The following is an 81,839-nucleotide window of genomic DNA, read 5'->3' as shown; positions in this document are numbered from 1 at the left end:
CCCGGTTTGTCCTTGTCACGACCGTTCCGAAGGAATGGAAGGGCCAACCCATGGATGCCCAAGAGATCTTGAAGCTATATAAAGGGCAGATCTCGGTGGAAATGAACTTCGCTTTTTTGAAAGATCCGTTTTTCACGGATGAGATTTACGTCAAAAAACCAGAACGGGTCGCAGTATTAGGCTATTTGTTTCTGTTGGCCTTGGCTATTTACCGCGTTTTTCAGCGCCGAGTGCGTCAGTTTATTACTCCAGAACACCCGTTGAAGGGTCCTGGAGGCCGCAAGCTGACCCGGCCGACGGGACAGGCGATTTTTCAGCTGTTTCAATATGTGAACGTCGTCCTGTTCAAGCTGCCGGATGGGCGCATCCAACGCTCACTGGATCGCTCCCTCACCCCTGATCAGCGAAGGATTCTGCAGGGATTGGGCATGGATGAGAGCATCTACGTGTAACGTGATACGGAACGACCAGCGATGGCAAAAAAAGGATTGCCATCGCTCGTTGTGTTGGTCGGAAAGTTATTCTAAAAAACTAAATAAAAAATTCTTTCTTTCAACCCTGTTAGGGTGCGAAATGTGAGTTAGGAGCCCATCACTTGCGGCGCTCACCGAAATATTCGAGCGAAGTGCAGCTCTCCCGCTTTCAGTGGCTGTTCGCCCATCGTGCCCCGCATTCGGCTGTTCCGCATATATGGTACTACAGCCCAGAGACGAAGCGCTTCATCCGCCTTTTCCGCCCGCTGCCGCTATCGGTGCAGCGCACGTTGACCGCTATCGATTCGATTCCGCTTTCTTCCCTGTCCTTCACCGATTGGATGACCCCCCGTCCACAGCCGCTTCCGCCCGCGTTTTGGGAACGATGGCTCGAACGAAAAAAACAATGGCGGCGGACGTTTCCGCTTTATCCGAACCAAACCGTGCGCCGCATTTGTGCTGATTTTTACCAGGCGGGCATCGTTCCGTCACTGTTTCCGACCGAAGCGGGCTGGCCAGTGCCGCGCGGGTATTTATGGGAGACGGCGCCGTTCATTTGGCAAACGTATGTCCTTTTGTTTCTTCTAGGAAAGACCGGACGGCCGGCAACGGCAGCGTCTTTATTTCAGTGGCTCGACGACAAAATCCGCACCGGCCGCCTCGTTCCGCGCCGGCTGCCGCTTGTCGGCCGGGATACGTATCGTGAGGCCGTCGGCGAGTATTTGCATTGGTTGAGCCTGCTCGGCTATCTCCGCCGCGAAGAGGGCGGCCGACTTCATTTGGTGAAGCCGCTGTCGTTTCCGTCGACCGTCGATCAGATGATTCATCAAGATGCTGCGCTTCTTGATCAAATTCGCCAAACGTCAGCGCTTAGCCGCTATTGGTCATCGCTTGAGTTCGGAGGAGTGGAAAAAATGAGCAGAAAACAGGAAAAGATGAACGGAATGGTGAATAATAATTCGTGTATCGATTATTTGTATAAGGAGGAATGATGACGGTGGAGGAAAAGAAAGCGAAAAAGTCGCTGCCGCTGCGAAGCGAGATTCCGGTTGAGGAAACGTGGCGGCTTGAGGACATTTTTCCCACCGATGACGCCTGGGAAGAAGAGTTCAAACAAGTGAAGGCAATGATTCCGAAGCTTGGCGAATACAAAGGGCGGCTTGGCGAATCGCCGGAAGTGTTGTATGAAGCATTGCAATACCAAGATGAAGTGTCGATGCGCCTAGGCAAGCTGTATACATACGCCCATATGCGCTATGACCAAGATACGACCAACTCGTTTTACCAAGGGCTCGACGCCCGGGCGAAAAGCTTGTACAGCGAAGCATCGAGCGCGATGGCGTTTATCGTGCCGGAAATTTTGGCGATCAATGAAGCGGTGTTGCGCTCGTTTTTGGAACAATACGAGCCGCTTCGCTTGTATGCGCACGCGTTAGACGAGATTACGCGCCAGCGCCCGCACGTGCTGTCGGCGGAAGAAGAAGCGATATTGGCGCAGGCGGCCGAAGTGATGCAGGCGACATCCGACACGTTCAGCGCGTTGAACAACGCTGATTTGACGTTTCCGACGATCATCGACGAAAACGGCGAGGAAGTCGAAGTAACGCATGGCCGGTTCATCCGCTTTTTAGAAAGCACTGACCGCCGCGTCCGCCGCGATGCGTTTTACGCCGTATACCATACGTATGAGAAGTTTCAAAACACGTTCGCCAATACGCTTGCCGGCACGGTGAAAAAAGACAACTTTTTCGCCCGCATCCGCCGCTACAGCTCGGCGCGGGAAGCGGCGTTGGATGCGAACAACATTCCGGAGAGCGTCTATGACAACTTGATCGCCACGATTCACGAACATTTGCCGCTGTTGCACCGGTACGTACGGCTGCGCAAACGAGTGCTTGGGCTTGATGAGCTGCATATGTACGACTTGTACACGCCGCTTGTCCAAGATGTGAAAATGGAAGTGACGTACGACGAAGCGAAGCAATATATGCTTGAAGGGCTAGCGCCGCTTGGCGAGGAATATGTGGCGATCGTGAAAGAAGGTCTTGACAACCGTTGGGTCGATGTGCGCGAAAACAAAGGAAAACGAAGCGGCGCCTATTCGTCGGGAGCATACGGCACCCATCCGTACATTTTGCTCAACTGGCAGGACAATGTGAACAATTTGTTTACACTTGTGCATGAGTTTGGCCATTCGGTGCACAGCTACTATACGCGCAAAACGCAGCCGTATCCGTATGCGCATTATTCAATCTTCGTCGCCGAAGTGGCGTCGACGTGCAATGAGGCGCTGTTGAACGACTATTTGCTGAAAACGATCGATGATGAGAAAAAGCGGCTCTATTTGCTCAACCATTATCTTGAGGGGTTCCGCGGCACGGTTTTTCGCCAGACGATGTTCGCTGAGTTTGAGCATTTGATCCATTTGAAGGCGCAACAAGGTGAAGCGTTGACGGCCGAAATGTTGACTGCTCTTTATTACGACTTAAATAAAACGTATTTTGGCGATGATATTGTCGTGGACAAAGAAATCGGCCTCGAGTGGGCGCGCATTCCGCATTTTTATTACAACTACTATGTGTACCAATACGCAACCGGCTTCAGCGCGGCGATTGCACTCAGCAAACAAATTTTGGAAGAAGGCGAACCGGCGGTGACACGGTACATCGACTTTTTGAAAGCCGGCAGCTCTGATTACCCGATTGAAGTGCTGAAAAAAGCCGGCGTCGACATGACGAGCGCCGAGCCGATCCGCCAAGCGTGCCAAGTGTTTGCCGAAAAGCTGGAAGAGATGGAGCGGCTGCTTGAGAAATGAAACGAATGCGACGCTACAGCCGCATTCGTTTTGACGGAAATCCACGAAACTGATGGCGGCGGTTCCATGTCGCTGCCAGGCCAAGCAAGGAGAGAAACAAAAGCGGCATGGTCGCCCAAAGCGGAAGGAGCCGCATGAGGCCGAACAAGTTCAGGATAAATGCGGCAGCGGATGCTGCTGTCCAAAGAGATAAGACGATGCGCTGCTTCATGGGGATGGCCTCCTCTTTCCGTTTGCCTTAGTTGATTATATGCTGTTTGTCTGCCTGATCATGACGCAGGGCGAATTATGACAATAATGTGAACAAACGAGCAAACGGGTTGCTAATTTGATCGACCATTTGTTAAGATAAAGTTGTGAACGGAAGACAAAACCTGATACCCCTTTGTTTGACCGTGAACAATTTCTCCCATCCCCTTTGTTGTCTTGGCACAAGAAAAAGCCCGGCGTCAGCCGGGCTTTTTCTTGTGCCCGTCCCTGCTGCTAGGGACGAGCCTCATCGATATAGCGCCAAAATGTTCCGTGTTTGACGGGCACCCGCTCAACTTTTTGCTTTAGCTGCAGCTTTTTCATTTCCGTTTCCGCTTCTTGGATCGTCCAGTTGTACACAACGGCAACTTCTTTTGTGGCGACGAATTTAAAATGGCTTAAAAATGATTCCAGCGGAGGAGGAGAGGACGGCTCAGGATGGAAGCCGAGCATTTCGGCGATCAATTCGACGTAGATGTCGTACGGATAGCATCCGGAAATTTTAATGCCTTCGTCTTCAATGTTTTCATTAAACAACACAAGCGTCGGAATTTCGTCGACGTCCATTTCCGAGGTGATTTTTAAATCACATTGAAACGCTTTCGCCGCTCCCGGCGAGTGCATGTCGCGCAGAAATTCATCGACATCCAAGCCCGCTTCGACGGCGCATTCGGCGAGCACCGACAAATCGGCGACATTTTGCTTTTCGAGAAAGAGCTGTTCTTGCAGCTTGCGCAAAAAGCGAAGGCCAGCCCGCTTTCCTTGCATTTCCGCCGCTTTAATGGCAAGCGATGGGGCGAACGGGCTCGAAATCGGGTTTTCGAGCCAAACGCTGCCGTCGCATGACATGCCGGTGCGGCACGCTGCCCACTCCCACGCTTTGGCCATTGCCTCCGGCTTCGTTCCTTTGCGCGCGCTCCATGTCGCCCATGTTCCGCTTAATATGTGCCTTAAGGTAAAAAAACGGCCGTATTCGATTGTCAACTTTTTGATGACTGGTTCAAGCCCCCAGCATTCCGGGCATAAAGGATCGATAAACAAATACAGCTCGAGCGGTTTGTTCGTGTTGCCTAGCGGCTGGGAAGGGTAGCAGGCGGGCGCCGTCGTCTTCCCAGCAAACTTCTCACTCAAGGATATGCTCCTTTCTGTCCAGATGATCTGGGGTGTTGACCATATGGTGGGCGGTGAGTACAAGCCGGTGATAAAACTGTTCGCGCGCCGGCCCGGACAAGCCGATTTCGTCCATGGCTGCCCGCATGCAGGCAAGCCATGCTTCCGCCCGCTTTGGCGTGATTTCAAAGCGGAGATGGCGCGCCCGCAGCATGGGGTGTCCATGCTCTGCCGTGTAAAGCGGGGGTCCGCCTAAATATTGCGTTAAAAACTGTTTTTGCTTGCGGGCGGTTTCCGTCAAATCGTCAGGGAAAATGGGCTGCAAGTCCGGATGCGCGGCCACGCGTCGGTAAAATGCTTCGACAAGTTTCGCAACCGTCTCCTCTCCGCCGATCGCCTCATAAAGGGTTTGCCATTGTTCTCCCATCGCGGATGCTCCTTTTGTTTGAAAATCATTCGTTGTCGTTTGATTGCTATTTTATCAACAGCACGCATGGATCTCAAACAAAGTGACTCGAGCGCCGCTCGTTTATGTGCGGTAGCTTTTCAACACGCGTTCGACATACGCCCGCGTTTCGGCAAATGGCGGCACGCCCCCATAGCGGTCGACGTTCCCGGGTCCGGCGTTGTAGGCGGCCAAGGCGAGAGTGATATTGCCGCTATACCGGCCAAGGAGCTGGCGCAAATATTTTACGCCGCCGTCGATGTTTTGCGCCGGATCAAGCGGATCGTCCACACCGAGCATTTTTGCCGTGCTTGGCATGAGCTGCATGAGTCCAAGCGCTCCAGCCGGGCTTTTCGCATCGGGACGGAAGTTTGACTCATGGCGAATGACGGCGCGGATGAGCTGCGGGTCAACATCGTATTTTTCCGCTGCCGCCGCAATCAAGGCATCGATGGAAGAAGATGCGTTGATTGCGGTGCCCGCTTCATGTTCGAGCGGTGCGCCGCTATGGCCGGCGGGCGCCGGAGGCTGACCGCTTGAGGCGGCTTGAGGCGCCTCGGCAGATGATTCCTCCCCGCGGCTGAGAGATTCGGCAAGCAAGCTTGAAAACAAGGATGAAGCCGGCGATGGCAACAGGCTTGAGCGTCCGGGTGAGAACGCATTGAGCGCCTGCCATTCAACGAGCAGCTTTAATGGCGAAACGGTCATCGTCCTTCCTCCATTTCCTTCATGCGGGCATAAAAGCGGGCGATTTTGTTTGGCGCGGGGCGGCGCGGGATGCCGAGCACCTCAAGCAGGCGCAAAAACCGCTTTTCACCCGCTTCCGCGTGATCCACTTCATATTCAAGTTCGTAATCTTCGTTTTGCAAGTAACGGTTATGGTCAAGGCATAGCGTGCCGCCTTCATGTGGCCATTCGGCGCGGTCGGTGACAAGGGAGCCAAAGCAGCGCACCTCGTGTGGATTGATGCCCAGTTCTGCAAGCAAATCGGCGATCGCCCCGCGCGGCGCCGCTATACCAGCAAGCAACGCTTCCGCTTCAGATAACGAAAGCGGCTCATGGGTTTCCAAAATTGTCCCGTCCGCCTGCGTTTGTTTCAGCGTCAAGGTCAGGCGTCCCTCTTTCGCCCGGATGCGCAGCGCTGCCGCTCGTTCTTTCAGGGCGAATGACGGGGTGTCAAAGTAATGGTTTTCCTGGCGGCGGAAAGCGCCCTCATCGAGGCGGAAGGCGGCGCAGACGGCAGCAAACTCCGCTGCCGTTAACAAGTTTTTCAATTCGATTTCGATTTCTTGATGCATCGTGAATCTCCTTCAGACAGGATAGTCGTCTCCCTCTATTATCAGCTGTTTTTCGGCGAATATCAATTATTTCGTCTGTATAGGGTGAATATGGTAAAATAAAGGGCGGATGGTTGATGCGGAAGGAGAGAAAGCATGAACGAAAAAGTGATTGTTCAGCGGGCGGAGCGGGAAGGCGGCCGGCTTTGGCTGTATGTCAATGATGCTCCGGTTCCGCTTGCCCGCGTGACGCCGAAACGCCATATGCTTGTCGACTCGGATGCGTTGGCGTTTGCGTACATTTTGGAAACCGATGACCGCTTTCTATATGTCATGGTTCCGAAGCCATGGTGGCCTGAGTTAAAGGCGGCGCTTGACGCTCGGGAGCCGGTCTGGCTTCGATGTGGGGAAGCGGCGGTCGAGCTTGAACAGTTTGGAGACGAACTGTCTTATTTGCTTGAAAATATTCGCGGCAACGCCAACTATGGCGAGGCGCTTGAACAGGCGGTGCAAGACGTGTTTTTTGAGCAATAAGCCGGTGGCTTCCCTTTCGGCGCGTTAGAACAGGGAGCGGCCCGGTGAATTCGGCAGATGAGCGGTTCCATCGAGCAGCAAGGCAGAGGCGCGGTTGTGCCCTCTTGACTTTAGCCGCGGGAGATTGAAAACATGTAGGCAGGTGGTACGATGGTAAACCATTGGGATTTGTTTTTAGCTCCGTATAAGCAGGCGGTTGAGGAGCTGAAAGTGAAGCTAAGGGGCATTCGCGCCCAATTCGAGATGATCGAAGCGCACTCGCCGATTGAGTTTGTCACCGGACGGGTGAAGCCCGTCGCCAGCATTTTGGATAAGGCGCAAAAGAAAAACATCCCGCTCGACCGTCTCGAGGAAGAGATGCAAGATATTGCGGGGTTGCGCATCATGTGCCAGTTTGTCGATGACATTAAGACCGTCGTCGAGCTATTGCGCCAGCGCAACGATTTTACGATTGTCGAAGAACGCGATTACATCACGCAAAAAAAAGAGAGCGGCTACCGCTCGTACCATGTCGTCATCCGCTATCCGGTGCAGACGATCCGCGGTGAAAAAAACATTTTGGCGGAGATTCAAATTCGAACGTTGGCGATGAACTTTTGGGCGACGATTGAGCATTCGTTGAACTATAAGTACAGCGGACGTTTCCCCGAAGATATCAAAGTTCGGTTGCAGCGCGCCGCGGAGGCGGCCTACCGTCTCGATGAGGAGATGTCGAAAATCCGCTTTGAAATTCAAGAAGCGCAGGCTGCTTTTTCCCGAAAACAAGAAGCAAAAGGAGAAGGGCAATGAAACGGATGGACGCGCCGCTCGTGTTTGCCATCACGTCCAAAGGCGACGACATATCGAACGCCTTGGCGCAAAAAATGAAAACGTATTTGCTTGACTTTGACTTGCGTTACGATGAAGAGGAACCTGATCTCGTCATTTCGGTTGGCGGCGATGGAACGCTGTTGTATGCGTTCCATCGCTATTGCCATCGGTTGGACAAGACGGCGTTTGTCGGAGTCCATACTGGCCATCTCGGCTTTTACGCCGACTGGGTGCCGGAGGAACTTGAAAAGCTCGTCATCGCCATCGCCAAGACGCCGTACCAAGTGGTCGAATACCCGCTCCTTGAGGTGACGATCCGCTATCTCAACGGCGGAAGCGAGGCAAAGTATTTAGCGCTCAATGAATGCACAGTCAAGTGCGTCAGCGGGACGCTCGTGATGGATGTCGAGATTCGCGGCGACTTGTTTGAGCGGTTCCGCGGCGACGGGTTGTGCATTTCGACGCCGACCGGCAGCACGGCTTACAATAAAGCGCTCGGCGGCGCGATTTTGCATCCTTCGCTTGAGGCGATTCAAGTGACCGAGATGGCGTCCATCAACAACCGCGTTTTTCGGACGATCGGCTCGCCGCTCGTGCTGCCGGCGCACCATACGTGTTTACTCAAGCCGGTCAACCACGTCGATTTTCAAATTACGATCGACCATTTGTCACTGTTGCATAAAGAAGTGAAGTCAATTCAATGTCGGGTGGCCGATGAAAAGGTGCGTTTCGCCCGCTTTCGGCCGTTTCCGTTTTGGCGGCGGGTGCGCGACTCGTTTATCGCCGACTGAGGGAAAGCCCGCCTCCTTGGTTAGGCAAGGCTTCCCGTTTGCGGCGAGGTGATGGTCTTTTGGCACGGTGCCGATTCCGTTGCAGCGGCGTTAAAGAAAGGCGGATGGACACGATGACCAAAAGACGGAGATTTTTTAGTCAGAAAGGTGACGAACATTGCCGCCGTTTACCATGACCTTTTCCATTGATGAACAGCACGACGGAAAGCTGCTGCGCCAGTTTTTGCAAGAGAACGGCATTTCGCGGACGGCGCTTACCGATATTAAATTCCATGGCGGGGCGCTGTTGGTTGACGGGCAGCCCGTCACCGTCCGCCATATGCTGCGCGCCGGCGAGACACTGTCGGTTGTCTTTCCGCCGGAGCGGACAAGCGATTGGATGGACGCCGAACCGATGCCGCTTGACATTCTGTATGAAGACGATTACGTCCTTGTTGTCAACAAACCAGCGGGATTGGCGACGATTCCGTCGCGCCACCATCCGGGCGGGACGCTCGCCAATGGCTTGCTTCACCATTATCGAAAGCAGCAGCTCGACTCGACCGTCCATATCGTCACTCGGCTTGACCGCGACACGTCCGGGCTCGTGCTCGTCGCCAAGCACCGCCATGTTCATCATTTGTTGTCGGCATTGCAACAAAAAGGGCACGTTGTGCGCACGTATGAGGCCATTTGCCATGGCGTCATCGTCGAGGATGAAGGGACGATTGACGCCCCCATCGGCCGCCAAAGCGACAGCATCATTGCCCGCGAAGTGCGGGAAGACGGGAAGCCGGCTGTCACTCATTTTCGTGTACTGGAGCGGCTTTATGGCTATACATACGTTTCGCTCCGGCTGGAGACGGGGCGCACGCACCAAATCCGCGTCCATTTGGCTTATCTCGGCCACCCGCTCGCCGGCGATGAACTGTACGGCGGAAGCCGGGAGATGATCGGCCGCCAGGCGCTTCATAGCCGGCAGCTGTCGTTTTTTCACCCGTTTGCCGGGCGCTGGTATACATTTTCCGCCCCGCTTCCTGACGATATGGAGCTCCTCATCGAGGCAGCGCGCAGACGGTGCGCTGATTAGGAGAACGTGCGGAATTTTTCTGGAACGAACGGCATTGAGGAAGGAACGGAGACCGTTTCCATTTCCGGATAGCGCAAGGCGGTCAGCGTGCCGCCGAATACGCAGCCGGTGTCGATGTTGACCGTCCGCCCGACAAACCGCGGTTTTTCGACCGGCGTGTGGCCATATACGACCCATGCGCTGCCGTGATACCGTTTCGCCCAGTCGCGGCGCACCGGCGTCCCGTCCGGGTTCGTTTCGCCGGTGATGTCCCCATACAGGACGAACGTCTTGACTTTTTTGTCCGTCCGCCCGATATAGTCGTGACGGATGCCGGCGTGGGCGATGACAAGGCGCCCCTCATCGAGCACCGCATACAGCGGCGCCTGTTCATACAGGCGGATGAACTTGCGGCGGATCATCTCCTGTTCGCTTGGAGGCAAGGAGCGGTACTCGGCGACGGTCGTCTCAAGCCCGTGGGCGATTTGCACGTTTCGTCCTAAAAAAAAGCGGTACAGTTTATTGCAATGGTTGCCCGGCACGTAATGGGCGAGGTTCCGCTCGATCAGAGTATAGACGATTTCGATCATTTTCAGCGATTCAGGACCGCGGTCGGTCAAATCGCCGACAAAGCCGAGCTTTCGTCCGTCGGGATGAATCGGCACCCCTTCGTCCCAATGGTAGCCGAGTGTTTCCGTCAATGCGGCGAATTCGCGGAAGCAGCCATGAATGTCGCCGATGATGTCCACCTGCATAGGATGCGCTCCTTTCTAGCCCGAATCGTTATACTACCAGTATGTCCGTTCGACAAGGAAAAGAAAAAGATGAGGCAGCCTTGCTCTACCCCAGCGAAGGCGTGCGAGCGGAGGCGCTGTCCAGGAAGCAGAGGCCACGGCGGAGAACGGGACAAAGAAGGGTCATTGGACCAACGGCCAAAATAAAGCCGCCTGCGGACACAGCAAGCGGCTTATTCATCGCTCGCGAACATAAACTTCCGCGTTCGCGAATGAACGTTTAAGACGAGGCCGATCGCCAGCATGTAAGTCGCCAGCGAGCTTCCTCCATAGCTGATGAACGGAAGCGGCAACCCCGTGATCGGCAAAAGTCCAATCGTCATGCCAATGTTTTGGAACACTTGGAACGTAATCATGCCCGCGACGCCGGCGCATAAATAGCTGCCGTATAAATCGTTGCTCTCCAAGGCAATATGGATCATGCGATAAATGAGCAGGAAAAAGAGAGAAACCACGATGCTTGAGCCGACAAATCCGAACTGTTCAGAGATGACGCCAAACACAAAGTCTGTGTGCGCCTCCGGCAAATAGACTTGTAAGTTGCCCAACCCTTTCCCATACAGTTCCCCCGACCCAATGGCCATGAGTGAACGGATGAGCTGGAAGCCTTGCTCGTTGGAATATTCATATGGAGCCAGCCAGCCGTAAAACCGGTTCAACTGGTAATCTTCTTTAATAATGTATTTATGGAAGAAATCGGGAAAATAAAAGAAAATGAACACAACGACTGCCACCATTGTTACACCGGAAAAGACGATGCCGAAAATGATGCGCCAGCGGATGCCGGAAACGAGCACCAAGGTGGCGGTGATGGCCATAAACACCATCGACATGCCCATGTCCGGCTGCTTGGCGAGCAAAATGAGCGGCGGCAAGACGGTCAAAGCGATTTTGCCAAGCAATTTAAAATCATCGCTGATCGTCGGTTCGGGATATTTTTCCCGATGGTTGACGATGATGCGACTTAGGACGATGATCATAAAAATTTTCATCAGTTCGGACGGCTGAAAATTTCCTCCGGGAAGCTTGTACCAGCTCGTCGCCCCCTTAATGGTTACTGATCCTGGGACGTTCAATTCCAGCCCAAGCAACAGCAACATCCCGAATCCATACAAATACCAAGCGATTTGAAACAGCCGATCATAGTCAATGATCATCGTCAAGGCGATAACGACAGCGCCGATGGCGTACCATTGCAGCTGTTTCGAAGCGAAGTTGACGTTTTGCAGTTTCTCCGGCAGCATCGGTTCTGCGCTATGGATGGCGATGGCGCTGACGACCGCCATCAAGAATAAAAGGAACAGCATATGGTAATCAAGCTTCGATTTGGAAAAACGATCATGATCCATGGAACGATCCTCTCCATTCAAATGTGCCATATACCATATTAGCGAATCGCGCCGGTTTTGCAAAGTGGGAAAAACCGCCGCCAGCATGAAGGAAATCAGAAGGCAAAAGGGAAGCGTGCATTTACATCGTCCGCCGCATCGCCTATAATAGAATTAACACCTGGTGCTAAGAATAAATGATAATTGGGAGGATGAACGAATGGTCTTATCGTTGGAAGGACGTACATATGTCGTGATGGGGGTGGCGAACAAACGAAGCATCGCCTGGGGCATTGCGCGTTCGCTTCACGCTGCCGGCGCTCGGTTGGTGTTTACGTATGCCGGAGAGCGGTTTGAAAAAGAGGTGCGGGCGCTTGTGGATACGCTTGGGGACGAACGTTCGCTTCTGTTGCCGTGCGATGTGTCAAAAGATGAAGACATCGTTCAATGTTTTGCGCAAATCAAACAACAAGTCGGCGTCATCCACGGCGTCGCTCATTGCATCGCCTATGCCAATAAAGAAGACTTGAGCGGTGAGTATATGAACGTAAGCCGCGAAGGCTTTTTGCTCGCCCACAACATCAGCGCGTATTCGCTCACCGCGGTCGCGCGTGAGGCGAAAGAGCTGATGACGGAAGGCGGCAGCATCGTCACCCTCACGTACTTAGGCGGCGAGCGCGTTGTGCAAAACTACAACATTATGGGTGTGGCGAAAGCGTCGCTTGATGCGAGCGTGAAATATTTGGCGAACGATTTAGGCAAATACGGCATCCGCGTCAATGCCATTTCCGCCGGACCGATTCGCACGCTGTCGGCTAAAGGGGTGAGCGATTTCAACTCGATTTTAAAGCAAATCGAAGAACGCGCCCCGCTCCGCCGGACGACGACCCAAGAAGAAGTCGGCGATGCGGCGCTGTTTTTGTTCAGCGACTTGTCGCGCGGCATCACCGGGGAAATTATTCACGTTGACTCTGGATACCATATTTTAGGATATTGAAATGAACGAGCAGCCGTTCCTGTTGATGGAGCGGCTGTTTTTTGGTTGACTTGGGCAATTTTTGAGATCATGGGCATACATATATAAGGTAAGGCAAGCATGGAAAGGGGGATCGATGTGCGGAAACAAAAAGTTGTGGAGACGGAGCCGTTGCTTTACATTGTGCAGCCAAAAGCGATGCGGGCGGCGGCGCATATGCAAGAAACGTTTATGTGGACTAGCCGAATGCAACAGAAAGAGGAAGGAAGTTCCAGCGATGAACAAGGCGGCGAGGCGGAACCGACTGAATTTTTTGCCAAAAAGGAATTCCAAGCGATGGCGCTTGACGAGCGGCTGGCCTTTTTGGCGGAGCTGCCCGACCATTTGCCGCCGCTGAAATGCCAATTTGTCATGAAGGATAAGAGCTATGAAGGCATATTAAAGAAGTGCACGGCGACCGAGTTGACGATCGCCGATGAACAAGGAAACGAAACGGTCATCGGGCGCGCGCAGCTTCTTGCGGTGACGATGATCGGTTTTATGCAGTAATGCCTTCCCTTTCCTGTGTTGAAGCACATCTTTGTCCGAATGCGTTGCGGCGCCGGGAAAGGGATGGTTATGGTTTGTTTCCCTCATTTGCTGTGGGATTGTATTCTCATTTTTATCATCTCGAACCGAGAAGACCCCCACTTCCACGCGTGAGCGTAAGTGGGGGATGAATGGTGCTCATGCTGCGGGCGCCGGCAGGCCGACGTGAAATCACTGCATGTCCGCGAATGGGTGTGTCCGCACTGCGGGGCAGTACACGACCGGGACGAGAACGCCGCCCGGAATATCTTGAATGAGGGGCTTCGTTTGCTGTCTTCGTAAGGCAGCCAAACCGTGGGACGCACGGGGATGGCTTGGTGAATCATCTGCCGTAGGGCAGGTGTTCCCAAGAATCTCCCGCCTCTAAGCGTAAGCGTAGATGGGGGAGCGTTCAATTTGGATGTCCGTCATTTTCTTCGTTGGCGATTTTCGATTCGTGTTAGTGTGAACTTGCAAGAGTAAAATGTTTTGTGTCATGTTTCGCTTGAGCTTGGTTGCGGTTCAAATGCGTTTTAGGCGACGCGTCCAGCGTTTGTTGGTTGCCGCTTGTAATTGTAAAAGGTTTTGTGCGGCGGCCGGTTTGGGTCTGTTTAGGAGCCGGGGCGCTTTTCACGGGTTCTGTTCGCTCTGCCGCAGCTTCTTTTTGTTTAGCTGTTTGTTGATTGTCTTCCATTGATGTGGCACGCTCTTTTTTGGCTTTTCCCTTTTTCGTTTTGTCGGATGACGCTGCCGCGTTCTTTTTCGAGTGGACTTTTTCTTTTGTATCCGCTTTAGGGGTTGGCAGACTCAGTTGTTCCGTTGCATCTTCTTTCAACGGTTCTATTGTCATGCCGGCTGCTTGTTCTTCACTCACTACAGCTTGTTCTATTTTCTCCGCCTGCTCCCAAACTTCCAATAACTCGGAAGCGACTCGCTCCCAATGATACATCGAACCAGCAAGCTGCCTGCCTTTTTCTCCCATTCTTCTCATCAAGGATTGATTCGATAATATTTGGGCAATCTTGTCGGCAAAATCACTTGGGTCCTCCGGATTTTCTACGATAAGGCCGTTTTCATTGGCGAAAATGACTTCCGGATTGCCGCCTCTCGCGGTCGTTACGATCGGAAGGCCTGCTGCCATGGCCTCGTAGTGGACGCGCGCCAACGGTTCCTGCCATTGCGAGGTGCATACGAACAAATCGGCTGCCGCAAACCAATTTTGGATTTCATTCGGTGCGACAAAGCCTGTCGTGACAACGGGGACAGGCATTCGTTTCGCCAGTGCTCTTACATATGCGACATAATCAGTAATGTCATTTTCACTAAACCAGTTGCTCCCGACAATCACCAGGGCTAAGTTTTTAAATTTTTTTGCCAGCTCCGGCAATGCTAGAATGAGTTTATCGACCCCTTTATTGCGCGACAGCCTTCCGGCGAACAAAATGACCGTTTTGTTTTCCAACCCATGTGCCCGCCGAATGTCGTTGCGTATTTTTTGCATTTTTGGATGATTTCCCGGCAAAAATCGTTCGCTGTCTACTCCAGAATAAATCGTGCGCAATTTTGGCGATGCCTGCGGATATAGATTGCGGATGACATTGCCGATATAATCGCTCACTGTTACGATGTAGGCCACTTCTGCGATGGCCGCCGCGGCTTCTTCTGGATCGATTTTTTCCGGTTGAAACATATCGTTGTGCATGCTTAACGTAATTTTGGCGTCGGGCGCTGCCTGTCGGATGGGCAGAACAAGGCGGGGGCGGTTAAAGATATGGATGAGATCGAACTTGTTCGCTTCCACATAACGAACAACGTTTTCTCGGTATATTTCAAATATTTTTCCAGGTACGCGCACGTAGTGAACGCCATGGATCGTTTCTTGCTCGGGAAGCGACGAATCGTTGATGCCTAAAACGGTAATATCATGGAATTGGCTTACATGTGGAAGAATGCCGGAAATATACGTTTGAATGGCCCCGCCTAATAAAGGGGGAACGGGGAGTTTTTCTGTACAAACCATCAAAATCCTCATATTTATTCCACTCCTTTCCAGTCATTTCTGATTTCTTCCAATACAGGCCACTTCGACTGGTCGGTTTCGACAATCGTTTCAATTAACTGTGCTGTTTGTTCATTGAGAAAGATTTCCGGTTCATAGACGACTTCTTTCATATTTTTATAAAATTCGTTTGGCATGGCCAAGTCAATCATCAAAAGCTCGTATAATTCAGGTGTGATTGGATTTGCTTCATGGTACGCTAGAATCATTTCCCGCACCCATGTTGCATCCCATTTGTATAAATCCGCCATTGTGCCGCTAATGAGCTTTCGTAAATCACGAATCGGAAGGTCAAAGGCAACTCCGTCAAGATCAATAATCCACATTCCGTCCGCTCCCATTTGGCCGTTGGACCAACCGTAGTCTTGGTGAACCAATCCCCAATGAGCCGTTCCTTGCTTGACGAATTCAACATAGCTGGATTGCAGGAATCGTTCCATGCCTTTTCGCGCCTGTTCTTCAAATCGATCAACTGCATCGAATAACGGCGCGCTTGCCGGCATTTCAGGATAGTATTTGGCAATGTTCCGAAACCAGCCCATTTTCGTGATCATTTTTTCATAGTTTTTTGGCCATTTGTGCAGCCGCGAAGCCATTTCCGCCTGCTTCGGGGGGACATACCCTTTGCTTAGCCGATGGAATTCACCAAGGGCATAACAAAGCTTTCTTGCTCCTTCCAAATCCTTTGTAACCGGCGTCAACGGTTCAATCCATTCCGCCACAAACCATAGTTTTCCTCCCGCTTCCACATAATTTTTTCCGTCCTTTGTTTTTACAATCGGCGGCACTCTTGCTTTGCGCACTTCCACCAAGTATTCCTGTGCGCCGAGGCTGAATAAACTTCTCGTCGGTCTTCGATGCAATAGCTTCAAACTTTTCGGGCCTGATTTTGTTTCGAGCTTCCAAATCGCTCCTCCTTTGTCTGGTTTTGTCGTGATGATTTGCATGTTTTGAACGGATAAATCGTAGTTTTTCAGCACTTCTTCTGCCAGCTGGATAATATACTCAGGGACAAAAAATTCATGGGTCGTTTCATCGACGAGCCATGGTTCAATAACGATGTTCTTCACGCTATCCCTCCTGTCGGGTATTTGGGAATGGACTAAGCGAAATATGTGTGATTGCTACTAGGATATGTATTGAGAAAGAAATTGGACTGGGTAAGCTCATTAAATAGAGGATATTTCCCGAAGCCTCTGCAGTTTGACGAACTGGGGGGCGGCGAAAGTGTGACGAGTGGGGATAGATGCACAAGGAGCGGCATGGTTGATTTCATCGGAGAAAGAGAAAAAGGCTGTCCCGAAAACATTTCTCTTAGACAGCCCTTATTGGTTTGGGGAAAGGGAGGAACATGCTTCGATATAAACCGTTTCAAACCGCTTGGCCACATGGTGGAATTGAAATTGCTGTTCAACGAGCGTTCTTGCCTTTTTCGCCATGGTTTCCGCTTCATGTTTGTTTGCAAGCATGTAATCAATCGCTTCAAAAAAAGCGTGCGGGTTTTGGTAGTCATCGATGACAAAGCCGGTCTCGCCGTGGCGGACGATTTCTGTGTTGCCGCCGCGGTTGGTCGTCACGACCGGAATGCCGGCGGCCATCGCCTCATAATGGACGCGGGCGAGCGGCTCATGCCATTGCGAGCTGCATACAAACACATCGGCCATTAAGAGCAGTTTGGGGATATGACTGTACGGAACGTAATTCGTAAACAGAACGCGATCGGCCATCGGCGCCGCGAGCTCATGAAGCCAGTCGATGTATTCGCTTCGTCCGGTGTCGCCGAACCATTTTCCGCCGACGATGACAAGCGCTGCCTCGGCATGGCGAGTCAAAAGGGATGGCAGACATTGAATCAGCAAATGCGGTCCTTTTGTTTTGCTGAGCCGGCCGAGAAACAGCACAACTTTTTTATCGGTGAGTCCGTACGCTTGGCGCTCTGCCTGGCGGATGCGCTTGCCTTCTTCCGTCCAGACGGGGATGTATTGGGCAAGATCGACCCCGGAATAAACGACTTTTACTTTCTGAGGATCGATTGGGTAACGGTTTGTCACCGTCCGTTTGATGTATTCACTGACGGCGGTCAGCAAGGTGCAGGCGTCTAGCGCCCGCTTCGCCTGCTCTGCTGTGATTTTCAGCGGCGAAAACATATCGTTATGGAGACTCAGCACAAAGGCGCTTTGCGGGGCCGATGTACGGTAATCCAAAAGCGGAATGGGACGGTTGAAGACGTGGACGACATCAAATTTGTACGCAGCCAGCGCACGTGCCACATCCGTTTCATATGTCGGCTTCGGAAAACGGATGTAGCGGATGTTTCCGTTTGTCTCTTCAGGCGGCAAAAGCGGGTCAGCGATCGAAAAAATCGTCAGCTCGTGGCGGCGGGCGATCAACGGAGCAATCCCGTCGATCATCACCTGAATGGCCCCGCCCCGCACTGCCGGGGCGGGCAGCTTTTCCGTGCATACATAGGCGATTTTCATGAATGCTCATCCTCATACAGCGAACGGATGTATTCGATCTCTTTTTGTAGGCCGTCCTCAAGCGTTACAACCGGCTTGTACCCGAGCAGCCGCTCCGCTTTTGCCAAGTCGGCCCACGTTTGTTTCGGCTCTCCGCGGGCGGCGGGGGTATACTGAATGATCGCTTGTTTTCCCGTCAGCTTTTCAAGCAGACGGATCACCTCATTGACCGATGCTCGTTCTTTTCCGCCGATATTGATCGTTTCTCCAATGACGCCATCCCGCTCGAGCGCGGCGATCGTTCCATCAACGCAGTCAGAAATATAGGTGAAATCGCGCGATTGTGTCCCGTCGCCGAACACGGTGAGCGGTTGTCCAGCGAGCAGCTGGCGGATGAAGCGGTGAAACGACATGTCCGGGCGCTGGCGCGGGCCATAGACGGTGAAATAGCGCAAAATGACGATCGGTACGGCGAACTCGCGAAAATAGACGCGGCATAAATGTTCGCCGGTGAGCTTCGTAATGCCATACGGGGAGAGCGGGATCGGTTCGAGCGTTTCCGACAACGGACCGCTCCGCTCGCCGTAGACGGATGAGGTCGAAGCGTAGATGAGCCGTTTGAGCGGCCGGTCTTTGCACGCCTCAAGCAACCGCTGGGTAGCGGAAATGTTGTGTGCAGCATAGGCGGCAAACTCCGTCCCCCAGCTCGTTCGCACGCCGGGCATGCCGGCTAAGTGGTAGACCGCTTCGACGTTTTGCAGCAAGGACGGCAAATCGGCCGTCAACAAATCCAGCTCAAGAAAGGTAAACCGTGGATGAGACTGCAAATGGGCAATGTTGTTCGCTTTTAGCGGCGCCGGCGTCGGTCCGAGAAAGCCGTCGACGCCGATCACATGATGCTCGTCGTTTTCGAGCAGTTTTTCGCATAAATGGGAGCCGATAAATCCGGCCGCACCGGTGACGAGAATGTTCACGGGCGCCCCACCCCCATGTAGCGCAAACCGCTTTGTTCGACTGCATGGCGGTCCAAACAGTTTCGACCGTCAAACACGAGCGTCCCATTCATCGCCGCTTTCACTTGCCCCCAGTCAAGCGTGCGGAATTCGTCCCAATCGGTGGCGATGACCAAGCCATCCGCCTCTTGGATCGCTTCGTGCACCGACTGGACTTGAGTGACGCGGGCGATCGGCTCCGAGAGCGTTGCCTTCGGGTCGTAGGCGGCGACCGTGCAGCCGTTTTCACTCAATCGGCGGATGAGCGCTTCAGCGGGGGAAAAACGCGTATCGTCTGTATTCGGCTTGAAGGCGATGCCAAGCACGGCGATCTTTTTGTCCGTCAATGGGGCAAGTTGCTCATTGAGTTTTTGGAAGCAAACGTCAAGCTGGGTGGCGTTGACGGTCTGCACTGCCTGCAGCAAATGCGGCTCCACTTGGCGTGAGCGCGCCGCATGTTCGAGCGCTTTGATATCTTTTGGAAAGCAAGATCCTCCATAGCCGAGGCCGGCCCGCAAAAAGTGCGGGCCGATGCGCGGGTCGAGGCCGATCCCGCGGGCGATGTCATTGACATCGACGGCAAACGCATCACAAATGCGCGCCATTTCGTTAATAAAGGAAATTTTGGTCGCCAAAAACGCGTTGGCGGCGTATTTGATCAGTTCCGCGCCGGCCAGGCTCGTTGTGAGGTAAGGGGCATTGATGCCGGTATACACCGCCTGCATGACGGCAAGCGATTGGTCATCATCCGGTTCGAGTCCGACGACGATTTTGTCCGGGTGAAACATATCGTAGACAGCCGACCCTTCGCGCAAAAACTCTGGGTTGGATACGATGCGGAACAACTGCGGTTTCACTCCTTTGCGGATGAGCTCGGCGCGCATCCATTCATTCGTCCCCGGCGGGACGGTGCTTTTCGTGACGATCGTTTTGTACGATTCGATCGTCGTTGCCAAGCGGTCGAGCACCGCTTCAATATAGCGTAAGTCGGTGCCGCCGTCGGGCCGCGGCGGGGTGCCGACACAAATGACAACGACGGCCGCCCGTTTGATATCATCCCAGCGGCCGCTGAACGTCAGATCATTATAGTTTTTGATAATCAATTCTTCGAGCCCTGGCTCATAAAACGGAACTTCTCCGTTATTGAGCAGGCGGATTTTCCGTTCATCATGATCGATGCAATGCACTTCATGCCCAAGTTCAGCAAGGACGGCTGCGGTGGTCAGTCCGACGTAGCCAGCGCCGATGATGCAGATGTTCATGCTAATAGGCCTCCTTCGCGAAATCTCCGGCTTTTATAGCGTATTAATGGACAAGCTTCGTTTGCTACATGGCAAGCGCCTAAAACGCTGGAAATGGTGCGGCCTATTTTCGTCGGACAACCTTCCCCGTCATTCCGAAGCGAATGCGATATGACAAAGGGGAAGCAAAGGTCAAAAAAGCGATCATCCCCGCGGCTGGATATGGGACAAGAAGCTTGCTGGCAGCAGGAGAGGGATGCCAAGGGAAGCTCATTGCCGGAACGCGGTTTGACATCGGTACGGCTGACGGGTACATGGCGCTTCTTTCCGCTGTTTGGAAAGGAAAATAAAAACCAGGTGCAAATCACCTGTTTTTTTTTGTCAGCCAATCATACAACCGTTCTTGCTCTTTAATTTGCTTGGCGACATCAAACTGCTGTTCGATCACTTTGCGCGCCCGCTTGGTAAACGCCGGGATTTGCTCCGGATGTTCCAAAAAAAACCGGATGCCGTTCGCCAGCTCGTGATCGTCTTTTTCCGGCGCGAGATATCCGGTGCGTTTGTGTTCGATCAACTCGGGGATGCCGGCGTGATTCGTTGAGACGACCGGCAGCCCGCTTGCCATCGCCTCTTTCAACACGTTGGGGATGCCTTCGATGTCTCCATCAGAAGCGGTCTCGCTCGCGAGGCAAAATAGATGAGCATGCTCCATTTCGCGAGCGATCGAAGCGGCGTCCATGGCGCCAAGCAGATTGACAAACGGGTCGAGCCCCAACTCCTTGACAAGTCGGCGGATGTTTTCTTCCTCTTTGCCGCTGCCGATAATGCGGAGGCGGCAGCGCGGATGTTTTGCATGCACGTGCCTAAAGGCGCGCACGAGCGTTAAAAAGCCTTTTTTCTCGACGAGCCGGCCGATCGAGAGAATGATGATGTCTCCGTTCTCAGGAATCGTCCGCTCTCGGTACGGAAATAAATCGAGCTCGATGCCGCCATAGAGGACATGAATTTTTTTCGGCGGAAAGCCTAGTGTGATCAGTTCATTGGCGAGGTAGCGGCAGACAGGAAGAAAGAGCGCCCCGTGCTGTTTGAGCAGGCTGTACCGTTTTTGATTGCGCCGCAAGCTTTGATGTTTCGCCGATCCATCGCGGCCACGGATGCTGACGACAAGCGGAATGCGATGGGCGATGCAAAGCGGGAGAATTTCGACGGCATGCTTTCCATGGTGAGCGTGAATGGCGACAATATTTTGTTCTTTGGCGAAGCGGCCGAAATTATCGATGTCGTTGAGGTGATAATAGTTGATGAGAGGAAACGGATGGATGCCGTCATCGGCGAATGACCCGATCATGATCGGGCGGTATTTTTTTAAATGAACCATTTGGTTGTAAATAAAACGTTGATTGATTTTCATTTTTTCATGAAGAAAGTGGGCGATCGTTTGTTTCATTTTTCTCTATCCCTCGCTTTTGAAAAAATCGGACAAGAATGCGAATTTTTTTGTTTCCTGTTCGGCGAGGCGGGTGAGCAAGTTCAAGGACGATGGGCTGTTTACCGCCCGCTTTTGCTTTTCTTGGCCGACCGTTTCGCTGTAAAACACGTGCGGAAACATGGCATCAGCCAAATAGACACTTTTGTATGGAGCATACAGGGAACAAACGGAGAAATAAAGGTCAAATAGCAGCTCCGTTCGTTTTACTGCATCGTTTTTCGGGTTTTTCGTCAAAGAAATAAGCAAAAAGCGAAAATCATCAAGCGGAAGACCATAGTAGGCGAGGTCAAAGTCGATCATGATGACTTCGTGGTTTTCCGCCAATAAAAGGTTGTTGCTGTTGTAATCCCCGTGGCAAATGGCCTTTCGTTCTTTCGCTGTGCGGCAAAAATCAGCTAGATTGCTTTTTTCAAGCCATGCATAACTTTGATTAGCGATCCGGGCCATCTGTTCCATTATATGAGAAAGAGTGTCACCATGATCGATGGCCTTTGCCTGCTCCTCTAACTGTGCTGCTTTTTGCCGATGCGCACTCAGCACGTCTTTCGGCTCCGGAAACGATGAAGGGCAGGGGCCGATCCAATCGGCAAACAGACTGTGAGCATGAAAGCGGGCGAGCCCTTCGATCCGTTGTTGGAAAGAGGGCTTCGTTCCGCTTGGGACGATGTAGTCCATCAAATAGTAGTAATGGCCTTTTCGGTGGATGTAATATTGGTCTGTTTTCGTTTGGAAGATTTTTGGGACATGAAATCCTTCTTGGTACAGCTTTGAATGAAGCAAAATCGGAAAATTCGTTTTGTCTTCGCTCAGCCGTTTCAGCACGTACCGTTCCCTCGTTTTTTTGTTTCGCACAAGCCATACTTTTTCTTTTTTCAGTTCCTTCATGATATCGACTTCAGTTCCAGTCAGGTCGTAACTGCTTAAAATGTCAAACAACAAGCGAGATCGTTTCGAAGCCAAGATCAGTTCCTCCTAGCATCCATTGTCGATTAGTAAAAGTGTATGTAATACGAGAAGAGAATGTATGGACAAGCGCACTAGTCAATGAGAAAACGGCGCCGCCAAAAAAATAAGCGCCGACCGCGCTGGTTGGCGTCAGCCGGCTGTGCTTTCTTTCTTGGTTATTCTTCCTCGTCATCCGAATCAGCGGATGAAGCCGGCCGCATGGAAACAGGGAGATCGATTGCGGTGATTGTGGTTGCATCGATCGCAAGGGAGCGCCCCCCGTCTTTATAAAAGCGGTCAACCAACAGTGAGACGTTGTTCGTCCGCGGCTCGAAGCCGAGAAAAAGCGCATTGTAATGCGTCTCGTTGGCGGTGTGCACGTTAACCTCAGTGTTGAGTGGAAGCGCGGCCAGCTGTTCGTAAAGAGCACGGGGAAGGCGGGGTCGGGTTGGGCGTCGGTTGAAAAAGACATGGTACATCGCGTCGCCTCCTTTCTTGTCCCTTGTGTTAAAAACCTATACTCCATCATATGATTGGCGTAGGAGAGCGTTTGGGTAAACGTCCGCGCCAAAGAGAATTCGCTGGCTGCCAAGTTGGAACGACAAGAGGCAATCGGTTTTTTTTGGCGGTCATGACCGACGGAAAGGGGAGGGGAGCATGGACGATCCGTTTTCATTTGTCCTTCTTTGTTTAGCCATCTTTCGCCTGACACGGCTCATCGTATATGACACGATCACCGCCTGGGTTCGCCGTCCATTTCACGAATGGACGGAGCAGGAACTTCCGGACGGAAGCAAACAAGTATTTCTTTCTTTCAAGGGCAACGGGCTGCGTCGCTGGTTTGGCGAACTGCTGAGCTGCTACTGGTGCACGGGGATCTGGTGTGCGGCGTTTTGTTACATTGGCCTGACTCTTTGGCCGAACGTTTTTGAGCCGCTCATCGTGCTTCTAGCTATTGCCGGCGGGGCGGCGATCATTGAGACGATCGTCAGCAAATGGCTGACGTAAGGAGAAAGGCGGCTATTGCAGTCATGACACAGCCGATGAGGGATGCCGGCGGGCGTCGTTTTGGTCAAAAAAATGGACAGCGAACCGCTCTTGCTGATTGGGCAACGTTCGCTGAAGGAATGGCCGTAGGTGTGGATGGAAGCCGTCGTCAGCCGGTGATGCAAAAACAGCCGCGAAGCTTGTCGGGATGCTGTTGACGGAAGGAAACGCCCAACCGCTATTGTCTGAAATCACGGAGGCCGGCCCAAACCGGCCGGCCAAAACAGCAGGTGCGCCGCTGGGCGGCATGAAGGCGGAAAACGAGCGGGTCACCATTGAATGGTGATATGGTTGGCGGCAGGAACGCCCTTTGGAAGTTCCGCGCAATACACGAACCCATCAACCGTCAATGAGCGGGTGCTGCTGGACGGGCGAACAGTGATTTCAAACTGGGAAAAGCGCCGCTCCCCGCCTGGTTCGAGCGGGGCGTCATAAAGCGGGGCAAGCCAGTATTCCCCGCTTTGCCGCACTTTTTCGCGCCAGTTTTCTTGGGTGAACGTCCAGCTTTCCGCGCTATTGGAGATCAGCGCTTCCTGCTCGGCCTGCACGCTGTTTGGCAAAATGATTTTCCCGCTGAGCACCGCTGTTTTTGGAGGCGAAAGGCGGAGGCAGATAATCAGATGGTGAAGCGGCGCCGTTCCGTGATTGCGAATGATGAAATCGCCGATGATGGTCAGCTCTTCCTCGTCAAGATGCGTCGGAACGATGACAGAATAGTGAAACAGCGCCAACACTGAGGCAGTTTGCTTAAGATCGGACGTTGGCGCCCGCTTTGAGACATTGTGCTCTGCTTCTTCCAAAGCGATTTCACATAAGAGAAGCTGGCGTTCCAAGGCGGCGATTTTTTTCTTGTACGTTTCAACGTTGGTTGTTTCTGCTTCACGCAGCTTCTCTTTCAAATAGGCGCTGCGCATTTTTTCCTTGGCCAACTCGGCCTCCAGCTGTTGCACTTGTTGCCGGTATGAGGCCGCTTCTGACCGGTAGTGGATGATTTGTTGCTGCAGACGGAGATGTTGGTCGTTTTTGTTTTTCATACGGTTTCCACCCCTTCCATTCTCATCTTATGTATCCATTGCGGGCGCATGCCATATAAAAAAGGCTGTTGTTGGAACAACAGCCTGAACGGTGCAGGACGCTACATGGCCGGGAATACGTCCGGGCATTGCGGCGGGAACTTGGTTGTCGGGCAAAGCACGGCTTCGGCCAATTCTTCGCGCGGTTGGCAGAAACGAGCTTCGACTTCGATTTTGACGTCAGCTTCCACTTGGACTTCAAGGCATAAGGTGATGGAAACATCAAGCTGAGCAAAGTTGTCTGTGCAGACTAAGCTCGTGTCGCATTCGAAGAACGAAATATGGCAGTTGAGCTGCGTGCCTTCCGGGGCGCACAAGATGAACGTTTGTGCTGTAGCGAACGGAATTGGCTTCGATTGGCAAATGACCGTGCCGGTTGGGCTGACAATTTGCACGACGACATGCCCTTTGACGAGCGCTTTGACCTTTTGCAGCGTCACCGTTTCCCCAGAAGGAAGGGTGACGTTTACGGACTGCCGGCCGTTTGGCTGCGTAATTTCCTGGCAAATCAATGCGTCCTGGTCAACGACCGAGTCGATCGGGTTTCCATCGGCGTCCGTCAGGAAGCAGCGGATCGTCAAGTGTTGCGGGTTTGTATGTTGCGCTCCCAAAAAATCGCAAATCGTTCCTTCCCGCCGGCAGTGGTCCATCGGGAAAATCGCTTCCAAATCCTCGCCGCTGAAGCTTCGCAATGGTACATCGATTTGGCGCGTCACCCAGTCGTAAATTTTGCGCGTTCTGATGCATACTCTTTCTGTATCGCGACGGTGATGATGACCCATTTTCTTCGTTCCTCCTATCGTTCATTTGTTCCCCAACGCCTGGTGGTTTGGGACTACTGTATACTATGGAACGGCTTAGGTAAATGTGTTGGGACAGATGCGGATTTTTTGTTGGTGGGCGCAGACAACGATGAATCAAAGGGGGAGATGTCGAATGATGAAAGACAAACACGGGGCGATGAACGCAGAGAGAAGGGGGACGGGTGAACAGCGGCTCACTGAGCGAATTGCTGAACTTGAGCGCCGGCTGAAAGAGGTGGAAGCCGAAAACATTGTGTTAAAGGAACTAGCTTACCAAAGCGCCAAGCGCTACGAGCAGCTCAAACAGCTGGCGAAGGAAAATGACGAACTCCGCCGTCAGCTGCTGCAATCTCCATGGATCGAAGAAGCAGGCAAGGTGGATGAGGACGAACGGCCGGACAGCTGGTTTTTCCGCACACTGAGGCAAGAAAATGCCATCATGCCCCGCCCGGAGCGAAACAAAGAAAAATGAGAGGCACCCTTGGCTCACCAAGCCATACAATAGCAGTAGCCGCTCATTTTTCCTCTCGCCGTTAGACATTGTTTGTTTTTATGCCGTTTCGATTAGAGACGAATCGTACGGAAATGGACTTGAACATAAATTGGTTGATCGGCGAGGGCTACACTTTTTTCGGGATGGGGGGATGAGGAATGAAGAAGCCAACTCCGTCGAAACCGGTGACAAGGGTGCTCTCTTCGACAACGCAGCCTGTGCGGCGCCCAAGCGGCTGCGGCTGCGGTCGGCCAGCAGTCATCAAGAAATAACTGAAATCCGTGAGAGATGCCTATACTTCGCTTCGCCTCCTTGCATAGTCTAACAGTGCAACTAGGCGAAAGGAAGGGGGGAAGGGCATGTCGGATCGGAAAAAAGCGAAAGTCATTCATGTCGATAAATTGATCATTCATGCCGATGACATCGTCATTATGCCGCGCGGCCGCATCCGCGATCCATGGTTGTTCCCGCACCGCGATGATGTGGAAATGGAAGCTGCTGAAGATGTGCAGGACCGGGATAAGGAAGAACATGTTGAAGGAGGTCATGATCGAAACGAAGGAGAACGGAGACCGTTCTCGTGGATCTAGACATAAAGCAAATGGGGACGCAAAACGGTGGAGCGTTTTAAAAATTACGGGCTTTGGCTGGCAGTCGGATCGTTTGTCGTGATTGCGCTTGAGACGTTCGGTGTCGACATTGATCTTGGCAAATATGAACAACTGTACCATGCCTTCTTAAGCATTTTGGTGATGGCCGGTATTTTAAACAACCCGTCGCTCGGCCGCGGTTATTCTGACAAAGTTGATAAAAAGTCGTAAACCGTATGGGCGCCTGCAGAAGGCGCCCTTTTCGTGCCCGGAAAAGCTGGAAAGGTGGCAGAACGTCTTGCAGAAAATGACAATTATAATTTGGCGGCAAAAAAACATTCTAAACATTGTCATCACCAATCTTACACCATATAAGGAGGACACGAATCATGACGGTTGCAACACAAGTCCAACAAACATTGGCGGGGTTAAAATCGGCTCAAGCGAGCTTCGAAACGTTTGCTTTGCAAACCGAAAACCAAGCCGCAAAACAGCTTTACCAACAAGCTGCCCAACAAACGCAGGCGGTCATTGATTTGGTGAACTCGCGCATGCAAGAAATTCAAAACGAAGAGCCACAATATAAACAACAATAACCTTCGCCAAGGCGAATGGGATGGTTCAGGCGGGAAGGTTGGCAGCACGCCAACCTTTTCCCGACTTTGCGGAAATACATAAAACGAATGGGTTGATGGAGATGAAAAAATGGTGGTTGGCGGCCGTTGCTGCGATGATTGCAGCGAGCGGCTGTGCTAAGGAAGAAATGGAACAAAAGCAATCGCTGCAAGGAGCGAACTTGCTGAGAACCCAAACGTCCGGGACGGCGAAACATGCGGAGCTTAACCAAGATCCGGCTGAGCGAGCGGCCAGCTATTTGCGCGGGCGCGACGACGTTCGAGACGTGGTGGCGGTCAACAGCGGGGATCGGTTGCTCATCGCTTATCAAATTCCCCATATGAAGCGGTGGAGTCGAAAACAAATTGAGAAAGACATTGACCAAAAACTGCGCGACCTGTTTCCTGGCTATGACGTTGTTTCCTCGAGCGATTTGAAAATTTTTTGGAAGACGAAGGCATTAAAAGCCAACATGGACAATCGACGCTGGGATGAACGAAAAGTCAATCGGGAAATCAGGCGCATTGAAAAGCTAAGCAAAGAGCAAACATAAGAGGTGTCATTATGGCGAATGAAAAACGGAAAAAGCTGACCCCGGTTCAGCAGGAATACCATTTATTCGAAAAAGAGCGGGAAACGAAGCGCCCTATCGTTCGCAACTGTGTTTGCGCGTTTCTCGTTGGCGGAATCATTTGCACGATCGGGCAGGCGATCTCTTATTTCTATATGTACTTCTTTGATTTCACCGAGCAAACGGCAGGCAATCCGACGGTGGCGACGATGGTCTTTTTGTCGATGATTTTAACTGGGCTTGGCGTTTATGACCGGATCGCCCAATTCGCCGGGGCGGGAAGCGCCGTGCCGGTGACCGGGTTTGGCAACGCCGTCATCTCGGCGGCGATTGAGCACCGGACGGAAGGATTTGTGTTAGGCGTCGGCTCGAACATGTTCAAGCTCGCCGGATCGGTCATCTTGTTCGGCACGTTTTCCGCCTTTGTTATCGCCCTTGTCAAAACGATTGCGACCCAGTGGGGGGGATTGTAATGCTGAAAGGGCACCGCACATGGGTGTTTGCGAACAAGCCGGCGATCATCGCAACAGCGGCGGTCGGCGGGCCTTTTGAGGCGAACGGCCGCCTCGCGGACGACTTTGATCTTCTTCACGAAGATTTATGGCTCGGAGAGGAGTCGTACGAGAAGGCGCACCGCGTGCTCATTGAAGAAGCAGCGTTTCAGGCGATGGAAAAAGCCGGCCTGGAGAAAGAAAAAGTGCAATTTTTCATTGCCGGCGACTTGATCAACCAAATGACCCCGACGAACTTTGCCGCCCGGACGCTCGGCATGCCGTATCTCGGTGTTTTTGGCGCCTGTTCCACCTCGATGGAAGGGCTGGCGCTAAGCGCTTTTATTACGAACTACGGCGGGGCAGACTATATATTAACCGGAGCCTCAAGCCACAATGCCGCCGTCGAAAAGCAGTTCCGCTACCCGACGGAATACGGCGGGCAAAAGCCGCCGACGGCGCAGTGGACAGTGACGGGAGCAGGCGTGGCGATCGTCAGCTCGAAAGGGGACGACGGGCCACGCGTGACTGCGGCGACGATCGGCCGCGTTGTAGATATGGGGCTTGCCGACCCGTTCAACATGGGTGGAGCGATGGCGCCAGCGGCGGTCGATACGATTGAGGCGCATTTGCGCGACATGCAAATCGATGCATCGTATTACGATTTGATCGTCACCGGCGATCTAGGGCGAATCGGCCGCCAAGTCTCCCTTGACTTGTTGCGTCAGCACGGCATTGACATCGATGAAGAGCGCTACCAAGATTGCGGGCTGCTCATTTACCGCGATGGGCAGCCGGTCTTGTCCGGCGCAAGTGGAGCGGCTTGTTCCGCCGTTGTCGTTTACGGGCATCTCATCAAACGGATGCGGCGCGGCGAGCTGAAGCGCATTTTGGCAGTCGCGACAGGAGCGCTATTGTCGCCGCTATCGTTCCAGCAAAACGAGACGATTCCATGCATCGCCCACGCGGTGGCGATCGAGTATGGAGGTGAGGCGTAGCGTGTTGGCTATGTTTTTTTGGGCGTTTGTCGTCGGCGGGCTGATTTGCGTGATCGGGCAAATTTTGATGGATGTGTTTAAACTGACACCTGCGCATACGTTGACGATTCTCGTCGTCGTCGGGGCGATTTTGGATGGATTCGGTTTGTATGAGCCACTCATTGATTTTGCCGGCGCCGGGGCGACGATTCCGATTACGAGCTTTGGAAACGCGCTCGTTCACGGCGCGATGCAAGAGGCGGAAAAACACGGCATTATCGGCGTATTGACCGGCATGTTTGAAGTGACGAGCGCCGGCATCTCCGCGGCGATCGTCTTTGGGTTTATCGGGGCGCTCTTGTTCCGCCCGAAAGGATAGGAGGGATCTTCCATGACCGTTGCTTCGCAGGTGAAACAAACGTTGGCGAGCTTAAAAGGCATTCACGCTGGGCTGCAACAGCTGGCGCTCACTTCCCAGGATGAAACGGCGCAGCGGACGTTTCATGAAGCGATGCTTGCGACAGAGGAGATCATCGCGGACATCAAAGACCGGATCGGCCGGCTCGAGTTCGAAGAGCCGCAATACCACGGAAAGTAAGGAGCATGATCGATGCCTATATGGTTAGAAACCGCCATTCGTTCGATTTGCATTTTAATCGGGTTATTTGTTATTACCCGCATTCTCGGCAAAAAGCAATTATCAAAATTGTCGTTTTTTGAATACATCGTCGGCATTACCGTCGGCGATATCGCTGGAACGATGTCGGTTGATTTAGGGATTTCGTTGCAAGAAGGCATCACCAGCATTTTGATTTGGTCGCTGTTTCCAGTGGCTGTCGCTCGTCTCTCGCTGCGCAACAAGAAATTTCGCGATTTTGTCGAGGGCAATTCCACGGTTTTTATTAAAAACGGCAAAATTTTAGAGGAAAACTTGAAACGGGAGAAATATACGGTTGACGAGCTGCTCGAACAGTTGCGCAAAAAAGATGTGTTCCGCGTCGCCGACGTCGAGTTTGCGGTGCTTGAGCCAAACGGCGACTTGAACGTGTTGCTGAAGCGGGAAAAGCAGCCGCTCACGGTTGGCGACGTGTTCCCAAACCCGCCGCGGGAAAAAGAGCCGCAAACGGTCATTATGGACGGCATGATTTTGGATGAGCCGCTCGCTACGATGGGGCTTGGCCGCGGCTGGCTGAAGGAACAGCTTGACAAGCAAGGAGTGGCGATTGAAAATGTGTTTCTCGCCCAAGTTGATTCATACGGACAGCTGACGATCGATTTGTACGATGATAAGATCCAAATTGCCGAGCCGCAAGAGAAAATGCTGCTCTTGGCCGCGATGAAAAAAGTGCAGGCTGACTTGGAGCTGTATGCGTTGCAGACCGAATCCGAAGAGGCGAAGGCGCTGTATGAACGAAATGCAGCGAAAATGGCAGAGCTTGTGCAAAAAGTTGAACCGCTCTTGCGAAACTGATGACATAGGAGGAAACGACGATGGAAGACAAACGGACAAAAACGACCGATGAGGAAATTCAAATCCAATTGAAAACGAACGACCGCTCCGAGCGGACGCGGACAACCGATGAGGAAATTTCGATTGAATTGATGTTTGACAGCCCGCAGCTGACGCGCCAGCCGAAAGATGATGACGAAATCGAATACTAACGGCGCTCTTTTTTGATCGACAACGCGGTACAGCGAGTCCGTCCTAACGGCAAAATAAGGCTGTCCGAAAACGTTTTGCGGACAGCCTCGTTTTTTTTTTGCGCCAGTCGCCGTCCAAAAAAGCGGACGGCGTTTTTACGTTCATCCGGATGGCTTTCAAAGCAAAACAGGATCGACTTACGCCGGCAGAGACTGCAAAAAGGCGCGCACCTCTTCCGGCGTTTTGGCGTCAGCGCTGTGCAGATGAGCAATTTTTTCTCCGTTGCGGAAGACAAGCAGGCTCGGGATGCCAAGTACCTGGTATTTCTCGCCAAGTTCCGGAAACTGGTCACGGTCGATTTCAAACCAATCATATTGTCCGTAGTCGCGAACGATGTCATCGATGAACATATTGAGGCGCACGCAGTCTGGACACCAAGTCGTATAAAATTTGACGATGGCCGGTTTACCGCCGGAAATGGCAGCTTGGAATTGTTCAGTCGTTTCAATGTTTTTCACGTTCGTTCCCTCCCTTTCATGTTGCCGTTCATCTTTACTTTATCATATGGCGAGGCAAAAAAAGAACGGTGACGCCTTCACCTCGGGCAGTCGTTTTTGCATACAACAGTAAGAAAGGGGGGGAAAGTGTGAGCAAAGAACTGGAAAAGGCGCTCGAAGGTTGGGTTGCGTCGCGCAAAGAAGGGCATGAAACGTTCATCCGGCTGTTTGAACAATGGGGAAAGGACTTTAACAAACAGCTGCAGGAAATCGAAAAATTGAACAATGGATTTTTAAAAAGTGTGCAAGGCAACTTAGACTATATCGAGCGATGGTTTGCGAAGAAGGAGCGGGAATTTGCCGAGCTGTTCCGCCGGTTTGGATGACAAAATGGCCTTTGCGCCCATACGCCTCGCTAAGCCGGTGAATACGATACAGTAAACAGAGAAGGAGGTGCATCATGATGGGCTTCTGCGGCTACGGATTTCCGTATTACGGCTACGGCTATGGCGGAGGCTATGGCGGTGGCTTTGTGCTGATTGTCGTGTTGTTCATTTTGTTGATTATTGTCGGCGCGGCATTTGTCGCCTAACGGAAAAAAGCGAATGGGATACGGGCCGTTTCGGCGCCACGGAGCGGCTCGTATTTTTCTTTCCTTATTGATGCACGCCGAGGCGGGGGCATCATACGATATAGCAGGGAGAAGGAGGCGGAACGATGGATCAGCAATTTTTTAAAAACATCGAAAAGAAAACAGGTGTCAATATGAAAGACGTTTTTGAGCTCGCCAACTCGCTGCAAAACGCCAATTTCAGCGACGAAAAAACGGTGCGCCAAGTCGTGAAGCGGGTGGCGCAAATCGCCAATCGAAAAGTGCCAAAAGAGCTTGAAGACCAAATCGTCAAGGCCATTGTCCATAACGGCAAGCAAATTGATTTCAATACGATCGCCGATATGCTGAACAACAAAAAATAGGCCAAAGGGAGCTTGCGTGCGCACAGCTCCCTTTTTTATCCTCTCTGCCCGAGCAAAAGAAAAGGTGTCTAGGGATCCCCCAGCTCTTGATGCAATGTAGGCGGGGAACGCTCAATCAGCTGGTCATTCGAGCGATTTCACCATCGTGACATGCGGGATGCCGGCGTCCATAAAGACGCCGGAGACGGTCGTGTAGCCGAGCTTTTTGTAAAACGGTTCCGCGTGCGTCTGGGCGTTCAGTTTCGCCGTTTTCGCCCCTTTTGTTTTCGCCAGCTGTTCGATCGCTTCCATCACCATCCGTCCGGCGCCGCGGCCGCGGTAGGACGGCAGGACGCAAATGCGCTCGATTTTGCCGACGCCTTCGTCAATGAAACGGAGTCGTCCGGCGCCGACCGGTGTTTCGCCGTCATACAGGACGAGATGGAACGATTCGTGCTCGAACGAATCCATCTCCTCTTCTTCCGGGACGTTTTGCTCTTCGATGAACACAATCCGGCGGACGCGCAAGGCGTCTTCATACAAGGAGCATTCCCGTTAGGAGCTTTTCCGGGGACTTGATCAAAAAAAGCCCTCTTGGTATGATGCAGGGGTGTCAACCACATCACTCACCATACCAAGGAGGACTTCAGATGAATTGTACACAAAACTATAAAATTGATCAAGTAACCGAACAAACGCTTGTCGTGGGTATTGATATCGCGAAACGAACCCACTACGCCTGCTTCGTGGATGACCGGGGGCGCGTGCTTCGCAAATCGTTCCCGATCTTCCAGTCGAAAGAGGGGTTTCAACAGCTGTATAAAGCGATTCAGGGGGCGATGCAAGCGTTCGGGAAGTCAGAGGTGATCGTCGCCGTGGAGCCGACCGGGCACTACTGGTTGAACCTGGCCTACTTCCTCGAGGAGCACGGGATCCCGTTGGTCATGGTCAACCCGGCGCATGTGTACCGGTCGAAAGAACTTGATGACAACCTGCCGACGAAACACGACGCCAAAGACGCCCTGGTCATTGCCAGACTGGCAAAAGACGGACGATTCCTCGTTCCCCGGCTGCTGCACGAGATTGAAGCCGATTTGCGCGTGGGGAGCACGCTCAAAGAGAAGCTCCGCAAGGAACAGACGGCGGTGAAAAACGCGATCGTCCGCTGGACGGATCGGTATTTTCCAGAGTTTTGGACCGTGTTTCGTGACTTGGGGAAAACGGCGCTTTCGGTGTTGGAGTGGACGCCGCTTCCGGCTGATATGGCCGGCCGGACGGTGGAGGAGCTTCTTGAGGTGTACCGGCAAAGCGAAGGGATGAAATGCCCGCAGAAGGCCAAAATTCAGGCGTTGATCAACACCGCGAAGGACTCGATTGGGGTGACGGAAGGGACAGCGATGGCCCGGTTTGAGATCGCCGCGCTCGTCCGCCGATACCGCCAATTGGAGGCGGAGATCGCTGCACGGGACGCCGAGTTGAAGGCATTGGTTCAAACGACGATGGAGTACCAATGGTTGAAAACGGTCGACGGGTTGGGAGACGCCACGATCATCGATCTGCTGGCGGAGATCGGCAGCTTCGCCCATTATCGGGACCCGCGCCAATTGGTGAAGTTGGCGGGCCTGACGCTCAAGGAGAACTCCTCCGGCCAGCGCAAAGGGCAAAAGCACATCTCCAAACGGGGACGGAAACGGCTGCGATCAGTGCTGTTTCGGGCGGTGATTCCGCTGATTCGGCATAACGAGGCGTTTCGCGAGCTGCATGAGTATTATACGACCCGATCCGTCAATCCGCTGACCGGAAAGCAGTCCATCGTCGCCTTGTGCCGGAAGCTGTTGAATGTGCTGTTTGCGATTTGTACGAAGAAACAAGCGTTTGACGCGGAGCGAATGAAACAGGACGTCTTGTCCCAGGTGCAACGGGCGGCCTAAGGCCTCCCCCCTGCGAACGGAAGAATCGTTGGACAACGAGATGACACCGGAGAAGCTGGCGTGATTTCATCCATTCGACCTTGAGTCCCTAAAGGAGCTTGGCCGGCCTCCGCCTGATGACGAGACCGAACGAGGGAATGTTGGCGCGAAGACGCCCGGAGACATGGGAGGGTTCGTCCTCATCAGCGACGCGGAGATCCAAAGGGTGCATCGAATATGCTTCCCCCCGCGGCAGGAAAATATAACCAGCCGTGGCCGCGAAGCGCACCCTAGGTCTGTAAGATATCCACAAAACTGAAAAAGGATGTAAGGGATTTTGTCGAAAAATATTTTTTGGACACCCCTGAGAGGCCGAAAAGCCTTGATAGATCAACATTTCTAGAGGGAGGTTTTGATTTTTTTGGAACATATAACAATAGCCAAATTGAATGAATTAGATGAGATAGTAAGAATCGATGCGGAAGTTATTGGAGACGAAAGCAGAAGAACATACATAAAGAAAGCAATTGAAGAAGGGTGTTGTTTAGTCGCTAAAGTTAACAGGTCAATTGTTGGTTTTTTGGTTTACAACACTCATTTTTTTGAATGTAGTTTTATCTCATTAGTTGTTGTAAAACCTTCAGAAAGAAGAAAAGGATATGCGAAATCACTAATCAAGTATTTTGAAAATATATCTCCAACGGAAAAGATTTTTTCTTCAACGAATCAATCTAATGAGAGAATGCACAGGGTATTCTTATCACTTGGATATAGTAAGAGTGGTTTTATTGATAATCTGGATGAAGGAGACCCTGAAATAATTTACTTTAAACAACTCAAAAAATAACTCTCTTACTTATCTCCCATGGAAGAACGAATGAACTTCCATCATCTGTGGCGCTACGAAGCGATGCATGGGCGGCTAACGGGTGGAATTAGTTCAATCCAAAATAAAAAAGGTAAGCAAACATATTATACATGACTAATATGTGCTTACCTTTATTTTTTTAGCATTTTTTAATTTTAGGTCTTGATAATTAAACAATGCGTTTTATTTTTTACCTCCTTCCCAAGTACGCTCCTTCCTTTGCCTCACCCCATTATATTTTTGCTTGTTAGGCGCGTAAATTATATAATTTTAGCCTGAATCCGTGATAAAAACGCGTTCAAACTGCTGAGAAAGCTTGATAAATCAACAAATATCACACTTTTTGCTTTTCACTCAATAAGTGAACATCCGAAACTGGGCTAAACCCTTGATATGATTACGTTTTCCGGTGCTTTTGATGAGCTGCTGTCACGGATTCAGGTTTAGTATATATATCCTAATTTTTTCCGTGAAAATGCATGCGCCCCGATGAGTCATTTTCATGCCCGGGTGGAGAGCAAAAATTGCTCATGGAACTTTTCCGTGAAAATGCATGCGCCCCGATGAGTCATTTTCATGCCCGGGTGGAGAGCAAAAATTGCTCATGGAACTTTTCCGTGAAAATCCCCACCACTTGGTGAGTGCGGTATACGCTCCTGATCCGTGAGGGTATACTGAAAATGGCCAAAAAAGGCAATAGGAAAGCAGAGGTGCCCGATTTTAGGCATCTCGTATAACCTGTCTGCCTTTTGGCTAGACTAAATAAGTTGTGGTTGGCGGAACGGCTCTTTGCGGGAGATCATGCAAAAGATGATCACCAACATCCGCCGAGCAATGGCGATGAGGGCTTTTTTCTTCCCGCACCGGGCCGCCAACGACCAAAACTTTCGGGACAAGGGATGCGTCTTGGATCGAGCTGCTGACCATGCCGCCTCGCATAACGCCGATCGGAGATGGGGATTGCCTTTTGTCGTGCGCGTGCTCTTTCGCTTTCCGGCGCTTTCATGGTTGCCGGGGGACAACCCCGTCCATGAAGCCGCCCGTTCCGGCGTTTCAAAGACGCTCATGTCGGTTCCCATCTCGGCGATGATGACGGCGGCGGTTTGTTTTTTGATTCCAGGCATGGTCATCAGTAAGTCCACTTCCTCGCGATACGGCTCGAGCAGGCGGTCGATATGCTGGTCGACTTCTTCGATTAACTGCTCCAATTCCTCAACGTGTTTCCACAAGAGGCGAAGGAGACGGAGCTCGTGTTCGGTCAAGGTGCCGAGCAGCGAATCGTACACCGCTTGCTTTTTCTTTTTGAGCCTTCCGCGCAGGCATTGATCCAACTCGTCCTTGTCCACGTATCCCTTCTCAAGCAGCCGGGCGAGGATGTCTTTTCCGGAAACGCCGAAGAGATCGGAGAGGACCGAGCCGAGTTTGACATTGGAAGACTCGAGCACTTTTTGAATCCGGTTTTTCTCCGAAGTCAGCTGTCCGACCCACTTTTTGCGGAGGCGGGTAAAATCCCGCAATTCGCGAATATCCGCTGGGGGGACGAAACTTTTTTCAACGAGTCCATGGCGGAGCAGCTTGGCGATCCACTCGGCGTCAGAGACATCGGTTTTTCTTCCCGGGACATTTTTGATCCGCTGCGGATTGGCCAGTGTCAAGTCGACATAGCCCTCGAGGAAGGCGAAGACCGGTTTCCAATACACGCCGGTGGATTCCATGGCGACATGGGTAACGCCATGTTCTTCGAGCCACTCAAGCAGGTCACCAAGTCCCTTCGAGAACGTGGAGAAGGTTTGAATGTCCTTTTGAATGTGTCCATCTTCTTCCCATAGCGCGCAGGCGACGATGGTTTCGGCATGAACATCCAATCCTGCGCAGCGAGGATAGATGACATCCATGATGAAAATCCTCCTTTTCGATGATCGAGTGCGCAAACAGCGAATCCACGGGAGAAATGCGGCAGTTTTCCGTTCGTCGTCACCTTTCCTCTATCACAGGAAAGGGCGGACAATGGGTGGTGCACCCAGTGGATTCAAACACTTTTCCGTACAGGGTCTAAGCCACCATTAAGCATAACGTCCTGTTGAACTGTTTGCGCCTATTCTTCATTATGGGAAGAAAAGGGGGATTTTCATGCCCGGGTGGAGAGCAAAAATTGCTCATGGAACTTTTCCGTGATTATACCCAACCGCGGTAGCGAGCTGCTTCTGCTGTTTGACGCAGCCCGATCATGTACGCCGCCATGCGCATATCCACACGGCGCGATTCCGCCAATTCATAGACGCGATGAAACGCGCTCGTCAATTTCTCTTTCAACTTCTCGACAATTTCCTCTTCCGTCCAATAATAGCCTTGGTTGTTTTGCACCCATTCAAAATAGGAAACAGTCACCCCGCCAGCGCTCGCCAGCACATCAGGCACCAATAGCACACCCCGCTCCGTCAAGATTTTGGTCGCTTCCAGCGTCGTCGGGCCGTTGGCCGCCTCGACCACAATTTTAGCGCGAATATTCGCGGCATTGTCACGCGTAATTTGATTCGCTACCGCGGCCGGAACTAAAATATCACACTCTTTTTCCAGCAGCTCTTGATTGGTGATGACATTCTCAAACAGCGTTGTCACCGTGCCAAAACTGTCGCGGCGATCCAACAAATACGGAATATCCAGTCCGTTCGGGTCATACAACGCGCCATACGCATCGGAAATGCCAATGACGCGAGCTCCAGCTTCATGCAAAAACTTGGCCAAAAAGCTGCCTGCATTGCCGAATCCTTGAATAATGACCCGCGCCCCCTGCAACTCGATTCCCGCTTTTTTCGCTGCTTCTTCGATGCAAATCGTGACACCGAGCGCCGTTGCTTTTTCCCGACCTTGGGAGCCGCCGAGCACAAGCGGCTTGCCGGTGATAAAGCCAGGGGAATCAAATTCGCGGATGCGGCTATATTCATCCATCATCCACGCCATAATTTGCGAGTTGGTAAACACGTCCGGCGCAGGGATATCTTTGGATGGCCCCACGATCTGACTGATCGCCCGCACATAGCCGCGGCTGAGCCGCTCCAGCTCACCCATCGACATGTTCCGCGGGTCGCAGACGATGCCACCTTTGCCGCCGCCATACGGCAAACCGACAATTCCGGCTTTGATCGTCATCCACATCGACAGCGCCTTGACTTCTTCCTCGGTGACATCTGGATGAAAACGAATGCCTCCCTTGGTCGGCCCTACGGCATCGCTATGCTGGGCGCGGTAGCCGGTAAACACTTTCACCGTTCCGTCATCCATACGGACGGGAATGCGTACGGTAAGGACGCGCAATGGTTCTTTGAGCAGCTCATACATCTCCTCGCCGTAGCCGAGTTTGGCCAGCGCCTCTTTGATCACGCGCTGGGTGGAGAGAAACATATTTTCTTCCATCGTCTCATTCGCCTCTTTGACTCGATTTATGGACGGGACAAGACATTCGCAATCCGTTCGAACGCCCAATCCAATTCCTCTTTCGTAATGATGAGCGGCGGTGCGAAGCGAATGACCGTCTCATGCGTTTCCTTGCAAAGCAATCCTTGCTCTTTCAGCGCCTCACAGTACGGACGCGCCGGCACATGCAGCTCAACGCCGATAAATAAGCCGCGGCCGCGGATCTCTTTAATATCGTCGTTTCGGATTTGTTTTAGTTTCGAAAGGAAGTATTCGCCAAGCTCAAGCGAACGCTCCGCTAGACGCTCTTCTTCAATCACTTCGAGCGCCGCGATCGACACCGCACATGCAAGCGGATTGCCGCCAAACGTCGATCCGTGCGAGCCGGGTTCAAACACCGACAAAATGTCGCGGTTGGCGACGACGCAGGAAATCGGGAACACCCCGCCGCCCAACGCTTTCCCTAAAATATACATATCAGGCACAACATCTTCCCAGTCGCAGGCAAATAACTTTCCTGTTCGCCCCAACCCCGTTTGAATTTCATCAGCGATGAACAACACGTTGTTTTCCTTGCACACGTCATACGCGGCTTTTAAAAAGCCTTGCGGTGGAATGCGGATGCCGGCTTCCCCTTGGATCGGTTCGACAAGAAACGCCGCCGTATTCGATGTAATCGCCGCTTTCAACGCTTCGATGTCGCCGTACGGGATGATTTTCACTCCGGGCAAAAGCGGCCCAAAACCGCGTTTATAGGCCGGTTCGGACGACAAGGACACCGCGGCGAGCGTCCGGCCGTGGAAATTGCCTTCACAAACGATGATTTCCGCTTCGTTGTCCGGAACGCCTTTTACATCATACGCCCAACGGCGCGCCGCCTTGAGCGCCGTTTCCACCGCCTCGGCGCCGGTGTTCATCGGCAGCACCATCTCTTTTTTCGTCAACCGGCACACTTTTTCGTACCACGGGCCGAGCTGGTCGTTATGGAACGCGCGCGATGTGAGCGTCACCCGATCGGCTTGCTTTTTCAACGCTTCAATAATCTTCGGATGGCGATGGCCTTGGTTGACAGCGGAATAAGCGCTTAACATGTCCATATAGCGGTTGCCCTCTGGGTCTTTCACCCATACCCCTTCCGCTTCCGAAATGACAATCGGCAATGGATGATAATTTCGTGCTCCATATCGTTCCGTTTGTTCGATGAGCTGTTGCGATTTTGTCGTCATCAAAATCCCCCTTTTTTTCCTCACTCTCCACCTTCACGGACAACGTTTGCCTTCATCCGACGATTGACGGACCAACGTTCCATTACAGGAAAAGGGCGGCTGCGGCCGCCCCGCCATTAAAACATTTCCGATACGGTTTTCGCTTGCATATGGAGAATCAAATAGTCCGGGCCGCCAGCTTTCGAGTCGGTGCCTGACATGTTAAAGCCGCCAAACGGCTGATAGCCGACAATGGCCCCCGTGCAGCCGCGGTTGAAGTACAAGTTGCCGACATGGAACTCGTGCCGCGCTTTTTCGAGATTCGCCCGATTGCGCGAAATGACGGCGCCTGTCAATCCGTATTCCGTATTGTTCGCGATCTCAAGCGCATGGTCAAAGTCGCGCGCTTTCGCAAACGCCACGACCGGTCCGAAAATTTCCTCCTGCATGATGCGCGCGTTCGGGTCGACATCAGCAAACACGGTCGGCTGGATGAAGAATCCTTTCGAGTCGTCTCCTTCTCCGCCCGTCATGAGACGGCCTTCTTGTTTGCCGATTTCGATATACTCCATAATTTTGTTGTACGCCCCTTGGTCGATGACCGGGCCCATAAACGTCGCTTGCTCTGCCGGGTCGCCGACGTTGAGCTGTTTCGTCAGCTCGACGACGCGGTTCAACACTTGGTCGTAGACATCTTGAACAACAATCGCGCGCGAGCACGCCGAGCATTTTTGTCCCGAGAAGCCAAACGCTGACGCGACGATCGATTGCGCCGCCAGTTCGAGATCGGCTTCTTTATCGACGACGATGGCGTCTTTGCCACCCATTTCCGCGATGACGCGTTTCAGCCAAATTTGCCCTGGGTGCACTTTCGCTGCCCGCTCATAAATGCGGATGCCGACATCCCGCGATCCGGTGAAGCTGATAAATCTTGTGCGCGGATGGTCAACCAAATAGTCGCCGACTTCCGCGCCGCTGCCCGGGATATAGTTCAATACACCAGCCGGAAGCCCCGCTTCTTCCAACACTTCCACAAATTTATACGCCACCACCGGCGTTGCGCTCGCCGGTTTCAACAGCACCGTATTGCCCGTGACAAGCGAAGCGACCGTTGTTCCCGCCATAATGGCAAACGGGAAGTTCCACGGCGAAATGACAACCCCGACGCCAAGCGGGATATAGAAAAACCGGTTCGTTTCCCCCGGACGGCTTTCGACCGGAATGCCGTCTTTCAACTTCAACATTTGCCGGCCGTAATATTCCATAAAGTCAATCGCTTCCGCGGTATCGGCATCCGCTTCGCGCCACGGTTTGCCTGCTTCTTTCACCAGCCAAGCGGAAAACTCGTGCTTGCGCCGGCGTACGATCGCCGCCGCCCGGAACAAAATATCGGCCCGCGCTTCCGGGCTCATCCGGCTCCATGTGCGGAACGCCTCATCAGCGGTTTTCATCGCCCGCTCCGCCAGCTCTTTGTTCGCTTTCGCCACCCGGCCGACCACTTCCGTTTTGTTCGCCGGATTGATCGAAGTGATTTTGTCTTCCGTCATCACCCGCTCGCCGCCGATCACAAGCGGATAATCGCGCCCAAGCTCCGATTCCACTTTTTTGAGCGCCGCTAAAAACGCTTCACGGTTCGCTTCCACGGTAAAGTCGGTGAGCGGTTCGTGTCTGTACGGCTGCACCATTTCGTCATCCTCCTTTTAAAGGCAAAAAAATTTTTCGTTATAAAACGATTTCATAGTTATATTATGCAAATGATTATGGCTTTTTTCAATTGTTTTTACTTGGCGGCCTTGAGCTCCCCCTTTTCCGCATTTAGAGGCTGAAGCCGTTTTTTCGCCACAAGGTGGTAGTACCCGTAGCAAGCGAGCAAAAACGGAATGCCGCAGTAAAGAGCGATCCGTTGATCTGGGATAAAGGCCAGTCCGATGATCGTCGCCATATTCAACGCAAACGCGGCCAGCGGCACGAACGGATACAACGGCGTCCGGTATTTCAGATCGCGCACATCGCCGCCTTCGCGCAAAAACGCTTTCCGGCCGAAATAGCTTGACAGCGCGATGGAAGCCCACACCGTGACGGCGCCAAACCCGGCGATCGCCGTCAGCCAGACGTACACCGTATCTTCCGCATACACGCTGCACAACAGAGACAAGCAGCCGATGGCAATGCTGGCAATAAGCGCATTGATGGGCACGCCGCGTTTCGATAGCTTGCTGAAAAACGGAGTGACCATGCCTTGGCGCGACATCGACCAGAGGACGCGCGATGTCGCATATAAGCCCGAGTTGGCCACCGACAACACCGCGGTAATAATCACAAAGTTCATAATATCGGCCGCATACGGAATGCCGATATTGTCAAACACCACCACAAACGGACTCTCAACGACGCCGGCTTTCTCCCACGGAAACAAACCAGCCAGCACAAAAATGGCCAAAATAAAGAAGATCAAAATGCGCCATACGGTGTTGCGCAACGCAACCGGCACCGTTTTTTCCGGCTCGCGGCTTTCCCCCGCGGCCACGCCGACCAATTCCGTCCCTTGGAACGAAAAGTTCACAAGGATCATGGTCGTAAAGATGGCCCAAAACCCGTTTGGAAACAATCCGCCATGATCAGTAAAATTCGAGAAAAACGGAGCGGGTTGTCCATTTTTCATATGGATGACTCCGAACATCGCCGCCAGACCAAGAACAATAAAGGCGATGACCGTCAGCACCTTGATGCTCGAAAACCAAAACTCCACCTCGCCAAATCCTTTGACAGACAACGCATTGATCAAAAACAACAATAAAGCAAAGACGGCGCAAAACACCCATGTCGGCACATCGGGAAACCATCGTTTCATGAGGATGCTGACAGTGAGAAGCTCGATGCCGACCGTCACCGACCAGTTCAGCCATGACAGCCAACCGATGCAATACCCCACTGCCGGCGAGATGAACTTCGTCGCATACGTCTGATACGACCCGGCATCAGGAATTCTCACGGCCAATTCTCCTAACGAAAGCATTGTCAAATACATGACCAATCCGCCAAAAAGATAAGCAACGACGGCCCCTCCTGGCCCCGCCTCATGAATCGTATAACCCGATCCTAAAAACAAACCGGTGCCGATCACTCCGCCTAGCGCGATCATAAATAAATGCCTGCTTTTTAGCTCTCGTTTCAGTTCTTGCACTGGTTGCATCCGAAAACTCTCCCCTCTCTATGATAGATTCCGCAACCGCTTACATTTTTATCAAACGAACAGCAACCTCCTTTTATGCAAAATTATTTTTCAATTTCTAATGTATTACAACTTTATTATGAAATGATTTTTTTCTATTTTCAATATATTTAGCAAAAAATTTTTTCACATCTTTCTTTCCCTTCCTGTCTCCCGTCCACCTTATGCTATAATACAAAAAAGAGAGGTGCTGATCGTGAACCGGGATATGGAAACGCTTTTATCAATGTATGAGCAAATTCTCGAAATGATCGACCTTGGCGTCCATGCGGTCGATCAACATGGGAAAACCGTCATTTACAACCGGAAAATGCGGGACATCGAGGGTATGAACATCGAGGACGTGCTCGATAAAAATATTTTGGACGTCTTCCGCTTCAACCCGGAGCAGCCGAGCACATTGCTTGAAGCGCTGCGCACCGGTGAAAGCATTCTGAACAAGCAGCAAACCTATTTCAATAACAAAGGGCAAGCCGTGACAACGGTCAATCAAACGCACCCGCTGCAAAAAGACGGGCGCATCATCGGCGCCGTGGAAATCGCCAAAGACATCACGAAGTTCCGCAAACTGATCCAAGAACACCACCAACGCAAGGAAGCCAGCCGCACGTTTGCCGATATCATCAGCCAAAGCGAAGCGATGCAAAAGGCCATCCGCCTTGCGCGTCATGCCGCCCGCTCGGAAGCGCCTGTGCTGCTCATTGGGGAGAAAGGGACAGGAAAAGACTTGCTCGCTTCCTGCATTCACCACGAAAGCGAACGGCGAGCTAAGCCGTTTTTTGCGCAAACGTGCCTGTCGCTTCCGGATGATTGGATGGAAACGATGCTGTTTGGCAGCGAAGAAGGCGGCGAGATCCAGCCCGGTTTGTTTGAACAAGCGGACGGCGGCACTGTGCTGCTTGACGATATCGACTCGTTAAGCCTGCCGCTTCAACAAAAACTCGCCCGTTTTCTGCAAGAAAAACAGTTTGTCCGCGCCCATGGCCAAGAACCGGTTCGTGCGGACGTTCGCCTCATCGCCTCGACAAGCGGAGACCCGATCGATGCCGTCCAAGCAGGGGAATTGCTCAAATCGCTTTACTACCAAATTGCCGTCCACTGCATCGTCCTGCCGCCGTTGCGCGAACGGAAAGAGGACATTTTGCCGCTCGCTATCCATTTCATCCGTCAAGGCAACGAGCGCTATGGCCTACATGTCGAAGGACTCGGCGATGACGTGCAAGAGGCGTTTCTTGCTTACAGCTGGCCCGGCAACGTGCGCGAGCTTGAGGCCATCATGTTGGAAACGATGGCGACGATGGAACAAGAACAAACCATCACCCTCGCCCATCTGCCTGCCCCTTTTCGAGCCAAGCTGGCGCCCGACGAAACGAAAACGGACTTTTTATTTGATACGGAAGACATTTTGCCTCTTGACAAATACATGGAAGAAGTCGAAATTTACTACATCCGCAAGGCGCTGCAGCATCACGGCTTCAACATCACAAAAACGGCCAAAGCGCTTGGTTTGAGCCGACAAAACTTGCAATACCGCATCCGCAAGTACCAGATTGATAAGGAATGGGGATGAAAAGGCGAAAAGCCTCAGCCAGCGGGACGGCAAAAAGGACAGGGGAGGTCGCTGTGGATGATCGACGCTCATATTCATCTCGACCAGTACACGGACATCGATGAACAAATCAACCGTTGGCAAGAAGCGGGCATCACCGGCGTCGTCGCCGTATCCACCGATTTGCGCTCCAGCTGCCGAACGCTCGAGTTGAAACAGCGATTCCCTTCCTTCGTCTACGCCGCCATCGGTTTTCATCCCGAGCAACCGCTGCCAAGCGAAGCCGATTGGAACGAATGGACAGAACTTGTCAAGCAAGAGCGGCCGCTGCTCGCCGCCATCGGCGAAGTCGGGCTGCCATACTATTCAGCGGAAGCATGCGCCAAGCTGCCCGCGTATCAAGAACGATTAACCGAAATCGCGGCCATCGCCGCGGATGCTTCCTTGCCGCTCGCCCTTCACGCCGTCTACGACCGCGCGGAAACGACCTTGGCCATCTTGTTGCAAGCTGGTGTCCGACAAGCCCATTTCCACTGGCTGAAGGCCGAGCCTGCCGTGGTCAAACAAATCGTCCAATGCGGCTACTACATCTCCGTCACGCCGGAAGTGTGCTACCGCGAGCGCGACAAGCAGCTGTTATCCCTCGTTCCCATCGAGCAGCTGCTCCTTGAAACCGATGGCCCATGGCCGTTTGCAGGCCCGTTTGCCGGAAAACTGACGACGCCGTTATGGCTATTGGACTCCGCGCGAGCCGTGGCGGCACACTATGGCCGAGATATCGAACAAGTCAAAACCATGATCACGGCGAACACAAAACGGCTTTACGGTTGATCTTCCTTATCGTACGATGAAACCAAATCTACATCGAAATGAGGGAAACATGATGGATCATAATGAGCAAGTGCGCCAACAGCTGATCAAAAGCGTTTCCGGGCTGTCGGACGAACAGCTGAACACCCGAGTGGCGGACGGAAGTTGGACGATCGCCCAAGTGCTCGAACACCTGTACTTAATCGAAACATCGATCGCAGCCATGATCGCCTATACATTAAAGCATGGCGAGAGCCAACCGGTCGAGGAGAAACCGATCCACTTGACCGTTGATCGTTCGAAAAAAGTGGAGGCGCCTGATTTCGCCCGCCCGAGCGACCGCTTTTTCACTCGACACGAACTGGAAGAAAAATTGCATCAATCGCGGCAGCGGTTGCGCCAAATCACGGAGCAAGCCAACCCGGCTGACTTGGAAGCCAAATCGTTCCCGCATCCAATTTTTGGGCCACTGAATTTGAAGCAATGGGTGGAATTTGTCGGCTATCATGAACAGCGCCACCTCGCGCAAATGGAAGAAATCAAGGCACAGCTTCCGTGAGGAGCGGGCGGCTTATCAAGGAAAAAGCCGAGCAACGACCAGCCAAATCCCCGCCCTGCTCGGCTTACAACGATTTTCCATCTTCATGTGAACGCTCCACTGCCCCTGTCACAGCCATTGTTTTCACTTGCTTTAACGTCGCCACGATGAGAAAACTGACAATAACAAGCAAACACCACGAACTCACCTTCCCAAGATGAACAAGGCTCCACGCCTTCACCTGGTTTGGATATTGCCAAGCGCCAAAAAAGGTGGCGATGTTTTCCGCGATCCAGATGAAAAACCCGATCAGCAAAAAGGACAAAACAAGCGGCATCCGGTAGCGGACTCCCCCGACCTCATACGTCACCCATGACCGCCAAAAGACAAGCATGACGAGGCTTGAGAGCCACCAACGAACGTCCACCCAATAATGGTGGGTGAAAAAATTCAAGTAAATCGCCGAAGCGAGAGGAACGACCATCCAAAACGGCGGCCATTGCACCAACTCCACCTTCAGCCTTCGCCACGCCTGGCAAAGATAGCTGGCGACGCTCGCATACATAAACCCGCTGTACAAGGGCACGCCAAAGATTTTCGTATACCCCTCTTCCGGATACGACCACGAACCCATGCGCACTTTAAACAGCTCGAGCGCAAGTCCAATGACGTGGAACAAGGTGATCACTTTGAGTTCATCCCGCGTTTCCATCCCTGACCGCACCATCCACCATTGCATGAGAAGGCAAATAACAAGCAGCCAATCATACCGCGGCAATAGCGGAAGCGGCGCGATCTTCGTCAGCGCCAATGAGGCAAAAATGACAACCGGAAACACGCAAGACAACACCTGCGCCCAACCGAAGCGAACAAGCTGCACAAACGCTTTGATCAGCCGCGACTTTCTGCAAAACTGGCGCACCCGGACGATCATGAGGCAAAGCGGTGGGTATTCGTTCACCGCTGCCTCGTGTTTCTCCCCTTTCAAGCCGTCCCCTCCCTACTCACGGATTTGACTCCCCTTCATCACTTCGATACTCCAAAATGTCCCCGGGCTGGCAATCGAGCGCCTTGCAAATGGCTTCGAGCGTCGAGAAACGGATCGCCTTCGCCTTCCCGTTTTTCAAGATCGACAAATTCGCCATCGTGATCCCGACTCTCTCCGACAGCTCGGTGACGCTCATCTTCCGCTTCGCCAACATGACATCAAGATTCACGATAATCGGCATGTCATCCACCTCAAATGGTCAACTCATTTTCTTGTTTGATTTCAATCGCCTGCTGCAGCAGCTTTTGCAAAACCGCGGCGAACACAGCGATGACAAGCGACGCAAACGGCACAATCAGACCGACGAAAATGACACCCGGAGCGTCGTCTTTCTCGGCGAACAAGTAAAACAGCGGCAAGACAAGCAAATGCAGCCCGCTGATGGCGACGGCGCAATGTTTGATCGTCTTTAACGCTTTCACCGACGCCTCGGAAAACGCGTCGTTTCGGTCAATATACACTAACAACCGGAACGCCTGATACAAAGCGAAGTAGAACGGCAGCGCGGACGCCTCAAACACAAGATAAACAAAATACTTGATCCAAGGGAACGTTGGCACCAGCTTGACAGCCACCTTCGCAAGCGCAGGCACCAAAAATAGGCACAATGCCAAAACCGGAAGGCCGATCAACACTAAAGACGCCTTCAAAAACAACGTTTCCCGTTTCATCGAAACACCTCACTGACTCGTTTTCGACTTTATTGTAATGAACGTCTTATCGTTTATCAATAAATAATTGTTGATTTAAATTAAATTTTTTCTGCAAAACAGCAAAAAGAAAAGACGTCCCCACACGGGAACGCCCGACCATACCTATTGAGACGACAGGCACACCGTATTCACTTCCACGCCGCCCATTACCAATCGATTCGCTTTCCATCCCGGAAAAAGCCGCCGTTCGGCCCGTCAGGCCCGATTCTGCTATTTAACCGCACTCCCCCCAATTACTCGTTTTTCATCGACAGCCAGTGCTTTCGCGGAAATCATAATAGGATACCCTCCTTCAATCCATAAATTTCATCAACACCTGTCTATCATTATAAAAGAATGAGGGCACTTTCAATGGTTAGATCAAGACAATTCGTTGATTATTCAACAAATTGTATGAAATTATCGATGATCGATTCGATGTTTTCTTTTCCAACATCGTCATCCTCGCAAAGGAACAAACCCTACCAAAGATTCCCGATCATGAGGTCATATCGAAAACAACATCCGCCCGTTTAATCGGCTCTTCGGTTTCCAAATAATAGTCTTCTGCTTTCCAATACCGGTTGATGAACTTTTGGATGTTTTGTTTCACTTGATCGTTTTCACGGGCAAAGCGAATCTCCCGCGGACAATCCAAATAGACGACGAAATCAAAGAACGGCCTCCATTCTTTCCTTTGCAGAAAAACACCTTCAATCATGATCATGTCCGAATCAGAGAGATAAACCGTTCGCTTGGAGTGCGTATCGGTCTCATGATCATAAAACGGGAGGGTCAGCTGGTGGGATGCTTTGAGTTGACGGAACAACTGATGCGTTAGCCACTCCACATCCCACTGTAAATAATAATATTCAAACCATTCCTCGTTTCCCGTATGATAACGTTTGGCTCGCTCGACAATATGATCATCCATGTGAAAAACGCACACGGAGATGTCTTGCTCCCGCAACGTTTGACTCAGCTGATTGGCTAATGTCGTTTTGCCCGATCGGCTTAGCCCATCAATCCCGAGGACCAATCGGCCCGCTGTTTTTATCGCCAAAATGGTCTTGCATAAGAAGTCGATGCGATCACGCAACTCCATCCCCCCTCATGTATTTTTAGGATAGCCTATCTATAAAGTACAAATTCAAAATCGCCCTGCTGCGGCGGAAAAGAAGCGGTTTTTCCCGATGAACTCCGCTGTTTTTTCCGCTGCTTCCGTTTTCCTTTTCCAGCGATCACTTGCTCTAACCCTTTTCCCATTAATTTGAAGGCAAAAATGGCAACGATAAAGGCAACACACGGCCCGACAACAATCCATTGGTCAAGCATCATTTCCCGATAGGAAAGACCGATCAAGCCGGACCATTCGTTCGAAAGGGAGAGCGCCACTTTCTCCGGAGGGCCCAACCCAGTAGATCTGCTTCGGCGGCTGCGGAATGATGTCTTTCAGCCAATAAGAATAGAAAAAACTGGCCAGCAATAGACCGGCCGCGATGATAAACCCTGTCGTAAAATAAACGTTGCGGAATGCGCGCATCACGCTACCCCCCTCTCGATTCCCGTCAAATAAGCAATCACTCGTTTTCCGGCCACATCAATGATGTAAAACGGCAAAAACAGCATGGCAAGACCGATAGCCACTACTTCCGGCGGGAGCTGCTCATACAAAAACCGGAACAATCCGTGCATATTAAACAAATATTCCGCCACTAACAAGTTCGACAGCATAAACCAAAACAAATATTGGACGTTAGAAAACACGGTGATCAGCGCGTTGCGGAACATATGGCGCCATAGCACTGCCGTTTTTGACAATCCTTTCGCTAGCGCATATTCGACGTATGGCTTGTCTTTTTCCTCCGTAAACGCAAGAAATGTCATTTGGAACAGCAGAATGGAAGGCAAAATGGAAATCATGACAATCGGCAGCACGTATACATTGTCAAAACCGGCAACAGGATTGACAATAAGCAAATCTGTCTTTTTAAACACCCAGATGACAAACAGTTGCGTAGAAAAAATAAAAATAACATCGGGGATCGACTCAAGAAAAAACGCGATTCCTTTAACCATTTTTTGCAGCGGACGCGGAAGCAAAAAGCAGATGTAGGCTCCCGTAACGGCTATAAGGAAGGAAACAGCCAGCGCCCCCCATAAAATAATAAGGGAATAGGCATACGGCTCCATCATCGTTGAGAGCAGGGGAGCATTGTGCCATTGCGAGAGCGAAACCGTTATATCACGAATATATACATGCAACATAAAGAGTTAACTTCTCATCCTGCACACCCTAAGCGTTGCAGCACTTCCTCCGGACGTTCGTGGATGTAGTGGACAAACCGAGCAATGGCCTGGACGATATCGTTTCGATTTTTGTGAAACACATTGGCGATCACGGTGTCTTTCAGCCATTTCCACAAGCGTTCGATCGGGTTCAGTTGCGGAGAATACGGAGGAAGGTAAATAAAGTGAAAACACTGTCCTTCTTCCCGCAAAAACTCCTTGACCATTTTGGCATGGTGAATGCGGGCGTTATCCAACACCAAAACCATGAGACGGTCTAAATAGCGCTCTTTGAGCATTCTCAAGAAATCCAAGAACGTCGCGGCATTGGCAGCGGTCGTTTGATGAAGCACCGTTTCACCATCATGGACGTTGACCGCGCCAAACAGCGATACGTGGGCATGATGGCCAAACGTCGGCACTTGTTTTTGGCGGCCGACTTCCGACCATGTGGACCGCAAGACATGGTAAGAGCGGATATGGGTTTCATCGATGTACAGAAGAACAGCATCTTCTGTCTCCTTGGTGATCAAGTTTTTTTTATCAGATCCATTTGTTTTTCAAATTGTTTTTGCTCATCCAGATTTCCTTTCGCCAGTGTGTACGTCGGTCGTGTCCACGACAGCCCTTTGCGGTGCAGGAGTTTTCGCAGCGCTTCGCGGGAAATGGAAACACCGAATTGCTTTGCGACATAGGATTGCAGGAGTTTGGTGTTCCACGCCGAAGCGACGTCCCAGCCCAGTTCCGCGGGAATAGTGGTCAACACAAGCTGTTTGATCTTTTCCTGCTGTTCTTCGGTGAGAAACGGCTCCCGCCCGGGGGCGAAATCCCGATGAAGCAGGAGTTCAAGGCCGCCTTCGTTGAACAGCGACACATAATGGGAAACAGTTTGTCGGCACACGTTGACCATGGAGGCCACGTCTTTGCCCAAATAGCCTTCCATGACCAGGCGGACGGCCATCACACGTTGGCGGAGATGGGCGTTTTTGATCTTCCGTTCCTGCTTGCGGAGTTTCCGGGGCGTCCATCCATGGTTGTCGGTGATTTTGAGACGTTTCATGCAGAATTCCGCTCCTTTTCCATGTTTTTCATTAGGAGCAGTATAACCGGAGTGGGCACCGCTTATGCGAAGGTTAACTTTTCAATGAGCATGTATATAGTTTTGTTCTGACTTCAAGACCCGTATATTCTCTTGCTTTCTGGGAAGACAATAATTCGATTGGGATATTTAATATACCTTTTGCCTGATCAGTAGAAGAAAAGCGAAGTGAAGAGCATTCCATTAAAAGAGAGTTAGGTTTTTCTTTGTCTGATATCAATAGATTATTATGTTCACCCGTGGTGCTAGTTGAGCGTCAGCGCTCAACCAGCCCTAGTGTGACCAGGGAATACGCCAACAAGATGCCATCGAGTGCCACTTCAAACCCGGCAATGGAATTCGCTCGAATGTCGGTGATCCGGTATTGGTCTACGAGAATCGAAAACACCGTCTCGATGACTTTGCGTTTTTTCCTGATCCATTCTTCCCATGCCTTGGATGGGCCGTGCTTTTGATTGTGTCGAGACGGTGTCCAGAACGCGGCTTGGTGTTCTTCGTACAGCTTTTCTCGAAGAGCGYGGCTGATGTACCCTTTGTCCCCAAAGTTGTAGGGATGAGGGATTTGAGTCATCACCGTTTCAGCGGCTTTGACGTCGTGGCAGGACGCTTCCGTCACGACATAGCCCATGGCCAGCCCTTGATTGGTCACTTGAAGATGCAGCTTGAAACCGTAGTACCATTGCTTTTTGGAAGCACAATACCCCATATCCGCGATCCCTCGAAATCGCTTGACGCGCTGCATTCTTGCGGGATGGCACAACGGAAGAGGCAAGCTGTCGACGACCGCATAAGCATGGTGTTGGCCACGTTTCGCCAGCTCATGACGGATCCATTTGATGGCGAAACCAAGCGCCCGGCAGCGGCGGTTGTATCGGGAGCGTTCAAGAAACGAGCCGTTTGTGAACAAATTTCCCGTGACAAAACGATGCCAGGCTCGTTCGGAAGAAAAGCCCAGCAGCTTCCCCAAAAGGTGAACCGCCATGACCACTTCGTCTTCTTGCTTGACCAAGTGACGGTTGCGGCGATGAAGATACATTTGAATCAACGACAGTTGGGCAGAAACAAAACAGAAAATAGCGGCATATTGTTTTTGAAGTTTGGCTGGATCTGTAGTAAAATGAAAGTGCTCTTGCATGGGGGATCTCTCCTTTCGAATGTTGGGTGACACTTTCATTCTACTGGAGATCCGCCAGCAAGGGCTATTTTTATGCTTGTCTGAGTTTTATCTAGCACCACGGGTCATTTAAAATATTTTTTAATAAATTCTTGTCAAGCCAATAATTGAGATACTTATTTCCTCTTTCAGTTTTCGGCTCTATCCAAAAGCTTGAGTTTACTAATGTAGTTATTACAATATCAATAACCTTTTTTAGTTTAATTTCATGTATTCCTTCAGGCATAAAGATCCACCTACTTTATAAAAATCGATATGAAATAACCAATAAAAATTTACACAACTTAAATATTAAATATTCCAAAAAATTAACTATGTATAGGGCACTATTGAGTGGTAAAATATTCATAATACAAATATTCAAAAGGAGAGATAAATATGTCTTTACGGATACCGCCTATAGAAGCTGCTTTAAAATTTATAGATAACTATATCCCAAATTGTGATTTGGCTATCTTAGGGGGGAGTATAATTAGAGGAGATTACACAAATACTTCAGACCTAGACATTGTGGTAATTTGTAATGATGAAAACGCACCCTACAGAGAATCATTTATAGAATATAATTGGCCAATTGAGCTATTCGTACATACTAAAGCTTCACTGTACGAGTATTTTAATAGGGATTGTAAACGAGCAAGACCTTCATTACCAAGAATGTGTTGGGAAGGAGTTGTTATTAAAGACAAATTAGGATACAGTGAAGAAATCAAGAAGGAAGCTAAAAGACTACTTGACATGGGTCCTCCTAAATGGGAGCATCATGAAATTGAAGTTTCTAGATATGGCATATCAGAATTATTATATGACTTAGAAGGTTCTATTGATTATATTGAAGATATATTTACTGTAAATAAGTTAATTTATTCTATACATGAATTTGTACTAAGAACAAATAATTATTGGATAGGAGAGGGAAAATGGGTTTGGAGAGCACTGCAACAGTACGACATTAATTTTTGTTCTCAACTTGCTCAGGCACTTAATAATTTCTATAAAAATCACAATAAAGATGATCTAATCAACCTCTGTGATGAGGTATTGAGGCCATACGGTGGACGTTTGTTCAAAGGGTTTTCAATAGGAAAAAATCAAAAATAGTGAAAAGATTTTAGAATATTTTAATTTACACTGATCCTGTCAAAAAACTCATAATTACACAAAAATCACATAAAAATATTATTATAGATAGAAACTTTTTAACCATAGAAAGGAAGATGGAATATCATTGTGTTACCAATTGTATGAAGGAACATGTATTCACCCTAGATAGTAAATGCGCGTTTAAATATTGGTCGTTTACATTTGGAGGAATAACAATATTATTTCTAATGAAACGAAGAAGTATAATTGGATAAATTTACCGCAATCTAAAGTATAAAGAGAAAGGAAACTAGTGATTTAAGGAAAGGCTGACTCAAAATGGTCTTACCCCTGTCAAGTAGACAGTAATAAAAAAAGAATGATTCACTAAGCAGCCATACCCCTAAATTCGATCAGAGTAAGGTTGTTTAGTTTCTTTTGAAATCGTTTATGATTATAAAACGTGATATACCGTTCTACAGCTTTCCGTACCTCCATTGGGGTTTGAAAGCGATAGCGATAAAAACACTCGGTCTTAAAGTGGCTAAAAAAGCTTTCGATACAGGCATTATCGAAACAATTCCCTTTTCTAGTCATGCTTGCTTTTATGTTGTATTCTTGTAATAATTGGTGATATTTTTGGGAGATGTATTGGTATCCTTGATCACTATTGGAGGAGGAGACCATTTACATCTCGTTTTTTTATGGCTTTTTTTACCGTGTTTATTACAAGTGAAAGATCATTTCTTTCACTGATTTCATACCCTACGATCTCATTATTGTAGAGGTCTAAAATGGCAGATAAATATAAACGTTGTCCATTGAAAATCAGATATGTAATATCAGTCACCCATTTTTGGTTCGGTCTTTCAGCTGTAAACTCTCGGTTTAAATGATTTTTTGAAACCACATACGCTTCTTTTCTGCCGAAATACTTCCACTTTTTCCTTCTGATTTTGGCTTGGATTCCCATCTTTTTCATTAATCGATAGATACGCTTATGATTGATGTTTATGTTGTACTCACGTTGGAACCACGTTTTCAGCCTTAGATAGCCATAACTCCAATGGATTTCCTTGTCTGTTTCACACTCCATTATTTTATCCATGATCCATTGATCTTCTAATTGTTTTTTCGATGGTTCTGTCTGACGTTTCACCCATTTGTAATATCCAGCTGTAGAAACCCCTGCAATCTCACATAATAGGACAACCGGAAATTGAGTTCTTCATTCATGAATGATCGTAAACACTAAAGATTTTTCTTTTGTCGTATCAACCCCTTTCTCACAGCCAAGAGCTTTTTTAAGTAGGCATTTTCTGCTTCTAAGCGTTTCATTTTCTCCTCTGGACTTGACGGATTTTTACGCAGTCTTCCCTTATTCGTTCCTATCGTTTTTCCTTGTTTTTCTTTCAGGCCCTTTATTCCTTCTCTTTGGTACTGATTCACCCATCTCTGTAACATCGAGTTATGAATATGGAAGTGTTTTAAAAGGTCACTTTGGCTCCAACCTTCATGAAGGTACTTATGAACAATGTCCATTTTAAATTCTGCAGAATACGTTTTTCTCTTTTTTTCCATAAAAAATCCCCTCCATAGTTAGTGTAAACTAGCACATTATTTCAGAATCCCTTTTTCAAATTATTTCAGGCGGATTCGGAAATAATGTGCAAAATTTTTGCGGATTGTTCCGGATTTTGCACATTCTTTCGGAACGTTTGCACGCTCTTTCAGATGAAGATTTCCAGCGCGCCTGATGGACCGATGGAAAAGARAAAGCACAAAAGAGGCCGATTCGGCCCCTTTCRTGCTAATACCCCATTTCCTCTGCGGCCATGCGCACCACTTCTTCGTCAATGGCGTCCTTTTTCAGCTGATACCCGTATAACAGGCACGTCGTGGCCAACGTGTTGATCACCCGAGGCCATCCCCGCGACTGCAGGGCAATCGCCTCTAACGCCGATGGAGTGAAGATCGGATGCTTCGCCCCGGCCTGTTTCATCCGATGCTCGATGTAGCCCGCCACCTCTTCCTTCTCCAGCGGCCCCATCCGGTATCGCATGATGATCCGCTGATCGAGAGGGCGGTGCTGATTGAGCCGCAGCTTCCCCTGTAAATGGGGCAGCCCGGCCAAAATCAAGACAAATGGGTTGGTCGAATCCATCTCAAAGTTGAACAAGATGGCGATGTCCTGTAAAAATGCATCCTTTGCTAAATGCATCTCGTCCAAAATGAACACCGGCGTGATCCGTCGTTCATGATACAATCGCTCGATCGCCTGCTGGATTTGGCGGAAGAGRTCTACCTTGCGGTACTTCGGTTCCTCTCCTAATCCCAAGGCCAGTCCACGGTAAAAATCCATCACGCCTCCGGTGGATAACGGAAAGTAGACGACATGATACAATGATGGATTCAATGACTCTTTCAGCGCCCGAAGGGCGAACGTCTTGCCCGCCCCYGGCTCTCCGATCAACAGCCCGATCCCCCGGGTTCGTTTCACGTACTCCAGCGCCCGCAACGCTTCCTGAAATGACGCCCCTTGATTACGCCTCGGACGGGTCTGTTTCTTTCGCAAACGGCTCCCGCGAGAGGGAATAAAACGTTTTATACATCGTGTTCTCCCTCCTTCGCCGAAACCGCCGCAAACGGCGACCGGTGGCGCTTCACATAGGCGTTGTCCTCCAAACGAACCCGAACGGCCTCCGCCACCTTCCTTCCATCTTCGTACACATAGACGCCCCGTTCGTCATAGCGGAGTTCAATCGATTGCCCAATGAACCGGGGCGGCACTTCATACAGCTGCTTGTTCAAGGTGATCGTTCCATCGGCTTTCACCTTGCGGTGCTCCCGCTTCAGAAAAATCGCATCCAGCCAATCACCATCTTCGATGAACGACACGAGATGCACTTGCGATTGAAACACCTCATGCGGCGTTTTTCCGTCCAGTGAGGCGTGCGGTTTTCGATGATACTCCTCTTCAAGCCACTTCCAAAAACGCTCGTTCAACTCGTCAAGCGATTTCGGCGGATTCAGCTCCAACAGTGGATAAAACCGTGTCTGTACGGTGCGGAAGAACCGTTCGATTTTTCCCTTGCTTTGCGGGTCATACGGCTGGGTGTGGATGAGTGTAATCCCCATCTCGGCGCACGCATACTGCAGCACCTCGGACCGATAAATTTTCCCGTTGTCCGAGTAAATGCGTTTCGGCTTCCCGCAACGAAGCACCGCTTCCTTCGTGACGATCCGCAGCCCGTCAAACTTCTCCGAAGGGAAAAATTGGGCATATGGCACTAACCGCGAGCAGTCATCGATATAGGCGATCAAAAACGTTTTCTGGGCTTTCCCATTGACTCGAATCGTGGGTCCATGGGATAAGTCCCCTTGCCAAAGCTCATTGATCTGGTCATACGCAAAGCGTTTTCGCTCCGGCATGGGCAAAATTTCTTTCCCGACAAGGTTGTGTTTTTTCAATAATCGGTATATAGTAAAGTAAGAGGTATGGTTTTCTGGGATTTCCCCCTGCTCGATYAGGTGTTCGTAGAACACCATCACGGGCATGGTGGGATGTTCTTTTCTTAGGGCTAAAATATGATCCTCATCATCGGGCGACAGACGCCTTGAGTGGCCGCGGTCCGAACGGCGCTTCGGCTTCAAGGCGTCGAAGCCCCTTTTTTGTATCGGGCGCACCAATCCAGAATCGTCTTCGCCGCAATGGGTTTGTCCCCTTGATGAGGAATCGAATGCACTCGCCCGCCCACCTCATTCAAATACGCTTTGGGTTCCACCTGGCCATTCACCAACGGAGCGATCAGCCCGTACCGAAACAGCGCGATGTCGTGTCTCATCGATTCATCCATCCGGATCTCCTCCCTGTCTCCCTGTGATGTTGGACCGTCCCGGTCCCTCTGCCTCCTATCTTACGAAACGGCTCGAGATTCGTCGAGAGGAAGGGTTTGTGGGAACATCAACCATCTCCATTTTTGGTGTTAAGTAGAAAATCAGGAAGAAATTTGATCCGCAAACAGATGCCATCTCTCGTTTGTCCACAGGTCTTGGATGATCGAGCCCACCCCCCGTCCCTCCAAGGTCTGCATCCACCAAACCGCCCATTCTGTTCTTGCGTTCCCTACAGGGCCGATGATTCCCCACCTTCTCGCCGCCGCGTGATGCAAGCGGGAGAGATTCCGTAAAAATCGTCGGACATAAAACAAGATGACCTCCTTGGTGGGAAAAACAACCTGTTTGGTCTTCGCTCCTTGCCTTGGCGTTTCGAACCATGCTTTGACCGCTTGCCAAATAACCGATCGTGTATATTGAACATACGGGAGGAGGAAAGAAGGCAGCACACTCACGGTTTTGCGACACTCTCGCGAGCGTATCGTGCGATCCAAAGGTGATACTCCCCCTCTGCCGTCAACGCATAGCGTTGGTAGTATCCGTGACGATGCAAGGGGCGGCGGGATGAACAGTGGGGGCATTGGTTCACGTCGGGAAAATCGTTCCCTTTCCCACGATCCGTATACGTTTGAATGTCAATGCCAAAGTCGTGAAACTGGATCACACTTCCTCCCCCTCATTGAAACGAATGGAAATCTTTGTCCGAAACAATTCACAAAAAATTTAGCACATTCCTTCAGAAAAGGGGAGAGGGCTTTCTGAAAGAATGTGCAAAAAAATGGGCGTTTTGTGCTGAAATAAAATGATAATTTACAACTCTCTGACGAAAAGTATCAGATCTTTTCAGAAAAGGCGATTGAAAACTGAATAAATCGTACCAAAAGCTCTCTGATATTAATCAGTCAGAGAGCTTTTTACTTGAGAATTCTCCGTATTTCTAAACCAAATATATTAGATCAATTTAACTCATCGCATAATCTACGTTATATGTCTAACAATCTATTCTTTTTATGATATACTCGTCATATAATGTTATTTTTTATACCGATTATTTGCTCTTCGAATCCTTTTAAACTCGTCGTATAAGTGAAAGGGTGAAAAAGATGCTCAACGAGTATGTCACTTATCTTCAAGAAAAGGGAGCTTCCCCGAACACGATCATCTCCTACACGAATGACTTGAATATCTTCTTCAACGATTTACATATTCGTCCAGGTGATTACGTTACGACGGCCGATATTCGCAAATGGATCCAGCAAATGCTGAATCCGGTGGAAGGGAAACCGTTGGCCATTTCCACGATCAATCGCCGCCTTAATTCGCTGCGGAGCTTTTATGCGTGGGCGGTCGAACATTACAAGCTCGAACAGAACCCAATGAAAGATATCCAGGATTTAAAATCGGCCGATGAAGAGAACGAAAAAATTATGTGGCTAACGGAAGAAGAATTCGAGGACTTATTGCATCGGATGCGGAAAAAACCGGTGCAAAGCCGAGGAGTCGATCCCGAGGAGAAATATCGGCGGGACCGCGCGGTAGTGTACTTGCTTACCTATGCAGGATTGCGTGTGGAAGAGTTATCCAATTTAAAATTAACGGACTTGGATTTAGAGATGAAACGAATTCGGATCGTGGGAAAAGGGATGAAAGTAAGAACGGTGCCGATCTCGAATATCTTGCTGGCAGAACTCGAGGATTGGCTTAAGTTTCGCGCGGAAATGGCAAAAAAGAAACCGCATGTGGCCGAATCGCCATACGTCTTTTACAGCCAGCGTTCTCCGAAGTTTTCTGTAAGGGGCATCCAGCGAATGATCGAAAGCTACAGCTTGCCGAATAAAAAACTGACGCCCCATATGTTCCGGCATACGTTTTGTAAGTGGATGTTAAAAGCGACAAACAACGATATCGAGAAAGTGCGGAGGCTTGCCGGCCACAGCAATATCGCCACGACGTCCCGATACTTAAAAGACAGCTATAGTGATCTGGCGGATGCGGTGGAGGCATTGCCGAAATTTTAACAAAGTTTTTTGTGCGTAGGTGTCACCGATAACGATTCGGATAGTCCAGTAGGGCCATGGTAATCTTTGAAGAATGATTGCCGTGGCCTTTAGCATTTTTTATTCCATTTAAACAGCGCTTCTCCCAGTCAAAGACGGTCAATCTCCCTCTGCTTAATTAAAAGCAAGAGGTAATTCTTTGATGCGAAGATAATTCACAAAAAACAATGGATATGAATTTCCTACTAACTTACGGATTATGAGGCGATATGGATGATCTTAGGCTAATGATGTTTTTATTTGGATAAATTTTTTTCTATACTAATCATGTCATTTTTTAGATTTTAGATTAGTAGTATCAGTATGTCTAAGTTTGATAGATCACTTACAATCAGCGTAAGGTTATTTGCCCCGGAACCTTCTCGCATGTCGTGTCCACTCATACGTACGCAAGACAGCGGCGACAGATGACGACAATCCTTAGTTAATGTTTTGCATATATGTAGGGAGAAGCCTAATTAATATGGTGATAAACTAAAAACGTCCAACAAATAACATTAACTAAAGGAGTTGAGATACATGAGTTTTTAGAACGGATGGATAAAGAATTAAAAAATTATATGGATTCTCTTATATCCATCTTGTATGAAACAAATCTAACAGCTACTGAAATAGCTAAACGTTCTGGACTTTCTACATCTCAGATTAGTCGTATTTTAAGTGGTAAATGTCTCCCTAGATTTTCTTCTTTATGCAAAATATTTTCATCCCTAAATATTGATATTCGATTGTTTTTCAAGAATCCAAATTGGAGTTATTCTGAATTACTCAACGATAAGATTTCACTTATGACAGATGATGAAATTAAAAAACTGAGATGTTTGTTGTCACAAAATATTCGCTTAATTCAGTATAACAAAAAACGATTGAACCCTCATTTTACCCAAAGTCATTTATCTAAATTGATAGGGGGAGATGGTAGCACTAAATCACTTGAAAGAATTTTAAGAGGGAAGCATGATTTAAGCTTCGAGAAGTTGATTGCTATTTCCATAGCATTGAATGTAAATCCAGCGAAATTATTAACTGACACAAGGAGTGATTATAATATGATGGATATTAAAACATTCATCAAAAAATTGGAAGAAATCAAAGCAAAAGGTTACATTCGTACCTTGAGACGTGGAGATACAGGAGTAGGTCATACGTTAGAACAGGAACTTGGTTTGACTGAAAACAACATCTCTTTACCAGATTTAGGTGTAGCGGAACTTAAAGCGGCTAGACGCAACACTTCTTCAATGCTTACACTTTTCACTAAAGAACCTCTTTCTGATAAAGGTCGTAAACGTGACCGCTATTTATTAGAAACTTTTGCTTATGATAGCGATAAAGAAGACCGTATCAAAGAATTGTACACTACAATAAGCGCTTTGGATTACAATGCACAAGGTTTTAAATTAGAGGTTACAAATAAAGAAATTCGTCTCATTCATAAAGATATACCATTAGATGTTTACTGGACAGCAGAATTATTACAAAAAACATTCGAAGATAAACTTCCGGCATTAGTTTATGTTTATGCCGACCATATAGGAGAAGATGCAGACGAACATTTCCATTACACGGAAGCACGTTTACTGAAAGGATTTGATTTTAAAGGTTTTATGAAAGCTGTACAAGATGGTTATATTAAAGTCGATTTGCGTATGCACATGAAGAATAACGGCCGACCTCGAAACCATGGTACAGCTTTCAGAATCTTACGGAGTCATCTCCCGATTTGTTTTAAAGAACAGCAAATTTTAGTAAAACCATAGTCCAAACCATAGTCGTAACTTCCGCGAGTCGCTTTGCGATTGCGGAAGTTACGTGTGTTTATCCTTCTTTTCTTAGAATAAAAATCACTTCACCGTTCATTGTAGTAACTTTCTCACCGACCTTATTCGTCGGCGAATTCTCTTTAGGCATTTTTTTGTTTGGTATATTTCTTTCGAAGGTTAAGACGTGTCTCACTCCGTATTTTTGGAATAACTCAATTATTATTTGATGAGTTGGTATCTTTACTTTTTTTACTGTTCGATTACCAACTACCCAGCATTGATATGAGTTAGGTTTCATAACTCTTGCTATTTCTTTAAGTGCCTTATCCAAATCAATATAGAATTGCAGAACTTCTTTAGCACGTTTTTCATCTTCTATAGCAATTGATTCTATAGTTCTTTCTAACGTTTCAGAAGCTAAGCTATTTTTTAATTCTTTATCAACTTTTCCACCAAGAAGTAATGCATCAATTTTATTTATGTCTTTGACTAAAGATTCATCTTCCCCGATTTCATTAAAATCTAACCACTGTAAAGATAACCTTGAAAATTGCCCATAGGCAACCGTAGTCCTACTATCACCGTAAGGCGGAGATGTTATAAGTAAATCGAAACTGTTATCATCAATTCCTTCGAGATTCATGGCGTTTAAATCGAATATTTTTACCGCTGGTTGGTTTGTAGGGTTTTGTTCATTATATAATTCATAAAATTGCTGGTTCAATTCAATATTACGATTTAAAAACTTAATGAATACATCGAATACATTAGGATTCCAATCCGCTAATTTTTCTTCATCCATGCGATATAATTTAAATTCCGAATTTCTAGTGTTAGAAACATATCTCACAACTTCACTAAATACAGCCCAAAAGAATAACTTGATATCGTCATGTTGTATTTTTTTGATGTTATTTTTGATAATCTGTAGATAATCAATAACATATGGCTTAAACCAATAATCAATATTTTTAAATTCAGGTTTCTCTAAAACAAGGTCACCATTTTTATAGCTTAACTCATCATTACTTAAAGAAAAAATAAATTGTTCAGCAACTTCCGATAAATAAGTAGGGTTTAATGGAGTAGTCTTAACTTTCCCCAATAATCTAGCCAAAGGATTTAAATCCGTACCAAAAGAATCTAGACCATGTAAAACCCCTTCAACCAAAGTGGTTCCGGAACCCATAAAAGGGTCGAAAACAGATTTTATATTCGGTTGATTACTCAATATCATACGCATTAAATTTCTTGCTACTTGAGGAATCATCATGGCCGGATATGAATGATACCCGTGTGAAAATTCCTTGGTATTTTCATTTCGAAAATCCCAAAAATCCTCATCTTGTTCTAAAATATTTAAAAAGATTTGACGAATAGCTTCATCACGATTTTCTAACATGTTTCCTGTATTCATTACTTTCATAGCTTCACTCTCCATAAAAAGAAAAACTCTCTAGTTTAGAGTACCATAGTAAAGAAAAAAAGTAAAGTTTATTTTAATAAATTGAACTTTACTTTAATTTTATTCGTATATCCATATTTCTTCTATCTTTCTACCTACTGCTTTACTGATTCGGAAAGCTAAGTCTAACCTTGGTATAGATTGATTTTTAGCAATACTACTAATTGTAGGGGTTGAAACATTAACTTTTTCGGCTAGTTGCTTCTGAGTCATTCCGATTTCGTCTAATATTAGTTTTAACTGACACTTCATTTTAAACCACCTATAAACGGTAATTCATATATATGGGATATTTTTTATACACACTATCACTCTAACAGAAATTAGTGTACATAACTACATATTACTACTATCCAACACTATATTGCCATACGAATTATGATATCACAGAATGAAACAAATAAGATGCACCGCATCCCACCTCACAATCCATATCGCGCATGCCGCTACAAACACCGATAAGCAGACAATACACAAAACTTCAACGATTTAATATCCAAGTTGCGTACACGTTCCCCAACGAAAATGCTGTTCTTTTACCGCAAACTTCGACGTTGTTGCTCCTAGATGGAAACTAGCCGACCCGGTCCTGAGTTAAAGTTGATTCGCGTTGTGAGCAAATAATGAAAGTACGGATCGTACCTATATCGAAGATTTTATTAGCCGAACTAGAGGGTTGGCTGAAGTTTCGAGTAGGAATGAAAAAAAGAAACTTTATGTTGCAGCATCTCCATATGTCTTTTAAATTCTTACTAAGGGGCATCCAGCGAATGATCGAAAGCTACAGCCTGCCGAATAAAAAATTAACTCCACATATGTTCCGACATACGTTTTGCAAGTGGATGCTAAAGGCGACGAACAACGATATCGAGAAAGTGCGGCGGCTTGCCGGCCACAGCAATATCGCCACGACGTCCAGATACTTAAAAGACAGCTATAGTGATTTGGCGGATGCCGTGGAGGCGTTGCCGAAGTTCTAAACCGAATGAATCGATTCTGGGAGGGATAAAACATGTCTATAATGGATCAATTAAAAGTGATTGATGGGTATTTTGCCGATAATGCGTTTTATATAAGCAGCATCGCCGGATTTCCGTTAGAAGGTCGATTCAAGGCCTCCGGTTTGCGTTCCTTGGCACAATTAATCGATGAGAACGAACCATTTTCTTTCACGTTAGGATCTAATACCGTGCTTCATGTCCCTGTGGAGCTGAATCGGCAGCTGAAGAAGGAACTGTTCATGATAACGGATTGGTTGGAAGCCGAAAAGGAATAAACAAAACGTAAAACTTTTCGATCCGCGGCGTCCAGCGAATGATTGAAAGCCACAGCCTGCCGAACAAAAAACTGACGCCCCATATGTTCCGGCATACATTTTGTAAGTGGATGTTAAAAGCGACGAACAACGATATCGAGAAAGTGCGGAGACTCGCAGGTCATAGCAATATCGCCACAACGTCCCGATACTTAAAAGACAGCTATAGTGATCTGGCGGATGCGGTGGAGGCGTTGCCAAAGTTTTAATATTGTTGTATGTGGAAAAGGGAGAAAAAACAGCAATATATCAGGGTGACATTGTTGGTTTACTGGTTTGACCCCGGTTAACTCCGACGCCACCGAAAAAGCCGGAGGTCGATTTGTCCTGGCTGGCCGTGTCACCGCACACTCTGGGGGTCGTGTGGATGTCCTGTGTTGACTCTGGGATGTCCTCAGGAGGAGGCAGACGCCGCCACGAAGGATACCCATGGTGTCTCGTTCTCCCCCCATCCGGCGTTTCGTGACGTCAATGACATCACGCCCCTAATCCCGACGCTTACCGTCCGGCTCGTTTTGTGGGAACAAGACGGACAGTTGCGTCAAGGGGCGCTGGCATTATCCGATGATTCGGTGCCGTTGCCGCTCGATCGCGTCTCACTGAACCGAGACACATGTCGTCCGTCAAGGGCATCGATGAAGTCTTGTGTGAGCCGCTGTCCATACCGGAAGATTTGCTACTCGGCGGGGATGACAACCCGATTGACCGGCTGAACGCTGAAGAAGGCTTGGTATCCTTCGCCACACCGTTTGTAGCGCACTTCCACTTCCTCGCCCACACAGCCAAGGGGGCATTTCCGCGACATCCTATGTCTCCGACGCGTCCCTTGATTGAGTCTGCCCTGCATCATCCAATCCTACAAAGCCTCCCTTTCCCCAAAAACGTCTGTATGAGCGCATTAGGTCGGTTTTTAGCGGTGTTCTTCTTTTATCCAGTGATCCGGCTTTCAGCCATCGGACGAATGGATACCACGGGCAACAGACGCCCAGCAGTCGCCACGATAGCGGCCACTCGCTTCGTACCTTGATTGAGTCCACGATTGAGTCCACGAAGGTTGATCTTCTCCATCATTACAATGACGAGCCGCCAACCACCCATCATTAGTCGCCACACGCCTCTCACTGAAGGACAGAAGATGACTCTAACAGACAGGGGTTTCCCATGCCAGAGACAAAGAACGCCTCAGCGCTCCCTTGTTTTGGGAAAATCGTTTATATAAAAAAATGAGGTGTTACTCCTCAAACACCTCATTCATCAACTCTTCAATCTCTTTCCACCGCTTCTCTGTTTCTTTTTTATCCACTCGGAACTTTCCGTTCTCTTGTACAATCACATCGCCGGCGCGGGCGTTTTTGGGTAGCTTGCTTTTCTCAATATCGATCATTTTGCCATCCTCCGCCTCACAAACTGCCCATTTACCCTCGAAGCGATCAATGATATATTTCATTTAACCACCTCTAATAAATTGGTTTTACGTTGAAGGTAAGTGTTGTCCCGTTGGTTGTTGCGATAATCGTTCCTTGTTTGTCGGTACGGAATACCTTGACTTTATAAGATTTCAACCGATTTAAAACTTCCGATGTTGGATGGCCATAGGCATTCTTGCCAACCGAAATTACCGCATATGTTGGTTTTACAGCTTTTAAAAGTGTCGCGCTGGTCGATGTTTTCGCACCGTGATGACCTACTTTCAACACATCAGCGCGCAAATCCTTTTTCGCTTTAACCATATCCGCTTCTGCTCGAGTCTCGGCGTCGCCTGTAAACAGGAATGACTTTTTGCCATAGGTCACTTTTAGGACAGCGCTCCAGTCATTTGTATCGCTAGTGCTGTACGATTTTACAGGGCCAACAAACTTAGCAGTCACACCTTTGATTGGCAGAACAACATCTGCTTTAGCAACTTTGATGGTAAGTTTCTTATTTTTCACAGCGACCAAGAAATCTTTATATGCTTGCGTTGTATTACCGACTTTTGGAGCATACACACTTTTCACAGGGAAAGCCTTGAGAACCTCATCAAGACCGCCAATATGGTCGGCGTCTGGATGAGTCGCGATCATGATTTCGATGTCCTTTACCTTCTGCTTTTTAAGATAGGCGACGACATCACTGCCATCTTTATTTCCTCCATCAATGAGAATGTCCTCTCCATTTGGCGCTTTAATGTAAATACTGTCACCTTGCCCAACATTGATGAAGTGTACATACATGTTTTTTGGGGCTGCGTCTGTTACAATTCCCGGTAGTATTGCTATCATAAATACAATTACAGCTACCATCAGCATCTTGATTTTCCTCATTGAAAACTCCCCCTTTTACTTTTCAAGAAGATTATACCATCAATTGAGCTAAGAGGGAGTATAGAAAACAAACAGGAGGCGAAAAAATGTTCGATATTATCGGAAGACTAAGGTGTCCGGTATGCTCAAAAATTGTCCGCCCTAGCGATAAAGTGTTCTTGGATATAATCAATACAATCATCCACCAGAGATGCTACTATCAAAATTTGTCCCGTAAATTCCTCCCATTCAAAGACAAAGGAACATTTCAACATATGTTGCTGAAGTATCCGTTTTTACTTGATGATCATGATAATGAAAGTGTTTAATTTTTTGTCTGACAAAAAATAAATTAAGCTCGTTTTTTCAAGACACGATGATATGCTGTGTCCTCAGAATCCCCCGACCGGGGACACCCACTGTCCATATTGTCATGGGAGACACGTTTATTATTTCGGTCTGTCGCGATTCATTGTCCATCGTCTCCGGCGGCCGCTAATCCATCGGGACATCTGTCGCGACACCTTTACGCGGTTGCATGTCTTAGTTGTATAGATTTCTAATCGATCGAGGAGCAGAGACACGTCCCTTGTCCTCGTCTTTTATTTGCAATATTTCATCATAGCGTCCTCTGCGTCACTCTGGTGTCCTCACCTTCATTCGCTCCCCTGATTCTAAGCAGAATTTTTATCTTATTGGTGAATTTGCATTGAGAATTATGTTCTAAATAATCATATCATCACCAATCAAAATCTAATCAATAAACCTATCCCCTTTATAATAACTACTAACTGGCATTTTCACCTTGCAGCTATGCGTCCAAAATCAATCTTTAAAATCCCTTTTACCATCCTTTTTGCGACGATCCGCTTGCATTTCACCCTTCATCGAAGTGAAAATCTGAAGTTTAAAACCCTCGGGACTCCCCCCACCAATCTAATGAGGTATTGGAACAAAACCAATTTGGTTTATTCTTTCTTTATGGTCGCGGGAGCAAGCAGGCTGACGCCCATAATATAAGGGCGACGAACCATTTCACGGGAACGTCAGTTCTTGACCAACCTCTTAAGCTGCTGGACACGCCGCACCGATATCTGAAGCATCATGGCCAGATGCTTATTTGTCGCGTCAGGGTGTCGCTCCATTGCCTTCTGCAGTTGCCATGCCTTGTCCTCCGTTCGCTCCCGTTGTTCCTCGAGGTACTCCTCCCTTGTCTTCGCCCCTTGTCCCCGGCGCAACTCCCCTGTCCTCGCCCTGTCGCGTTCCCGTTTCCGCCGGCGCTTCTCATTGGCGTCAATAATGGTCTGCAAGTGTCGCTGTTCCTCCGGCGTGATGTCCAGCCATCGAATGATCGTAGAGTTCTTCAGATTATAGCCGGCGCCGGGATAGCCTTTTTTCCTCGCCTCCTCATTCGCCTTCGCATCATTCTTAGCCATCCACGCTTTCTCGGCGCTTTTTGTCGCCCGGATCACCTCTTTTTCAGACAGCGGCTCCTTAAATCCAGCGTTCAGCTCTATCATCTGTCTCAGCGCCTCATCGGGATCATCAGTGAGGCAACAACTCCAGTATCGATATAAAAAACAAAACAGCTCCCTGTATCCCTTCAGATCATAATTTCTAAGCTCCGCAAGACGAATCAAATCCAGTAGCCTGGCATAGTGCAGCGTCTGGATATTATGTAGCCGGACAAGTTTCCCTTTTCTTCCTTTCTTCCCTGTCTCCGCCCTTGTCAATTCCGGCAAGTACTCATATTGCAAGTCACGGAGGACATACCTGTCGCCGTGCCGGTACTCGACGACGACCTCCCTTTTGCTCTTGGAGTTGACCGACCCGTCGATCCGGAACACCCTGGTCGGATCCAGCGACTTCTTGTCCGCCCCCACATAGCTAAGTTGCTCATAAAAATAGTTCTCCACCGCCTTCCACAGCGGCAAGGCCTTGTACGGGACCGGCTCGATCAACCAAACGCATACGATTCCGCGACCCGAGAAAATGATGAGATTAGGTTCAGGCAAGATATTGTCATAGAATACCTCGATGTCCAGCTTCCCGACCACCCACTCCGGCTCATAGCCAATCGTATGGCAATCCACATCCACGTACAGAGCCCTCAGCTGCCTTATATTCTCGATTCTTCGTTGAGGCTTATAAAAGGTATTCTGGCTAAAATAGACGTCCTCTCCAAGCCATTTAGGCAGTTCTACAGCCAATTCGTTGGGCTGGTAGTGATACTGCCTCCATCCCCCATCCGGCTCCTTCTTCGCCAGCGTGATCCATCCTGAGGCGCCGCGGTGTTGAATCCATACATGCCGCTTTGCGCGATCCAAAGGGGAAATTTCCATATTCTCCAGCTTCAAATTCTCCACAAAACACCCTCCCTACATGGGAAACAACCGCATAGTCGCGCGGGTGCGAGGTACGATCATTATGCAGAAAGACAGCGGCCGTTTCTTCAAAATTTACACACCATTCAAATAGAAAAAGGGAAAATAAGAATGCCATGAGGATCAATCGAGGCCTATTGAATAGGAGAGGACTCTGGCGGTCTTGAATTTCGACACTTTATTTCAAAATCCTCCATTTATTTCAAAAATCGTAAAATCGATTAACAAAAATGCTCTTTTGGCTGCATTTCTTGGAACACCGGCGACCCGTAGTCTTTTGGGCCGGGAAGGGCGGTGTGATAGGCTGGACCGAGCCGGAAGGCGAGGGCTTCGGCGCTTGGGCTTACAGTGGCTGAGCCTTTCCGGCTGCCAGCCGACCATCACACCGCCCCGGGGACCCGGACCAAAAGGAAACGGAAGCGCCGGTGCAGCTACACCTATCTGTCGCTTTTTGTCGAAAATTAACCAATATTTAATGTCAGACAAAAAAATAAAACAATAAACATCATTATTGATCGCGGCGGTGCTTTGAGCAACTCCTTGATTCTGCTTCGCACGGCCGTGGACAGCGGAAGGTTCTGGATCGCAAGCAGCTTCTCCGAGCGGCTGAGCGCCGGGCTTCTCCAGGCTCCAGCCGGATGGCCAAAGGCCAGAAGGCGGCCAGCCGGGAAGACCGGCGCGGAAATGGAATCTTTGTTCGAACCACGAAACTTTTGTTTGTTGGAAGAAAAGATGAAATAAACGTTTATTTATTGTTTTAATTATTTTAATGTATACTCTATTATTTTTATCATCACTTATTCGTTTAATGATTTGTTCCTTCAAGCAGCGGTGCAATGCATTGGCTTCTTCGGTCACGCTTCGCACGGCTGCGGATGAATGGGCCCATAGGCAACTTCTTCGAATGAACCGAGCGCCGGGCTTCTCCAGGCTCCAGCCGGATGGCCAAAGGCCAGAAGGCGGTCAGCCGGGAAGACCGGCGCGGGCTGGACTTAGTCTTTGTATTTCTTTAACCGCTCCTCAAGCTCACGTCGCATCTGTTCGATATCTTCATCAACCTCTTTGCTTTTGGCGCTTTCGGCAGCAAGCTGCTCTTCGTAGCCCCGGAGCCAGTCCGGCACGATCTCGCGGCGGACGAATCTAGCGCCTCCATGGCTGTGAATGGTCACCTCATTTGGATCGATCCCGACCTGAATCCGTTGCACTTTTTCATTCAAGAAATAGGTCAGAAAAGCAATTGGTTCGCGGATGTCATTGCGTTGCATAATGCGCCTTGCCGTTTGAATGAGCTCATCCATCCAGTTTCCGCCGAAAGCTTTTTGAGCCAAGACCGCTATCTTCGTGAATTGCTGTTCTGTTATGTACCGGTCATAAGCCTGCACTACAGCCAAAAACTGCAAATACCGATCATCTGCTTGAGCTTCCTTTTTCTCTTCCAAGGCAACGACAACCGGCTCAACGACTTTCTCTCTGATTTGAAAGCGGATCGCCGCAACTTTGCGTTTTTCCCTTATCTCCTCGTATGTGAACATGATGTCCGTCTTCTCCGCAATCTCCTTCTTGGCGGGATTAAGCACTCGTTTTTTGAAATTGTGGTATTCTGAATACTTGTCCCCTGCTCCAACCATCATCCGCAAATCATCCAGACGAATCACGACCTCGCCCATATACTGCCAACGTTTTAAAAGCTCGTACATACGGATGGAGTAAGAGCTTTTCAGTTCCATCACATTCTTCAGGCGATAGGTCGTAAATTCCCTTTTCAGCTGCAGGAGGTAGGGCTTCAAGCGGGGATCAAAGGCCAAGCTGACATAGCCGGAATGCTCGTCGTATTCCACGTATGAAACCCAACTCAGCTGTTTGAGCTTCTGGCCTTCTCTGATCTCAAGCACCTTGCGCATCAAATTTTTCGTGATCTCCCGAAGCTCCGTGTATTTAGGGCTTCCCCGATATCCCAGCAATTCAGAGAACTCCTGTATCGGCAGCTTATACATTTTAAAATCGGCGTCATCTTTGCGAATCTGGCTGATGATATACAAGATGATCTTCTGTTCGATAGTGGACAGCTTATAGTTCGCCTCAATCAGCGCATTGGACTTCGTCACGGCGCTGTTGTACTGCGGCTGGACAGCCGGAGTCTGCATCCTCTCATCCTCCACCTACTAAATTAGGAAAATAACTCCTTGATCCTATTCTACAAGAAAACACTCACGTTAAAAAGTACATTTTTTCGTACATGTACGCTTTATTTATTAAAGCGTACACAAGAAAACATGTGTACGAGATAAACACCAAAAATGTACGCTGGACACCAAAAATGTACGCCGAAACAACCAAAAATGTACGAGATAAACACCAAAAATGTACGCTGGACACCAAAAATGTACGCCGAAACAACCAAAAATGTACGAGATAAACACCAAAAATGTACTGTCCAAATCGCTGAAACCCTTGATAAATCAAGGATCTTGCCCCCTCCTAAAATATATAAAGATTTAAAAGATATAAATACTAAAAGTATATAAAAGCAGCAAAAAGGGGGCTGCCGCTCAATATACACAAGGGTTTAATATATCTTGCTGTGCTGAAGAGGAAAAACAAACAAGGTCTCCTAGGCCTTGTACGGCCCGTATGAGACGCTTTTTTTGATGGGTTAATGGTTTTCTACCCCCCAAGCTTCAAAACGCCAAAATAAGCCGTTTAACGACGTTTTACGGCAAGTTTTGATTTTTTCTTCCACAGCGCCACTTTGATCGGCCTCTTGATCTTGCTTCGCACGACCGCGGACAACGGAAGGAGCTAGATCGCAAGCGGCTTCTTCGAGCGGCTGAGCGCCGGGCTTCCCTAGGCTCCGGCCGGATGGCCAAAGGGCCAGAAGGCGGCCAGCCGGGAAGACCGGCGCGGAAATGGAATCTTCGTGCGAACCACGAAACTTTTGTTTGTTGGAAGGAAAGATGAAATAAACGTTTATTTATTGTTTTAATTATTTTAATGTATAATTCATTATTTTTAGTATCAATCATTTATTCGATGATTTATTGCTTCAAGCAGCGGTGCAATGCATTGGCTTCTTCGGTCACGCTTCGCACGGCTGCGGATGAATGGGCCCGCAGGCAGCTTCTTCGAATGAACCGAGCGCCGGGCTTCCCTAGGCTCCGGCCGGATGGCCAAAGGGCCAGAAGGCGGTCAGCCGGGAAGACCGGCGCGGGCTTCGTTCACAGATCAAGCCCTGCAGTGACTTCATCGATTTGCTCCTGCGTAATGCCGATGTAGCGAAGCGTTTCGGCCTGGCTGGAGTGATTGAGGATTTTTTGGATCATGGCCAAGTCCGTTCCTTGTTTGTATGCGAAATAGCCGAACGTTTTGCGCAGGGAGTGGGTGCCGATGCGATCCACAATCCCAACTGCTTTGGCGGCCCGGTTCAGGATGTAGTGGGCATGCTGACGGCTGATCGCCCGGCCTCCTTTTTGGCTCCGAAACAGCGGCTCGTCGCCGCGGGCGTGCGGCCGCTCCTGCGCTAAATACAGCTCGATCAGGCGGCGAGTTTTTCTGTTCAGTGCGACAACCCGAGTCTTTTTTGTCTTCTTTTCCACGATCTCAATGCGTTCGACAACGCCTTTTTGATTCCTCACATCCCCAACTCTCAGAGCCAAAATATCGCTGATCCGCAGCCCCGTATTGATCCCGATCGTAAAAAGAAGCTCGTCTCTCAACGACGAAGCACGCAAAATCTTTTTCATCGCTTCGATTTTTTCCCTATCTTTGATGGGATGGACGGTATGCAAAATATGACACCCCCTTGTCCATGAGGGAGATGAGTAAGATTTTTGGACAAAAAGTGGGAGAGCGGCAAAGCGGCTTCGTGTTGCTTCCTTCAACGTATTTAACGTCAGACAAAAATCTGACATAACGTGCTTTTGTCAGATTTAAAAAAAATCCCCTCCACTTCCGGAAGGGGCGAGACAGTCTATTTTTTAGCCACGACAGCGGCCGGCGGCCTTTTTCCCGCCCGCAGCTGTGCAAGCGAAAGGCCAAATGTATATTGAAAATGGGGATAATCTTTAAAGCTCTTCCAATCCCCGCCCCATTCAAGGCCAAGCGACTTTCCGATCTGACCGACGCGAAACCACCGACGGTCGAGGCTCCAGCTGGGGATCAGCGTACCTTTGAAAACATTGCAGACACAAACGTCAAACGCCAATCCAAAATTATGATAACTGTATCCTCCACGGGCGTTCGTAACAATCCGTCCAGGTTTTGTCCGCCCCAGCGCATACAGGCGATTCTGCTCCTCGACGGTTCGAAACCCTTGCGTAATGATGATATAAATGCCTTCCTCATAAGCCTTTCGAATCAACGCTCTAGCTTTATCCGCCACCAACGGATGCAGCCCGGACAGCCTTTTCTCCGCCCGGAAAAGCAGCTCCACCAATTCCACTTCGAATTCCCTCCCATCATCAATTCTGCGGACCTCGGCTCAATGCGATAGTTAGATCTTGAATGGATTTGGTCAACTGATCCAGCTTCGTCTCCATCCGATACAGAAGATAGATAGAAACAAGGATCGGGAAGGAAACTTCACTGATCATCGAAAACAAATCCATTGCTTTTCCCCCTTTCAATGCTCAAAAACGGAAGGCGAGAAACCTTCCGTTCATGACAGATGCGTTATGGCAGCTGGATGTCTTGCGTTTCGCGTTCAATGATGCGGGCGCTCTTCGGGCTCACCAGCTCCCCGTTGCCGGTCATAAAAACATTTGCCGCTACGAGCTGGTTCATCACCGTTTTCACTTGCACCGGATCAACCGGCTCCTTGGGATAGCGGATCAAAATCCGCGCCGGCCCCGCTTGAGCGTTAAACGTCAGTTCCAACGTCTTCATTGTTCATTCCCCCTCTCATCATGCATTGATAATATGGCTGGTCAACGTCGTGCGCACGTACCGCAAGCTGCCGCTCGACAAGCTGGCGATGGCGGCGGCGGCATCGTAAAGCGATTGGACACTTGCGTCGCTCTTCACTCTGAAGGTTTGCGAGCGGATGATGTCCTTTCCGTCGCTGTCCTTTCCGGCGTAGAAGTCCAAAACAAGAGTGCGGCCCGACACCATTTCTGAAGCGGCCATTTTCCTACCTCCTTTCGATTTGCCAACATCATATCAACCGAGAACACCCATAGACAAAGACGATTTCAAAGCGAAAAAAGAAAAAAGCGGCCTCCAATGCCGCCGATCCTTCCGGTTTATTGCGATAAATCATTCATTTCACTACATAACCACCGTTTCACAAACTGCGCTGCCGTTTATCCATTGCCTGCGATGCGGTTCATGAATCTCCCCGTAGCACATCTCAATCCATTTTGCATTTTTGAGTTGGTCAATGCAGAACTTGCGGGAATGAAACACAGGAATCTGATGTCCGGAAAGAAGATGGATCGTGGTGCACTGGGGAGATCTTTGCCGGAACTGCTCAATCTCTCTTGACACAAACCACCCTACACGGCTTTGTCGGCCGACCGGCTCGCGAACGTTAAACGGAATGATGGTAAAGCCATACGACAATACGATGGGAACGAGCTGCTTTTTCCCCACCAACTCCCCATACCGATGGCGGTTGATCGAAATGCTTGTGCCAAAGAAGGTCAGAAGCCGCTTCAAAAACAGACTCGATTGCACGTCAAGCAGCTTAGTTTCCCCGCTCCTGAAAAAAAGTTTGACCGAATCCCCTCTGTTTTCCACGTTGACAGGGATAAACGCCTGGCCGGCATAGGCGAACCGCTTTACCTCTTTCCAGTCCAACTTTTTTCATCCCCTTCTTCCCCTTAACGCTCGGGGTGAAATTTGTCGAAAATATCACATTTTTAAGTACAATATACCCCTATTTGGCAAAAAAATCAAAATGACAAAACCTTATCTTTCAGCTCGAAAACAGCGATTTTTGTTCTGAAAAACGCCGATTCGATTAATTTGTGCTTTGAAAGGCAAAATTGGCACTGGTATCTTAATTTTATGTCAGACGAAAAATGTTGAATTAGTGAAAGTCTGGAGGTATAATAAACACAAATAGTGTCGGACAAAAAATAGAGGTGATGGCGATGATGGAAGGAAGATGCTATGAGCGGCACGATTTTCAGGTTCTCGTCCTTCAGGAATTCGGCAAGCGGCGCCCTCGGTCCCCAGAGGAAACAAAGAGGCTGCAGGAAGAGTACCTCCGGCTTCTTGAAGAAATTCCCCGAATGTGGGAAGAATTCGTAGAGAAACATAAAAACATTTATGAGCGGTTCGGATACCTCGATGTTGTCGTCCATGATGATCTGCGCGTCGAACGCAAAAAGCTCCAACGTGGACGCCCAAAAGAAGAAAAGTCCAAGTCATATCGCATTACCGTGCGCTTGGACGACGAGCTTTACGAACTTCTCCAGAAATACTGTCAGACAAAAAACATGTCGGAGTCGGAGGCGGTGCGGCAACTCATATCGGAATTGAAGTGGAAGCGTTTCTAACGCTCTTATTTTTTGCAATCATTGAAGGAATCTATAAAATAACGTAGAATAAATCATATAAACAAAAGAAGAAACAAACCTTGGAAGAAAGGAAGGTGATATAAGTGGCCATCACCATCACCATGGGCATCCAGAAAGGCGGATGCGGAAAGTCCACGACAACAGGAGTCCTCGCCTATTTGTTGAGCAGGGACGGATACAGGGTTTTGGCCGTCGACATGGACTCGCAGGGGAATTTGACAGAGCTCCTTTCGCGAAAGCCATCCAACGAATTCACGGAGAAATCCGTTCTCGAAGCGATGCAGGAGAGGGATCCGGAGCCGTACATAGTCAAGGTCAACGACAGGTTGGATCTGCTTCCGGCCAACAACTTCCTGGCCACGTTCCCCCGTTGGATTTACACAGGGGAGACGTACCTTGGAAAATATATTAGGTATAAGGGAAAGCCGACCTTGATACTGGACGATACGTTGGACAAGATCCGGCATCGTTACGATTTCATTGTTATCGACACGCCGCCTTCGTTGAGCGAGCAGACGACAAACGCCTTGTGCGCAAGCCAGTATGTCATCATGATGTTCGAGTGCTCCAATTGGTGCTACTCGGCGGTCCCGAATTTTATGGAATCCGTTGAGGGAGCGAGGGTGCATGGGCGGCACAATACCAGGCTGCTGGGCATTCTCAGAACCATGAACGACGTCCGCCGCAACGACGCGAAGGCGTTCAATGAAATGATCGAGGAAGATTATCCGAACGAGGTGTTCAAAACGATCATCACCCGCAAGGCGCCGATCGGACGCCTGTCGCTATACGGCTTTGAGGAAAATAATGAGTTGAACCAGGCGTTGGAGCAGTATGAAAACTTCTACAAGGAGATGATGGAACGTGTCCAAAGTAGATGACATCAAAAACATGAAGCGCCAGCAAAAAGTCATCACGCCTACGCAAGTGCTGACCGATCCTGTAGGGGAAGAAAACAATACAGTTTTAAACGAAGATGACAACCAACCAAGAAAGGAAGGAAAGAAAGTGGAAAGAAAGCGTGTTTCCTTCGATATTCGGACGGACCTGCACAAAGAGTTGAAGATGCAGTCGATTTTGCAGGAGAAGAATATTTATTTGCTTATTGAAGAAGCTTTAGAGAAGTATTTAAATGAGTTAAAAAATAATTAATCATTAAAAGTCCGCGCCGGTCTTCCCGGCTGGCCGCCTTCTAGCCTGCGGCTATCCGGCCGGAGCCTGGGGAAGCCCGGCGCTCGGTCCATTCAAAGAAGCATCGTGCAAGCGGACTCATCCCGCAACCATGCGAAGCAACTTCAGGCAGCAACTCATCGCATCGCTGCGGGAAGGAAAGAAAAAAACCCAATCAAAAGGAAAAACGCCTGATCGCAAGGTGTTGAGCCGATGACAAAACCCGCTGAAAAAATCAGCGGGTTTTCGCGTTAGTCTTATTTTTCGCTTCTCAAACGTAGAAGACATCATTCGTATTGCGACAGCGGATGATGGTTTCAATTCCTCATAGGTAAGATAAAAACCCCCAAAAAGCGTTGATACATCAACACTTTTCAAAATAGGTCAAGTCCAGTATACTCCATTTCGAAAATTCCGTCAATAGAGTGAATCGCTGATGGCTGTAGGAAGGAAAGAAAAAAAGAAACTGTCGTCGATCCCCCGGAGTTTTTGCACGATTGGAAGTCGACGACAGAAAGGATTGAAGCAGTTGTTTTTCATAAAAACATGAAAACCGCGTTAAACTCGAAAAACGGTCCGTACAAACATTTTTTCTTTCTTGAATAGAAAACCATTGCCTTATCCATTAAAACGCGTTACAAGCAAATTTGAGCGGTCATTTTTTAGCAGAGTGCCTATTTTTTATTTTTACCGATCCATATATGAGAAATATTAGAATATTTATTGTCTGACAAAAATATAAAATACATATTTCGACAAATCGTGACAAAAAACAGAGATCGATAGAACAAAGTCCGCGTTCGCCGGCGCTTCCGTTTCCTTTTGGTCCGGGTCCCCGGGGCGATGTGATGGTCGGCTGGTGGCCGGAAACGCTATGCTGACTGATGGACAAATCACCGAAGCACGCGCCTTTCCGGCCCGTTCCAGCCTATCACATCGCCCTTCCCGAACCAAAAGACTACGGGTCGCCGGAAGACCATAATTCCAATACCTCATCATCACTTGTAATTAGACATAGTCAAGATTATAGGAAGCCCTAAGTTTTCAGTAACATTCTCTGCATCTCAGCAAGCCTTAAAAGTTGTACTTTTTAGGCTTGGTTAGCCGACTTGTCTTCCCCAAGCCGTCCGAAGAGCGCAGACCCTTTACGCGCCTAACAAACAAAAATTATAATGGGGTGAGGCAAAGGAAGGAGCGTACTTGGGAAGGAGGTAAAAAAATAAAACGCATTTTAGATCCATTGTATTTTTTAATGCAACGGATCTAAAATGCGTTAACACAATTGTCATTATTTTGTTTCAGTTACCCGTAAGATTGCTTCTTTATAATCAGATATGTCAAGTAAATCACTAATATTGTATCTTTTATGACTGACAATCTCCAGAAGTTTTAGTACTTTAAGTTCTTTTCCTTTGACTTCTTTTGTCAATTCTCTTGCTAAATCCTTATAGTAATCTTCTAATTCACCTTTTTTTAAAATCATCACATTATTATCGAATAAATGATCGAGAAAGCGATCAACTTTCATTTTTAACTCTTCATCGCCTTTGATGTCGTTATAGTTAGTTTTTTTGCTTATCTTTGGTCTCAAATATTCCCATAAACTAATAAGGTCTTCATTAAATTCCCTTTTGGCACACATATCATCTAAAATATAACATAATTTTTTGGCGTCAGCTTGATTAGGATCGAGTATTTTTTTTCTTATTTCTTTTGACTTTTTATAATCACCTTTGTATTTTTGTAAACCAGCTCTAATTTCACTGAGAGCATTATAATTAAATCCATCGATGTATTCAGCAATTTGTTCTAAACCGTTTTCAAGGTAATCAAAATCAGCAATAACAAAGTAATCAATTCCTAAATCTCTTAACAAAGCCATATAAATTCCGAATTGGCTCTTTCCGCCAACTTTGACTACAGAAATATTTCTTTTATCTAATATTCCGGTCTGCTCAAAAATAAAGTCAGCGATTAAAGGTATAATATATTCTTCTCCACCTTCAACTAAAATTACTTTATCAGCAAAGAATAACTCGGAATTTTTACTCCAAAGCAATTGTTTTATCTTTTGTATTTCTTGAATAGTTCTTTCGTTATTAGTTAAACTAAATGTTTTGGTTTCAGAAGTACCTTCGGGCTTTCTAACTACAATAATGTTTTCAATCTCAGTATTTCTAATAAATTCTTGACTATGTGTCGTAATAATTACTTGATTTTTGTAATTGTCATCTAGAGAAACAAATTCATCTAGTTTGTTAGAAAGCATCCTTCTTGCATGAGGGTGTAAAAATAGTTCAGGTTCTTCAACTGCTAGAAGTGAGTTGCACTTATGAAGTTTGGAACAATAGTAAGAGAACAGTCCAATAATTAACGCACTTTGCAATCCAGAACCTTTTTCTGATAATTGAGATTCAATACCATCGTTTATATATATACTTACATTTTTATATATATCATCTTTCTCATTAGGTAACATTCTAAAACTAATATAACTATAATTTATTAATTCCTTTAATTTACTCTTTATATCATTAGCCGTATCCTCAAATACCTTATCTGTTAGTTTTTTTATCATTTCGCTCTGCTTTTTAATCTCTTCATCCACTTCTTTATTTTTATTGTCCCATAATGATTTCAGTAATTTTCCATACCATGTCCAATTGGTTATCTTTAACTGATTTGAAGGATCTCTGAAAGCAGGTAAAATCGAACTAGTAATGAATGCATCTCTTAATTTTTTTGAAATCGTCGGGAAACATCTGAAATATTTTTCATTCTTTTTATCTTTAACCAGCATCCCATGAATAAATTGCATGTCTTCATCATCTGAACCATATCTATTAGCATAAATATAAAAAATAACTTCCTCTTTGTCTCTAATCCAATAACATAAATCCGTTCCTTCAAATTTATCAAGATCTCGTTTCGGATCAAACTCATCATAATCCATCTTTAGTTGATCGTGTATTATTACCTTATCATTTTCAAATTTAGCCCAATATTCTATTCCAAATCTTTCTTGCCGGATAATTTTTATTTCTTGAAAAGTATTACTGTCTGGGACTTTTCCGGATAGCTTAACAGCAATAAACATTTCATTGGCATAATCTATTTTTTTGTTTCCTTTTATTTCTCTTTCAACAGCATAAAAATCTTTTATATCTAATGATGATTTACTTGGCAATTTTTCTCCAAGTAATAGGTCCAGTGCTTTAATAATATTACTTTTTCCAGCATTGTTTTTACCGATAAGGATATTTTTTCCCTCTTTAAAACTTACATGGATATCTTTAATGCTTCGAAAGTTTTTTATATATAAGTCAGAAACAAACATTTTAACTCCCCCTAAAAAATTATGGTCATAGAAAATCTCCATGAGCGAATTCCATTCTCCGTATAGGTATGAAAATAATCACTCACGGACAAGACGATTTTCACAGGAAAGATCCATGGGCAGCACGCTTTGCCCTCCACCCAGGGATGAAAATCATGCGTCAGTCCTGCATTTTCACGGAAAAGTTCCATGAGCAATTTTTGCTCTCCACCCGGGCATGAAAATGACTCATCGGGGCGCATGCATTTTCACGGAAAAGTTCCATGAGCAATTTTTGCTCTCCACCCGGGCATGAAAATGACTCATCGGGGCGCATGCATTTTCACGGAAAAGTTCCATGAGCAATTTTTGCTCTCCACCCGGGCATGAAAATCCCCCTTTTCTTCCCATAATGAAGAATAGGCGCAAACAGTTCAACAGGACGTTATGCTTAATGGTGGCTTAGACCCTGTACGGAAAAGTGTTTGAATCCACTGGGTGCACCACCCATTGTCCGCCCTTTCCTGTGATAGAGGAAAGGTGACGACGAACGGAAAACTGCCGCATTTCTCCCGTGGATTCGCTGTTTGCGCACTCGATCATCGAAAAGGAGGATTTTCATCATGGATGTCATCTATCCTCGCTGCGCAGGATTGGATGTTCATGCCGAAACCATCGTCGCCTGCGCGCTATGGGAAGAAGATGGACACATTCAAAAGGACATTCAAACCTTCTCCACGTTCTCGAAGGGACTTGGTGACCTGCTTGAGTGGCTCGAAGAACATGGCGTTACCCATGTCGCCATGGAATCCACCGGCGTGTATTGGAAACCGGTCTTCGCCTTCCTCGAGGGCTATGTCGACTTGACACTGGCCAATCCGCAGCGGATCAAAAATGTCCCGGGAAGAAAAACCGATGTCTCTGACGCCGAGTGGATCGCCAAGCTGCTCCGCCATGGACTCGTTGAAAAAAGTTTCGTCCCCCCAGCGGATATTCGCGAATTGCGGGATTTTACCCGCCTCCGCAAAAAGTGGGTCGGACAGCTGACTTCGGAGAAAAACCGGATTCAAAAAGTGCTCGAGTCTTCCAATGTCAAACTCGGCTCGGTCCTCTCCGATCTCTTCGGCGTTTCCGGAAAAGACATCCTCGCCCGGCTGCTTGAGAAGGGATACGTGGACAAGGACGAGTTGGATCAATGCCTGCGCGGAAGGCTCAAAAAGAAAAAGCAAGCGGTGTACGATTCGCTGCTCGGCACCTTGACCGAACACGAGCTCCGTCTCCTTCGCCTCTTGTGGAAACACGTTGAGGAATTGGAGCAGTTAATCGAAGAAGTCGACCAGCATATCGACCGCCTGCTCGAGCCGTATCGCGAGGAAGTGGACTTACTGATGACCATGCCTGGAATCAAAAAACAAACCGCCGCCGTCATCATCGCCGAGATGGGAACCGACATGAGCGTCTTTGAAACGCCGGAACGGGCGGCTTCATGGACGGGGTTGTCCCCCGGCAACCATGAAAGCGCCGGAAAGCGAAAGAGCACGCGCACGACAAAAGGCAATCCCCATCTCCGATCGGCGTTATGCGAGGCGGCATGGTCAGCAGCTCGATCCAAGACGCATCCCTTGTCCCGAAAGTTTTGGTCGTTGGCGGCCCGGTGCGGGAAGAAAAAAGCCCTCATCGCCATTGCTCGGCGGATGTTGGTGATCATCTTTTGCATGATCTCCCGCAAAGAGCCGTTCCGCCAACCACAACTTATTTAGTCTAGCCAAAAGGCAGACAGGTTATACGAGATGCCTAAAATCGGGCACCTCTGCTTTCCTATTGCCTTTTTTGGCCATTTTCAGTATACCCTCACGGATCAGGAGCGTATACCGCACTCACCAAGTGGTGGGGATTTTCACGGAAAAGTTCCATGAGCAATTTTTGCTCTCCACCCGGGCATGAAAATCCCCCTTTTCTTCCCATAATGAAGAATAGGCGCAAACAGTTCAACAGGACGTTATGCTTAATGGTGGCTTAGACCCTGTACGGAAAAGTGTTTGAATCCACTGGGTGCACCACCCATTGTCCGCCCTTTCCTGTGATAGAGGAAAGGTGACGACGAACGGAAAACTGCCGCATTTCTCCCGTGGATTCGCTGTTTGCGCACTCGATCATCGAAAAGGAGGATTTTCATCATGGATGTCATCTATCCTCGCTGCGCAGGATTGGATGTTCATGCCGAAACCATCGTCGCCTGCGCGCTATGGGAAGAAGATGGACACATTCAAAAGGACATTCAAACCTTCTCCACGTTCTCGAAGGGACTTGGTGACCTGCTTGAGTGGCTCGAAGAACATGGCGTTACCCATGTCGCCATGGAATCCACCGGCGTGTATTGGMAACCGGTCTTCGCCTTCCTCGAGGGCTATGTCGACTTGCCACTGGCAATCCGCAGCGGATCACAAATGTCCCGGGACGAAAAACCGATGTCTAGGACGCCGAGTGGATCGCCACGCTGCTCCGCCATGGACTCGTTGAAAAAACTTTAGTCCCAATAGCGGATATTCGCGAATTGCGGGATTTTACCCGCCTCCGAAAAAAGTGGGTCGGGCAGCTGACTTCGG

At 49.0% G+C, this 81,839-nt stretch carries 89 protein-coding genes and 8 pseudogenes; 43 read left to right on the top strand and 54 right to left on the bottom strand.

Annotated features, from left to right (window positions below; translation table 11 throughout):
- The 3 genes and pseudogenes from B1A75_RS03170 to pepF form a co-directional block, all read left to right on the top strand.
- Window positions 1-452, top strand: a pseudogene (locus B1A75_RS03170) (IS1634 family transposase); the annotation flags it as partial.
- Window positions 453-595: 143 nt separating this feature from the next.
- The gene (locus B1A75_RS03165) at window positions 596-1,465 is read left to right on the top strand and encodes a competence protein CoiA family protein (protein ID WP_254866594.1); all 870 of its coding nucleotides are present in this window, start codon (window positions 596-598) and stop codon (window positions 1,463-1,465) included.
- On the top strand, window positions 1,465-3,288 hold the full coding sequence (gene pepF, locus B1A75_RS03160) for an oligoendopeptidase F (protein ID WP_033004671.1): 1,824 nt from the start codon (window positions 1,465-1,467) through the stop codon (window positions 3,286-3,288). Before B1A75_RS03165 ends, pepF begins: the two co-directional genes overlap by 1 nt.
- 13 nt (window positions 3,289-3,301) lie before the next feature.
- Here pepF and B1A75_RS03155 read toward each other — a convergent pair whose 3' ends face one another.
- The 5 genes from B1A75_RS03155 to B1A75_RS03135 form a co-directional block, all read right to left on the bottom strand.
- Window positions 3,302-3,499, bottom strand: coding sequence for a hypothetical protein (locus B1A75_RS03155; protein WP_074043790.1), 198 nt, complete (start codon window positions 3,497-3,499; stop codon window positions 3,302-3,304).
- A gap of 272 nt (window positions 3,500-3,771) precedes the next feature.
- A complete protein-coding gene (spxH, locus tag B1A75_RS03150; RefSeq protein WP_074043789.1) occupies window positions 3,772-4,668 on the bottom strand; it encodes a ClpXP adapter protein SpxH in 897 nt (298 codons plus the stop codon).
- On the bottom strand, window positions 4,661-5,074 hold the full coding sequence (locus B1A75_RS03145) for a globin domain-containing protein (RefSeq protein WP_042379624.1): 414 nt from the start codon (window positions 5,072-5,074) through the stop codon (window positions 4,661-4,663). Before B1A75_RS03145 ends, spxH begins: the two co-directional genes overlap by 8 nt.
- Window positions 5,075-5,176: 102 nt before the next feature.
- Window positions 5,177-5,800 carry a lytic transglycosylase domain-containing protein gene (locus tag B1A75_RS03140; RefSeq protein ID WP_042379626.1) on the bottom strand — a complete coding sequence of 208 codons (624 nt, stop codon included), beginning with the start codon at window positions 5,798-5,800 and terminating at the stop codon, window positions 5,177-5,179.
- Entirely contained in the window at window positions 5,797-6,390 is a 594-nt protein-coding gene (locus tag B1A75_RS03135) for a CYTH domain-containing protein (protein ID WP_079935724.1), read from the bottom strand. Before B1A75_RS03135 ends, B1A75_RS03140 begins: the two co-directional genes overlap by 4 nt.
- A 135-nt stretch (window positions 6,391-6,525) precedes the next feature.
- Between B1A75_RS03135 and B1A75_RS03130 the strand changes: the two genes are divergently transcribed.
- The 4 genes from B1A75_RS03130 to B1A75_RS03115 all read left to right on the top strand — a co-directional run bounded on the left by B1A75_RS03130 (window position 6,526) and on the right by B1A75_RS03115 (window position 9,573).
- Window positions 6,526-6,903 (top strand): UPF0738 family protein, encoded by a 378-nt coding sequence (locus B1A75_RS03130; protein ID WP_042379630.1) that lies wholly within the window; start codon window positions 6,526-6,528, stop codon window positions 6,901-6,903.
- A 150-nt stretch (window positions 6,904-7,053) separates the two neighbouring features.
- Window positions 7,054-7,692 carry a GTP diphosphokinase gene (yjbM, locus tag B1A75_RS03125; RefSeq protein WP_011230330.1) on the top strand — a complete coding sequence of 213 codons (639 nt, stop codon included), beginning with the start codon at window positions 7,054-7,056 and terminating at the stop codon, window positions 7,690-7,692.
- Window positions 7,689-8,504, top strand: a complete 816-nt coding sequence (locus B1A75_RS03120) for an NAD kinase (RefSeq protein ID WP_042379634.1) — start codon at window positions 7,689-7,691, stop codon at window positions 8,502-8,504. Before yjbM ends, B1A75_RS03120 begins: the two co-directional genes overlap by 4 nt.
- Window positions 8,505-8,661: 157 nt before the next feature.
- Window positions 8,662-9,573 carry an RluA family pseudouridine synthase gene (locus B1A75_RS03115; RefSeq protein WP_042379637.1) on the top strand — a complete coding sequence of 304 codons (912 nt, stop codon included), beginning with the start codon at window positions 8,662-8,664 and terminating at the stop codon, window positions 9,571-9,573.
- Here the strand turns inward: B1A75_RS03115 and prpE are convergent.
- Together prpE and B1A75_RS03105 are read right to left on the bottom strand one after the other, a co-directional pair.
- The gene (gene prpE, locus B1A75_RS03110) at window positions 9,570-10,307 is read right to left on the bottom strand and encodes a bis(5'-nucleosyl)-tetraphosphatase PrpE (RefSeq protein ID WP_042379638.1); all 738 of its coding nucleotides are present in this window, start codon (window positions 10,305-10,307) and stop codon (window positions 9,570-9,572) included. The genes B1A75_RS03115 and prpE overlap by 4 nt on opposite strands.
- Before the next feature lie 212 nt (window positions 10,308-10,519).
- Window positions 10,520-11,695 carry an FtsW/RodA/SpoVE family cell cycle protein gene (locus B1A75_RS03105; protein WP_042379640.1) on the bottom strand — a complete coding sequence of 392 codons (1,176 nt, stop codon included), beginning with the start codon at window positions 11,693-11,695 and terminating at the stop codon, window positions 10,520-10,522.
- A 199-nt stretch (window positions 11,696-11,894) separates the two neighbouring features.
- On the opposite strand from B1A75_RS03105, the gene fabI reads away from it, so the two are divergent.
- The 3 genes and pseudogenes from fabI to B1A75_RS03090 form a co-directional block, all read left to right on the top strand.
- Window positions 11,895-12,671 (top strand): enoyl-ACP reductase FabI, encoded by a 777-nt coding sequence (fabI, locus tag B1A75_RS03100; protein WP_079935723.1) that lies wholly within the window; start codon window positions 11,895-11,897, stop codon window positions 12,669-12,671.
- A gap of 117 nt (window positions 12,672-12,788) precedes the next feature.
- On the top strand, window positions 12,789-13,199 hold the full coding sequence (locus B1A75_RS03095) for a CotO family spore coat protein (RefSeq protein WP_042379812.1): 411 nt from the start codon (window positions 12,789-12,791) through the stop codon (window positions 13,197-13,199).
- A 174-nt stretch (window positions 13,200-13,373) separates the two neighbouring features.
- Window positions 13,374-13,520, top strand: a pseudogene (locus B1A75_RS03090) (zinc ribbon domain-containing protein); the annotation flags it as partial.
- Between the two features lie 157 nt (window positions 13,521-13,677).
- On the opposite strand, the gene B1A75_RS03085 reads toward B1A75_RS03090, so the two are convergent.
- The 5 genes from B1A75_RS03085 to B1A75_RS03065 all read right to left on the bottom strand — a co-directional run bounded on the left by B1A75_RS03085 (window position 13,678) and on the right by B1A75_RS03065 (window position 19,989).
- On the bottom strand, window positions 13,678-15,249 hold the full coding sequence (locus tag B1A75_RS03085; protein WP_042379647.1) for a glycosyltransferase family 4 protein: 1,572 nt from the start codon (window positions 15,247-15,249) through the stop codon (window positions 13,678-13,680).
- 2 nt (window positions 15,250-15,251) lie between these two features.
- On the bottom strand, window positions 15,252-16,346 hold the full coding sequence (locus B1A75_RS03080) for a CotS family spore coat protein (protein WP_079935722.1): 1,095 nt from the start codon (window positions 16,344-16,346) through the stop codon (window positions 15,252-15,254).
- A gap of 255 nt (window positions 16,347-16,601) precedes the next feature.
- Window positions 16,602-17,756, bottom strand: a complete 1,155-nt coding sequence (locus tag B1A75_RS03075) for a glycosyltransferase family 4 protein (protein WP_079935721.1) — start codon at window positions 17,754-17,756, stop codon at window positions 16,602-16,604.
- Window positions 17,753-18,709 carry an NAD-dependent epimerase/dehydratase family protein gene (locus B1A75_RS03070; RefSeq protein WP_079935719.1) on the bottom strand — a complete coding sequence of 319 codons (957 nt, stop codon included), beginning with the start codon at window positions 18,707-18,709 and terminating at the stop codon, window positions 17,753-17,755. The genes B1A75_RS03075 and B1A75_RS03070 overlap by 4 nt, the downstream gene beginning before the upstream one ends.
- Window positions 18,706-19,989, bottom strand: a complete 1,284-nt coding sequence (locus tag B1A75_RS03065; RefSeq protein WP_042379655.1) for a UDP-glucose dehydrogenase family protein — start codon at window positions 19,987-19,989, stop codon at window positions 18,706-18,708. Before B1A75_RS03065 ends, B1A75_RS03070 begins: the two co-directional genes overlap by 4 nt.
- 143 nt (window positions 19,990-20,132) lie before the next feature.
- Between B1A75_RS03065 and B1A75_RS03060 the strand changes: the two genes are divergently transcribed.
- On the top strand, window positions 20,133-20,318 hold the full coding sequence (locus tag B1A75_RS03060; RefSeq protein ID WP_074043781.1) for a hypothetical protein: 186 nt from the start codon (window positions 20,133-20,135) through the stop codon (window positions 20,316-20,318).
- A gap of 14 nt (window positions 20,319-20,332) precedes the next feature.
- On the opposite strand, the gene B1A75_RS03055 is transcribed toward B1A75_RS03060, so the two are convergent.
- The 3 genes from B1A75_RS03055 to B1A75_RS03045 form a co-directional block, all read right to left on the bottom strand.
- Window positions 20,333-21,415, bottom strand: coding sequence for a glycosyltransferase (locus tag B1A75_RS03055; protein WP_079935718.1), 1,083 nt, complete (start codon window positions 21,413-21,415; stop codon window positions 20,333-20,335).
- A 6-nt stretch (window positions 21,416-21,421) separates the two neighbouring features.
- On the bottom strand, window positions 21,422-22,417 hold the full coding sequence (locus B1A75_RS03050; protein WP_079935714.1) for an aminoglycoside phosphotransferase family protein: 996 nt from the start codon (window positions 22,415-22,417) through the stop codon (window positions 21,422-21,424).
- Between the two features lie 161 nt (window positions 22,418-22,578).
- A complete protein-coding gene (locus B1A75_RS03045) occupies window positions 22,579-22,881 on the bottom strand; it encodes a hypothetical protein (protein WP_079935712.1) in 303 nt (100 codons plus the stop codon).
- Between the two features lie 178 nt (window positions 22,882-23,059).
- Between B1A75_RS03045 and B1A75_RS03040 the strand changes: the two genes are divergently transcribed.
- Both B1A75_RS03040 and B1A75_RS19760 read left to right on the top strand, forming a co-directional pair.
- Complete coding sequence (locus B1A75_RS03040; protein WP_042379660.1) at window positions 23,060-23,410, top strand: DUF1360 domain-containing protein; 351 nt, start codon at window positions 23,060-23,062, stop codon at window positions 23,408-23,410.
- Between the two features lie 187 nt (window positions 23,411-23,597).
- Window positions 23,598-23,735, top strand: a complete 138-nt coding sequence (locus tag B1A75_RS19760) for a hypothetical protein (RefSeq protein ID WP_156100166.1) — start codon at window positions 23,598-23,600, stop codon at window positions 23,733-23,735.
- Here B1A75_RS19760 and B1A75_RS03035 read toward each other — a convergent pair.
- Window positions 23,719-24,483 (bottom strand): hypothetical protein, encoded by a 765-nt coding sequence (locus B1A75_RS03035; RefSeq protein ID WP_042379662.1) that lies wholly within the window; start codon window positions 24,481-24,483, stop codon window positions 23,719-23,721. The two genes, B1A75_RS19760 and B1A75_RS03035, sit on opposite strands and share 17 nt — an antisense overlap.
- Window positions 24,484-24,584: 101 nt before the next feature.
- Entirely contained in the window at window positions 24,585-25,304 is a 720-nt protein-coding gene (locus tag B1A75_RS03030) for a BMQ_0737 family morphogenetic spore coat protein (RefSeq protein WP_042379664.1), read from the bottom strand.
- A 154-nt stretch (window positions 25,305-25,458) separates the two neighbouring features.
- Here B1A75_RS03030 and B1A75_RS03025 point away from each other — a divergent pair, with 154 nt between their 5' ends.
- The 11 genes from B1A75_RS03025 (at window position 25,459) to B1A75_RS19755 (ending at window position 30,724) form a co-directional block, all read left to right on the top strand.
- Window positions 25,459-25,797 (top strand): spore coat protein regulator YlbO, encoded by a 339-nt coding sequence (locus B1A75_RS03025; protein ID WP_042379665.1) that lies wholly within the window; start codon window positions 25,459-25,461, stop codon window positions 25,795-25,797.
- 380 nt (window positions 25,798-26,177) lie between these two features.
- Window positions 26,178-26,408 (top strand): hypothetical protein, encoded by a 231-nt coding sequence (locus B1A75_RS03020; protein WP_074043779.1) that lies wholly within the window; start codon window positions 26,178-26,180, stop codon window positions 26,406-26,408.
- 27 nt (window positions 26,409-26,435) lie between these two features.
- Window positions 26,436-26,639 carry a hypothetical protein gene (locus B1A75_RS03015; RefSeq protein WP_042379671.1) on the top strand — a complete coding sequence of 68 codons (204 nt, stop codon included), beginning with the start codon at window positions 26,436-26,438 and terminating at the stop codon, window positions 26,637-26,639.
- A gap of 158 nt (window positions 26,640-26,797) precedes the next feature.
- Window positions 26,798-27,004, top strand: a complete 207-nt coding sequence (locus tag B1A75_RS03010; protein ID WP_042379674.1) for a DUF1657 domain-containing protein — start codon at window positions 26,798-26,800, stop codon at window positions 27,002-27,004.
- A gap of 95 nt (window positions 27,005-27,099) precedes the next feature.
- The gene (locus tag B1A75_RS03005; RefSeq protein WP_042379677.1) at window positions 27,100-27,576 is read left to right on the top strand and encodes a YhcN/YlaJ family sporulation lipoprotein; all 477 of its coding nucleotides are present in this window, start codon (window positions 27,100-27,102) and stop codon (window positions 27,574-27,576) included.
- Between the two features lie 11 nt (window positions 27,577-27,587).
- Window positions 27,588-28,067, top strand: a complete 480-nt coding sequence (gene spoVAC, locus B1A75_RS03000) for a stage V sporulation protein AC (protein ID WP_042379680.1) — start codon at window positions 27,588-27,590, stop codon at window positions 28,065-28,067.
- On the top strand, window positions 28,067-29,083 hold the full coding sequence (gene spoVAD / locus B1A75_RS02995) for a stage V sporulation protein AD (RefSeq protein WP_042379684.1): 1,017 nt from the start codon (window positions 28,067-28,069) through the stop codon (window positions 29,081-29,083). The genes spoVAC and spoVAD overlap by 1 nt, the downstream gene beginning before the upstream one ends.
- A gap of 1 nt (window position 29,084) precedes the next feature.
- Window positions 29,085-29,441, top strand: coding sequence for a stage V sporulation protein AE (gene spoVAE, locus B1A75_RS02990; protein WP_013146042.1), 357 nt, complete (start codon window positions 29,085-29,087; stop codon window positions 29,439-29,441).
- Window positions 29,442-29,453: 12 nt separating this feature from the next.
- The gene (locus tag B1A75_RS02985; protein WP_011230357.1) at window positions 29,454-29,660 is read left to right on the top strand and encodes a DUF1657 domain-containing protein; all 207 of its coding nucleotides are present in this window, start codon (window positions 29,454-29,456) and stop codon (window positions 29,658-29,660) included.
- Window positions 29,661-29,672: 12 nt separating this feature from the next.
- Complete coding sequence (locus B1A75_RS02980) at window positions 29,673-30,533, top strand: DUF421 domain-containing protein (protein WP_042379687.1); 861 nt, start codon at window positions 29,673-29,675, stop codon at window positions 30,531-30,533.
- Between the two features lie 20 nt (window positions 30,534-30,553).
- Window positions 30,554-30,724 (top strand): hypothetical protein, encoded by a 171-nt coding sequence (locus tag B1A75_RS19755; RefSeq protein ID WP_167485718.1) that lies wholly within the window; start codon window positions 30,554-30,556, stop codon window positions 30,722-30,724.
- 177 nt (window positions 30,725-30,901) lie between these two features.
- Here the strand turns inward: B1A75_RS19755 and B1A75_RS02975 are convergent, their stop codons facing one another.
- Window positions 30,902-31,222, bottom strand: coding sequence for a thioredoxin family protein (locus B1A75_RS02975; RefSeq protein ID WP_042379690.1), 321 nt, complete (start codon window positions 31,220-31,222; stop codon window positions 30,902-30,904).
- Between the two features lie 128 nt (window positions 31,223-31,350).
- Here B1A75_RS02975 and B1A75_RS02970 point away from each other — a divergent pair, with 128 nt between their 5' ends.
- From B1A75_RS02970 to spoVIF, 3 genes are all read left to right on the top strand, one after another.
- A complete protein-coding gene (locus B1A75_RS02970) occupies window positions 31,351-31,587 on the top strand; it encodes a hypothetical protein (protein ID WP_042379693.1) in 237 nt (78 codons plus the stop codon).
- A gap of 77 nt (window positions 31,588-31,664) precedes the next feature.
- A complete protein-coding gene (locus B1A75_RS02965) occupies window positions 31,665-31,793 on the top strand; it encodes a YjcZ family sporulation protein (protein ID WP_071880143.1) in 129 nt (42 codons plus the stop codon).
- 125 nt (window positions 31,794-31,918) lie between these two features.
- Window positions 31,919-32,176, top strand: a complete 258-nt coding sequence (spoVIF, locus tag B1A75_RS02960; RefSeq protein WP_042379695.1) for a sporulation-specific transcription regulator SpoVIF — start codon at window positions 31,919-31,921, stop codon at window positions 32,174-32,176.
- A gap of 123 nt (window positions 32,177-32,299) precedes the next feature.
- On the opposite strand, the gene B1A75_RS02955 is transcribed toward spoVIF, so the two are convergent.
- Window positions 32,300-32,698, bottom strand: a complete 399-nt coding sequence (locus B1A75_RS02955) for a GNAT family N-acetyltransferase (RefSeq protein ID WP_079935706.1) — start codon at window positions 32,696-32,698, stop codon at window positions 32,300-32,302.
- 107 nt (window positions 32,699-32,805) lie between these two features.
- On the opposite strand from B1A75_RS02955, the gene B1A75_RS02950 reads away from it, so the two are divergent.
- Together B1A75_RS02950 and B1A75_RS02945 are read left to right on the top strand one after the other, a co-directional pair.
- A complete protein-coding gene (locus B1A75_RS02950) occupies window positions 32,806-34,086 on the top strand; it encodes an IS110 family RNA-guided transposase (protein WP_079935705.1) in 1,281 nt (426 codons plus the stop codon).
- A gap of 400 nt (window positions 34,087-34,486) precedes the next feature.
- Window positions 34,487-34,912, top strand: a complete 426-nt coding sequence (locus B1A75_RS02945; protein WP_008881761.1) for a GNAT family N-acetyltransferase — start codon at window positions 34,487-34,489, stop codon at window positions 34,910-34,912.
- Between the two features lie 779 nt (window positions 34,913-35,691).
- Here B1A75_RS02945 and B1A75_RS02940 read toward each other — a convergent pair.
- The 5 genes from B1A75_RS02940 to B1A75_RS02920 all read right to left on the bottom strand — a co-directional run bounded on the left by B1A75_RS02940 (window position 35,692) and on the right by B1A75_RS02920 (window position 42,745).
- The gene (locus tag B1A75_RS02940; RefSeq protein ID WP_079935694.1) at window positions 35,692-36,828 is read right to left on the bottom strand and encodes an IS110-like element ISGka2 family transposase; all 1,137 of its coding nucleotides are present in this window, start codon (window positions 36,826-36,828) and stop codon (window positions 35,692-35,694) included.
- A gap of 280 nt (window positions 36,829-37,108) precedes the next feature.
- Window positions 37,109-38,347, bottom strand: coding sequence for a Glu/Leu/Phe/Val family dehydrogenase (locus tag B1A75_RS02935; RefSeq protein WP_033024515.1), 1,239 nt, complete (start codon window positions 38,345-38,347; stop codon window positions 37,109-37,111).
- 26 nt (window positions 38,348-38,373) lie between these two features.
- The gene (locus tag B1A75_RS02930) at window positions 38,374-39,573 is read right to left on the bottom strand and encodes an ornithine--oxo-acid transaminase (protein WP_079935704.1); all 1,200 of its coding nucleotides are present in this window, start codon (window positions 39,571-39,573) and stop codon (window positions 38,374-38,376) included.
- 116 nt (window positions 39,574-39,689) lie between these two features.
- On the bottom strand, window positions 39,690-41,237 hold the full coding sequence (pruA, locus tag B1A75_RS02925; RefSeq protein WP_033024513.1) for an L-glutamate gamma-semialdehyde dehydrogenase: 1,548 nt from the start codon (window positions 41,235-41,237) through the stop codon (window positions 39,690-39,692).
- A gap of 95 nt (window positions 41,238-41,332) precedes the next feature.
- A complete protein-coding gene (locus B1A75_RS02920; RefSeq protein ID WP_033024512.1) occupies window positions 41,333-42,745 on the bottom strand; it encodes an amino acid permease in 1,413 nt (470 codons plus the stop codon).
- Between the two features lie 235 nt (window positions 42,746-42,980).
- Between B1A75_RS02920 and B1A75_RS02915 the strand changes: the two genes are divergently transcribed.
- The 3 genes from B1A75_RS02915 to B1A75_RS02905 are packed head-to-tail and all read left to right on the top strand — an operon-like array spanning window position 42,981 to window position 45,702.
- Window positions 42,981-44,354 carry a sigma-54 interaction domain-containing protein gene (locus B1A75_RS02915; protein ID WP_079935727.1) on the top strand — a complete coding sequence of 458 codons (1,374 nt, stop codon included), beginning with the start codon at window positions 42,981-42,983 and terminating at the stop codon, window positions 44,352-44,354.
- A gap of 57 nt (window positions 44,355-44,411) precedes the next feature.
- Complete coding sequence (locus B1A75_RS02910) at window positions 44,412-45,164, top strand: TatD family hydrolase (protein ID WP_042382037.1); 753 nt, start codon at window positions 44,412-44,414, stop codon at window positions 45,162-45,164.
- Between the two features lie 49 nt (window positions 45,165-45,213).
- Window positions 45,214-45,702 carry a DinB family protein gene (locus tag B1A75_RS02905; RefSeq protein WP_079935702.1) on the top strand — a complete coding sequence of 163 codons (489 nt, stop codon included), beginning with the start codon at window positions 45,214-45,216 and terminating at the stop codon, window positions 45,700-45,702.
- A 64-nt stretch (window positions 45,703-45,766) separates the two neighbouring features.
- Here B1A75_RS02905 and B1A75_RS02900 read toward each other — a convergent pair whose 3' ends face one another.
- The 9 genes from B1A75_RS02900 to B1A75_RS02860 all read right to left on the bottom strand — a co-directional run bounded on the left by B1A75_RS02900 (window position 45,767) and on the right by B1A75_RS02860 (window position 51,944).
- On the bottom strand, window positions 45,767-46,669 hold the full coding sequence (locus B1A75_RS02900; RefSeq protein WP_021322048.1) for a DUF817 domain-containing protein: 903 nt from the start codon (window positions 46,667-46,669) through the stop codon (window positions 45,767-45,769).
- A gap of 16 nt (window positions 46,670-46,685) precedes the next feature.
- On the bottom strand, window positions 46,686-46,910 hold the full coding sequence (locus B1A75_RS02895; protein ID WP_013144000.1) for a helix-turn-helix domain-containing protein: 225 nt from the start codon (window positions 46,908-46,910) through the stop codon (window positions 46,686-46,688).
- 10 nt (window positions 46,911-46,920) lie between these two features.
- Window positions 46,921-47,400: a DUF2975 domain-containing protein gene (locus B1A75_RS02890; protein WP_011229691.1), complete on the bottom strand. Its 480-nt coding sequence runs from the start codon at window positions 47,398-47,400 to the stop codon at window positions 46,921-46,923.
- 520 nt (window positions 47,401-47,920) lie between these two features.
- Window positions 47,921-48,526 (bottom strand): kinase, encoded by a 606-nt coding sequence (locus B1A75_RS02885; protein ID WP_079935701.1) that lies wholly within the window; start codon window positions 48,524-48,526, stop codon window positions 47,921-47,923.
- 26 nt (window positions 48,527-48,552) lie between these two features.
- The gene (locus B1A75_RS02880; RefSeq protein ID WP_023634310.1) at window positions 48,553-48,834 is read right to left on the bottom strand and encodes a hypothetical protein; all 282 of its coding nucleotides are present in this window, start codon (window positions 48,832-48,834) and stop codon (window positions 48,553-48,555) included.
- A gap of 129 nt (window positions 48,835-48,963) precedes the next feature.
- The gene (locus B1A75_RS02875) at window positions 48,964-49,689 is read right to left on the bottom strand and encodes an ABC transporter permease subunit (RefSeq protein WP_254866593.1); all 726 of its coding nucleotides are present in this window, start codon (window positions 49,687-49,689) and stop codon (window positions 48,964-48,966) included.
- A gap of 14 nt (window positions 49,690-49,703) precedes the next feature.
- The gene (locus B1A75_RS19750) at window positions 49,704-50,243 is read right to left on the bottom strand and encodes an IS630 family transposase (RefSeq protein WP_020279733.1); all 540 of its coding nucleotides are present in this window, start codon (window positions 50,241-50,243) and stop codon (window positions 49,704-49,706) included.
- Entirely contained in the window at window positions 50,240-50,770 is a 531-nt protein-coding gene (locus B1A75_RS19745; RefSeq protein WP_079935700.1) for a helix-turn-helix domain-containing protein, read from the bottom strand. The genes B1A75_RS19750 and B1A75_RS19745 overlap by 4 nt, the downstream gene beginning before the upstream one ends.
- 295 nt (window positions 50,771-51,065) lie before the next feature.
- Window positions 51,066-51,944, bottom strand: a complete 879-nt coding sequence (locus B1A75_RS02860) for an IS982-like element ISGsp1 family transposase (RefSeq protein ID WP_079935699.1) — start codon at window positions 51,942-51,944, stop codon at window positions 51,066-51,068.
- Between the two features lie 417 nt (window positions 51,945-52,361).
- On the opposite strand from B1A75_RS02860, the gene B1A75_RS02855 reads away from it, so the two are divergent.
- Complete coding sequence (locus B1A75_RS02855) at window positions 52,362-53,084, top strand: nucleotidyltransferase domain-containing protein (protein ID WP_012301091.1); 723 nt, start codon at window positions 52,362-52,364, stop codon at window positions 53,082-53,084.
- Between the two features lie 369 nt (window positions 53,085-53,453).
- On the opposite strand, the gene B1A75_RS20610 is transcribed toward B1A75_RS02855, so the two are convergent.
- The 6 genes and pseudogenes from B1A75_RS20610 to B1A75_RS02825 form a co-directional block, all read right to left on the bottom strand.
- Window positions 53,454-53,753 carry an IS3 family transposase gene (locus tag B1A75_RS20610; RefSeq protein WP_139761701.1) on the bottom strand — a complete coding sequence of 100 codons (300 nt, stop codon included), beginning with the start codon at window positions 53,751-53,753 and terminating at the stop codon, window positions 53,454-53,456.
- Window positions 53,734-54,279: pseudogene (locus tag B1A75_RS19225) on the bottom strand (IS3 family transposase); the annotation flags it as partial. The pseudogene B1A75_RS19225 and the gene B1A75_RS20610, both read right to left, overlap by 20 nt.
- Before the next feature lie 38 nt (window positions 54,280-54,317).
- Window positions 54,318-54,647: a transposase gene (locus tag B1A75_RS02845; protein ID WP_012301090.1), complete on the bottom strand. Its 330-nt coding sequence runs from the start codon at window positions 54,645-54,647 to the stop codon at window positions 54,318-54,320.
- Between the two features lie 229 nt (window positions 54,648-54,876).
- Window positions 54,877-55,678: pseudogene (locus B1A75_RS02835) on the bottom strand (ExeA family protein).
- Window positions 55,671-56,923 (bottom strand): annotated as a pseudogene (locus B1A75_RS02830) (IS481 family transposase). Before B1A75_RS02830 ends, B1A75_RS02835 begins: the two co-directional pseudogenes overlap by 8 nt.
- 141 nt (window positions 56,924-57,064) lie before the next feature.
- Window positions 57,065-57,627, bottom strand: a pseudogene (locus B1A75_RS02825) (DUF6431 domain-containing protein).
- Between the two features lie 439 nt (window positions 57,628-58,066).
- On the opposite strand from B1A75_RS02825, the gene B1A75_RS02820 reads away from it, so the two are divergent.
- Both B1A75_RS02820 and B1A75_RS02815 read left to right on the top strand, forming a co-directional pair.
- Window positions 58,067-58,981 (top strand): tyrosine-type recombinase/integrase, encoded by a 915-nt coding sequence (locus B1A75_RS02820; RefSeq protein WP_079935698.1) that lies wholly within the window; start codon window positions 58,067-58,069, stop codon window positions 58,979-58,981.
- A gap of 575 nt (window positions 58,982-59,556) precedes the next feature.
- A complete protein-coding gene (locus tag B1A75_RS02815) occupies window positions 59,557-60,780 on the top strand; it encodes an MvaI/BcnI family restriction endonuclease (protein WP_079935696.1) in 1,224 nt (407 codons plus the stop codon).
- Window positions 60,781-60,838: 58 nt separating this feature from the next.
- Here B1A75_RS02815 and B1A75_RS02810 read toward each other — a convergent pair whose 3' ends face one another.
- A complete protein-coding gene (locus B1A75_RS02810) occupies window positions 60,839-62,209 on the bottom strand; it encodes a class I SAM-dependent methyltransferase (RefSeq protein ID WP_176202379.1) in 1,371 nt (456 codons plus the stop codon).
- A 99-nt stretch (window positions 62,210-62,308) separates the two neighbouring features.
- Window positions 62,309-62,500 (bottom strand): helix-turn-helix transcriptional regulator, encoded by a 192-nt coding sequence (locus B1A75_RS02805; RefSeq protein ID WP_062899126.1) that lies wholly within the window; start codon window positions 62,498-62,500, stop codon window positions 62,309-62,311.
- A 371-nt stretch (window positions 62,501-62,871) separates the two neighbouring features.
- Between B1A75_RS02805 and B1A75_RS02800 the strand changes: the two genes are divergently transcribed.
- The 3 genes and pseudogenes from B1A75_RS02800 to B1A75_RS02790 all read left to right on the top strand — a co-directional run.
- Window positions 62,872-63,228, top strand: coding sequence for a site-specific integrase (locus B1A75_RS02800; RefSeq protein WP_139761699.1), 357 nt, complete (start codon window positions 62,872-62,874; stop codon window positions 63,226-63,228).
- A gap of 32 nt (window positions 63,229-63,260) precedes the next feature.
- Entirely contained in the window at window positions 63,261-63,524 is a 264-nt protein-coding gene (locus tag B1A75_RS02795; RefSeq protein ID WP_062677247.1) for a hypothetical protein, read from the top strand.
- A gap of 14 nt (window positions 63,525-63,538) precedes the next feature.
- Window positions 63,539-63,772: pseudogene (locus B1A75_RS02790) on the top strand (tyrosine-type recombinase/integrase); the annotation flags it as partial.
- Between the two features lie 467 nt (window positions 63,773-64,239).
- Here the strand turns inward: B1A75_RS02790 and B1A75_RS20510 are convergent.
- The 12 genes from B1A75_RS20510 to B1A75_RS02715 all read right to left on the bottom strand — a co-directional run bounded on the left by B1A75_RS20510 (window position 64,240) and on the right by B1A75_RS02715 (window position 74,022).
- Window positions 64,240-64,368, bottom strand: a complete 129-nt coding sequence (locus B1A75_RS20510; protein ID WP_255211305.1) for a hypothetical protein — start codon at window positions 64,366-64,368, stop codon at window positions 64,240-64,242.
- A gap of 426 nt (window positions 64,369-64,794) precedes the next feature.
- A complete protein-coding gene (locus B1A75_RS02780; RefSeq protein ID WP_008881774.1) occupies window positions 64,795-65,010 on the bottom strand; it encodes a DUF3006 domain-containing protein in 216 nt (71 codons plus the stop codon).
- Between the two features lie 10 nt (window positions 65,011-65,020).
- Window positions 65,021-65,866: a ComEC/Rec2 family competence protein gene (locus tag B1A75_RS02775; protein WP_012301080.1), complete on the bottom strand. Its 846-nt coding sequence runs from the start codon at window positions 65,864-65,866 to the stop codon at window positions 65,021-65,023.
- A 1,025-nt stretch (window positions 65,867-66,891) separates the two neighbouring features.
- Window positions 66,892-68,211 (bottom strand): hypothetical protein, encoded by a 1,320-nt coding sequence (locus B1A75_RS02765; RefSeq protein ID WP_053532343.1) that lies wholly within the window; start codon window positions 68,209-68,211, stop codon window positions 66,892-66,894.
- A gap of 201 nt (window positions 68,212-68,412) precedes the next feature.
- Entirely contained in the window at window positions 68,413-69,087 is a 675-nt protein-coding gene (locus B1A75_RS20180) for a hypothetical protein (protein WP_230847109.1), read from the bottom strand.
- A gap of 134 nt (window positions 69,088-69,221) precedes the next feature.
- Window positions 69,222-70,373 carry a replication initiation protein gene (locus B1A75_RS02755; protein ID WP_011229476.1) on the bottom strand — a complete coding sequence of 384 codons (1,152 nt, stop codon included), beginning with the start codon at window positions 70,371-70,373 and terminating at the stop codon, window positions 69,222-69,224.
- A 1,071-nt stretch (window positions 70,374-71,444) separates the two neighbouring features.
- Entirely contained in the window at window positions 71,445-72,014 is a 570-nt protein-coding gene (locus B1A75_RS02740; RefSeq protein ID WP_053532345.1) for a site-specific integrase, read from the bottom strand.
- Window positions 72,015-72,196: 182 nt separating this feature from the next.
- On the bottom strand, window positions 72,197-72,667 hold the full coding sequence (locus B1A75_RS02735) for a M15 family metallopeptidase (protein ID WP_011229515.1): 471 nt from the start codon (window positions 72,665-72,667) through the stop codon (window positions 72,197-72,199).
- A gap of 19 nt (window positions 72,668-72,686) precedes the next feature.
- Complete coding sequence (locus B1A75_RS02730) at window positions 72,687-72,818, bottom strand: YvrJ family protein (protein ID WP_370643389.1); 132 nt, start codon at window positions 72,816-72,818, stop codon at window positions 72,687-72,689.
- A gap of 79 nt (window positions 72,819-72,897) precedes the next feature.
- Complete coding sequence (locus tag B1A75_RS02725; protein WP_041467679.1) at window positions 72,898-73,110, bottom strand: DUF2922 domain-containing protein; 213 nt, start codon at window positions 73,108-73,110, stop codon at window positions 72,898-72,900.
- Window positions 73,111-73,128: 18 nt separating this feature from the next.
- On the bottom strand, window positions 73,129-73,350 hold the full coding sequence (locus B1A75_RS02720) for a DUF1659 domain-containing protein (RefSeq protein ID WP_020961687.1): 222 nt from the start codon (window positions 73,348-73,350) through the stop codon (window positions 73,129-73,131).
- A 141-nt stretch (window positions 73,351-73,491) separates the two neighbouring features.
- Window positions 73,492-74,022 carry a competence protein ComK gene (locus B1A75_RS02715; RefSeq protein ID WP_011229512.1) on the bottom strand — a complete coding sequence of 177 codons (531 nt, stop codon included), beginning with the start codon at window positions 74,020-74,022 and terminating at the stop codon, window positions 73,492-73,494.
- A 296-nt stretch (window positions 74,023-74,318) separates the two neighbouring features.
- Between B1A75_RS02715 and B1A75_RS02710 the strand changes: the two genes are divergently transcribed.
- From B1A75_RS02710 to B1A75_RS02700, 3 genes are all read left to right on the top strand, one after another.
- On the top strand, window positions 74,319-74,726 hold the full coding sequence (locus B1A75_RS02710; protein WP_049752141.1) for a DUF6290 family protein: 408 nt from the start codon (window positions 74,319-74,321) through the stop codon (window positions 74,724-74,726).
- 104 nt (window positions 74,727-74,830) lie between these two features.
- The gene (locus tag B1A75_RS02705; RefSeq protein WP_011229510.1) at window positions 74,831-75,628 is read left to right on the top strand and encodes a ParA family protein; all 798 of its coding nucleotides are present in this window, start codon (window positions 74,831-74,833) and stop codon (window positions 75,626-75,628) included.
- Complete coding sequence (locus B1A75_RS02700; RefSeq protein WP_011229509.1) at window positions 75,612-75,899, top strand: hypothetical protein; 288 nt, start codon at window positions 75,612-75,614, stop codon at window positions 75,897-75,899. Before B1A75_RS02705 ends, B1A75_RS02700 begins: the two co-directional genes overlap by 17 nt.
- A gap of 1,306 nt (window positions 75,900-77,205) precedes the next feature.
- Here B1A75_RS02700 and B1A75_RS02695 read toward each other — a convergent pair.
- Window positions 77,206-79,254, bottom strand: coding sequence for an ATP-dependent nuclease (locus B1A75_RS02695; RefSeq protein ID WP_079935726.1), 2,049 nt, complete (start codon window positions 79,252-79,254; stop codon window positions 77,206-77,208).
- A 602-nt stretch (window positions 79,255-79,856) separates the two neighbouring features.
- On the opposite strand from B1A75_RS02695, the gene B1A75_RS02690 reads away from it, so the two are divergent.
- Entirely contained in the window at window positions 79,857-80,993 is a 1,137-nt protein-coding gene (locus B1A75_RS02690) for an IS110-like element ISGka2 family transposase (protein ID WP_079935694.1), read from the top strand.
- Window positions 80,994-81,410: 417 nt separating this feature from the next.
- Window positions 81,411-81,839, top strand: a pseudogene (locus B1A75_RS02685) (IS110 family transposase); the annotation flags it as partial.

The organism is Geobacillus sp. LEMMY01, assembly GCF_002042905.1.
GTDB classification, from domain to species: Bacteria; Bacillota; Bacilli; order Bacillales; family Anoxybacillaceae; genus Geobacillus; species Geobacillus proteiniphilus.
Note: the sequence above shows the minus strand (reverse complement) of the source record. Positions and strands in the feature narration are given on the sequence as shown.

Coding starts and splice junctions, on each gene's coding strand:
- B1A75_RS02755 (WP_011229476.1), bottom strand. CDS start 70,373: ATGCAGACTCCGGCTGTCCAGCCGCAGTACAACAGCGCCGTGACGAAG.
- B1A75_RS02930 (WP_079935704.1), bottom strand. CDS start 39,573: ATGACGACAAAATCGCAACAGCTCATCGAACAAACGGAACGATATGGA.
- B1A75_RS19745 (WP_079935700.1), bottom strand. CDS start 50,770: ATGAAACGTCTCAAAATCACCGACAACCATGGATGGACGCCCCGGAAA.
- B1A75_RS03135 (WP_079935724.1), bottom strand. CDS start 6,390: ATGCATCAAGAAATCGAAATCGAATTGAAAAACTTGTTAACGGCAGCG.
- spoVAD (WP_042379684.1), top strand. CDS start 28,067: ATGCTGAAAGGGCACCGCACATGGGTGTTTGCGAACAAGCCGGCGATC.
- B1A75_RS02855 (WP_012301091.1), top strand. CDS start 52,362: ATGTCTTTACGGATACCGCCTATAGAAGCTGCTTTAAAATTTATAGAT.
- B1A75_RS03020 (WP_074043779.1), top strand. CDS start 26,178: ATGTCGGATCGGAAAAAAGCGAAAGTCATTCATGTCGATAAATTGATC.
- B1A75_RS03065 (WP_042379655.1), bottom strand. CDS start 19,989: ATGAACATCTGCATCATCGGCGCTGGCTACGTCGGACTGACCACCGCA.
- fabI (WP_079935723.1), top strand. CDS start 11,895: ATGGTCTTATCGTTGGAAGGACGTACATATGTCGTGATGGGGGTGGCG.
- B1A75_RS03155 (WP_074043790.1), bottom strand. CDS start 3,499: ATGAAGCAGCGCATCGTCTTATCTCTTTGGACAGCAGCATCCGCTGCC.
- B1A75_RS02805 (WP_062899126.1), bottom strand. CDS start 62,500: ATGAAGTGTCAGTTAAAACTAATATTAGACGAAATCGGAATGACTCAG.
- B1A75_RS03035 (WP_042379662.1), bottom strand. CDS start 24,483: ATGAAAAACAAAAACGACCAACATCTCCGTCTGCAGCAACAAATCATC.
- B1A75_RS02710 (WP_049752141.1), top strand. CDS start 74,319: ATGATGGAAGGAAGATGCTATGAGCGGCACGATTTTCAGGTTCTCGTC.
- B1A75_RS02775 (WP_012301080.1), bottom strand. CDS start 65,866: ATGAGGAAAATCAAGATGCTGATGGTAGCTGTAATTGTATTTATGATA.
- B1A75_RS02895 (WP_013144000.1), bottom strand. CDS start 46,910: ATGCCGATTATCGTGAATCTTGATGTCATGTTGGCGAAGCGGAAGATG.
- yjbM (WP_011230330.1), top strand. CDS start 7,054: ATGGTAAACCATTGGGATTTGTTTTTAGCTCCGTATAAGCAGGCGGTT.
- B1A75_RS02920 (WP_033024512.1), bottom strand. CDS start 42,745: ATGCAACCAGTGCAAGAACTGAAACGAGAGCTAAAAAGCAGGCATTTA.
- B1A75_RS02985 (WP_011230357.1), top strand. CDS start 29,454: ATGACCGTTGCTTCGCAGGTGAAACAAACGTTGGCGAGCTTAAAAGGC.
- B1A75_RS19760 (WP_156100166.1), top strand. CDS start 23,598: ATGCTGTTGACGGAAGGAAACGCCCAACCGCTATTGTCTGAAATCACG.
- B1A75_RS02730 (WP_370643389.1), bottom strand. CDS start 72,818: ATGATCAGTGAAGTTTCCTTCCCGATCCTTGTTTCTATCTATCTTCTG.
- B1A75_RS02885 (WP_079935701.1), bottom strand. CDS start 48,526: ATGGAGTTGCGTGATCGCATCGACTTCTTATGCAAGACCATTTTGGCG.
- B1A75_RS03120 (WP_042379634.1), top strand. CDS start 7,689: ATGAAACGGATGGACGCGCCGCTCGTGTTTGCCATCACGTCCAAAGGC.
- B1A75_RS03060 (WP_074043781.1), top strand. CDS start 20,133: ATGCGATATGACAAAGGGGAAGCAAAGGTCAAAAAAGCGATCATCCCC.
- B1A75_RS02875 (WP_254866593.1), bottom strand. CDS start 49,689: ATGTTGCATGTATATATTCGTGATATAACGGTTTCGCTCTCGCAATGG.
- B1A75_RS02795 (WP_062677247.1), top strand. CDS start 63,261: ATGTCTATAATGGATCAATTAAAAGTGATTGATGGGTATTTTGCCGAT.
- B1A75_RS03145 (WP_042379624.1), bottom strand. CDS start 5,074: ATGGGAGAACAATGGCAAACCCTTTATGAGGCGATCGGCGGAGAGGAG.
- B1A75_RS03005 (WP_042379677.1), top strand. CDS start 27,100: ATGGAGATGAAAAAATGGTGGTTGGCGGCCGTTGCTGCGATGATTGCA.
- B1A75_RS02935 (WP_033024515.1), bottom strand. CDS start 38,347: ATGGAAGAAAATATGTTTCTCTCCACCCAGCGCGTGATCAAAGAGGCG.
- B1A75_RS02940 (WP_079935694.1), bottom strand. CDS start 36,828: ATGGATGTCATCTATCCTCGCTGCGCAGGATTGGATGTTCATGCCGAA.
- B1A75_RS02910 (WP_042382037.1), top strand. CDS start 44,412: ATGATCGACGCTCATATTCATCTCGACCAGTACACGGACATCGATGAA.
- B1A75_RS02965 (WP_071880143.1), top strand. CDS start 31,665: ATGGGCTTCTGCGGCTACGGATTTCCGTATTACGGCTACGGCTATGGC.
- B1A75_RS03030 (WP_042379664.1), bottom strand. CDS start 25,304: ATGGGTCATCATCACCGTCGCGATACAGAAAGAGTATGCATCAGAACG.
- B1A75_RS02815 (WP_079935696.1), top strand. CDS start 59,557: ATGGATAAAGAATTAAAAAATTATATGGATTCTCTTATATCCATCTTG.
- B1A75_RS02725 (WP_041467679.1), bottom strand. CDS start 73,110: ATGAAGACGTTGGAACTGACGTTTAACGCTCAAGCGGGGCCGGCGCGG.
- B1A75_RS03105 (WP_042379640.1), bottom strand. CDS start 11,695: ATGGATCATGATCGTTTTTCCAAATCGAAGCTTGATTACCATATGCTG.
- B1A75_RS03075 (WP_079935721.1), bottom strand. CDS start 17,756: ATGAAAATCGCCTATGTATGCACGGAAAAGCTGCCCGCCCCGGCAGTG.
- B1A75_RS20610 (WP_139761701.1), bottom strand. CDS start 53,753: ATGGTCTCCTCCTCCAATAGTGATCAAGGATACCAATACATCTCCCAA.
- B1A75_RS03140 (WP_042379626.1), bottom strand. CDS start 5,800: ATGACCGTTTCGCCATTAAAGCTGCTCGTTGAATGGCAGGCGCTCAAT.
- B1A75_RS02980 (WP_042379687.1), top strand. CDS start 29,673: ATGCCTATATGGTTAGAAACCGCCATTCGTTCGATTTGCATTTTAATC.
- B1A75_RS02695 (WP_079935726.1), bottom strand. CDS start 79,254: ATGTTTGTTTCTGACTTATATATAAAAAACTTTCGAAGCATTAAAGAT.
- B1A75_RS19755 (WP_167485718.1), top strand. CDS start 30,554: ATGGAAGACAAACGGACAAAAACGACCGATGAGGAAATTCAAATCCAA.
- B1A75_RS02800 (WP_139761699.1), top strand. CDS start 62,872: ATGAAAGTACGGATCGTACCTATATCGAAGATTTTATTAGCCGAACTA.
- B1A75_RS02950 (WP_079935705.1), top strand. CDS start 32,806: ATGAATTGTACACAAAACTATAAAATTGATCAAGTAACCGAACAAACG.
- spoVIF (WP_042379695.1), top strand. CDS start 31,919: ATGGATCAGCAATTTTTTAAAAACATCGAAAAGAAAACAGGTGTCAAT.
- B1A75_RS03025 (WP_042379665.1), top strand. CDS start 25,459: ATGATGAAAGACAAACACGGGGCGATGAACGCAGAGAGAAGGGGGACG.
- B1A75_RS02720 (WP_020961687.1), bottom strand. CDS start 73,350: ATGGCCGCTTCAGAAATGGTGTCGGGCCGCACTCTTGTTTTGGACTTC.
- pruA (WP_033024513.1), bottom strand. CDS start 41,237: ATGGTGCAGCCGTACAGACACGAACCGCTCACCGACTTTACCGTGGAA.
- B1A75_RS02890 (WP_011229691.1), bottom strand. CDS start 47,400: ATGAAACGGGAAACGTTGTTTTTGAAGGCGTCTTTAGTGTTGATCGGC.
- B1A75_RS03085 (WP_042379647.1), bottom strand. CDS start 15,249: ATGAGGATTTTGATGGTTTGTACAGAAAAACTCCCCGTTCCCCCTTTA.
- B1A75_RS02780 (WP_008881774.1), bottom strand. CDS start 65,010: ATGAAATATATCATTGATCGCTTCGAGGGTAAATGGGCAGTTTGTGAG.
- B1A75_RS03055 (WP_079935718.1), bottom strand. CDS start 21,415: ATGAAACAAACGATCGCCCACTTTCTTCATGAAAAAATGAAAATCAAT.
- spoVAC (WP_042379680.1), top strand. CDS start 27,588: ATGGCGAATGAAAAACGGAAAAAGCTGACCCCGGTTCAGCAGGAATAC.
- B1A75_RS02810 (WP_176202379.1), bottom strand. CDS start 62,209: ATGAAAGTAATGAATACAGGAAACATGTTAGAAAATCGTGATGAAGCT.
- B1A75_RS20510 (WP_255211305.1), bottom strand. CDS start 64,368: ATGTCGCGGAAATGCCCCCTTGGCTGTGTGGGCGAGGAAGTGGAAGTG.
- B1A75_RS02690 (WP_079935694.1), top strand. CDS start 79,857: ATGGATGTCATCTATCCTCGCTGCGCAGGATTGGATGTTCATGCCGAA.
- prpE (WP_042379638.1), bottom strand. CDS start 10,307: ATGCAGGTGGACATCATCGGCGACATTCATGGCTGCTTCCGCGAATTC.
- pepF (WP_033004671.1), top strand. CDS start 1,465: ATGACGGTGGAGGAAAAGAAAGCGAAAAAGTCGCTGCCGCTGCGAAGC.
- B1A75_RS03010 (WP_042379674.1), top strand. CDS start 26,798: ATGACGGTTGCAACACAAGTCCAACAAACATTGGCGGGGTTAAAATCG.
- B1A75_RS03130 (WP_042379630.1), top strand. CDS start 6,526: ATGAACGAAAAAGTGATTGTTCAGCGGGCGGAGCGGGAAGGCGGCCGG.
- B1A75_RS03040 (WP_042379660.1), top strand. CDS start 23,060: ATGGACGATCCGTTTTCATTTGTCCTTCTTTGTTTAGCCATCTTTCGC.
- B1A75_RS03045 (WP_079935712.1), bottom strand. CDS start 22,881: ATGTACCATGTCTTTTTCAACCGACGCCCAACCCGACCCCGCCTTCCC.
- B1A75_RS02845 (WP_012301090.1), bottom strand. CDS start 54,647: ATGGAAAAAAAGAGAAAAACGTATTCTGCAGAATTTAAAATGGACATT.
- B1A75_RS02820 (WP_079935698.1), top strand. CDS start 58,067: ATGCTCAACGAGTATGTCACTTATCTTCAAGAAAAGGGAGCTTCCCCG.
- B1A75_RS02905 (WP_079935702.1), top strand. CDS start 45,214: ATGATGGATCATAATGAGCAAGTGCGCCAACAGCTGATCAAAAGCGTT.